The sequence below is a fragment of the Sphingomonas sp. genome, from assembly GCF_036388215.1.
In the GTDB taxonomy this organism is placed as follows: Bacteria; Pseudomonadota; Alphaproteobacteria; order Sphingomonadales; family Sphingomonadaceae; genus Sphingomonas.
Map to the genome: position 1 here is coordinate 56,072 of NZ_DASVSH010000026.1, position 112,826 is coordinate 168,897.

Genomic DNA, 112,826 nt, shown 5'->3' on the forward strand with positions numbered 1-112,826 from the left:
GACGGGCTCGGCCCCTCGCAGAAGTGCTCAGGCGTGCTCGGGCGTACCGAACAGTTCCGCCTCGACTGTCTCCGTTACGAATGGGCGGGTGGAGACCAACGGCCGCATTCCGTCTTCCGACGGGCAGCCAATCTTGAACGCCGCCGAAGTCCGGCCCTGGCGTCCGTCGGGCAGCGTGTAGCGCGCTTCGGCGACCACGACCGGGTTGAACGTGCGGCCCAGCTCGCCCTTCGGCACGGCAAGATGAGCATCGACGCGCGTTCCTTCGCCAGGCTCGATCGTCACAGCGGGCACGGCGCTGTCATCGCGATGATTGATCATCAGGCTTTCCAGGTCGCTCTCGCTACCCGCGTCGGCGAGCATGAAAGTCGAAATGCGGACGTCCTTGGCCGATGTGTCACCCGAATTGCCCACGGTCAGTTCGAAATCCACGACTGCTTCTTCCTTGTTGGTGCCCGCGCGGACCGGGCGCATGCCCAGTTCGAGCCAAGGCCGGCGCGAGACGGGAGCCGCGGCATCGGCGACACCGGCGAGATCGTCCTTCCCCGGGGCGTGGACCGAGACATCGTCGGCAGTCGCGACGGCGGCCTGAGCCTCGCGCACCTCCGGCTCCGCGAGGGGCACCGCCGCGACAGGCGCAAACGCGGGGCGAGGCGCGGCTTCGATCACAGGTTCAGCGGCGACAGGCGCATGGACCAGTGGTTCCGCCACCGGCGCAGTGGCGACAGGCTCACGATCCTCTTCGATGAACTCCGGCTCGCGACGACGCATCAGCAGCGCGGCGGCAATACCCGCGATCACCAATGCGATACCGCCCAGCAGCCAGGGCCATGCCAGGCCGCCGCCGCGCGAGTTCTCGGTGGCGGCGGGCGCCTGCACAGGCGCGGGCGCCGATGCGGTTTCCCCAACCGGAGGGGGCGTAATTTCCGTCGGTGCAGCTGCGACCGGCGCGGAGGGCAGCGTCTCGGGCGCCGCAACAGGCGCTGCGGGCGCAGGTGCAGAGGCACGGGCTCGGCTTACTGTGCGCGTCTGCCGCGTGGGGGTCCGGGCCTGCGCGGTGCGCGGCTGAGCGGGTGCGGTGACCGGCGTTTCCGGCACGGGCTGCACCACTGGCGATTGCGGCTGCATCTGGATGACGCGCTCCGGCGCGGCAGGCACAGGCGCGGGCGTCACGAGGATCGGCGGCGGCGTCACGCTCTGCGTGGCCGGCGCATCCTGCGCGAAAGCGGGGGTTGCAAGGAGCGCGGCACCGATAAACAGCGCGGCGCGGGGGCGAGCGAAGCGGTTCTTCATCATATCGCAGGTTAAACGAAAGGAACTCGAATAAAGACCCGCTACCTGCGTCGAACCGAGCGTTCGAGGCGACGAAATTCGGTATCTACTCTGGCGTTCAGCCTTCCAGGGCCTCCACTTTGAAAACTCGAAAAGGTTCCTGCGGCCATTTGACACTTTCCTACAGCGCACCTATATCGCCCTCACACCACAGCACCGGGAAATGACTTGCCGTCGCGCAGCGAGTCGATCGAATTGGCGTTGCGGTATCTATAAGGACGCTGGAGCTGCCGAATTCCGAGAAGGAATTCGCGCGGCTTTTTCGCGTCCCTTCGCACGTCCCGGCCCCGGAAAAGGGGCAATGAAATTACGCTCGCCCCAGTTTAGGGGCAACCAAATGGCTGCGAGGCAAATAAATCCATGGCTACCAAGGCGATCGAGGAAGGCGCGCAGTCGCGCGCAGGCTCAAGCGGCACGATGAAACGCCGCATCCGCAAGGTGTTCGGCAACATCCACGAAGTGGTGCAGATGCCGAACCTGATCGAGGTTCAGCGCGAATCCTACGAGCAGTTCCTGCGCAGCGATGCCTCGATCGGCTATGTCTCCGGCCTTGAAAAGACGCTGCGCAGCGTCTTCCCGATCCGCGATTTCGCCGGCACCGCCGAGCTCGATTTCGTGACCTATGAGCTCGAAGATCCGAAGTTCGACGTCGAGGAATGCCGCCAGCGCGGCATCACCTATGCGGCGCCGATGCGCGTCACGCTGCGCCTGATCGTGTTCGAGGTGGATCCCGATACGGAAGCCCGCTCGGTCCTCGATATCAAGGAGCAGGACGTCTATATGGGCGACATGCCCCTGATGACGGGCAACGGCACCTTCTTCATCAACGGCACCGAGCGCGTCATCGTCAGCCAGATGCACCGTTCGCCCGGCGTTTTGTTCGATCACGATCGCGGCAAGACCCATGCTTCGGGCAAGTTCCTGTTCGCGGCGCGCGTGATCCCCTATCGCGGCTCGTGGCTCGATTTCGAGTTCGACGCCAAGGACATCGTCAACGTCCGTATCGATCGCAAGCGCAAGCTGCCGGTCACGACCCTGCTTTATGCGCTGGGACTGAACGGTGAGGACATTCTCAACCATTTCTACGGCCGCGTTGTATATGTCCGCGGCCAAGGCGGCTGGCAGGTCCCTTTCGTTACCGAGAATTGGCGCGGTCAGAAGCCGATGTTTGACATCGTCGACGCCAAGTCGGGCGAAGTGATTTTCCCCGCTGGCACCAAGATCAGCCCCCGCGCCGCCAACAAGGCGCACAAGGACGGTCTCGAGACCCTGCTGATCCCGACCGAGGAAATCTTCGGCCGCTATTCGGCCTATGACCTGATCAACGAATCGACCGGCGAGATCTATATCGAGGCGGGCGACGAAGTTTCGGCCGAAAATCTGGAAAAGCTCGACAAGGCCGGCATCGAACGCATCGAGCTGCTCGACATCGACCATGTCACCACGGGGCCCTGGATCCGCAACACGCTCGCCGCCGACAAGGCCGAGGAGCGCGAGCAGGCCCTTTCGGACATCTACCGCGTCATGCGCCCCGGCGAGCCGCCGACGCTGGAGACCGCGGAGTCCCTGTTCGGCGGACTATTCTTCGATCCCGAGCGCTATGACCTATCGGCCGTGGGCCGCGTCAAGCTCAACATGCGCCTCGACCTCGACGCCGAGGACACCGTCACGACGCTCCGCACCGAGGATATCCTCGCCGTGGTCAAGACGCTCGTCGACCTGAAGGACGGCAAGGGCGAAGTCGACGACATCGACAATCTCGGCAACCGCCGCGTGCGTTCGGTCGGCGAACTGCTCGAGAACCAGTACCGCGTCGGCTTGCTTCGCATGGAGCGCGCCGTGAAGGAGCGCATGAGCTCGGTGGACGTGTCCACCGTCATGCCGAACGACCTGATCAACGCGAAGCCCGCGGTTGCCGCGGTTCGCGAGTTCTTCGGTTCGTCGCAGCTCTCGCAGTTCATGGATCAGACCAATCCGCTGTCGGAAGTCACCCACAAGCGCCGCGTCTCGGCGCTCGGACCGGGCGGTCTCACCCGGGAGCGCGCCGGCTTCGAAGTCCGCGACGTTCACCCGACGCATTATGGCCGCATCTGCCCGATCGAGACGCCCGAAGGCCCGAACATCGGCCTGATCAACTCACTGGCCTCGTTCAGTCGCGTCAACAAATACGGCTTCATCGAGACGCCGTATCGCCGCGTGATCGATCACAAGGTCTCCGACGATGTCGTCTATCTTTCGGCAATGGAAGAAGCCAAGCACACGATCGCACAGGCGAACGCCGAACTCGACAAGGAAGGTCGCTTCCTGGAGGAGCTGGTCTCCTCGCGTCAGGCAGGGGAATTCCTGATGGCGATCCCCGACAACATCACGCTCATGGACGTGAGCCCCAAGCAGCTCGTCTCGGTCGCCGCATCGCTCATTCCGTTCCTGGAAAACGATGACGCAAACCGCGCGCTGATGGGCTCGAACATGCAGCGCCAGGCCGTCCCCCTCGTTCGCGCGGAAGCGCCGTTCGTCGGCACCGGCATGGAAGAGACCGTCGCCCGCGATTCGGGGGCCGCCATTTCGGCGCGCCGTTCGGGCGTGGTCGATCAGGTCGATGCCGCGCGCATCGTCATCCGCGCGACCGGTGAGGTCGCGGCGGGCGAATCGGGCGTGGACATCTACACGCTGATGAAGTTCCAGCGCTCGAACCAGTCGACCTGCATCAACCAGCGTCCGCTGGTGAAGGTCGGCGAGTTCGTCAACGCCGGCGACGTGCTGGCGGACGGTCCGTCGACCGAGTTCGGCGAGCTCGCGCTGGGCCGCAACGCTCTCGTCGCGTTCATGCCCTGGAACGGCTACAACTATGAGGATTCGATCCTGATCAGCGAGCGCATCGTGAAGGACGACGTGTTCACGTCGATCCATATCGACGAATTCGAAGTCATGGCGCGCGATACCAAGCTTGGGCCTGAGGACATCACGCGCGACATCCCGAACGTCGGCGAGGAAGCGCTGCGCAACCTCGACGAAGCCGGCATCGTCTATATCGGCGCCGAGGTCGAGCCGGGCGATATTCTCGCCGGCAAGATCACGCCGAAGGGCGAATCGCCGATGACGCCGGAGGAAAAGCTCCTCCGCGCCATCTTCGGCGAAAAGGCTTCGGACGTGCGCGACACCTCGCTCCGCCTGCCCCCGGGCGTTGCCGGCACGGTTGTGGACGTTCGTGTCTTCAATCGCCACGGCATCGACAAGGACGAGCGCGCGATGGCGATCGAGCGCGAGGAGATCGAGCGCCTGAAGAAGGACTCGGACGACGAGCGCAACATCCTCAACCGCGCCACCTGGTCGCGCCTGAAGGAAATGCTCATCGGCCAGACCGCCACCGCAACGCCGAAGGGCCTGAAGAAGGGCGCGGCGATCGATGCCGACCTGCTCGACAGCGTCGATCGTCACGAATGGTGGAAGTTCGCGGTCGCGGACGATGCGATGCAGTCGAACCTCGAAGCGGTGAAAGGCCAGTATGACGAGGCCGTGAAGCGCATCAGTGAGAAGTTCCAGGATCGCCGCGAGAAGCTGGAGCGGGGCGACGAGCTTCCGCCGGGCGTGCTCAAGATGGTCAAGGTGTTCGTCGCGGTGAAGCGCAAGCTGCAGCCGGGCGACAAGATGGCCGGCCGTCACGGCAACAAGGGCGTCATCTCGCGCATCCTGCCGGCGGAGGACATGCCGTTCCTCGCCGACGGAACGCCGGTCGATCTCGTGCTCAATCCGCTGGGCGTGCCTTCGCGCATGAACGTTGGTCAGATCTTCGAGACGCATCTGGGCTGGGCTGCGCGCAGCCTGGGCATGCAGATCGCCGAGGCGCTCGACGATTGGCGCGAAGCCAATCCCGACGCCAAGGGCGGCGACATGCCGGAAGCGGTCAAGGATCGGCTGAAGACAGTCTATGGCGATCATTATCTCGACGAGATCAATGCCCGCTCTTCGGACCAGATCATCGAGCTGGCGCAGAATCTGCGCCCCGGCGTGCCGATGGCGACTCCGGTGTTCGACGGCGCGCGTGAGGCGGACGTTTCGGCGATGCTCTCGCTGGCGGGTCTCGATACTTCGGGCCAGTCGGACCTGTTCGATGGGCGCACGGGCGACATGTTCGATCGCAAGGTGACCGTGGGCATCATCTACATGCTCAAGCTCCACCATCTCGTGGACGACAAGATCCACGCGCGTTCGATCGGGCCGTACAGCCTCGTCACCCAGCAGCCGCTGGGCGGCAAGGCGCAGTTCGGCGGACAGCGGTTCGGCGAGATGGAAGTCTGGGCGCTCCAGGCTTACGGCGCCGCCTATACCTTGCAGGAAATGCTGACGGTGAAGTCCGACGACGTGGTCGGCCGCACCAAGGTCTATGAGGCGATCGTCAAGGGCGACGACACCTTCGAGGCCGGCATTCCCGAGAGCTTCAACGTGCTCGTCAAGGAAATGCGCTCGCTGGGCCTCAACGTCGAACTCAAGAACAACGAGCCGGGCTTCGACACCGACGGCATCCAGATCGCGGCGGAATAACTGCTCTAGCTCTCTCCCGCCTTCGCGGGAGAGGGTTGGGTGAGGGTCTTCTTCTTATTCGACGGTAGCAAAAGAAGAAGACCCTCACCGCTGCGACTAGGTCCGCGTGAAGAACGCGAACCAAGTCTCGCTACCTCTCCCGCGAAAGCGGGAGAGGGTACAGAATTCAGAAGAGGGTAATTACCCATGAACGAACTGACCAACTTCGCGAACCCGGTGGCAAAGCCGGAGACCTTCGACCAGATCCAGATCGGCATTGCGTCGCCTGACCGTATCCGCTCCTGGTCCTTCGGCGAGATCAAGAAGCCCGAGACCATCAACTATCGCACGTTCAAGCCCGAGCGCGACGGCTTGTTCTGTGCGCGTATCTTCGGTCCGATCAAGGATTACGAGTGCCTGTGCGGCAAGTACAAGCGCATGAAGTATAAGGGCATCGTCTGCGAGAAGTGCGGCGTCGAGGTTACGGTCTCGAAGGTCCGCCGCGAGCGGATGGGCCATATCGAGCTCGCAGCTCCCGTGGCGCATATCTGGTTCCTCAAGTCGCTGCCGTCGCGCATCGGCCTGTTGCTCGACATGCAGCTCAAGCAACTCGAGCGTGTGCTTTATTTCGAGAGCTACATCGTCACAGAGCCGGGCCTGACTCCGCTCGAGAAGTTCCAGCTCCTCACCGAGGACGAACTGCTCGACGCGCAGGATGAATATGGCGAGGACGCCTTCTCCGCCGGCATCGGCGCCGAAGCGGTCAAGATCATGCTCATGGACCTCGACCTCGAGGGCGAGCGCAAGGAGCTGCTCGACGAGCTCGCGGTCACCAAATCCGAATTGAAGCCTAAGAAGATCATCAAGCGCCTCAAGGTCGTCGAAAGCTTCATCGATTCGGGCAACAAGCCCGAGTGGATGATCCTAGACGTCGTTCCGGTCATCCCGCCTGAGCTGCGCCCGCTGGTGCCGCTCGACGGCGGCCGCTTCGCGACTTCGGATCTCAACGATCTGTATCGCCGCGTGATCAACCGCAACAACCGCCTCAAGCGCCTGATGGAGCTGCGCGCGCCGGACATTATCGTCCGCAACGAAAAGCGCATGCTCCAGGAAGCCGTCGATGCATTGTTCGACAACGGCCGCCGCGGCCGCACGATCACCGGCGCCAACAAGCGTCCGCTCAAGTCGCTGTCCGACATGCTCAAGGGCAAGCAGGGCCGCTTCCGCCAGAACCTGCTCGGCAAGCGCGTCGATTATTCGGGCCGCTCGGTCATCGTCACCGGGCCGGAACTCAAGCTGCACCAGTGCGGCCTGCCGAAGAAGATGGCGCTCGAGCTGTTCAAGCCGTTCATCTACGCGCGCCTCGACGCCAAGGGTCTATCGATGACTCTCAAGCAGGCGAAGAAGTGGGTCGAGAAGGAGCGCAAGGAAGTCTGGGACATTCTGGATGAAGTCATCCGCGAGCACCCCGTCCTCCTGAACCGCGCCCCGACGCTTCACCGTCTGGGTATCCAGGCGTTCGAGCCCGTGTTGATCGAAGGCAAGGCGATCCAGCTCCATCCTTTGGTCTGCTCCGCGTTCAACGCCGATTTCGACGGCGATCAGATGGCCGTGCACGTCCCGCTGAGCCTTGAGGCCCAGCTGGAAGCGCGCGTGCTGATGATGTCGACCAACAACATCCTCTCGCCCGCCAACGGCAAGCCGATCATCGTTCCTTCGCAGGACATGGTCCTCGGCCTCTATTATCTCTCGATGGAGAAGGCCGGCGAGCCGGGCGAAGGCATGATCATCGGTGACATGTCGGAAGTCCACCAGGCGCTCAACGCCGGCGCCGTGACCCTGCACACCAAGATCACCAGCCGCGTTCCGCAGACCGATGCGGAGGGCAAGCAGTATATGAAGCGAGTCGAGACGACGCCGGGCCGCATGCTGCTGGGCGAGACCCTGCCGCAAGCGCACAAGGTGCCGTTCGAAACCGTCAACCGCCTCCTCACCAAGAAGGACGTGGGCGACGTGATCGACGAGGTCTATCGCCACACCGGCCAGAAGGAGACCGTGCTGTTCGCCGATGCGATCATGGCATTGGGCTTCCGTCACGCGTTCAAGGCGGGCATTTCGTTCGGCAAGGACGACATGATCATTCCGGACGCCAAGGTCGGGCTGGTCGACGAGACCCGCGCGCTGGTGAAGGACTTCGAGCAGCAATATCAGGACGGCCTGATCACGCACCAGGAGAAGTACAACAAGGTGATCGACGCCTGGTCGGGCTGCGGCGACCGCGTCGCGACGGCGATGATGGACGAGATCAAGGCAGTGAAGAAGCTGCCGAACGGCCGCGAGGCCGATATCAACTCGATCTACATGATGGCCCATTCCGGCGCCCGCGGTTCGCAGGCCCAGATCAAGCAGCTCGCCGGCATGCGCGGCCTGATGGCCAAGCCTTCGGGCGAGATCATCGAGACGCCGATCATCTCGAACTTCAAGGAAGGCTTGACCGTCCTCGAATATTTCAATTCCACCCACGGCGCCCGCAAGGGCCTCGCGGACACGGCGTTGAAGACCGCCAATTCGGGCTATCTCACTCGCCGTCTGGTCGATGTGTCGCAGGATTGCGTCATCATGGAGCTGGATTGCGGCACCGAGCGCGCGCTCGAGATGAAGGCGATCGTCCAGGGCGGCTCGACCATCGCTTCGCTCGGCGAGCGTATCCTTGGTCGTACGACCGCGGAAGATGTCGTCGATGCCAAGACCGGCAAGGTCGTCATCCCATCTGGCACCTTGCTCGACGAGGCGATGATCACGACGATCGAGGGCGTCGGCATTCAGGGGATGAAGATCCGCTCGCCGCTCGTCTGCGAAGCCAAGGTCGGCGTTTGCGGAAAGTGCTATGGGCGCGATCTCGCCCGCGGCACGCCGGTGAACATCGGCGAAGCCGTCGGCGTCATCGCGGCGCAGTCGATCGGCGAGCCCGGCACCCAGCTCACGATGCGGACCTTCCACATCGGCGGCGCGGCGCAGCTCAACGAACAGTCGAACCTCGAGGCGACTTCGGATGGCAAGGTCGAGTTCCGCGACGTCCGCATGATCATCGATCAGCGCGGCCGCCGCGTGGTGACTTCGCGTTCGGCAGAGCTGGCGATCGTCGATATGGACGGCCGCGAGCTTGCGGTGCACCGCATTCCTTACGGTTCGTACGTGCTGTTCGACGATGGCCACATTGTTTCGCAGGGTGATCGCATGGCCGAGTGGGATCCGTTCACCATGCCGCTGATCACCGAAAACCCCGGCACGGTGAAATATGTCGATCTGATCGAGGGCAAGACGCTCACCGAACAGGCTGACGAAGCGACGGGCATCACCCAGCGCGTCGTCACTGAAAACCGAGGCATCTCGGCCAAGAAGGAAGACCTTCGTCCCCGCCTCACCCTGTTGGATGAGAGCTCGGGCGAGGCCGGCCGCTACATGCTGGCGGCGGGCGCGGTGCTTTCGGTCGATGATGGAGCACAGGTCCAGGCAGGTGACGTTCTGGCCCGTGTCAGCCGCGAGTCGGCCAAGACCCGCGACATCACCGGCGGTCTGCCGCGCGTCGCGGAGCTGTTCGAAGCGCGCAAGCCCAAGGAGAATGCGATCATCGCAAAGGTCTCGGGCCGCGTGATCTTCGGCAAGGACTATAAGGCGAAGCGCAAGATCGGCATCCAGCCCGAGGACGGCGGCGAGGTGGTCGAATACCTCATCCCGAAGTCCAAGGTCATCGACGTGCAGGAAGGCGATTTCGTCAAGCGCGGCGACAATCTGATCGGCGGCAGCCCGGATCCCCACGACATTCTCGAAGTGCTCGGCATCGAGCCGCTCGCGGAATATCTCGTGTCGGAAATCCAGGAAGTCTATCGGCTCCAAGGCGTGAAGATCAACGACAAGCACATCGAAGTGATCGTTCGCCAGATGCTGCAAAAGGTCGAGATCATCGATTCCGGCGACACCACTCTCCTCGTGGGCGAGCAGCTCGACCGCAAGGAGATGGACGAGGTCAACGAGAAGCTCGAAAAGAAGCAGGCCCCGGCACAGGGCAAGCCCATCCTGCTCGGCATCACCAAGGCGTCGCTGCAGACCCGCAGCTTCATCTCGGCGGCATCGTTCCAGGAAACTACCCGCGTCCTCACCGAGGCTGCGGTCCAGGGCAAGCAGGATACGCTGATCGGCCTCAAGGAAAACGTGATCGTCGGCCGCCTGATCCCGGCGGGCACCGGCGCCGGCATGAACCGCCTGCGCGTGGTGGCCAATTCGCGCGATGCGGCGCTCCGCGTCTCGCAGCGCGCCATGCAGGCGGCTTTGGTAGCCCCGGATTCTGCCGCGGAACTTCGCAAGGCCGAACTCGAGCGTTCGGTGCGCGAGGATGCCGGCACCGGTGACGATGCGCTGGCGGCGGTGGTCCCCAGCGGCCACGGCACCGATGCGGACGCCGGCGAGTATCTGAACGAAGCGGAGTAATCCGCGCAGTTCAGCCGCTCAGGCGCTGAGAGATAAAGCCGCCGTCCGGGTTGCCGGGTGGCGGCTTTTCTTTGCGCGCGGGGTATTGGATACATCGCACCCTGACAATGACGAGGATGCCACCCGATGGAACATCGCCTGCTCGGCCGCTCCGGCCTGAAAGTCCCGGTTCTCAGCCTGGGCACAGCTACCTTTGGCGGCACAACCGAATATTTCGGCCATTGGGGCGATGTCGATGTGTTGCGCGCGACGCGGATGGTGGACATCTGCCTGGATGCCGGCGTCAATTTCTTCGACACCGCAGACATCTATTCGCGCGGAGATGCCGAAAGTGTGCTCGGCGGCGCGATCAAGGGGCGGCGCGACAAGGTGCTGCTCGCCACCAAGACCAGCTTCACCATGGGCACGGGACCGAATGACAAGGGCTCGGCGCGCTACCGCATCATCCGCAGCGTGGAGGAAAGCCTGAAGCGGCTTGGCACCGATCATATCGACCTGTTCTTCATGCACGGGTTCGACGCGCTGACGCCGGTCGAGGAAGTGCTTCGCGCGCTCGACGACCTGATCGGCAGCGGCAAGATCTGCTATATCGGCGCTTCGAATTTCTCGGGCTGGCACCTGATGAAATCGCTGGCGCATTCGGAGAAATACGGCCTCGGCCGCTATGTCGTGCATCAGGGCTGCTATTCGCTCGTCTCGCGCGATTACGAATGGGAGCTGATGCCGCTGGGGATCGATCAGGGCGTCGGCCTGATGGTGTGGAGCCCGCTTGGCTGGGGACGCCTCACCGGCGGCTTCCGGCGCGGCCAGCCGATGCCGCCGGGCCGGATCGCATCGGGCGGGGACAAGGATTCGCCCCCGATCGAGAACGAGCTGCTTTACCGGATCGTGGACGTGCTGGATGCGATCGCGCGGGAAACGGGCAAGACGATCCCCCAGGTCGCGCTGAACTGGCTGCTGAGCCGCCCCACCGTGTGCAACATCGTGATCGGGGCGCGCAACGAAGCCCAATTGAAGGACAATCTGGGCGCGGTCGGCTGGACGCTCGATGCCGATCAGATTGCGCGGCTGGACGATGTGAGCCAGCGCACCCCGCCTTACCCCTATTGGCACCAAATGGGCTATGCGGACCGAAATCCCCCGCCGACACGGTGGTGAGAGGTTCAGCGTCCGGCCCCTGGGCGGCGGCTTTTTCTTTGGATATGAGGCAATCGCTTCGACCCAGTTGCGGACCTTTAGGCTGCGAGCGTACCGTGGCCAGGTTTGGGTCGTTGCGGACTGGCGGATTTTTAGCACGGATCCCTGGAGCCGACCGGTCTGTCTGGCCTGTTCAGAGCAATTGCCAAACAATCCAAAGGGATTAGGTTGCCGTCCGGGGGGAAATCATGGCCAAGATCGGGGAAGCGGCGACTGAAGGCGGTTCAAGGCCGGCGTCCGTCGCGGAGGCCGCCTTTGCCTTGCCGCGACTCTCCGGCTGGAAATTCGACTTGTTTCGCGCCCTGTGGTTCGCCGCACTGGCGCTTGCGGTCGGGGCAACGATCGCGGGCGTCCATTATCGGCATGTCTGGTACGAGAATGTGATCCGGCCCGCCGCGGACCTGGGCCTTCGGGTGTCATCGTCACCGGACATTCTGGGCCAGCCGATCGGCTCGCAAGCGCGGGCGGCGGGCGTCGCGGAAGGGCTGCGGCTCGTCGCGATCGACGGCCGCGCGCTGGCGCCGGGTGCGACGCGGAGCGAAATCGCCGTGTTGCTCGATCGGCCCGAAGGTGCACGGGTCCGTATCCTGACGCGATCGCCCGAGGGTCAGGTCCGTGAGCATGTGCTGACGCGAAGCCGTAGCCATCTCGCCGAGGCCTATGCGCCCGTCGGCATCACCTACTCCCAGCGACGTCTGTTGGAGTGGATCGCGAGTATCGCGGCGGCCGCCGTCAATATCGTCGCCGGGGTCATGCTGTTCCGGCGCCGGGCCCACGATCCCGTCGCTGCTTTGCTGTCGCTCGCCTTCCTCCTCCTCGCCACCGGCTACGGCTCCGCCCTGTTCACGCTCAGTATGCTCGGCGCGACCGACGTGCCCGATGTGGCGCTGGCGTTCGGCTACGGCGCCCTTTTCGCCGGCATCGCCATCTTCCCGGAGGGCCGACTCGAAACCCGCTGGCGGCGGGTGCTGGTCGCCGCGATCACGGCCTGGGTGACCGCTGCTCTGTTGGACATCGCCGGTTTCGTCAACCCGCCGGGCGATATACTCAACCTGATCGGCATCGCCCTGCTGGCCGCCAGCGTGGCCTCGTTATGGGGCCGGTACCGGCGCCTACCCATGAGTGTAGCGCGGCAGCAGATACGTTGGGTGTTTCTCGGCTTCGCGCTCGGCGGCGCGCTCGGCTCGACCGCCATCGTCATCCAGATAGCGGGAGGCGTGAACCCTGATGGGCCGACGGGCATCTGGCTGAACATACTGCTCAATATCACGAGTTGGGTGGCCTTCGCCTTTATGCCCCTGGGCGTCCTCGTCTCGCTGCTGCGCTACCGGCTATACGACGCCGACGCGGCAATCAGCCGATCGGCGGGCTATGCGGTACTGACCTTGATGCTGGCGGGCACGTTCGGCGCAAGCGCCAAGGCGATCGAATGGTTCTTCGAGACGAGCTTCGGACGCGACGCAGGCGCGCTGCCCGGCGCGATCGGGGCGGGGCTGGCAGTGGTGCTGATCACGCCGATGCACCGGCGCATCCAGGATTGGGCCGAGCGCCGGTTCCAAAAAGCGCTGCTGCACCTGCGCCGCGACCTTCCAGATTGCGTCGGCGATCTGCGGGAGACGGCGGGCATGGCCGAACTGCTCGGCGACGTGCTGGCGCGGGTTGAGGCCGGCACGCGAGCGGTCCGCTCTGCGGTCGTGATTGACGGCCAGACGGTGGCGGCTCGCGGCGGTGAGGGCGATTATCCGCTCAGCATCCCGCTTCGAATCAGCCATCAGGAGACGGAGGTGGGCGCCCTGCTGGTTGGTCCCCGTCCCGACGGCAGCGCGCCCGGCAAGGACGAGCGCGAGGCGCTTACGGAGGTCGCCGATCCGATTGCCCGGGCGATGCGGATCGTCGGCGTCAGAGAGCGCCAGCTAGCCGAGCGCTTTAAGGAAAGGGAAGGTCTACGGACCGCAATCGCTGGGCTTGGAGCCAGGCTCGATCGACTCGAGGCCAGGTAATGAGGGTCAATTGGTGGCGTTATCGAGAAGCTGACGAGGTCCGCTTCGGGACCGAAGAGAGCCAGGCGAATGACGCGACAGAGCGCGAAGCAGGCCAATCGGAGAGCTGTCGCGAATGACCGCTTTCCACTGGAACCTGCCATGTCGTGCCCCGCGCTTGCAATGTAGGATTTCAAATGCTTGGCTAAGCCGGTCGGCACCCCCGGCCCGCTCTTTGAAATAGTACGTCCGAAATGCTCCATGGCCAGTGCGAACATTGGGAACATTCGAGGCGCGCGATGCCCGTTCTTGGTGTCACCTTTACTAACCTTTCGCCCATCGCTGACGCCCGCAGGGGCCTAATCTCGCTCCAGCTTCCACACGGCGCTGAGATAATCCTCCGCCACTCTCCGCATCGCCGGGTCCTTCTCGAACGCTTCGGCGGGCGGCGGCGCAAATCCCAGCGCGTCCATCAGCGTCCAGAGCGCGAAATTGCGGCCGGCATCGCGCTCGGTGCGGAAGTCGATTTCCAGGCGATGCTTGCCATCTTCGAATCTGGCGACATCCACAGCGTCGAGTTCAGCGGACCCGAAATAATGGTGAAGCAGCGCGTCGAAATCCATGCGCGCATCATGGCGCCGGGCGTGGATTTCGCAAAGGGCGCATCTGCCGGCGGCCAAAGGGGGGCAAGACCGCCGGCAGACGCTGGGGCGCGGAGGGGATGCCGCGCCCGTTGGGTATTAGGTCAGGGCATCAGGACCGTATCCACGACGTGGATCACACCGTTGGACTGGTTGACGTCGGCGATGGTGATCTTCGATTTGCCACCCTTGGCGTCGCCAACCCACCAGCTGTTCATCGGGCCCTTGGTCACCGTGATCTTCCCGCCATTGACGGTGGTCAGGACCGCCTTGCCCTTGTGCATCTTGGCGTTGCGCGCAAGGTCGGCGGCGCTCAAGCGACCGGCGACCACATGATAGGTAAGGATGCTGGTCAGCGTTCCCTTGTTCTCGGGCTTCACCAGCGTCTCGACAGTGCCCGCGGGGAGCTTGGCGAAGGCGCCGTTGGTGGGCGCGAAGACCGTGAACGGACCGGGTCCCATCAGCGTATCGACCAGGCCGGCGGCCTTGACCGCGGCCACGAGCGTAGTGTGGTCCTTCGAATTGACTGCATTCTCCACGATGTTCTTCGTCGGATACATCGCGGCGCCGCCGACCATCGGATAATCCTGGATCGCGGCGACCGAACCGGTCGCGAGCATCGCCGCGCCGAGGGCCGCGACCGAAATCTTGATAGTGCGCTTCATTGGGGGGCTTCCTTCTCTCCGCACCGATCCTTGGGGTGCGGAGGAAGCTACGCAGGCGTAACGGCCGCGGATGCAGCCCTTGTTCAGATGGTCGAGATTTTTCCGGCGGCGATCGGCGCGGCGCTGGGCTTCTCGTGCGGCGCCCCGTCACGCGGCTCCAACGTGATCGCCAGCAACGCGCCGTCCTGGATCAGCTTGCGATGCGCTTCCGGCACGCCAACCAGGCTGAGGCCCTGCGCGGAAACCAGGCCGAGCGAGCGCGGCACGCCATCCGCGGGGATGATCCACAATTCGGGCGCCAGCTTGCTCGCCGGCATCGTCACCGCGCGAATGCGCAGCATGCCCTGGGCCGGATCGTAATTGGCCGCGAGCAGCGCGCCTGTCTCCCCGCCATCCAGTTGCGCCATCACGATGCTTTCGGGCGCGCGGACGATCTCGACCGGAGCGGGCAAGGGGCGCAGCACCAGTACGGCCAGCAGCGACGCCGCGACCGCGCTGGATGCAAGGGCGGCCATCCGCCAGCGGCGCAGCTGGATCATGGCCCCCTCCCCGCCCAGTCGTCGTTCGATCGCGGGCCATAGCTCGGGCGGCTCCACTTCCGCGAAGCCGGTGTACAGCGGGTCGAGCCGCGCCCGCCACGCGAGCACGGCAGCCGAGAAATCCGGATCGGCAAGCTGGAGCCGCAGCGCGGTCGCTCGCTCCTCCCCCTCGATCAGGCCAAGCGCGAGTTCCGCGGCAAGCGCATCGCGGTCCTCCGGGCTGAGCGAATCAGCCATCCCCCAAGCATCCCTTCAATTGCATGAGCCCCCGCCGGACCCAGCTCTTCATCGTCCCCAAAGGCACCTTCATGATTTCCGCAAGCTGACTATAGGTCAGCCCGTCGAAAAACGCGGCGCGGATCGCGCTGGACTGGCGCGGCTCCAGCGCGGCCAAGCACTGGTAGATGCGCGCGCGGTCCTGATCGGCTTCGATAAGCTCTGGGGCGCTCGCCCCGTCATCGGCGATTGCGGCGGCGGCTTCCTGACCAAGCATTGCCGGCCCCGCGCTGCGCCGCCAATCGATCGCGGTGTTGCGGGCGATCACGCACAGCCAGGTGATCGGGCTCGCGCGTTCTGCATCGAAGCGCCCTGCGCGGTTCCAGACCTTGAGATAAACGTCCTGCAAGATATCCTCGGCAGCCTCCCTGTCCTGAGAGATACGGAGGCACACGCCGAATAGTTTCGCGGACGTCAATCGGTAGACTTCCCGCAGCGCCGCGCGGTCGCCATTGGCGACGCGCGCCATCGCAAGCGTAAGCCGTTCACGGGCAGGATCGAGGGAAGCCTTGGGCATCTGATGCGACCCTAGCGGCTTTGCAGCGCAACGCCAGTACTCGACTCGTGACGGCCGCCTGCCTATCCCGGTCGAATGGCAACCGAACTTTACGATATCGCAGTGCCCGCATTTCTGCGCGGCTTCACCGCCATGGCCGCTTTCCTCGATAAGGGCCGCGCTTGGGCGGACGAGCAGGGCGTGCCGCATGAAGAACTGCTGGCCGCACGCCTGTATGAGGACATGGCCCCGCTCCCAAGCCAGGTTCAGCGCGCCAGCGATGCGGCGAAACTGGCGACCGCGCGGCTTGCCGCCCTGGAAGCGCCCCCAATGCCCGATACGGAGGCCAGCTTCGAGGAGTTGCAGGCGCGCATCGCCGCCACGGTGGACTTCCTCAAATCGGTGCCGCGCGAGAAAGTCGACGGTCGCGAGGATGCCGAGATCGTACTCAAACTTCCCAATAATGAGCTGAAATTCACCGGCCGCGCCTATTTGACAGGCTTCGCGCTCCCCAATTTCTATTTTCACGTCACTGCGGCTTATGCGATCCTGAGGATGAAGGGTGTGCCCGTCGGCAAGCGGGACTTTCTGGGCGGCATCTGATGGCCAGGATTGCAGTGATCGGCGCGGGGGCGATCGGCGGCACGCTCGCGGCGTGGCTGGCGCAATCGCATGACGTGATTCTATGCGCCCGCAGCCCGCTCGCCGATCTCGAGATAGAGACGCCCGGCGGCCTTCTCCGTGCTGCTCCCACGATCCTCACCGATCCCGCCCGCGCCGAGCCTGTCGATTGGGTGCTCGCCACGACGAAGACCTATGATTGCGAAGCGGCGGCCGCTTGGCTCGCGGGGTTGATGGGGTCCGATACGCGGCTCGCCGTGATCCAGAACGGCGTGGAGCAGCGCGAGCGCTTTCCGACGGTCTCGCCCGAACGCCTCGTTCCGGTAATAATCGACGTGCCAGCCGAGCGGACTGCCCCCGGCCGGATCGTCCAGCGGCGCGACGGCACGATCCTGGTTCCCGAAGGTGCCAATGGCATGGCTTTCGCTGCCTTGTTCGCCCATACCGTGATCGACGCGACGACGACCGCGGACTTCACCACTGCCGCCTGGCGAAAGCTGGCGATCAACTGCGCAGGCATCGTCAACGCCATCACGCTGCACCCCGCCGAGATCGCGCACGATGAGCAGGCGGCGGAAGTAATGCGCGCGCTGGTTCGCGAATGCATCGCGGTGGGCCGCGCCGAGGGTGCGGACATGCCCGATGACATCGCCGATCAGGTGATCGAGGGCATGCGCGCCGCGCATCCGCAATCGCTCAATTCGATCCACGCCGATCGACTCGCGGGGCGGCGAATGGAAGTGGAGGCGCGCAACCGCGTGATCGTGCGCCTGGGCGAGAAGCATGGAATATCCGCGCCGCTGAACAAGGCGCTGGCCGCAATCCTCACCGCCTCAGCCTAGGGCCCGGATCCCCCAAGGATCACGCCAGCCGCATGATTACCCGCCGCGTTTCACCAGATAATCGTCTAGAGCGCCCCAGCGCTCGACCGCCAGCCTGATGCGGCAATCCAGCGGCAGGGAGGTGTCGCCGCACGCCAGCCGATGTGCTTGCCAGGCCCGCTGCCCTGCCTCGAGCCCGGCCCGCTGCTTCGGGGCCGCACGCGCCAGCAAATTGCGAAACCGCTCCCCAAGCGCCCCTTCATGGGCTGCGATCATGCCGTCTTCGCAGGTCTTCCCTTCCGGACAAGCGATTGCCGTGACCACTGCGTCGCTCTCAATGATACGCTCCTGCGGAACGAAACCCGTTTCCCCATCGGCGCGCGTGACCATCACCCAGATGACGCCATCGTGCGAAGTCGCGGTCGCGCTACCCGTTAGCAGATCCTCCGCTCCGACGCTGACCTGCGAGGCATAGCCGCTCCCCGGTCCCTCGCGCAGCGGTATCGGCCGTCCGTCGGCATGGGGCAGGACCATATATTCGCGCGGGCTGGAGAAGGGGGTGGACTCGTTCGCAAAGCGCGTCGAGAGAACCGCCAGCGTCTCCGCTGGGGCCCGGCGCGCCTGAAGTTGCTGCCAAATGCCGCCCGATCCAATCGCCAGCGTGGCGACGACTGCCGCAAGCGCCGAACTGCGCAATATGAACCCCACACGCGGGCGCGCGCGGGCGGGGGCATGGGTGAAGCGAGGAATCGTCCGCGGGAGCGGCAGGGGAAGCGGCGACGCAGCCCGCGGGCGGGAGCGCACTGCTGGCGGGTGTGGCCTAATACGCCGTGGCTGGGTCCGCACCGCCTCCATGCGCGCCTCGTGCCCGCAGAACCCGCATCCCGCGCCGAAATGCATATGCTCGCCTGGCCGCGACGAGCACGGTGTAAGTTGCGCGAGGAGCAGATCCAGATGATCGCGCCATTCAGCCGCCGCCGGTCGCCGCGCGGTGAGGAACGCCGCGTCGAACATCGCCCGTGTCGCGCGGCGGAACATCCGGTGCACGCTGGCCTTGCTCGGGGTCACGCCCGGGCGCGGCTCGATGGCATAAGGGTAGAGCCCTTCGCGAATGCGTGCCTGCAGGTCGGTGGCGGCGCTGCCCGCGGCAGTTCCGGCGAAAGGGTGGACGCCGTTGTTGAGCAGTTGGAAGATAATGGCCGCCAGCGCGAACAGGTCTTGCGCCAGTCCAAGTTCGGCCGGTTTGCGGTTCCAGCTTTCCGGCGCGATATATTCGTCGCTGAGTTGGTTCGCGGCGATACGGCCGTTGGCCCCCGCGATGCTGAAGCCATCGGCGTCTACCACCGCCATCCAGCTCATGGCCGGATAGAAGCGCAGGTTGGCCGGCTTCAGATCGATCATGTGGTGCCCGGCACGGTGCAGCTCGGCGAAGATCGAGGCCAGGTTGCGGGCGACCAGCACGCGATAGCCGTAATATTCGCTGATCCCCTCCAGCCGCCGGCTGGACTTCTGGAGCAAGTTCACCAGGCTGGCGGATCGGGCGAAATCCACTTCAGGCATCAGGAAGCCGATGAAATTGCCGGCGGGATCGTGCAACTTGGCCTGGGGCCACGCGATCTGGGGATAATCGGCGCCGTCATGCGCCGCCGGCGGCAGCACGGGCGGGTTGTTCAGCATCGCTTCGATCTTGGTTTCGTAGCGCCGCGCTTCCTCCGTCGTGTGATAGAGCTTGGCCGCAGTCCCTGGCGCGCCCGCAATGGCATATACCTTGCCCGATGCGCCCTCGCCGAGCATCGCGCCCAATCGAAGCGGCCGCCGCCCCCTGCCCCGCCCTTGATAGACCTCACTCACCGCGCCTGCGCCCAGATAAGGGTCTTGTCGTCGGCCGTCTTCGCGCGAACCGCTTCGCTGTCTAGGGTCGCGCTCAGCGCCTGCTCGCCCTCCGCGCGGCTGGCCTGCGCCAGAAAGCGCCCGATCGGCTCGAAAAAGGGCATGAACGGCTCAGCTCCGCCCCCCTCATGCTTCAGCCCGAGCTCGGTCACTCCGTCGCTCATGACGAAGACCGTATCGGTATCCGCGCCGATCCGCGTGAAGCGCAGCCGCCGACGCCAGGCCGGGTCGGTGAAGAACCAGGTCGTGTCGGCATATTCGCCATTGCGCGGCGCGGATAGCGTCCACCCGCTTTCGCCGAGCGCCAACGCCGCGCCGTCGCCGATATGGAAAAACAGTCCGCCCCTGCCCGGCAGCATCGCCGCGCCGACCAAAGTGGCGTGGAACGCCTCGATACCCACGGAGCGCTCAGCCGCCAGCTCCGAGACCGCGCCCTGCGCCGCCGCGACCCCGCGACATACTGCGCGGCACCCGGCCAGCAGTGCGCTCCGCCCGGCGTCGGGATTGACCGGCGGCAGCGCCAGCAGTGCGGCCGCGACCGCATCGCAAAGCAGTCCAGCGCCTTCGCCCCCGAACCGAGCTGAGCCCGCCCCGTCGGAAACCACCGCGATCAGCAATCCCTTGCGCGTGACTTCCACACGGTGCCGGTCCTGGCACTCGCCCCCTGCGGACGCATGCGCCGAGCCCGTTACCGAGCTCCCCGCCACACGCCACGCCGGAGGCTCCATGGGTCAAACCCCTCCCGGAATCATGGCCCAGCCGCTAGGCGCGGCCATCTGGATATTCTCGGACGGTGCGGACTGCGATCCGGCGCGGGCGCTACGGCTGAGCCACAGGAAGAATTCGCGGAACGCGAGCCCGTTCAGCGCAAGCGGCTGGCGCGGACTGAACCGGGCCAGCTTTCCCATATTGGCATCGCCGACGCCGACGCAGAACACCGAAACCCGCCCCGATTCCTCTGCCGCGCGGCATTCGTCGGCAGCCGCTTCCCAGTCGCGGTCCGTCGGCTCGCCGTCGGTCAGCACGAACAGCCAGGGGCGGTTATAGGGAATGCCGTGATCGCGATAGCGCGCTTTCTCGGCCTCGATCTCGTCGAGCGCGCGGCGAACGCCTGCGCCCAGCGGCGTGGTCCCATTGGCCTCGATCTCGGGCGCTTCGAACTCGATCGCATCGACCCAGTCGGTCACTACCTCCACATCGTGCGGCGCGCCTACGCGCAGCAACAGCACGCGCACGCGCTGGCGGGCGACATCATCGGCCTTGAGATCGCTCTCGAGCAGCTTGAGCCCCTCGTTGAGCGCTTCGATCGCCGCGCCTATCATCGAACTCGATCCGTCGAGCACCACTACGCACGGCAGCCGCTGGCTGGTATTCTCGGCCAGCGCCACGTCCGGAATCAGATTCACCTGGCACTCCTCCGCACGCTCCCGGAATCGGGCGTGCCCTGAATTGATATGGCGCGGATTCGCACCGCAGGGCAAGGCCGGCGCCGCGCCCCATTTACGGACGACGCTATCACCACACGCCAAGGCGCTCTATTAGCGGCACAATCATGCAACGCCCGACTCAGCAAATCCCGCCCGCCGTCATCCTCGGCCCGCCCGCCGAAATCGACGCAGCAACGCGCGCTTTCTGCGCAACCATTTCCTCCGCCGAGCCGCTTTACGTGCCGGTCGATCCCGCCGCGCATGCCAAGGTGGCGTATTGTTTCGACAATTCTGTCATCCAGGCCGGAGCGCAAGGGGGCGAGGCGGCTTATGGCTGGGCGATCTGGCGATGGCCCGGCCGCTGGTTCGAAGCCGAGCACCATGCTGTCTGGCGCCGCGCGGACGGCAGTCTGGTCGATGTGACGCCGCAGCTTGGCGATCCGCCGCACACCCTGTTTTTGCCCGATCCGGACGCAGTCTACGATCCCGCCACCTACCGCCGCAATGTGATGGCGCCGGATGCTGGCAATGCCCTGGCGGCCGAATATATCGAGCTGGTCGGCCAGCGCGCCGACATCACCGATCTTTATTGGTATCCCGGGGTGGAAGTGCTCCCGCTCTTCTCGGCCGAGGACCAGCGGCGGATCGCCCGGCTCGACACGCGGATGAGTGAACTGCGCGCGGCGATGTCGCGCGACGGCTGATCGGGGAACTCCGCTGCTAGTCCTAACGCTCCAGAGACGAGAGATCCTTTGGCGCCCTCGCGGTGCGACGGTCATTCTGCCGGCGATCGGGCGCGGCATAGCTCTGATCGGCATTTTGGCGACGGTCGTTTGCGCGACGGTCCTTGTCAGCGTCTTGGCCCATAAAAGCCTCCTGCGATGTCCGGGACGGCGCAAGGTAGCGCCGGTCCCGCCCTCGGCAATCACCCGAGCGCAGATCGGAGATACTTCACTTTAGCTAAAGCAATGTAAACATTGTACTTATCATAAGTTAGCATAGTGCCTGGTTTACCAAATCGCAAAAATCAGGGGCGCATCCGCGCCAGGAGGAGATCGGTTGCGCAGTCTCCCGTCGCCCGATGGTCGAGGCAACCCACCGCTAAAAACTGCAACAGGCTAACCGGCAGGAGCGCGAAGCTTCCAAGCGCGACCAGGATCATGGCGAGGACGAAGGTCGCCAGCATGATGAGGATCAAGACCGTCAGGCCGGTCTTCCACCCCTTCGAGACGATGGAGGCCAAGGCAAGCGCCCCGATCGCCGCCGTCGCCGCGGACAATATTCCAGGCGCCAGGAGAATCAGGAGGCCCAGCGACAGGATATAAAGGCCCATGCCCAGATACGACGCGCGCGCCAGATTCATGATACTCATCAACTTCCCCTTTTTTCGCTACGCCAAGCGCGCAAAAAGGCTGGAGGTTCCGAGTGATAAGCGTGAGGCCGAATTGGCGGCCCGTTCCCAGCTGCGGCAAAATGTCGCGAGCGCCTAGCTTTTCGCGCGAGTGGTGTCATCCTTCCCGAAACGAGGAGAATGCTTGTGAGGCAGACACGCCGAACGACTTTGGCGATCCTGGCAGGCGGCGCGGGAACGGTCGCCCTGGGTCTGCCCGCCTTCGCCCGGGCGTCGCCTGTAAAAATCGCGGTCATTGGCGAGCAGATCGTGCACAGTCTGCACCGCGAAAATGATCCGGAATTCCCGCAGCTACTCGGGGAAACACTGGATGGCGACTTCAGGATCGACCCGATGCCGCACCCGACCGGCGGCGGCATGCTCTATGGCGGCGGTTCGAAATACCGGATCGGCAATTTCGGCCACCCGCGCGGTACAGTAATCCATCATGCCCTGGAAAACCCAAAAGCAATCCTGCGCAGCGAAGAGCTGAAGCTGGCGGAGGCGTTTTCTCCGAACATCGTCGGCTGGGTCCATTCGGGGACCACGAGCCGCTGACCCAAATCAGCCTGGACAGCTTCGCGCCAGACCTGCGCAGGCTGGTGGATCGCATCGGCGCCTTTGCGAGCGCGCCCCGAATTTACCTGGCGCTACCGATTCCCCGGGGTCCCCTCGACCAGGACGCCAATTACCGCCGTGTGCGGGACGAAACGGGCCGCGTCGCGGTGGAAAGAAAATTGCCCGTCATCGATTTCTGGACGGCATTCCTCGGTCGTCCCGAACTGTTCCAGGATCCGACCCATTTGACGATACCGGGCCGCCCGCATGCGGCGCAGGTGGCGGCGGCCGTGGTTACTCGGCAACCTTGAAATCGCCCAGCGCCCAGGGCCGCGTGCCGATCTCGGCGCTGATTTCACCGAAGGCAAGGATTTCTGCTTCGGAGAAGAGCAGGCCACCATTCCTGTCGCACCTGGCGGCGAATTTGGCAGCGTTCTGACCCGGGAGGACGGCGTTTTCATTGCCATGGCCGAGAATATCCCGGACGACGGCGCGAACGTTTTCCACCTGATTGCGCCCTTTGGCGAAGGCCCGGCCGTTCATGGCCTCGGGATGCCATACCTGGAAGAAAAAGGTGCAGGTGCGCTTTTCGCCTTCGGGCACCGGCGCCCGATTGCGCAAGGTGGGCAGCGAGCCGCCGATAAACGCGCCGACGATCTCGTCGATCAGCGAGAGGCTGTAGCCCTTGTGCGCTCCGAACGGGATCAGCGAGCGAACCTTCCGGGGGTCTGTCGTCGGCCTGCCCTCAATGTCTAGCGCCACTCCCTCGGGCAGTGGCTTGCCTTCGCGAGCCAGTTGCTGGACCCGGCCCATGGCGACCACCGATGTGGCCCAGTCGATGACCACCGGATAGCCAAGGGCGTCGGTAGTCGGAAAACCCCAGGAGTGCGGGTTGGTCCCGAGAGTGGGGAACTTGCCGCCATAGGGCACGACTTCGGACACTGCCGCGGTGCAATTGGTATAGGCCATATAGCCTCGCCGCGCGGCCTCCATCACATAGCCGCCGCCCCAGAGATAATGAAAGGCGTTGTCCACGCTGATCATGCCCACGCCATATCGGTCGGCGAGCTTCATCGCGCGCTCGATCGCGGCATAGGCGGTGGCCTGGCCATGCTTGCGATTCGCGTTCCACACTTCCGCCGCCTTGAATCGGCTCGGGGCCTTCTCGATCTTCGCGCAAGGCACACAGCCCCCGCTGGTGGAACCGATCGCGTGATCGAGGTGCAGCGCCTTCAGCCCGGCATGGGTCCGCACACCGTGGCGGGTTGCATCGGCGGCGAGCCGCACGCCGGCATTCGCCTCGGCTTGCGAGAAGCCCCGCTTCCTGAACGCGGCGGCGACCAATGCCTCATGGTACGCTTCAGGAACCACATAGAAGGTTTCGGACATCGCGAGCCTCGTCTAGATCTAACGTAACCTGGCCTAGATTGGGTAACGACCGCTGCGCAATCCCATCCCTCGCCGCGCCAACTTGGGGCCGGCCCACATGCACGCTTCGCGGCCCATATTGAAATTGCGGCGATTCCCGTTAGTCCGGTGGACGGGGCGGCTCGGAGTGCGGTATTTGGTTATGCAGGACAGCCCCGGCCCCGTGGGCGCAAACGCGACATCGCGCGAGGTAAGCAGTGAGCGCGACAAGGCGCTCGAGCCGCTCTTCAGTTTTCTCGACAGGCTGAGCCAGCTAGCCTCAAAGTCCGCCAGCGCGGACGAAATTCTGGCCACGACCACAAGGCTGACCGCCGAGCATCTCGGCCTTTCCAACTGTGCCTATGCCGATATGGACGAAGACGAGGATGGCTTCACCATCCGCGGAAACTGGCACGCGCCCAACTCCCCTTCCATTGTCGGCCATTACAGCCTGGCGGATTTCGGCACGCTGGCGGTTCAGGAGTTGAAGGCGGGCCGGCCGCTGATCATCAACGACAATCTCCGCGAGATCGCGCCGCACGAGGCCAAGACCTTCCAGGATATAGGCATCGCGGCGACGATCTGCATGCCGCTGGTGAAGGCGGGCCGCCTGGTGGCGCTGATGGCGATCCACGACAAGGCCCCGCATTATTGGTCGGACTATGAACTCGAAGTAATTCAGGAAGTTACCGATCGATCCTGGGCGCATGTCGAGCGTGTTCGCGCCGAGGCCGAGTTGCGTCTGAGCAACGGAAGGTTTCGAGCAGCGGTCCAGGCCACTAGGGGCGTCGTCTGGACCAACGACCCACAGGGCCGGATGATCGGCGAACAGCCCGGCTGGGCCGCCCTGACCGGCCAGAGCTTGGAAGAATATCAGGGCCACGGCTGGGCCACCGCGGTGCATCCGGACGATGCCGAACCGACGATCCAGGCCTGGAACGAGGCAGTGCGGCACTGCACGCCATTCGTGTTCGAGCATCGGGTCAAGCGTTCCGATGGCGCCTGGCGGCTATTTTCCGTCCGCGCAATCCCGGTACTAGGCAGTGACGGGAGCATTACAGAGTGGGTCGGCGTGCACACCGACGTTACCGAAGAGCGCGCGGCCGCCGACGCGCTTCGCGAGGAGACGCGCATCCTCGAAGCGCTGAACGAAACGGGCTCGGGCCTTGCCGCGCAACTGGACGTGGAAAGCATCGTCCAGAGCGTCACGGACGCCGGCGTGAGCCTGACGGGGGCCCAATTCGGGGCGTTTTTCTACAACGTCATCAAGGCGGACGGCGAGAGCTACATGCTCTTCACGCTCTCGGGAGCGCATCGCTCGCAATTCGATTTCGGCATGCCGCGAAACACGGCTGTCTTTCATGCGACGTTCGCGGGCGAGTGCATCATCCGATCGGACGACATTACCCAGGATGCGAGATACGGCCATAATTCCCCCCATTTCGGGATGCCGGCGGGCCATTTGCCCGTCGTTTCATATCTGGCCGTTCCCGTCCGGAGCAGATCGGGCGAAGTGATTGGCGGACTCCTCTTCGGCCACCCCGAAGCCGCGCGCTTTACCGAGCGCCACGAACGGCTGATCGTCGGGATCGCGGGTCAGGCGGCCGTCTCGATCGACAATGCGCGGCTTTACAGCGCGGTTCAGCAATCGAGAGAAACGCTGGAGCAGCGCGTTCAGGAACGCACCACCGAGCTGAAGCAGGCGCATGACGCGCTGGCGCAATCGCAGAAGCTTCAGGCGCTGGGCGAACTGACCGGCGGGATCGCCCACGACTTCAATAATTTGATGACCGTGGTCTCCGGTTCCGCCGAAATTCTGCTGCGTCGGGGTGACCTCTCGGAAAACAAGCGCCGGCAATATCTGGAGGGAATCGCCGACACCGCCAGGCGGGCGACGACCTTGACCCAGCAACTGCTTGCCTTTGGCCGCCGCCAGGCGATCAAGCCCCAGGTCATCGATCTCGACGCGAGCCTCGATTCCTTCGCCAAGGTGCTCGAGCGAACGCTGGGCAGCCAGATCCACGTCTCGCTTCGGCTCGGCTCGCACCCTGGCCGAGTGAAAGTCGATCCCACCCAATTGGAGACCGCGGTGCTCAACGCGGCCGTCAATGCGCGCGATGCGATGCCCAGTGGCGGCCGGATCGAAATCGTGACCACAGTGACGAGCGGGGACGCGCAAGGCATGATCTGCGTCTCGATCCGCGACGAAGGGATGGGAATGCCCCAGCGCGTGATCGAGCGCGCGTTCGAGCCCTTCTTCACCACGAAGGAAGTCGGCAAGGGAACCGGCCTGGGGCTATCCCAGATCCACGGCTTCGCAGCCCAGGCTGGCGGACGCGTGGAAATTGAATCGCGGGAAGGCGAAGGCACCACGATCCATATCTTCCTGCCGGCTACCGAAGAGGCGGCCCCTCCACAGCTCGACGAGCGCCCCATTGCAAGATTGCCGCGGGGTACGCGAGTGCTTCTGGTGGAAGACAATCAGCAGGTGCGCGAATTCGCCTGCGAACTGCTGGCCGACCTCGGCTGCCTGGTCGCTCCCGCGCAAGGAGCGAGCGAGGCACTATCGCTGCTCGAAACCGAGACGGTCGACCTCGTGCTGACCGACGTGGTGATGCCGGGAATCACGGGCGTCGAACTGGCGCGCATCCTGCGCGAAAGGATGCCCGGCCTGCCCGTGCTGCTGGCGACGGGATATAGTGAAGAGATATTGAAGAACGAACACGACTTCACGGTGCTGCCGAAGCCATATGACGCACAGAGCCTGATGGAAGCCATGGGGGCAATGCTATCGGATCGGAAAACCGGCTGAGCGCATGCGCGGCGCCGCATGATGGGACTCGCTACTCGGCGTTTTCCCGAAGCCAGTCGCGTGCGTCACCTAGGTCGGCGAAAAAGCGCATGTCGTCGCGCAATGGCTCCCGCTCGGCCACCCGGCGGAATTGCATCCTCGCCGTGCCCTCCCCGCCGACGATAGCGATCTTGCGTGACTTGTGCCGGGTCGTGGCGACAAAGCTGGTGAAGATCGCGAAGATTTCCTGTGGCTGGACCCGGAAGTCGCGAACATCGACGAGGGTCGAGTGGACATAAGGCGGGCCGATGCTGGCCACCGCCTCCTCCTTTGCCGCCGCGCACGCGCGCGCCTCTTCGATACTGAATGCCCCACTCATGCGAAGGGAAATGAGGCGGTCCGGGTGGCTGGTCTCGATCTCGAACATGAAATTACTCGACCTGTGTGCAAGAATCACAGGCTAGGCGCGCCAGATTTAAAACTCGGTAAAATCGAATAGAGTATATCCACGGTGCGTATAGCGGCTTCCCCGGGCCGAGCCTATTCCTCGCCCATCCTGAGCGCCGCGATAAACGCCTCTTGCGGAATGCTCACGCTGCCATATTCCCGCATCCGCTTCTTGCCTTCTTTCTGCTTCTCCAGCAGCTTCTTCTTGCGCGTCGCGTCGCCGCCATAGCATTTGGCGGTCACGTCCTTGCGCATCGCCGCGATCGTCTCGCGGGCGATCACCTTGCCGCCGATCGCCGCCTGGATAGGGATCTTGAACAGGTGGCGCGGGATCAGGTCCTTGAGACGCTCGCACATGCCGCGCCCGCGGCTTTCGGCGGTGCCGCGATGGACGATCATGCTGAGCGCATCGACCGGCTCGTTATTGACCAGGATGCCCATCTTGACGAGGTCGCCGGCGCGGTGGCCGATCTGTTCGTAATCGAAGCTGGCATAGCCACGGCTTATGCTTTTCAGCCGGTCGTAGAAATCGAACACCACTTCGTTTAGCGGCAGCTCATAGGTCACCTGCGCGCGACCGCCGACATAGGTCAGGTTCTTCTGGATGCCGCGCCGCTCCTGGCAGAGCTTCAGGATCGAGCCCAGATATTCGTCGGGCACATAGATCACCGCCTGGATCCACGGTTCCTCGATTTCGGCGATGCGCGTGGGATCGGGCATGTCGGCGGGATTGTGCAGCTCGATATTGCCGGCATTGTGCGCGAGCTCGATCTTGTAGACCACGCTCGGCGCGGTCGTGATCAGGTCAAGATCATATTCGCGGGTCAGCCGCTCCTGGATGATCTCCAGATGGAGCAGCCCCAGGAATCCGCAGCGAAAGCCGAAGCCCAGAGCCGCACTGGTCTCCATCTCGAACGAGAAGCTGGCGTCGTTGAGCCGCAGCTTGGAGATGCTCTCGCGCAATTTTTCGAAATCAGCGGCATCGACCGGGAAGAGCCCGCAGAACACCACCGGCTGGACTTCCTTGAAGCCCTCTAGCGCCTGCGCCGCAGGGCGCTTGGCATCGGTGATCGTGTCGCCCACGCGGGTCTGCGCGACTTCCTTGATCTGCGCGGTGATGAAGCCGATTTCGCCGGGACCGAGGTCGCTGAGCTGCTCGATCTTTGGGCGGAAGCAGCCGACCCGATCGACCAGATGGACCGAGCCTTCCTGCATGAACTTGATTTGCTGGCCCTTGCGGATCGATCCGTCGATCACGCGGATCAGGATGACGACGCCCAGATACGGATCGTACCAGCTATCGACTAGCATCGCCTTGAGCGGCGCGTCGGCGTCGCCCTTGGGCGGGGGGATGCGCTCGATCACCGCATCGAGCACTTCCTCGATGCCGATCCCCGATTTGGCGCTGGTAAGCACGGCGTTGGATGCGTCGAGTCCGATGATCTCCTCGATCTCGGCGCGCACTTTCTCGGGTTCGGCAGAGGGCAGATCGACCTTGTTGATCACCGGGATGATCTCGTGATCATGCTCGATCGATTGATAGACATTCGCCAGCGTCTGCGCCTCGACGCCCTGCGCGGCGTCGACCACCAGCAGCGCCCCTTCGCATGCGGCCAGGCTGCGGCTCACTTCATAGGCGAAGTCGACATGGCCGGGGGTGTCCATCAGGTTGAGGACGTGCCCCTTCCAGTCGAGGCGCACGGTCTGCGCCTTGATCGTGATCCCCCGCTCCTTCTCGATATCCATATTGTCGAGGACTTGCGCGGACATTTCGCGGGCCTGAAGGCCCCCGGTGGTCTGGATCAGGCGGTCGGCCAGCGTCGATTTGCCATGATCGATGTGCGCGATGATGCTGAAATTGCGGATGCGGGAGAGTTCGGTCGCCATGTTGGTGGCGCGTTAGCAGGGGCGAGGCGCATTGCGAAGGGCTTGCGGGCAGGCCTGGCCGGGGCTGCGAAGCTCAGCGGCGCTCGAATTCGCGCATGCCGCTCAGCCGATTGCCCGCCAGGCGGATGTTCGAGCGGCTCAGATCGGCGACGAAGGCCGGATTGCCCGGGGCGCCGGGGGCCATGCTGGCGACATTGTCGGTCACGGTCAGGCCGTTCGAGCCATAGGTCCGCGCCTCCGCGGCGACGACGATGAGCCCCGAGCTGTTCTCCTTGTTCGGCCCCTGCACGAACGTGTTGCGGGCGATGGTGCCAGATCCGCCTTCGGAAAGGTCGATCATGTAGTTGGTGCCCTTGCCGCTGCTGTCGTCGAAGCTGTTGTCGATGATTTCTACCTGTGGAGCTCGGATCTTCACATAATGCCCGCCGGTGCCGCGCTCGAAACGCGAATTGCGCACCGTCACTTTGCCGTTCAGCCCCAGATAGATCGAATGGCTGCAATTCTCGGTCTCGCATTGGCCGAGACCCGCGAAGGTGGTGCGTTCGATAGTGATATTGCGCACGGTCTCGTGTCCCCCGCCGAGAATGCCTTCCTGGCTATCGAGGAACATCGAATTGGTGACGAGCAGATCGCCCATCTCGATGCGGATGCCGGCGCCGTTGCCGTCACTGACGCTGTAGCCGCGGAAGACCAGGCCATCGACTGCCGAGCCGCGCCCGCGAAGGACGAGGGCGGCCTTGTCTTCGCAGGTCTCGCTCTCGAATATCGCCGTGCCGGGCTGGATGGCCTTGAAGGTGATCTTGCCCCCCTGCTGGACGGTGCATTGGCGATAGGTGCCGGGCGCGATCAGGATGGTCGCCTCACTGTCGCGAACCGCAGTCACGGCTTCGTCGAGGGTAGCAAAACCCTCGCCGGTCTCTGCGATCGTGAAGGGAGCACGCGCCTGCTGCGCGGCGGCGGGAGTCGCGAGAGCGAGGAGGAGGATGGCGGGGCGCATGCGGGGAAGTATGCGCCGCGTCGGTTAAGACGATGCTACCTCAGCGTCTGGATGATCCCCGAGAAGTCCTTGTCCGCGCCTTCGCCAGCGACATAGGCTTCGTAAAGCTCGGCGGCACGTCTGCCCATCGGAGTGTCCGCGCCCGTGCTCGCAGAGGCCTCCATCGCAAGGCGGAGGTCCTTGAGCATCAGTGGCGCCGCAAACCCGCCGGCATAGTCGCGATCGGCCGGCGTCTCGGGGCCTATGCCGGGGACAGGGCAATAGCTGGTCATCGACCAGCTCTGCCCGGAGCTTATCGAGGCGATATCATAGAAATTCTGAAGATCGAGTCCGAGCTTTTCGGCAAGCGCGAAGGCTTCGCAAGTGGCTATCATCGTCGCGCCGAGCAGCATGTTGTTGCATATCTTCGCGGCCTGACCCGCGCCGCCTGCTCCCGCGTGGATCATGGCCTTGCCCATGTCCGACAGGAAAGGCTCGGCACGCTCAAAGCCCGCTGCGCTGCCGCCCACCATGAAGGTGAGCGTGCCGGCATTAGCCGCGGCGATCCCGCCCGAGACCGGCGCATCGACCGCCGTCAGCCCCCGTGCTGCGGCGGCTGCGGCGACGCGGCGGGCGGTATCGACATCGATCGTCGAGCAATCGATCAGGATCGCACCGGCTTCGGCCGCATCGAACACAGTTTCGGTATAGACGGCTTCGACATGCTTGCCCGCCGGAAGCATCGTGATGACGGCCTCGGCGCCGGAAATGGCCTCCGCGGCGGTGGCGGCGGGCAGGCAGCCCGCGGCCTTGGCGCGGTCGAGCGCCTCCTGGCTCAGGTCGAACGCGCGGACATCGTGGCCGTTCTTCGCGAGGTTAGCGGCCATTCCGCCGCCCATATTGCCAAGGCCGATAAATGCTATGCGCGCCATTTTACTTCCCCGTCCAATTGCCGGGGCGCTTCTCGACGAAGGCGGCCATGCCCTCCTTCTGGTCCGCCGTGCCGAACAGGGCATGAAACAGCCGGCGCTCGAACTGGACGCCCTGCGCAAGCGTGGTTTCGTATGCGGCGTTGACCATTTCCTTGTTCGCCAAAATCGACAGCGGCGCCATCGCGGCGATCAGCTCGGCGGTCTTGAGGGCGTCCTGGACCAGATCGGCCGCAGGAAGGATACGGCTGACGAGCCCCGCGCGCTCGGCTTCGGCGGCGTCCATCATGCGGCCGGTGAGGCACATTTCCATCGCCTTGGCCTTGCCCACCGCGCGCGTGAGGCGCTGCGAGCCGCCCATGCCGGGAGAGACGGCGAGCTTGATTTCGGGCTGGCCGAACTTGGCGGTGTCGCTGGCCAGGATGAAGTCGCACATCATCGCCAACTCGCAGCCGCCGCCCAGCGCATAGCCCGAGACCGCGGCGATGACCGGCTTGCGGGTGCGGGTGAACGCATCCCAGCCGGCGAAGAAATCATGGCCGTACATGTCGGCAAAGCCCTGCGCCTGCATCTCCTTGATGTCGGCGCCGGCGGCGAAGGCCTTTTCGCTGCCGGTGATGACCGCGCAGCCCTGGGTCGGGTCATTGTCGAACGCCGCCATTGCTTCGAGCAACTCGGACAGAATCCGGCTGTTGAGCGCATTGAGTGACTGGGGCCGGTTTAGCGTGACGAGCGTGACGGCGCCGCGCTGCTCGACGAGGATGGTTTCGTAGCTCATTTTGATCCTTTCGCACGATCCCGATTGCGGACGACCGCGAGGATCGCCAGCAGTGGCAACAGAAGGTAAATCCAGACAAAAAGCTGCAGCAGGAACGCGGGATCGAGCGACAACAGGTTCTGCCACATCACAGTAGGAGAGACGGCGCGCCCTCCGGACATCCCAATTCCGAGTAACACGATGGGCAGCGGAACCACCCATAGGGCTGAGATGGCCAGCGCAATCTTGCCGTTTGTCGTCATAGCGGCGACCACGCCTCATCGGCGGGGAGTGGGGTGAAAAACTGCGCGACATCCGCGGCGGGCGCCCAGGCCGGCGCATTGTCCTTGTCGATCAACAGCGCGCGGACGCCTTCGCGGAAATCGGGGAAGCGGATCATGCGCACCATCAGGCCATATTCCATCCGCATCTCGTCTACGAAATGCGGCTGCTTGGGGCTCTCGACGAGCATGCGGAGCGACACCTTGCAAGCAGTGGGGGACTTGGCGCGGATTGTCGCGGCGGTGTCGGTTGCCCAGGGATCGTCCTCCGCATCGAGGCAGGCCAGGATTTGCTCCAGCTCGTCCGAGGCGAAGCAGCGGTCGATCAGCGGCAGGCGCGCCATGATCGGGGCTTCGGGCGGCATATAGTCCGATGCTTCGTCGAGGATCGCTTCGACGCGGAACGGATCGGCGGCAATGCGCTCCTTAACCGGTCCGAGCCGATCCGAGGAAATATAATGCGTGGCGAGCCGCAAAGCCTTGCACTCGGCGCCATTGAGCCGCGCGCCGGTGAGCGCGAGATATTGGGCGAGCCGGCCGCGGAGGCGCGAAAGGTAGCGCCCGCCGCCGACGTCCGGGAAGATGCCGATCGTGGTCTCGGGCATCGCGAAGACGGTGCGTTCGGTCGCGACGCGGTAGCGGCACGGACACGAGATGCCGACGCCGCCGCCCATGGTGACGCCGTCCATGAAGGCCACACCGGGCTTCGGATAGGTGTACATCAGATGGTTGAGGCGATATTCGTCGAAGAAGAAGGCGCGCGCGGCCTCCTCATGGCCCTCGACGCTGCTGGCGATGCCGACCACATCCCCGCCGGCGCAGAAACCCCGGCCCTCCGCGTGATCGATCAGCACGATGCGGACTTGCGGGTCGTCGCGCCATTCCAGCAGCGCACGAGTCATCGCCTGGACCATCCCGCGATCGAGCGAATGGAGTGCGCGCGGGCGATTGAGGCGTAGGCGGCCGGCCTGCCCATCGGTGTGGGCGCGGACTTCATCATACATCGCAGTCATCATGGCGCCTTAGCGTAGGAACCGGGAGCGGGTTCAAGCCCATCCTTGATCTTGCGGGCGGGCACGCGTTCGCCGGAGCCGTGCGCGATCAGCCAGGCATCCCAATAAGGCCACCACGAACCCTCATGCTTGCTGGCGCTCTCCAGCCACTCGTCGGCAGTCGCGGGCTTGGCGTCGCTGGTCCAATAGCCATGCTTGTTGGCCGCGGGCGGGTTGATCACGCCGGCATTGTGGCCTGAGCCACCCAGGACGTAATCGGCGTTGAGCAGCTTCGCGCCGTCATAGACCGCGCTCCATGCCGAGACGTGGTCGTCCTTGAGCGCGATGACCATCATCGGGGTCTTGATGGCGGCGAGATCGATGGGCGTGCCGTCAATCACGAAGCCGGCGGGCTTGGTCAGCTTGTTGTCGAACAATATATCGCGGTTGTACGATTTGAGAAACGCCGCCGGAATGCGCGCGCCATCCTCGAACCAATAGAGCAGGTCTGAAGCGGGTGCCGGCTTATCGAGCAAATAATGGTTCACCACCGACGACCAGATCAGGTCGTTGGCGCGCATCGCCGCGAACAGGCGCTGGAGCTCCAGGCTGTCGATGAAGCCCTGCGCTTCGAGGTGATCCTCCAGCGCGGTCAGATGGCCTTCGTGCACGAAGGCCGACCAGTCGCGCATGTCGGCGAAATCCACCATCGAGCCGATCAGCGTGGCACTGTTTACTTCCTCGGCGCGGCCTTTGGCGGCGAGATAGGCCAAAGCGATCGCGACGAGCGTGCCGCCGAGGCAGAAGGCGAACAGGTCGGGCCTGGCCTTGGTACGTTTAATGACGATCTGGATGGCCTCGACCACGCCTTCGAGGACATATTCCTGCACGCCTTTGTTGCGCTGCGCCTCTGTGGGATTGACCCAGGAAATGACGAACACCGTGCGGCCCTGATCGACCAGCCATCTTACCAGGCTCGATTTGGGCACGAGGTCGATCATGTAGAAGCGGTTCACTAGCGGCGGCACGTAGAGCAGGGGCTGGGCGGAGACATCCGGCGTGGCGGGATCGTATTGGATCAGCTGGAACAGGTCGTTCTGAAACACGACCTGCCCCGGTGTGGCGGCGATGGTCTCGCCCTTTACGAAGGCGTCCGGATCGGTGCGGCGGCGGACGATGCCCTGGCCGCTCGCCACGTCTTCCAGCAGATTGGCGAAGCCCTGGACTAGGTTTGCGCCCTTGGATTCCTGCGTGCGCGCGACGACTTCGGGGTTGGTCGCGGCGAAATTGCTTGGGGCTATGGCGTTCAGATATTGATCGAGGAGGAAGCGGACCATCGCGCCGCCTTCACCCTTGGCGACCAGCCCGCGGAGCTGATCGGAGGCGAGCAGATAGGCGTCGCGGATGGTGCGGTAATAGGGATCGTCCTGCCATTCGGGCGCGGCGAAGCGGCGGTCGCGCGGCTTCTCCCTTGGGGCGGCCATGGGATTGAGCGCGCGCGTCCAGAACTCGCCCCACTGCCGCGCGGCCTGAAGCTGGACTTCAAGCAGGTCGCCTGGCTTGATTGAGTTCGCGAATTCAGTCGCCGCCTGGACGATGGCAAGGGGATCGAAGGGTAACGTCCCACCCTTTGGCATTGCTTGCATGGCTTTCTGCAGCCGCTGCGTCATGTCCGTGATCACTGACGGGTGAGCTCCCGTCCGACGATCATGCGCATCACCTGGTTGGTGCCCTCTAGGATCGTATTGACACGCAAGTCGCGCCAGAAGCGCTCAATCGGATAGTCCTTGAGATAGCCGTATCCGCCATGGAGCTGGAGTGCGCGGTCGGTCACCGAGCTAGCGGTGTCGGTAGCGAAGCGCTTGGCCATTGCGGCGAATTTGGTCTTGTCGGGCGCGTTGGCGGTCACCTTCGCGGCGGCGAGATAGAGCAGCGCGCGGGCCGCTTCCAGCTCGGTCGCCATGTCGGCCAGCGTGAACTGGGTGTTCTGGAAATCCGCGATGGACTTGCCGAATTGCTGGCGCTCCTTCGTATACGCGATGGCCTCGTCGAGGCAGCGCTGCGCGCCGCCGAGCGACGTCGCTCCGATGTTGAGACGGCCACCGTCGAGCCCCATCATCGCGATGCGGAAGCCCTCTCCCTCGCCGCCGACGATATTCTCGGCGGGGACGCGGACATTCTCGAAGGTCACGCCGGCGGTGGGGCTCGCATTCCAGCCGAGCTTGCGCTCCTTGGCGCCGAAGCTGACACCGGGCATGTCCTTCTCGATCACCAGGCAGCTGATGCCCTTGGGACCCTCCACGCCGGTGCGGACCATGGTGACGTAGATGTCATTGACGCCCGCGCCCGAGATGAACTGCTTGGAGCCGTTGACGACATAATGGTCGCCGTCCCTGACCGCCTTGGTCTTGAGCGCCGCGGCATCCGATCCCGAAGACGGCTCGGTCAGGCAATAGCTCGCCATCCGCTCCATGGAGATCAGCGACGGAAGGTACTTGTCCTTCACTGCCTGCGATCCGAACCGGTCGATCATCCAGGTCGCCATGTTGTGGATCGAGATGAAGGCGCTGGTCGGCACGCAGCCATAGGCCATCGCCTCCATGATCAGCACCGATTCAAGCCGCCCAAGCCCGATCCCGCCCGATTCCTCGGAGACGTAGATCGAGGCGAAGCCCAACTCCGCTGCAGACTTGATCGTGTCACGCGGGAAGATGCTGTTCTCGTCCCACTCCGCGGCATGCGGGGTGATTGCGTCCGCTGTGAACTGGCGCGCCATTTCCTGGATCTGAAGCTGCTCGTCGGTGAGTTCGAACTGGGTAGTCATGGTACCTTCTCATGCAGCACCCGCTCGGCGAACAGCGCGTTGGCGATGCGGGTGTTGTTGCGTTCGTACCAGCGCGGACCGGTAATCCCCTTCTCCCATGCCAGCGCTTCGGCCAACGTGCCGGCGGCGTAAGGAGTTTCGGGAGCCATGCGATAAATCGGATCGGCGAAGGCGCCGTCGGCGGAGATGATTTCCCAGCCATCCTTTCGCAATGCGTCGATCAGGTCGCCGAGGAAGAGCGCAGCCATATCGGTTTCGTGGAGCAGGAGCATGTGCGCGGGCGAGCGCCCCAGCGTGCGGACCATCATCGCGTCGGTGAAGTCGGCGGATTGGACATGCGTCTCGACATAGAGAGCGCGGAGCGCATCCATGTCGATCTTCTTGCCTGCCTTCACAGCCCTCAGCGCCTGATCCTCCATGTTCCAGTCGGAGCCATCGACGGTGACATAGGCATTCAGGAGCCCGCGCGCCTTCAGGCCGGCGCGGATCACATCTCGTTTGGCCATGTCCTTTCCGCCCTCATTGAGGAACGGGTAACGGAACCAGGGACGATGCCCCGGCTGCCTGGAGAGCCAAATCTCGGCCGCATCGATATTGGACAAGTAATCGGCGGCGCTGATATTGGCCAGGCGCGGGTGGGTGAAGCTGTGGTTGGCGAGGACGTGGCCGGCGGCGACATAGTCCTTGATCCGCTGTGTCGCGCCCTTCGTGTCGCCATATTCGGTAAGCTGGCCGGGATTGAGGAAGAAGGCGGCCTGATCCACCTGCTTTTCCTTCAGAACCGCGATCAACCGCTCGCCGCGTTCCTGCGGGGTCAGGAACGCGCCCCGCATTCGCGGCACATCGTCGAAGCTCAGGGCGATCAGCTTCCTATGCTCCTGCGGCGCCGACGCATCGACGGTCGCGATCGGCTCTGCGCGGACCACGAACATCAGTGCGACGATGAAGAGGAGCAGGCGGATCACTGCATCAGCCCATCGTGGGGATCACGAAGGCATTGGCGGCATCGCCCCCAAGGTCATTGGCCCCACCATCGGGCCAGCGCTGGGTGATGGTCTTCGTTTTCGTCCAGAACCTCACGCCTTCCATGCCGTGCTGATTGGTGTCGCCGAATGCGGAGCGCTTCCAGCCGCCGAACGAGTGATACGCCACCGGCACCGGGATCGGCACGTTGATGCCGACCATGCCGACATTCACCCGCGCGGCGAACTCGCGTGCGGCATGGCCGTTGCGCGTGAAGATCGCGACGCCGTTGCCGTACTGGTGCTCGCTGGGAAGCCGCAGCGCGGTCTCGAAATCAGGCGCGCGGACGATCTGGAGGACCGGGCCGAAAATCTCTTCCTTGTAGCTTTCCATGTCGGTCGTGACTCGGTCGAACAGCGACGGCCCGATGAAGAAGCCTTCCTCATGCCCCTGCAGCTCGAAGCCGCGGCCGTCCACCACGAGCTCGGCGCCTTCGTCGACGCCAGTCTGGATCCAGTTCTCGACGCGCTGCTTGTGCGCCGCATTCACCACGGGGCCGTAATGCGCGTCGTTGTCGGTGCTGACGCCGACGCGTAGCGCGGCGATGGCGGGAATGAGCTTTTCACGCAATGCATCGGCGGTCTTGTCGCCGACGGGCACCACGACCGGCAGCGCCATGCAGCGCTCGCCCGCCGAACCAAACGCTGCACCCGAGAGATCGGCGACGACCTGATCGAGATCGGCATCGGGCATGACGATGCCGTGGTTCTTGGCCCCGCCCATGGCCTGAACGCGCTTCCCCGCATCCACACCGCGGCGGTAGACGTAATGGGCGATGTCCGAAGAGCCGACGAAGCTCACCGCGCTGATCGCCGGATGGTCGAGGATCGCATCGACCATTTCCTTGTCGCCGTGGACGACCTGGAAGATGCCGTCCGGCAAGCCCGCTTCGCTGAACAGCTCGGCAAGCCGCACCGGCACTGAAGGATCGCGCTCGGAAGGCTTCAGGATGAAGGCATTGCCGCACGCGATCGCCACGCCGCTCATCCAGAGCGGAATCATCGCGGGAAAGTTGAACGGGGTGATCCCCGCGCCGATGCCGAGCGGCTGGCGCATCGAATAAACGTCGATGCCGGGCCCGGCGCCCGGGGTGTACTCGCCCTTTAGAACATGGGGGATGCCGCAGGCGAACTCGATCACTTCGAGCCCGCGCTGGATGTCGCCCCTGGAGTCCGCGATGACCTTGCCGTGCTCGGACGAGAGCAGATACGCCAGCTCGTCCATGTTAGCTTCGACCAAAGCCTTGAAGTTGAACATCACGCGCGCGCGGCGCTGGGGGTTGGTCGCCGCCCATGCCGGCTGCGCGGCCTGTGCGGCTGCGACGGCGCGGTCGAGATCGGCCTGGACGCCCAGGTTCACCCGCGCCTGGATCTGTCCGGTATTGGGATCGTAAACGTCACCCGAGCGCCCGGCTCCTCCGCCCGAATGGCCAGCGATGACATGGTCGATGATACGCAAAATGCTCTCCTCTCACGCGCCGGCACGGCCGACTCGCGTTTGTAATTAAATTACTTTGGCACAGCGAAGCCGCTCTGTCAGCGGCTCCTGCCTATCGGGACGGGCAGCAGGCGTCCTGCCTCATCCGGAACCTGCAAGACCTCCACCCCGAACGCAGTGCGCAGATTCTCGGGCGAAAGCGCCGCCGCGGCGGGCGCGAATGCGACTATGCGGCCCTGCTTGAGGAGGAGGACATCGTCAGCGGCGCGGGCGGCCTGGACGAGATCGTGGAGGACGATGGCTATGCCCATCCCCTCCCCCGCCAGTACGCGAAGGCGTTCCAGCAAGCCGAGTTGGTGAACCGGATCGAGGCTGGCGAGGGGCTCGTCGGCGAGCAGCCATAAAGGCTGGCCGGCAAGGACGCGGGCGAGAAGCACGCGGGCGCGCTCGCCGCCGGAAAGATCGGCGACCAGGCGATCGGCCAAGTCTTGGACATCGGTCGCGGCCATTGCGCCGGTGATTGCCTCCTGATCGCGCGGCGAGAGCCCTCCAAATGGCGCGCGGTGCGGCAGGCGGCCGAGTGCGACCAGGCTTTCGACGGTTACGTCCCAGTGCACCGCCCCCTCCTGCGGCAGATAGCCGATCGTCCGGGCACGTTCGCGGGAGTCGAGCGCGTCGATGCGCTGGCGGCCGAGGCGGACATCGCCAGGCAGCAGGCCCGCGAGCGCCTTGACCAAAGTGGTCTTGCCCGATCCGTTTGCACCGAGAATGGCGGTGACGCGGCCCGGGCGCAGCACTGCGCTGACATCCTCCAGCACGTTACGTTTGCCCAGGCTGACCGAGAGATTGGTGACAGTCAGATCCATGCCGACCGCCGCATCTTGATGAGCAGAGCGAAAAAGAACGGCGTGCCGATCAGCGCCATTGCGACGCCGAGGCGGATTTCGGTCGCGCCGGGACCGAGGCGGACGAGGCTGTCCGCCGCGAGCACCAAAGCCGCGCCGCCGAGCGCGGAGGGCAGCAGCAGCGCCGAGGGACGCGCGCCTGTCAGCGGGCGCAGCAAATGTGGGACGATAAGTCCGACAAAGCCGACCACCCCAGTAACCGCAACGCTGGCGCCGACCGCCAGCCCCGCGCCAAGCACGATCAGCATCTGCGTCCGCTCAAGCCGCATGCCCATCGAGCGCGCGGCATCCTCGCCCAGCGTCAACGCGTCGAGCGCACGGCCAGTGAAGAGCAAGGCCGCGCAGCCTGCCGCGATGAAGGGCATGGCGAACTGTACTTCGGAGAAGCTGCGATCGGTGAGCGAGCCCATGATCCAGTCGATGATCTCGGCAGTGGCGTAGGGATTGGGGGCGATCGATATAAGGAAGGCGGTGAGCGCGCCGGCCAGACTCGCCAGCACGGTGCCGGCCAGGATGAACGCTACTGTGCTTTGCGAGCGCCAAGCTAGTCCGGCCAGGAGCGCCATCCCTCCGCCGGCCGCCAGCATCGCACTGCCGAAGATGACGAGCGGAGCGCTGGCCGAAAGCAAGACGATCGAGCCGACGGCGCCGAGCGCCGCGGTCGAGGAAACGCCGACCACCGCCGGATCGGCAAGCGGGTTGCGCAAATAGCCCTGAAGCACCGCCCCGGTCAGTCCCAGCGCCGCTCCGACGCCCAGGCCAAGGATCGCGCGCGGCAGGCGCAGCTCCGCGATTATCCACCAGCGCGGATCGGCCGAGAACCAGGCGCTGAGCGGCACCCAGGCCTTGCCTGCCATCAGCGAGGCGGCGAAGAGTAGGGCTACCAGTAGCGACAATATGGTGACGAGCGCGCCTCGGCTCATTGCAAGACGCTCCGCCGGACTTCGGCCAGCCGCGTCATTGCCTTGGCAATCACCGGTCCGCCGCAATTGACCAGTTCGCGCGGAAAGCGCGCCTCCGCGACCTTGCCGCCAAGCCGGGCAAGCGCACGACTGCGGAGTTGCGCCGCGCGCGAGGATGCGGCGCGGCCCGGTTCGTCGGGGACGAGCATCACTTTGGGCGGATCGACCACGACATGTTCGATCGGCAGGTAGCCGGTGAATTGCAGCCCGTAATGCGCGGCGTGATCCGAGAACCCCGCGCGCGTCATCATTTCGTCGAGCAGATTGCCGCCGCCCGAGACGAGATTGCCGCCGATCCAGATCAGCGCGGGGATTTGCGCGCCTCTCCAGCTTGCCGCATCGACGGCCCGATCGATCCGCGCGTTCATCGCCGCGCCTGCCGGGGCGACCCCCAGCGCGCCCGCCAGCTCACTCACCTGCGCCTTGCTCGCTTCGATCGTGAGAGGCGAATCGAGATACAGCGCCTTCAGGCCCGCCCGCGCATAGGCTTCACGCGTCGCGGGCGATGTGAAGCTGCTTGCGATCACCAGTTCGGGCCGCATAGCCACCACCTCTTCGGCCGTGCCGTGACTGACCCGGAAGCGACGGGCGATGCCCAGCGGGATGGAGGTCGCCGCCGGGTCTTGCGAATAATGGCTGATCGCCGAAATCCGCTGCGGCGGCACGAGCTCGACCAATATCGCGTCGGCGCAGGGATTGGTCGAGACGATACCGCCGCCGCGGGGCGGCTGCGCCGCGCAGCCCGCCATGATCAGGCAAAGAAGCGCGGCGCGGTGCATCAGTCGAAGCGCAGCCGGATGCCGGCATGGCCCGAGCGGCCAAGCGTGCCATATCCCGCGACCGTCTGGTATTCTTCGTCGAACAGATTTTCCACGCGGCCATACAACGCCAAGCGTTTGCCCAGCGGCATCTCGACGCGGATGCTCGCCAGCGCATAACCCTGAAGGACCAGCGTGTTCCCCGGATTGTCGAAACTGCGGCCCACCATTGTGAGCGTGCCGCCGATGCTCGGTCCTTCGCCGAAACGATAGTCAGCCGACAGGCTCGCCGAATCACGGGGGCGGCGAATGAGCTCCTTGCCAAGATTAGCCCCCGGCGAGCGATTCTCCGCATTCAGATGCGTATAGCTGCCCCGCACTTCCAGGTCGCCGAACAGTTGGGCGCTGAGCTCCAGCTCCACCCCCTCGGTCCGCGTCCGCGCGATATTGGCGTACGTGAAAGTGCCGAGATCGAAATCGATCTGATTGGCCGTGTTCCGGCGGAACCATGTCGCCTTCAGTGTCGCCGCTCCGCCGAGCAGCCGTTGCTCGGCGCCAAGATCGTAGCTGCGCGCAGTCTCCGGTTGCAGCCCGGGCGTGCCATAGAAGCTGTAGAGCTGATAAAGCGTCGGCGCCTTGAAGCCTTCGCTATAGCTGCCGCGCAGGATCGTCCCCCAGGCCGCGCGAAACGCCGCGCTGAGGCCGAAGCTGGCATGGCTGCCGAAGGTCTGGTGATCGTCATTGCGTAGGCCGGCGGTGAAGGTCGCTCCATCGGCCGGGCTGACGATCGCCTGCCCATAGAAGCTGGTGACGCCGGTCGCGGCGAAGGTCGTGCCGTCGTTGAAGCGGCTGTCCTCATGCTCGACGCCGAACACGGCTTCCAATCCCTCCCCGGGGCGCGCGACACCCTGATATTCATAGCGCTCGCTGCGCCCGCGGCCGATGAACGTCGGGGCCGCGCCAAAGGCCGGATCGAAATTGTCCCGATCGATTCGGGCGATCGAGATGCTCAGCCGGTTGCGCAGCGCATCATCGAGCAGGGCGGCCTTGAACCCGGCATAGCCATAGAGCTCCTTCGCAGTCGAATATTCGGCCGTGTCGGCAAAGGAATAAGCGGGCGGGGGAAAGCCGTCGAGCTCGGTGCGGCTGTTGGCATAATATCCCCGCAGATCGACGGAGACGCTCGGGGACAGATCGGCTTCGACGCGCCCGCTCGATCCGAATTGGCGATAGCCGTCGGCCTCGGCGCCATTCGCGGCGGCGGAGATGCCGTCGGTGCGCGCATAGCCCGCCGTGACCGTCGCGCGCACCTTCTGCCCCCCCCGGCTCAGCGCCGCATTGGCGAACAAGCTGTTCTGCGAGCCATATTCGGCGTTGCCGGACGCCTCGAAGCCATAATCGCCATCGCGGGTGACGACATTGACTACGCCCCCGATGGCCTGGCTGCCCCAGACCACGGAGTTCGCGCCGCGCAATATTTCGACGCGCTCGATCGATCCGGCGAGCAAATTGCCGAAATCGAAGCCGCCCCCGGGCGAGGAAGGATCATTGACTCGCACTCCGTCGAGAAGAACCAGCGTCTGCTCGGCCTCCGCGCCGCGAATGCGCACTCCGGTGAAGCCCCCCAGCCCGCCGTTGCGGGACACCGTCACGCCGGGGGTGGTGCCCAGCAGGTCGGAAAGCGCTACCGTCTGCCGCCGCTCGATCTCCTCGCGCTCAATCAGCGTCACTGCGCGACCCACATTCTCCGGCAGCTCACCGATGCCCGATGCGACGACGATGATATCGGTGCGGCGTCGATCCGCGATGACGATTTCGTCCTCGGGGACAGGCGCGTTCTGGGCACATGCTGGATCGGCGGCAAAGGCCGCGCCGGCGAACAGTAAAATATGGAACTTCTTCATCACAAGACACCCTTTTTCAGGGTCGCCTTGGCCTGGAAAAGGCGCGGGCGACCCGGTTCGGTGTCGCTCACGCAAGGGGTTTCGCCCTCGTTCGCCCGGTGCACCCCGCCCGCGCAAAGGAATCGACCGTGACGGGCAGGTCTCCTGGCTCCCGGGTCAATGCTGGCGCGCCGCCTTCCCGAGCTTGCGCTCAGTGGCATCGTGGCGAACCAGCTCGCCGGTCACAGTTGCGGGGGCAGCCTCGGCATCAGCCAAGCGACAGCTTGCGCTGCACGCTGGACCACCGAGTTCCCTTTTGATCCCCTTGCGAGGAACCTGTCACACATTCGCCCTAGGCCGTGGGCCGGCCAGGCGCAACCCCGTGGAACCGGGCAGCGCCACGGTCGTTACGCAAGCGTAGCGGGATAAATTGTTTCCTGCTGGGTGCTTGACCCCCGGGCGCCGAAACATGACAAGCGCCGCAGCCGGGGGGCGAGCGACGCGAAAGTGATGAACATGGCAAAGCGGTGGTGGCTCCCCCTTTTCGCCCTGGCGCCCTTCCCGGCGCAGGCGGACGATCAAGAACCGCAGGATCTTTCCAGCCTTTCGATCGAGGAACTCGCGCAGATACCCGTCAGCGCCGCTTCGAAGCGCGACGAGCCGCTGAGCTCGGTTCCGAACGCGGCCTATGTCATTACCAACGACGACATTCTTCGCTCATCGGCGACATCGATCCCCGAAGTACTGCGTCAGGCTCCCAATCTCCAGGTCGAGCGCGTTAACACTACGCAATATGCGATCAGCTCACGTGGCTTCGGGGGATATGAGCCGGCGAACAAGCTGCTGGTGCTGGTTGATGGGCGCAGTGTTTATTCGACGCTTCAATCGGGCGTGTTCTGGGAACTGCGGTCGCCGTTCCTAGAGGATATCGCCCAGATCGAAGTGGTGGGCGGGCCGGGGGGAACGCTCTATGGCCCCAACGCAGTGAACGGCGTGATCAGCATCGTCTCCAAGGACGCAAGGGACGCCCAGGGCGGCATTGTACGGGGAACGATCGGCGCCAACCAGCGGACCGTGGGTGCGCGGTACGGCTTCAAGCTGGGCGAGTCCGCAGCCGTCCGCGTCTATGGCAACTGGTTCGATCGTGGCGACAGCCCGGCGGGGCGCACTCCGGACTTCAACGATTCGATCCGGGGCTGGCAGGCGGGCTTTCGCGCCGACATGGCTGGCGAGGCCAGCCATGTGACGGTTCAAGGCGACATGTTCGACAACGAGACCTTCCGTATCGCCGGGGACGGCAATCGCGGGCGCAATCTGCTAGCGCGCTGGACCGGCGACTTGAGCGACGCATCGCAATTCCGGGTTCAAGCCTATTACGACTATTTCCAGCGCCGCGAATTGCTGACCGTCGACGTGCTGGAAACCTTCGATGTGGAAACGCAGTATAATCTGACTGCGGGCGGTCACCGAATCGTCGCCGGATTTGGCCTGCGCACGACGCGCGATGAATTCATAAACAATCTGAACAATTTCCAGCTCGACCCCCCGCGAGCCCGCTTGTGGATCGGCAACGGCTTCGTGCAGGACCGCGTCGCGCTCTCGCCGCATTTTTCCGTGACGGCCGGCCTCAAGCTCGAAGGATCGACCTTTACGGGGATTCAGGTGCTGCCCAATCTTCGCCTGGCCTGGCAGCCCGGCGAAAAGACACTTCTATGGGCCTCGGTTTCGCGCGCGGTGCGCACGCCCTCGCGGATCGACCGCAACCTCACCGAGCCCGTTATCCTTGCCAAGGCGCCCGCCTTCGCATCGGAAAAGCTGATTGCGTTCGAGGCCGGCTATCGCGGCCAGCCCGGGCCTGCCACCGCGCTGTCGGTTTCGGTATTCTACAATCACTATGTCGATCTGCGCAGCGCCAGGTTCATCGGCAACCCCCTGCCCCTCCAGCTCGCCAACGACCTTCGCGGGAAAACGATAGGAATCGAGGCGCAGATCACGCAGCAGGTGACGCCCTGGTGGCGCCTCACCGGCAGTGCATTGTGGCTGCACAAGGAATTCGAATTGCGCCCGGGCCAGGCCGACCTGACCGGCCGCGCCTCGCTGGGCCAAGACCCGGATTATCAATTCTCGCTGCGCTCCCAGATGACGCTGCCGCACGGCATTCTCTTCGACGCCGGGTTGCGAGCGATCGATGGCCTCGATACCCCCCAGCTCGACGGCTATGTCGAGGCGGACGCCCGACTCGCGGTCAGGCTGAGTGACAAGGTGGAGCTGTTCGTCGCAGGCGAAAACCTGCTTCACGATTCGCATCTTGAAAGCAACGATGCGCAGCGCTCCCAACGGATCGAGCGCAGCGTCTGGGCCGGAACGCGGCTGCGATTCTGATGCGAGCATGGCTCCTCCGGCCGGCATTGTGCGCCGTGGCGGCAGCGTTTGCGCTGTCCGCCGCGCCCGCGCATGCGCAGGCGAGCGAGGATGCAGTCAAGGCGGCGTTTCTGCCCAAGTTCGCGCGCTATATGGAGCTGCCTTCTGCCGCGCGGCCAGCACCAGGACAGCCCTTCTATCTTTGCCTGATCGGCCGCGATCCCTTCCGCGCGCTGGTAGATCGCTCGGCGGGAAGCGAGACGATCGAGGGGCATCCCGTGGCCGTGCGCCGCTTCGCCAATACCGACAATGCGGCGGTTGCAGGGTGCAACATCGCGTTCGTATCCGGAGCGAAAGACGCGGCGACGCTTCAGATGCTCGCGGTACTGGGGCGCCAGTCGACCCTTACGGTTACCGATGCGCGCTGGGGCAACGCGCGCGGAATGATTCATTTCGCGATCGTTGACGGACGGGTACGCTTCTACGTGGATCAGGCAAGCGCATCCGCGCGCGGCATTTCGATCAGCTCGCGGCTGCTCGCGCTCGCAGTGGGCGTGAAGCAATGAACGGCAATCTCGTGGCGAGGGTCGCCGCCTGGCTGCGCAACCTGCCCGCCGCTTTGGCCGCGGGGATCGTGGCATTGGTGATCCTGGCCGCGGCCACCGCGATCATCGTCCAGAGCGAATCGAGCTATCAGCAGCAGAAAAGCGAGGAAACGCGCGTTCAGGGCGAGATTCTCGCCGCCAGTATCGTCGCGGCGCTCGATTTCGGCGATTCCGTCGCAGCACAAGAGGCCGCCGAGGCGATGCGAGTCAATCGCCAGATACGCGGCGTCGCGATCTACGATCGGGCCGGCTCGCGGGTGGCCGGCTATCGGCGGGACGGGCAGCCGCAGAAGCCGACGCTGGCTGAGTCGCGCGCGACGGCGACTCCTGGCCTGGTCGCCGAGGCGCCGGTCGTCAGCGGCGGCAAGCAGATCGGCGTCGTCCGCCTCGTAATCGATCGGCAGCCCATCGATACGCGGATCGGCCGTTATGCGCTTATCGGGCTCCTCGTTCTCATGGCGGCGGTCTTCGTGATCGTGCTCGGGATCGCGCAATCGATGCTCCGCCGCGCAAATCTCGAGCTGGAAGCGCGCGCGGCGACGCTTGCCGAGACCAATGCCGAGCTGACTCACCAGATCGCCGAGCGCGCCAAGGCCGAGGACCAACTGCGCCAAGCGCAGAAGATGCAGGCGCTGGGCCAGCTCACCGGCGGCATCGCACACGACTTCAATAATTTGCTGACCGTGATCCAGGGTTCGGCGGACATGCTCCAGCGCCCCGGCCTGGCGGAGGACCGGCGCAAGCGTTTCGCCGACGCCATCGTCCAGGCCGCCGCCCGCGCGGCCGCGCTCACCGGCCAATTGCTCGCCTTCGCCCGCCGCCAGCCGCTCCAGCCCGAAGTGATCGACGTCAATGCGATGATCTCCGGCATGATCGAGCTGCTCGACCGTGCGCTTGGCGAGCGCGTTAAGGTCGAGACTGACCTCGCGGAAGGCGTGTGCACCGTGGAGGCGGACCGCGCCCAGCTCGTTTCCGCCGTGCTCAACATCGCAGTCAACGGACGCGACGCGATGCCCGATGGCGGTACACTGAAGATCGCCACCGCAGTGCACGAGGGTGAAAATGGCCCGATGATCGCGGTTTGCGTGCACGACGAAGGCTTAGGCATGGATGCCGCGACCATCGAACGCGCGATGGAGCCTTTCTTCACCACCAAGGCCGCTGGCAAGGGTACGGGCCTCGGCCTGAGCCAGGTCTATGGCTTCGCGACTCAATCGGGGGGTGACCTGCATATCCACAGCGAACCGGGCGAAGGCACTCGCGTGACGATCCTGCTGCCTTGTTCCGGGCTGGAGCTTACGCCCGCGGCAGCCACGGAGACGAGCAGCCGCAGGGGCTTGACCGGAAACGTGCTCTTGGTCGAGGATAACGAGGAAGTCGGCGAGTTCGCCGAGGCGCTGTTGCGCGAACTGGGCCACCAGGTCACCCGCGCGCGATCGGGAGCCGAGGCACTGGAGATAGCCGCCGTCGCGCGCTTCGATGTGGTGCTGACCGATGTAGTGATGCCGTCAATGAGCGGGATCGAACTGGCCGACACGCTAGATCGGCTCTATCCCGGCACGCCGATCGTGCTGACTACCGGCTATAGCGATGAGATTGCGCGATCCGGCGCGGGTGGCCGCCCGGTGCTACTCAAGCCCTATCGGCTGGAAGCGCTGGCATCGGTGCTCGAGGATATGCTGGCCGCCAAGCCCCATGCTATTTCGTAATGACCGCCGCGACCAGCGCGATGCGATCGACCCGCGCATACGCCTCATTCTCAAGCTCCTCGCCGAAAACGTCCGGGTCGATCTCGCGGTAGCGCAACTCGCCTCCCAGGCCTTCAAGGGCCTCGCGCAGCCCGTCGCGCCCGCTCACGATCGCGCTTCCCGTGTACAGGATGAACCGCCCGCCGGGCAATAGCCGCGCCAACGCCATCCGCGCCATGTCGAGCGACACCTGCCCGCCCAGCATCCCGCCTCCGTTGCGATATGCGCGATCCGACTTGTCGATGATGTAGGGCGGATTGGCCAGCACCACGTCCACCGATCCCTCGACGCCGCTCAGATCGTCGCCAAGCACGCCGCGCACCGTCAGGCCCGCCGCCTCTGCATTGATCGCCGCGAGCTGGAGCGCCTTCGGGTTGATATCGGTCATCGTCAGCCGGGCCTGCGGGCAAAGGCCGCCCGCGACGATCGCACCCACCCCAGCGCCAGTGCCGATATCGACGATATGGCCGGAGGCTTCGCCTAACTCGGCCTGGATCAGGCTGGCGAAGCGATAACTGTCGGGGCCGAAGAACACTGCGTCCTCGGCCTTGGTCGGGTAGGCCGAGTGGAGATACAGCCGCTCGCCCAGAGAAGAGACGCGAACGTTCGAGCGCCAGCCGCCTCCCGCCGGCTCGAGCACTTCCGCTGCGCCGAGAAGCTCAAGGACTTCACCGTCGAGCAAATCCCGCGCGAAGGGCAGGCTCCAGCCCAGCGCATCCTCCAGCGACCGCGCTTCCCGCCGGTCAGGCCGGGCGATCACGCGGGCATGCGTCGCCGGCGTCGGCGTTACGAAGCGATAGCCCCGCGCGGCGAGCATGCGAAGAAGCGCGAGCAGCGCGGCGTCCGGCTGGGTCATCGCCCGATGCCAGACATTAAAAAGCCCGCCAGGTCAAAACCTGGGCGGGCTTTTTGAATGGTGGGCGTGGCAAGGATTGAACTTGCGACCCCTGCGATGTCAACACAGTGCTCTACCACTGAGCTACACGCCCCCAATGGATGGTCGCCTCTAGCGGGGCTTGCTGGCGCGTGCAAGCGCCGCGGGAGCCTTTTAGTTCAGGCTGGCATTCTCGGCTTCGAACAGCCGATCGACCTCGAGAACGAGGTCGCGCAAGTGGAAGGGCTTGGAGAGAATTCGCGCCTGGGGCACTTGCTTGCCCGCCTTGAGCGTAACCGCGGCGAAGCCGGTGATGAACATCACGCGCATGTCCGGCGCGATCTCGCTAGCCTTTTGCGCGAGCTCGATCCCGTCCATTTCAGGCATCACGATATCGGTGAGCAACAGGTCGAATTGCTCGTTTTCCAGCAGGGGAATAGCTTCGGTTCCGCGATCGACTGCGCTGACCGCATAGCCCGATCGTTCAAGCGCGCGGGTCAGATATTCCCGCATCACTCGGTCGTCCTCGGCCAGCAGAATACGGATCATCTTTTCCCACCCCCGGTCACTCGGGCGGCATTCTATGCTCCAAGCCCTTAAGAATTTCCAGCATATGCACGCCGCGCATTGCCGCGCGGGGATGCGAACTCTAGGCTCGGCGCGTGCCCGCTTCCCCCCCGTACCAGCGCCATGGCCCCGCCGAGCCCCTGAGCCCCGTCGTGCTTTCGGTTCCCCATGCCGGGCGCGATTATCCGCTGCCGCTGCGGGCCGCGCTGCAGGTGCCGCTCAGCGCCATCCGGGGGCTGGAGGACCGGCATGCGGATGCGCTCGCGCTGGGGGCGCTGGGCCAAGAAACTCTGTTCGTCGCCGAACGGCCGCGCGCCTGGATCGACCTGAACCGCAGCGAGGAAGAGCGCGACCCCCGCCTCGACGACGGCGCGCGATCGGGCGGCCCCCCGCTTTCCGCCAAGCTGCGCAGCGGACTGGGGCTGGTGCCGCGGCGCGTGGGCAATTCGGGCGATATCTGGTCGCGCAGGCTTTCCGCCGAGGAAGTCGCGATGCGGATACGCAGCGATCACCGCCCCTATCATGCGGCGCTCGCCGCTGCCCTGGCGTCCGCGCGGGCCCGTTTCGGAGTCGCAGTCCTGCTCGACTTGCATTCGATGCCCCCGCTTGGAAATCCGGTGACCAGTCCAAGGCTGGTGCTCGGGGACCGGTTCGGCAAATCGTGCGCGGCGCGCTTCATTGGCCGCATCGAAGGTGTAGCCCGTGCGCACGGTGTCGCCAGCGCGTCGAACGCTCCCTATTCGGGCGGGCATATCCTGGAGCGGCATGGCGATCCGCGGCGCGGCGTCCACGCGATCCAGCTCGAATTCGATCGGTCGCTCTATCTCGATGCGGCGCTCGACATGCCGGGGCCGGGATTGAAGCGCACGGTGGCGATGCTGCGCGCAATCATCGATGCGCTGGCCGACGAGGCGCTGCCCGCCGCCCTCGCCGCTGAATGAAGGCACATAAAAAACCACCTCGCGGTTTCCCGCGAGGTGGCCAAGGTTCAGGGAGGTACACGCCCGAAGGCGTGCTGCACTGCTTCGCGAAAGGGGGAAACACGAAGCCGTACAAGGACAAATATAGCTGAGAGCCCAGATAGTTCAAGTGGCTGCGGGCGGCCGTGCCCGCTGCGCGATCAACCGTTCACCAGCCTAGGTCCAGGAGGGCAAAGCGGCGGTAACACAGTGAAGGGGACCGCCGCGCCCCGGCTGGATTACGCTACCGGCGGCACCAGCTGCGGCTGGGGCATCTTGCCCAGCGCAACCTGCTTGGCGAAGATTTCGCGCATTAGCTGGAGCGAGAAGAGGTGCGCATAGACGAGCGGCAGCATGCCGTTCTGGACGACCTTGCGAAGCTGGTCGCCGCGCAGCTCGGTGAGCTTCTTTTCATCGACCATCATGAAGCCGCGATAGATGAAGGGTTGCTCGGCGCCCTCGGGCTGGATCGAAGTCTCGCCGTCGGTCAGCAGGTCGAGCTCCTTGAGGTCCTTCATGAACATCGCGGTGCGCTGGCCCGCCTGCTCGAATTGCTCGTTGAACTGCAGGATGTCCTTGGTCAGCTGGCTCGGCTCGCCATTTTCGAACAACGCCTGGCCGTCCTCGAACTTGCCGACTGTATCGGCAGTCGGGTCGAAGCAGAGCGAGAGCTCGTCCGTGTCCGGCCGCAGCTTGGCGAGCAAATAGGGATAGCGGCGGATATAGGCTGGTACGTAGAAATTGCCGTCGTGCAGCCCGCCTTCTTCGTTCACGAATACGTTGACGCCCTCATTCAGCCCCATCAGCGCCAGCGGCACGGGTTCTTCGCCCGCCGAGAACACGATCGGCATGAAGCGCTGAACCAGCGGGAATTCCTCGACCGTGACGGGAACGGCGTGCTGGTTGACAAGGAACGGCGCCTTGTCCGCCGCGCGGACGCTGAAATCGGCATGGGTCTGGCTCGAAAGCGGCTCAAGCTGATTGTAGAATAACGGAAGCTGCTGCTGTGGCGCGGTCGCCATCATACTCTCCTGAAACAAAAAGCGAAAAAATCTGCAAATGATGTGGAATGCGTCGCGTCGTCTATGGCGTGGGAGCCTCGGGCGCAAGCGCCACGAGCTTCCCCGGATTGAGAATGCCCCGCGGGTCCAATGCTGCCTTGATTGCCCTCAGCGTGGCAATCCGGCTTGGGGGACCCAGCCGTTCCAGTTCGGCACGCTTCATCTGGCCGATCCCATGCTCGGCCGATATCGATCCGCCCGCGGCGACGACCATGTCATGCACCATCCGCGTGATCGGTTGCGCCTGGGTGGCATAGAAGATGTCGGGATCGGCTCCCTTCGGCGCGGCGACGTGGAAATGAACGTTGCCGTCGCCCAGATGCCCGAAGGCGATCGCGCGGGTTCCGGGGAAGCGCGCCTCCGCCTGTGCGGCTCCATCGACCATGAAGCGCGGCATGGCGTCCACCGGCACGGAGATGTCGTGCTGCACGGCAGGGCCCGCCGCGCGTTCGGATTCGGAAATCGAGTGGCGAATTTTCCAGAACGCTTCAGCCTGCGCCTCGCTGGCGGCGATCACCGCGTCGCCGATCAGTTGGGATTCGAGCGCGGGCGCAAGCAGCCGCTCGAGCAGCGCGGCGGGCGGCTCTGCCGCGGAATCGGTGGCCACGGCTTCGATCAGCACGTGCCAGGCGTGGCGTACGGCAAGCGGTGCGCGCGTGCCGGGCACATGGCCGAGCACAAGGTCGAGAACGTCGGATGGCAATATCTCGAAGCTCTCGATCGCATCGGTCTTCGCTTCGATCGCGCGAAGCAGGGCCAGTGCCTTGGCGGGGGTTTCCAGCCCCACCCAGGCGACCGCGCGCGCGGCGAGCGCGGGCACCAGGCGCAACGTAGCCGCGGTGACGATCCCCAGCGTTCCTTCGGCGCCGATCAGCAATTGAGTCAGATCATAGCCGCGATTGTCCTTCTTAAGCGCTGCCAGTCCATCATGCACCGATCCATCGGGCAGCACCGCCTCCACGCCCGCCACCAGGCTTCGCATCGTGCCGAAGCGCAGGACCTGGGTTCCGCCCGCATTGGTCGATACCAGGCCGCCGATCGTGGCGCTGCCGCGCGCGCCCAGATCCATCGGGAAGCGCCGCCCCGCGCTTTCGGCCGCGTCGCGCAGATTGGCGAGGATCACGCCGGCTTCGGCGACGGCAAGGTTCGCCTCCGCGCTGATCGAGCGGATGCGGTTCATCCGCCTGAGTGACAGCAAAAGCGCCGATCCATCCTCGGGCGGAGTAGCCCCGCCAACCATCCCCGTATTGCCCCCTTGGGGAACCAGCGCGACGCGAGCTTCATTGGCAAGCGTTACCATCGCCGCCACTTCGTCGCGAGACGCTGGCATCAGCATCGCGGGCGCCGCGCCGTGATAGCGATCGCGCCAATCGCTCAGCCATGGAGAGATCGTTTCAGCATCTTCCGTGACCGCCCTGTCGCCGAAGCGCTGGCGGATTGTTTCCACGATCTGGGCTTGCGCGGGCGACATGACGGCGGCAGGTAGCACGGCGCAGGGGGCAATTCACGCCTCAGTTCATCCACTGTTCAAGACTTTGCCCTAGAAGCAGAAGCCGACATGCTGAACACGCCGTTTTCCCCAGCCGCATTGCTGCTGTTTCTTGTCGCGCCCGGGGCCGGGACGCAGGCGCCGGACTGGGAGCGCGCGATCGAGCTGTTTCAGCAGCATATCACCGTACACGTCCCCCGCGTCACGATGACGACAACCATCATCATGCGATCGCCGGTGCCGGTCCCAATGGTCGAGAAGAAGGCCGAGGATTGCGTCAAGATCGAGCGGATTACGGGCTTCTCGGTCAACCGCACCGACAGCGTCGATCTGCTGCTGAACGACGGCAAGCTGTTGCGCGCCAAGCTGGGCGACGATTGCCCCGCTTTGGGCTTCTATTCGGGCTTTTACGTCAAGCCGACTGCCGACAAGAAGATCTGCGCGGGGCGCGATGCCTTCCGCTCGCGTTCGGGGCGCTCCTGCGGCGTCCAGGCGTTTCGCAGCCTGACCCCGGCACGCTAACGCCCGTTTCCCTTGACATTCCGGGGCAAATCCGCAAGCGCGTGCAGGCTTGGCGGCAAGCGCCTCCTATGCCCATTTTCCGGACAAATTCATGAGCTTTGCCGATCTCGGCCTTTCCGACGAACTTCTGCGCGCAGTCAATGACTCCGGCTATACCGAGCCGACTCCGATCCAGCGCCAGGCGATCCCTTCCGTGCTGATGGGCAAGGATCTGATCGGTATCGCCCAGACGGGGACCGGCAAGACCGCGGCCTTCGTGCTGCCGATGATCGACATTCTGGGCGAGGGCCGCACCCGCGCGCTGATGCCGCGCTCGCTGATCCTGGAGCCGACGCGCGAACTCGCCGCGCAGGTCGCGGAGAATTTCGACAAATACGGCGTCAATCACAAGCTCTCGATGGCGCTGCTGATCGGCGGCGTGCAGATGGGCGACCAGGTCAAGGCGCTGCAATCGGGCGTCGATGTGCTGATCGCCACGCCGGGCCGGCTGATGGACCTGTTCCAGCGCGGCAAGATCCTGCTCACCGGGTGCAGCCTGCTTGTGATCGATGAGGCCGATCGGATGCTCGACATGGGGTTCATCCCCGATATCGAGGAAATCTGCACCAAGCTGCCCAAGCAGCGCCAGACGCTCTTGTTCTCCGCGACGATGCCGCCGGTGATCAAGAAGCTGGCGGACAAGTTCCTGACCGATCCCAAGCGCGTCGAAGTCGCGCGGCCGGCCACCGCCAATATCAACATCAAGCAATGGGTGGTGCCCGTCGCCGCTTCGGACAAGCGCGGTGTGCTGCGCGATCTGCTGCGCACCGAGGCGGTCCACACCGCGATCATCTTCTGCAACCGCAAGACGATGGTCCGCGATCTGAACAAGAGTCTGCAGAAGAGCGGCTTCCGCTCGACCGAAATCCATGGCGACATGGAACAGTCGCAACGCATCGCCGAGCTCGAGCGCTTCAAGAAGGGCGACGTCAACATCCTGGTCGCCTCCGACGTCGCAGCGCGCGGGCTGGACATCAAGGGCGTCAGCCACGTCTTCAACTTCGATGCACCCTGGCATCCGGATGACTATGTCCACCGCATCGGCCGCACCGGCCGCGCGGGCGCGACGGGGATCGCCTATACGTTGGTGACCCCTGACGACGCAGAGAACATCTCGGAAATCGAGAAGCTGACCGGCATGAAGATCGAGCGTGTCGGCACGCCTGCCAAGGCCGAGGCAGATGGCGAAGCACCCCGCGAGGAGACCCCGAGGCGGGGAGGCGGGCGTGGCAAGCCTGTCGCCAAGTCACCGGCTGAGGGGGCTCCCTTAGTCGAAGCGCCCGAGGCGGAAGCTCGCCCTGCCCGCGAGCCACGCCAACCGCGCGAGGCGCGTGCTCCCCGTGAGGAGCGCCCCGCCCGCGAAGAGCGCCCGGCGCGTGAAGCGAGGCCCGAGCGCGATGCCCGTCCGCCCCGCGGCGACGCGCGCCGCGAAGAGCCGCGCCGCCGCCAGCCCGCCGATGACGGCCCCGACGATGGCTGGAACGGCCCCGTCCCCGATTTCCTGAATTTCACGCTGGGCGAATGATGCGCCGCTTCGGCTGGCTGGTCGCTCTCGCGGCGCTTGCGCTGCCGAGCATCGCCGCCGCGCAGAGTGCCGCGCCGCGCCTGGCCGCGCGTACGATCGACCGGCTCCCGAAACCGCTGCCCGCCCCTTATGATGCCGCCGCCGATGCGCGCGCCGATATCGCCGCCGCCGTGAAGCGCGCCCGGGCCAGCCGGAGGCCACTGCTGATCGATTTCGGCGCGAATTGGTGCGTCGATTGCCGCATTTTCGTCGGCGTCCTCGAACTGCCCGAGATGCGCGGCTGGGTGGCGCGAAACTTCGAACTGGTCCAGGTCGATGTCGGCCGCTTCGATCGCAATCTCGACATAGCGGCGCGCTATGGCATCAAGGAACTGGCCGCGGTCCCAGCGGTATTTGTGGTCGATGCCAAGTCGGGCAAGCTGCTCAACCCTCGCGAGGTATTCGCCCTCGGCGAGGCCGGGCTCATGCAGCCCCAGACCATGGCCGACTGGCTGGCCAGATGGGCGCGGCCCGCCCGCTAGGCGGGAGCCGGCGCCAGCGCGTTATCGATATCGTTCGCGCGGTTATACGCCTCGCGCGCGGTCAACCGATCCCAATACGCCTTGAACGCATCGCGCCGCGGAAGCGTCCCGAACTGGGTGCCCCAGCCGATCGCGGAGCCGACATAGACGTCGGCTGCGGTAAAGCGGTCGCCCGCGATATAATCGTGCGCCTTCACCGCCTGTTCGAGCACATCCACGGCCTGCTCGTAATTCCCGTAGCCGAACATCCGCCCCTGCTCGGGCGTCGGCACGAACTTAGCGAAATTGTTCGTAACCGCATGCTCGATCGGGCCCGCCGCGAAGAACAGCCAGCGATAATAGTCCGCGCGTTCGGCATCCGTTGGCGCAAGCCCCGCTTCGGGAAACGCATCCGCCAGATAGGCGCAGATCGCCGCCCCCTCTGTCACCACCTTGCCATTGTGGACGATCGCCGGGACCTTCCCCATCGGGTTGATCGACAAATAAGGCTCGGCCTTCATCGTTGAGGCATAATCGAGGACGACCGTGTCATAGGCCGCGCCAGTCTCTTCCAGCATCCACCGCGCGATGCGGCCACGCGACTGCGGATTGGTGTAGAAGGTCAAATCGGCGGCCATGTCACTCTCCCTCGACTCATTGCGGCATCGGAACAAATAGCGAACACCGTCGCGTCGCGCAAGCGTCAGGCGAGCAACTTCTTGAACAAAGCCAGCAATCGCTCCCACGCGCGATCGGCCTGGACCTGGTTGTAGACCTGGCTGTCGGGCGGGCACCAGCCGTGCATCGCGCCGGCATAGACTTCGATCTCGGCCGGGCGCTTGGCCGCGTCGAAGGCCACTCGCAATTTGTCCTTGTCGGTCGGCGCACGGGCATCGTCGTTTTCAGCGATGGCGATCAGGAAGCTCGCCTTCATGGACGGAATCAGCGCCAGCATCGGATCGGTGGCAAGCCCGCCGCCGTGGAAGCTGGCCCCGGCGCGGACGCGCGACGGGACGGCGGCGGCAGTTTGCATCACCAGCGGCCCGCCCATGCAATAGCCGGTCGTGCCGATGCCGCGCTTCTTGTTCACTTCGGGCTGTTTGTCGATGAAGGCGACGAACGCCACCGCATCACGCGCCGCGGCCTTCGGCGTGAGCAGCTTGCGCGCCTCGCCCGCCTGGCCACGGACAACGTCGCGATCGCCAGCTGCCTGCAGGTCCGGCGCCTTTATCGTGCGGTAAAAGGGATTTACCGTGAGCACGGCATAGCCGGACATGGCGAGCCGCTCGGCCATCTGGCGGAAGGCGGGGCGCAGGCCATAGATATCGGGCCAGACGAGCACGGCGGCGTGCTTCCCCTTCGCCGGCGCGACGAAATAGGCGTCGCAGACCCCATCGGGGGTAGTGATGGAAACGTCGCGCCCCTTTACCGCCAGGGCATTGGCGGGAACCGGAAGCATCAATGCTAGGCCCGCAATGGTCGCTCCGGCAGCGAAATCGCGGCGAGACATCCCATTCTGGATGCCGCGATTGTCGGCGTCTGTCAGATCGTCACACATCAAAAGGCTCCCGAATCGCCCCCCGGCGATATCGGAAGCCTAATTGACTCCAGCGCCGCGGTCACCCCGCTGCGCGTCTCACTGCTTGAACAAGCTCTCCGCCGTGTGTTCGGCCGGCGCCGCGACTTCGCCATTCTCGGCGGCTTCGGCGGCGTGCGCGGCTGCGGTGCGCTCGGCGCGAAGCTGCTCGATCAGCGCCTCGCGGTCGCCCTCGAGGCGATTATCGACCGGCGCTTCGATGCCCGCGGCCTTGGCGGCCTTGGCGACCAGCGCATCGAGCTCGCGCTGCGTGGTGAGACCCAGCGTGACCGGATCCTTGGGCGTGATGTTCGCGATGTTCCAGTGGCTGCGATCGCGAATGGCGGTGATCGTCGTGCGCGTGGTGCCGATCAGCTTGCCGATCGCACCGTCCGAAATCTCCGGGTGGTGACGGAGAATCCAGGCAATGCCGTCCGGCTTGTCCTGACGCTTCGAGACCGGCGTGTAACGCGGCCCCTTGGTGCGGCGGATCTGCTCGGGGCCCTTGAGCATATTGAGGGAATAATCGGGATTGGCCTGGCCCTTTTCGATCTCTTCCATCGTCAGTTCGTGCGCGCGAACGGGATCGCGGCCAGTTAGCTTGGCAGTGGCGGTGTCGTCGGCGATCGCCTGAATCTCCAGGATGTGGAGGCCGCAGAATTCTGCGATCTGCTCGAAGGAGAGCGAAGTATTGTCGACCAGCCAGGAAGCGGTCGCATGCGGCATCAGCGGCTGGGCCACGATAGTCTCCAGAAATAGAAAGGGCCGCCCATCACGGGCGGCCGGTATGGCGGTCACTTACTGCGCGGAGCCGCCAAGGGCAAGCGGCTAGAGTGTGTTCCACTGGCGTGGAAGCGGTGAAACAGACTCTAGGCCGCCTTGCGCGGGATCAGGGGGCACAGTCCGGCGAAGAATTGCGCAGCGCTCGCTTCCCAGGTGAAGGTCCGGCCATAAGCGGCGCATGCCGCACGGTCGCGAGTCAGTGCTTCGCCGATCGCTTCAGTCAGATTCTCGGAAAGCGCGCCTGTCTCAGGCGTCACGATGTCGATGGGCCCGGTCACGGGAAAGGCGGCGACGGGCACACCGCAGGCCAGAGCCTCGATCATCACCAGCCCGAAGGTATCGGTGCGGCTCGGGAAGACGAACACGTCCGCCGCCGCATAGGCCGAAGCAAGCTCGGCGCCGAACATCGCCCCCAGGAAAGGCGTCTCCGGATAACGGGCCTCCAGCACCGCGCGCGCCGGGCCATCCCCTACCACGACCTTGGTGCCCGGATGGCTGGACTTGAGGAATGGTTCGAGATTTTTCTCCACCGCGACGCGGCCGACATAGAGCTGGATCGGCCTGGCCAGCCGAGCCATCGCGGGATGCGGAGCCAGACCCTCGCGGAAATTCGCGAGATCGACGCCGCGCCCCCAGGGCTTTAGCCGAGTCAGCCCATGATCGGCCAGCGACTGGCGGATGGAGGGCGTGGACGCGAGGATTGCCTGGGCCGGGGCATGAAACCAGCGAATGTAGCGCCAGAACCATTCGGCGGGGAGCCGCGTGCGCGCCGATACGTAATCGGGAAATTGCGTGTGATATGCGGTAGTGAAGGGCAATCCCATGCGCAGGCACCAGCGCCGCGCCGCGATGCACAGCGGGCCTTCGGTCGCGAGATGGATCGCCTCCGGCTCGAAGTCCTCCAGCATCTGGCCCACTGTGGCGACCCGCGCGAGCGCCAGCCGAATTTCAGGATAGGTCGGGCATGGCAGCGAACGAAACAGATCAGGCGAAATCACCTTCACGTGGTGCCCATGGCCTTGGAGCACTTCGCGGACGGCCTGGATTGTGCGGACGACACCGTTCACTTGCGGATCCCAGGCATCGGTGACGATGGCGATACGCACGGCGGTCAGGCCGCCCGCCGCTCCATCTCCCGGGCCTTCTCCCGATCCCGCGCTGCCATCTCGTCCGCCCAGTGCAGAATCTCCATTCGACCGTCGAGATGCTCGACCAGGTGCATCCCTCCACCCACTCGTCTTCGTTATAGTATTCCACGCCGTCGATCATCCTCATTTCGGCGGCCCAGCGGTTCAGCGCCATCGCGGCCTCATATGCGGCATTAACTAGTCCGTAATCGAGATGTGGCGGGGAAGCGCCGCCACCCGCGCTAGCCAGGCGCGGACATTCGGATAAGGCTGGAGGCTGAACCCGCCCTCTTCGGCGACGTGCGTATAGGCATAGAGCGCGACATCGGCGAGAGTCAGCCGGTCGATAACGAACCAGTCGCGTCGTTCCAGATGCTCGTCCATCAGCGCCAGCGCGGCCTCGCCGCCAGCCTGCTTGGCGGGCAGATTGGCGCGCTGGAGGTCGTCCAGGTTCTCGAACCCCACCCAGCCCTTCCAGAAGCGGACCATGGCGATGTTAGGCTCGTGATTATATTGCTCCCAGAACATCCAGCGCAGCATGTCGGCGCGCTCGAAACGGTCCGACGGAATCAAGTGCGTGCCGTCTGCGACATAGAAGCAGGCGGCATTGCTTTCGGGCAGGAAGTCCGGGCCGGCCTGGAGCACCGGAATGCGGCCGTTCGGATTGACCTGGCTCAGGAACTCCGCCGTGCGCGTCGCGCCCGCCATGATGTCATACTCGCGCCGTTCGAGCGCGACGCCGGCATGCGCGGCGGTGAGGCGGATCTTGTAGCAATTTCCCGACGCGGCATATTCGTGAAGCAGCAACGAAGTCATCAGATTATCCCCTCGGCTTCGCGCCACTGGACGATCCCCCGGTGGTACAGCCAGCCCCAGAAAGCGAGCAAGGCGACATAGAGCCAGCCCCAAAGGTGCTTCCAAAAGGGGAAGAAGAAGCCTTGCTTCAGGTCGCGGCCCACTTCCCTGTGCAGCTCCGCATCGGCTTCGGGCACCAGCGGCGCCATCACCAGTTCCCAGCGGTTGCGCGTGTAGACCACATAGCCAAACTCCTCATACCAACCGAAGGGCATGCCAAGGAAACTCCACTCGCGGATTGAACGGCCATAGCGCAGCGGCGCATTGGCGTTGCTGATCCTGGGCGGCGGAGCGCGGCCCGCCATGACGAGCGCTTGGTAGAGCATTTCCGCCTTGGTAGGCTCGCGGACCACATGGACGCCGCCGTAAGCGACGATCTTATCAAGGTTGGTGAGCAGCTGTCCCTGCGCGTTCGGCGGAATATCCGCGATATGGGCGACCGCGCGATGCTGATCGCTCAGGAACCAATGACGGTCCGACATCAACAAGATCACCGGAAGCGCCACGATAAGCACTCCCGCAACGATATTGCGCAGCATTCCCACCCCCCCCTTGGCGAAGCTGCGATCTTAGCGCGTCGGGCGCGAGCTACAACTGTGTCTCCATAAGCAGCACGATCTTCCCCACATGCTCACCCGCTTCCATGCGTCGGTGCGCCTCGGCTGCCTCCGCCAGCGAAAAAACCCGGTCGATCACCGGCTTGAGCTGGCCCGCGGCCACAAGCGGCCAGACCGTCCGGTGAAGTTCGTCCGCCACCAGCGTCTTGAACTCCACCGGGCGCGGCCGCAGCGTCGAGCCGGTCAGCGTCAGGCGCTTGCGCATGATCTCGAGGATCGGGATCGTCGCGATCATTCCGCCCTGGGCCGCGATCGAGACGTGCCGCCCCTCGTCCGCGAGGCATTGGAGGTTGCGCGGCACATAATCGCCGCCGACCATGTCGAGCACGATGTTCACGCCCTTCCCGCCGGTGATCTCCTTCACCCGCGTCACGAAATCCTCGGTCTTATAGTTGATCGCATGCCCCGCTCCTATCTCGCGCGCGGCGGCGCACTTCTCGTCGGAACCGGCAGTGACGATCGTCTCGACGCCGAACAGCTTGCAGAGCGTGATCGCCATGGTGCCGATGCCAGAGGTGCCGCCATGGATCAGGATCGTCTCTCCTTCGCTGGCATAGGCTCGCTCGAACACGTTGGTCCACACCGTGAACAGGGTCTCGGGCATCGCGGCGGCTTCGATCATGGTGAGCGCCTCGGGCACCGGCAGGCAGGTGCCGAGCGGAGCGACCGCATATTCCGCCTGCGCGCCGCCGCTCACCAATGCGCAGACCGGCTGGCCCAGCATCTCGCGCGGCACGCCTTGGCCCAGCGCGACGATCGTGCCCGAAAGCTCCAGACCAAAAATCGAGGGCGCCCCGGGCGGCGGCGGATACATTCCCTTGCGCTGCATCACTTCGGGCCGGTTGATGCCCGCGGCGGCGACCCTGACCAGCACTTCGCCTTCGCCGGGCCGCGGCACGGGACGCTCGACAAGCACCAGCACTTCGGGCCCGCCCGGAGCTTTGGGATCGATTGCGCGCATCGTTTCGGGGACGGTCATCGGCTCGTCGCTTTCCGGCATGCAGGATTGAGGCGTTTATTGACATCGACTGGGTGTCGGTCAACGTTGTGCAGGCGATGGAAGCAGACGAAAATCTTCCGCGCCGCAAGCACGATCTTGCGACGCAACTGGGCCGTGAGGACCTCGATCCGCTTTCGGTGGAGGAGCTTGCGGAGCGTATCGCGCTGCTCGAAGCTGAAATCGATCGAAGCAAAGTTAAAATGCAACGCGCCGTTAACCATCGCGCAAGCGCCGACGCCCTATTCAAGCGATGAGCGTTACGGCACCGAGGTTCGGGCGACCATCCGCCAGTCCAAGGTGTCGGGCCACAGCGCTTGATGCGAGGCCGACCACTCCCGACATAAGGGGAAATCGGACCGCGTATCCTTCCGGCCCGCTGGAGTATTCTGATGCCTAGTTTCGCCTCCGCGCTCGAATCCACGCTGCACAAGGCGCTCGAAGCCGCCAGCTCGCGCCGCCACGAATATGCGACGCTCGAGCATCTTCTGCTCGCGCTGGTCGATGACGAGCATGCCAGCAAGGTGATGACCTCGTGCGGTGTCGAGCTCGACGATCTGCGCAGCACCGTCGCGCATTATCTGGATACCGAGCTTGAAGCGCTGAAAGTCGAGGCCGCGACCGATCCCTCGCCCACCAGCGGCTTTCAGCGCGTGGTCCAGCGCGCCATCCTCCACGTGCAGTCGTCTGGGCGTGACGAAGTCACGGGTGCGAACGTTCTCGTCGCCTTGTTCTCCGAACGGGAGAGCTACGCAGTATATTTCCTCCAGCAACAAGACATGAGCCGCCTCGACGCCGTCAGCTTCATCAGCCACGGCGTTGGGAAGGGATCGGGTCCTGGCGAGGCGAGCACTCCCAAGGGCGCCGAGGAAGAAAAGGCCGCGACCAAGACCGAAGGTAAATCGGGCAAGGGCGAAAGCGCGCTCAAGCAATTCACCGTCGATCTCAACGAGAAGGCCAAGGCCGGCAAGGTCGATCCGCTGATCGGGCGCGGGCCCGAAGTGGATCGCACTATCCAGATCCTCTGCCGCCGCAGCAAGAACAACCCGCTCTATGTAGGCGATCCCGGCGTCGGCAAGACCGCCATCGCCGAGGGGCTGGCGCGCAAGATCATTGAGGGCCAGGTGCCCGACGTGCTCAAGGAAGCGGTGATCTATTCGCTCGACATGGGCGCGTTGCTCGCTGGCACCCGCTATCGCGGCGATTTCGAGGAGCGGCTGAAGCAGGTCGTCAACGAGCTGGAAAAACTGCCTCACGCGGTGCTGTTCATCGACGAGATCCACACCGTCATCGGCGCCGGCGCGACCAGCGGGGGCGCGATGGACGCGTCGAACCTGCTCAAACCCGCGCTTTCGGGCGGATCGATCCGCTGCATCGGATCTACTACCTACAAGGAATTCCGCAACCACTTCGAGAAGGACCGCGCGCTGCTGCGGCGCTTCCAGAAGATCGACGTCAACGAGCCTTCGATCGAAGACACGGTGAAGATCCTCGCTGGCCTGCGCACAGCGTTCGAAGAGCACCACAAGGTCAAATACACGCCCGACGCGATCAAATCGGCGGTCGAGCTTTCGGCGCGCTACATCAATGACCGCAAGCTGCCGGACAAGGCGATCGACGTGATTGATGAGGTCGGCGCGATGCAGATGCTTGTGCCGCTGAACAAGCGCAAAAAGACCATCACTTCCAAGGAAATCGAGCAGGTCATCGCCACGATGGCGCGCATTCCTCCAAAGACCGTATCGAGCGATGACACCCGCGTGCTCGCCAATATCGAACAGGATCTGAAGCGCGTCGTGTTCGGGCAGGACAAGGCGATCGAAGTGCTGTCCTCGGCGATCAAGCTGAGCCGCGCGGGCTTGCGTGATCCCGAGAAGCCCATCGGCAATTACCTGTTCTCGGGACCCACGGGCGTTGGCAAGACTGAAGTCGCCAAGCAGCTTGCCGAATTGCTTGGCATCCCGCTCCAGCGCTTCGACATGTCCGAATATATGGAGCGTCACTCGGTCAGCCGCCTGATCGGCGCGCCACCGGGCTATGTCGGGTTCGACCAGGGCGGGCTTTTGACCGACGCGGTCGATCAGCAGCCGCATTGCGTGCTCCTGCTCGACGAAATCGAGAAGGCGCATCCGGACCTGTTCAACATCCTGCTCCAGGTGATGGATAACGGACGCCTGACCGACCAGCACGGCAAGTCCGTCGATTTCCGCAACGTCATCCTGATCATGACCACTAATGCAGGTGCTTCGGACATGGCGCGCGAGAGTGTCGGGTTCGGCGACATGGGCGGCCGCGAAGACGTTCAGGAAGAAGCGGTGAAGAAGCTCTTCACCCCTGAATTCCGCAACCGCCTCGATGCGATCGTACCGTTCGATTACCTGCCGAGCGAAGTGGTCGCCCGCGTGGTGGACAAGTTCATCCTCCAGCTCGAGCTTCAGCTGGCGGACCGCGGCGTGCATATCCAGCTCGACGAGCCGGCCAAGGCATGGCTCACCGAGCGCGGCTACGACAAGCTGTATGGCGCCCGCCCGATGGGCCGCCTGATCCAGGAGAAGATCAAGCAGCCGCTCGCCGAGGAATTGCTGTTCGGCAAGCTGATCCATGGTGGCGAAGTCAATGTGAAGCTCAAGGACAATGCGCTAGTCTTCGAGATCACGCCCGCCGCGCCCAAGCCCAAAAAGGGCGGCAAGAAGACAGTGGCGGCAAAGGCCAACTGATGGCTACGGGGAACCGGAGCAGTGCTGCGGTTCCCCGCTTCAGCGAAAGTAGGTGCGCGCGGCTGCGATCGCCGCGGTTTCGCTCGAATAGGGCTTGTTGAAAACGTAGGAGCTTCGGCAGGCGTGCGACCAGACCTTGCCCCAGCCATTGTCGGCAGTGGCTTGGATGGTCCGATTATATGGCCCCTTCATAGAGGCGACGCCGTTCTCACGGATCGACAGCCACAGGATCAATATAGTGGCTTTCGCGCAATCGATCCGGAACTGCGTCCAATGCTCGCTCACCGGCCGCCCAGTGCCGATATCCTTCGGAGTCTTGTAGACATTGAGGCCCCAGCCATCGACGCTGTTTCCCAAGCGCCTGATCGTGTTCAAATCGACGAAGGCCACCTCGCCCGGGGCGATATAGCTCACGCCAAGTCGGGTTTCAGGAGGGGTGGCCGTGCTGCCCTGTGATATGGGTAGCAGCGCTAGGCCACAGCTAAAAGCCATGCGCCTTAACCGGTTATTTGTCATGATGGATGTAACAAGACGGGGATGTTCCGGGCCCTTCTCTACCGCCTCGCGGCGGCCTTGCTCCTGTGCATCGGCGTGGCGAGCTTCGTCCCCACTGCGCACGCGCAGAGCGCGCTTGCCGGCGTCCCGCTGGAAGTGTGCGTGCTGCGCGATACTGGAGGAATGAATCCGGTCGAGCTGATCGCGCATCCCGAGCGCTTCGACTGCACTACCGCCCAGCACAGATTCGGTCCGGGCAATTTCTGGGTGATCACCAAGGATATTCATCAGCGAGCACGCAAGCCATTCCGTATCCGCCTCGCCAGCCTGTGGCAGGATGGCCTCTCGCTCTACACTTTGCATGCCGATGGCCGGATCGACAATTCGGTCACCGACCGGCGCGGGGTGACGCCGCTGGTTCAGTTGGGCGCCCTAGTCGAGCACACCCTGCCCGCATCCGATTCGGGCGTGGTCCGGGCGATGTGGCATGTCCAGGGATCGGCCAACGTTCGAGGAATCGTAATCGGAACCCGGCTTTCGACCGCGACGCAGAGCCAGCGCGCCAACCTCACGATGGCGGCGATCTACGCGGGCTTTGCCGGGTTGTGCATCGCGCTGATCATATACAATCTCGCTTTGTGGGGCGCCCTTCGCCACCGCTTCCAGCTCTATTATTGCGCGATGGTCGCGGCCCTGCTGCTTTACACTTTCTCCTCGTCCGGCGTTCTCGCATGGGTGTTTCCGGAGATCGCTAACAACGATCGGCTGCGGATCAACTATCTGATGCTTGGCATCACCGGAGCCACCGCACTGGTATTTGCAAGGAGCTTTTTCGAGGAGCGCGTCTTCGCGGGCTGGTTGGGCAAATATACCTTGGGAGTGGCTTGCGCGATGGCTGGCGCCGGGCTGCTGTTCCTTCTGTCTGCGCCCTTCTCCGTCCGGCTGGCGGATATGGTCTTCACCGGCGCGTTTCTTGGGCTCGCCACTGTGGTCGGACCCACTTTGTGGTCGGCATGGCGGCGGCGGAGCAACTATTTATGGCTGTTCGCGATCGGCTGGGGCGCCCCAATCCTCACCGCCGTCCTGCGCGCGCTTGCCGGGCTTCACTTCATACCTTGGAATTTCTGGCTCGACAATTCGACGGTCCTGTCGATGGTAGTGGAAGCCCTCGCCTCCAGCCTGGCCATCGCCTACCGGATCAAGCTGCTGCGCGACGAACGCGATTACGCGATCGCAAGCGAAGTGATGGCGCGGCGGCTTGCCGATACGGATCCGCTGACCGGCTTGCTCAACCGTCGCGCATTTCTTGCCCAGGCGATCGGGCGGCCGGGCGAGCAGCAATTGCTCATCGCCGATCTCGACCATTTCAAGCAAGTCAACGAAACGCTCGGCCATGACGGCGGCGACGAAGTACTGAGGCTGTTCGCGCGTCTGCTGCGCACGCACGCGCCTGCGGGAACGCTGGTGGCGCGAATGGGCGGCGAGGAATTCGCGATCCTTTCCGCAGCCGGCGAAGCTGTGGAGCCCGAGGCGTTGCTCGCCAAGCTGCGCGCCACGCGGATGCCGTTCGATCTCCAGGTCACCGCCAGCATCGGCTCCTGTCGCGGGCCGCTGACCAGCGATATCGAATGGAAGGCGATCTACCGGGGCGCGGACGCCGCCCTGTTCGAAGCGAAATCGGCGGGCCGCGACCGCGTGCGCCGGACGGTGCGCGAAGCGGCCTGAGCCCGCCCGAATTTTTCGTTGGGGTGCAGATTGCGGCGCCTCGTCGCGTGGCGTATCAACGCAGCCATGGTCAAGCGCAATCGGATCATCCTGGCTCTTGGAGCGGCGGCCTTGCTGCTGATTTCGCTCGCCCCCGATCGGCGCGCCGACATTGCCATCCAGATGCACCGCGGGGGCGATATCGCTCCGCACAAGGTGGAGGCGACCGTCGACTTGGGCATAATGGCGATTTCGGTGCTGGTGACGTGGAGCAAGCGGCTGGTCTATTGACCGGCTCCGGAGCTTGCTTACATTGATGTAAATGACCGATCCCGAGCATATCTGGCGCACTGCGTTCCAGCACCCCGGCCGCTGGGACGAGGAATTCCCGCCGCTCTCGATGGTCGAATTGTTCGAAGCGAGCGCGCGGGCGCATCCCGACACACCCTTGCTCGATTTCATGGGCCGCAAATACAGCTATGGCAAAACGCTGGACGGCGCGAACCGGGTAGCGAGCGGGCTGAGCGCGCTGGGATATGGCAAGGGGGACCGGATCGGCCTCTTCCTGCCCAACGTTCCGCATTATGTCGCGGCGTATTACGGCGTGCTCAAGCTGGGCGCGACGGTAGTCAATTTCTCGCCGCTTTATTCTGTCGAGGAGCTGGCGGCGCAGGTCCAGGATTCAGGCACGCGGCTGTTGTTCACGATTTCCGCGAGCGCCTTGCTGCCAACGGCGCTGGCAGTGCTCGAGCGAAGCGGGCTGGAACGGCTGGTCGTCGGATCGGTCGCCGGCGCGCTGCCAGCCGCCAAGTCGCTTTTCTACCGCCTGTTCCGCAGGGGCGAAGTTACGGCGCGGCCACGCGACCCGCGCGTCATCGCATTCTCCCGGCTCATCCGGAATGATGGCGCTTTCGACGCGCCGGCCATCGATGCCGCGGCCGATTTGGCGCTGATCCAATATACCGGGGGCACCACCGGGGTTCCCAAGGGAGCGATGCTCACGCATCAGAACCTTTCCGCTAACGCCCGCCAGGTCGCGCGGCTCGATCCGCATACGGATGGCAAGGCGGATACGATCCTGGGTGTGCTGCCCTTCTTCCATGTCTTCGCGAACACCTGCGTGCTCAATCGCACGGTGCTGACCGGCGGCGAGATCGTGATGCTGCCGCGGTTCAACGCCAAGCAGGCGCTGGCCGCGCTGCGCCGCACCCGCCCGCGCTCGATGCCCGGGGTGCCGACCATGTATCAGGCGCTGCTCGATACGCCGGGTATGAAGGCCGAGGACTTCAAGTCGCTGGAGGTCTGCATCTCGGGCGGCGCGCCGCTGCCCCTCGCGCTCAAGACCGATTGGGAAACGATCACGGGCGCGCGCGTGATCGAAGGCTATGGCCTCTCGGAAAGCTCAGGCGTGGTTTCGTGCAATCCCTATGACGGCCTCAGCAAAACCGGCACGATCGGCCAGCCGCTGGCGGGAACGCACGTTCGGCTGGTTGACAAGGAGGATGCCACCCGCCCGCCGCCGGAAGGGGAGCCGGGCGAGGTGGTTGTCGCGGGTCCCCAGATCATGCGCGGTTACTGGAACCGGCCCGAGGCCGACCCAGATACGTTCGTGGACGATCACTGGCTCCGCACAGGCGATGTCGGGACGATCGACGAGGATGGCTATATCCGCATCGTCGATAGGCTGAAGGACATGATCGCGGTGGGCGGCTTCAAGGTCTTCCCGAGCCAGATCGAGGCCGTGCTGTACAAGCACCCGTCGATCAAGGAGGCGCTCGTAATCGGTCTCCCGGATCCCTATCATGGCGAACTTCCGCACGCCTATGTGACACTGGACGAGGGCATGGCCGTGAGCGGCGAAGAACTGTTTGGCTGGCTCAACCCGCAATTGGGCAAGCACGAGCGGGTAAAGGAAGTGGTGGTGCGCGAAAGCCTGCCCAAGACGATGATCGGCAAGCTCAGCCGCAAGGACCTGCTGGCTGAGCTCCAAGCCTAACCGCTCCGCCGCTGTCGCGAAACAGCACACGCGGTTGCGATCCAATCGAGCCTGCCGCATAGCGCTGCAATGGCAGAAGAACCGGACATCGCGGCCCTTTCGTTCGAGGAAGCGCTCAAGGAGCTCGAGCGGATCGTCGGCCGCCTGGAAAGCGGCGAGGCGCAATTGCAGGAAGCAATCGACCTGTACGAGCGCGGGGATCGCTTGCGCAGTCAATGCGCGGCACGGCTGGATGCGGCGCAGGCCAGGATCGAAGCGATCCGCACCGATGCCGAAGGCCGGGCGGCTGGCACAACGCCCTTCGCGGCCGGCTGACGGGCGCAGTGGCTGAGCCCAGCCTTTCGCTACAGGCGGCGCTCCGCCAGGTTTCCGCCGAGATGGACCGGCAATTCGATCGGCTGCTCGCGATTCCAAGCGATCCGCGCGAGGGACTGTATCGCGCGATGCGCCACGCGACGATCGGCGGGGGCAAGCGCCTGCGTCCCCTGCTGGTGTTCGCCACCGCTCAGCTTTTCGCGGTGGACAAGGCATGCACCGCCCGGGTCGCCACGGCGCTTGAATGCATCCATGTCTATTCGCTTATCCATGACGACCTGCCCGCGATGGACGATGACGACCTGCGCCGTGGCAAGCCCACCGTTCACTGCGCCTTTGACGAGGCTACCGCCATCCTGGCCGGCGACTGCCTCCACGCCCTCGCCTTCGAAATTCTTGCTGACGAAGCGACATATCTGGACCCCTTTGCCCGGGTCGAGCTGATCGCCAGCCTTTCGCACGCCTCGGGACCATCCGGCATGGCTGGGGGGCAAATGATGGATCTGGAAGCCGAGAAGGCTAGCTTCGACTTGCCGACCGTAACCCGGCTGCAGGCGATGAAGACTGGCGCGCTGATCGCCTGTGCAGTCGAATGCGGCGCTATCCTGGGACGCGTGCCTCCCGAGGGCCGCACGGGCCTGCGCGGCTATGCCCGCGACATGGGCCTCGCCTTCCAGATCGCCGACGACATCCTCGATGCCGAAGGCGATGAGGCGCTGGCCGGCAAGAAGCTTCGCAAGGACGGAGCAGCTGGCAAGGAAACTTTCCTCAGCCTGCTGGGACTGGAGCGCGCCAAAGAGCAGGCGGCGTTGCTGGTCGACCAGGCGATCGAGCATCTCAAGAGCTATGGCCCTGAGGCCGACCTGCTGCGCGACATCGCGCGCTATACGCTCGAACGCGACCGATAGGGGGATCGCATGACCATCCGCACCGGCGTCTATCCCGGCACTTTCGACCCGCTGACGCTGGGCCATATGGATATCATACGCCGCGGGGCGAAGCTGGTCGATCGGCTCGTGATCGGCGTGACCACCAACCCAAGCAAATCGCCGATGTTCACGGTTGAGGAGCGCATGACCACCGTGATCCGCGAGACCGCCGATATCGAAGGCATCGAAGTGGTGAGTTTCGATTCGCTGCTGATGGACTTTGCCGAGCGCGCCGGCGCGAGCGTGATCGTGCGTGGGCTGCGCGCGGTGGCGGACTTCGAATATGAGTATCAGATGGCCGGGATGAACCAGCAGCTCAACGACCGGATCGAGACCGTATTCCTGATGGCCGACGTCTCGCTCCAGCCGATCGCCAGCCGGCTGGTCAAGGAGATCGCGCTGTATGGCGGGGATATCGTCAAGTTCGTGCCCCCCAGGGTACGTGACGAGGTGGCCGAGCGCGTCGAAGCGATTGGCCGCAAGGGAAGCTAAGCCGACTTTGCTACCGTCGGTTATTGCTTTAGACCGGCACTTGAATTTTCAGATCGAGTGGGGATGTGCATGCGTTTCGTAGCAATTCTGGCCGCATTGGCCGCGGCGCTGGCCGTCTCGCCCGCGCTGGCGCAGGGCGGCGGGCCGCCGCAGAAAGTTCCTGCCGAACCGCTGCGCGGCGTTGCCGCCGATCCGGTAGTGGCGAAGCCCCTGCCCGCCGTGGTGCCCGCCGATCCGGAAAACACCTGGGTTCTCGACCTTTCCTCCGGTGGCCGCGTGCTCATTCGGCTGCGTCCCGACGCCGCGCCGCTGATGGTCGAGCGGATCAAGACACTCACGCGCCGCAAATTCTATAACGGCGTGACGTTCCACCGCGTGCTGGACGATCCTTATCCGATCGCCCAGGGCGGGGACCCCACCGGCACGGGCACCGGGGATTCGGATCTCCCCGACGTGCCAGCCGAGTTCAACAGCCTGCCCCATCTGCGCGGCACGGTCTCCGCCGCGCGCCAGGGAGCGCCCGAGGGCGCCAGCCCCGAACTGGTGAAAGCTGCGGAGAACAGCGCCAACAGCCAATTCTATGTGATGCTGCGGCCGCTCCTCGTCTTCGACCACAATTACACTGTGTTCGGCCGCGTGATCTCCGGCATGGAGTGGGTCGATCTGATCCAGCGCGGCGAGCCGCCGGCGAACCCGACGCGCATCCTCCAGGCCTATATCCTCTCGGACAATCCGCCCCCTTATCAGGCTCCGGCGGCGGCGGCGGCAAGGGCGCTGCCCGAAGGCGAGACCAAGGCGACGCTGGTCCCCTGACCGCTTAGGCGGCTGCACGAGATGAACGTCAATCTGTTCGATTTCGAGCTGCCGGCGGAGCGGATCGCGCTTCGTCCTGCGTCTCCCCGCGATTCGGCCCGGATGCTGGTGGTCGAGCGGGCCGGCATGCACGACGCTGCCGTGCGCGACCTGGCCGCGCTGCTGCGCGCGGGCGATTGCCTGGTGTTCAACGACACCCGCGTGATCCCCGCCCAGCTCGAAGGACTGCGCGGAAGCGCGAAGATCGGCGCGACGCTGCACAAGCGTGAGGGGCCGCGGCGCTGGCGCGCCTTCATCCGCAATGCCCGCAAGCTGCGCGACGGCGAGACTGTCGAGTTCGGCGGGGGCGTCATCGCGATCGCTTCGGCGCGCGGCGAGGACGGCAGCTTCGCACTCGACTTTGCCGGGGATGAGCCGGTCGAGCTGCTGCTCGAACGCTGCGGCCGGATGCCGCTGCCGCCCTATATCGCCTCGAAGCGCTCGACCGACGCGCGCGACGCCGAGGATTACCAGACGATGTTCGCCAGCGAGCCTGGCGCCGTGGCCGCGCCCACCGCCGCGCTGCACTTCACCCCCGATCTCATCTCCGCGCTCGAAAGCGCCGGGATCGGGCATGCGACGCTGACGCTCCATGTGGGCGCGGGCACCTTCCTGCCCGTCAAGGCCGAGGACACCGACGCGCACCGGATGCACGCCGAATGGGGCCGCATCGACTCCGCCACCGCCGAGCGGCTCAACGCGGTGCGCGCGAGCGGCGGGCGCGTGATCGCGGTGGGCACCACCAGCCTGCGCCTGATCGAAAGCGCGTGCGACGAGGATGGCACTATCCAGCCGTTCGAGGGCGACACCGCGATCTTCATCACGCCGGGCTATCGCTTCCGAGGAGTGGACGGCCTGATCACCAATTTCCATCTGCCGCGCTCGACACTGTTCATGCTGGTATCGGCGCTGATGGGGCTGGAGGCGATGCAAGCGGCCTATGCGCATGCGATCGCGGCGGGCTATCGCTTCTACAGCTATGGCGACGCATCGCTCTTGCTGCCTTCCAGGTCCTAGCATCTCATGCGGTTACCCGGCTAAGACCCAGGCAATGGCCGCGCATCACGACCACCACCACCACGCCCCTGTCGATTTCGGCCGCGCGTTCGCGATCGGCACGGCGCTCAACCTGGCGTTCGTCGCAGTCGAGGGCGCCGCGGGGTTCTGGACCAATTCGGTCGCCTTGCTCGCGGACGCCGGGCACAATCTGTCGGACGTGCTGGGACTGCTGATCGCCTGGGGTGGAGCGGAACTGGCCAAGCGGCCCGCATCGGCGCGCTTCACTTATGGGCTGCGTGGTTCGTCTATCCTCGCCGCGCTGACCAACGCAGTGCTGCTGCTGGTCGCGGTGGGCGCGATCCTGCTGGAGACCGTGCAGCGCTTCTCGGCCCCCGCGGCGGTGCCCGGAGGCACGGTGATGATCGTCGCCGGGATTGGCATCGCGGTGAACCTGGGCACCGCGATGCTGTTCGCGCGCGGGCGCAAGGGCGACATCAACATCCGCGGCGCCTATCTCCACATGGCGGCCGACGCGGCGGTCTCGGCAGGCGTGGTAGTCGGCGGCGCGCTGATCCTGCTGACCCAGGCGGCGTGGATTGATCCGGCGATCAGCCTGATCATCGTAGCGGTGATCCTGTGGACCACGTGGGGGCTGTTCACCGAATCGCTGACCATGGTGCTCCAGGCGGTGCCCAAGGGCGTGGACGCGGCGGCGGTGGAGCGCACGCTGGCGGCGCTGCCGGGCGTCGAGCGGGTCCACGATCTGCATATCTGGCCGATGAGCACCACCGAAGCGGCGCTCACCGCGCATCTGGTGATGCCCGGGGGCCATCCAGGCGACGCTTTCCTGATGGACCTTCAGCACAGGCTGGAGCACGATCATGGCATCGATCACACGACGGTTCAGATCGAACTGGGCGACGGGGCGGAGTGCCGCATGCATGGGAGGGGACACGCGCATGGCTGAAGCGTCGCCCGTGCCCGCGCGCGCGCCGATCGGGCTGGTTATCTTCGATTTCGACGGCACGCTATCGGACAGCGGCGACTGGTTCATCTCGGTGATCGACGATCTCGCGCGGATCTTCCATTTCCGGACCGTTACCGAGGACGAAGTGGAGATGCTGCGGCACAAGAGCTCGCGCGAAGTAATCAAATATCTCCAGATCGCGCGCTGGAAGCTGCCCTTCATCGCCTGGTACGTTCGCCGGCTGGTCGGCCGCAATGTCGGACAGATCGAGCTGTTTCCGGGAACGCCCGATCTGCTCCAACAGCTCAACGCCATGGGCGTGCGGATCGCGCTGGTGACCTCCAATTCCGAGGACAATGCCCGCCGCATCCTGGGGCCCGAGAACGCCGCGCAGATCGCCTTCTACGCCTGCGGGTCATCGCTGTTCGGCAAGGCCCCGAAATTCCGCCGCGTGCTCAAGCGGCTGAGCGTGCCCGCAAGCCAGGCTCTTGCGATCGGCGACGAAACCCGCGACGTGGACGCCGCGCGCGAAGTGGGGATGCGGGCGGGGTCGGTGCTGTGGGGCTATGCGCACGAACAGGCGCTGGCCGCGACCAAGCCGGACGCATTGTTCCGCGCGCCGCAGGATATCCTGGATTATGTGGCGGCGCATCGGGGCTGATCGCAGCGAAAGGTTAGTAAAGGTTAGGCCAATGCGCAGTGCGCGCGCATGCGAATGTTCCCAATGTTCGCATTGGCCATGGGGTCGCCCGGCGGGCAGATCAAGGGCGTCGACTGGGCCGAAAGGCCTGGGATCGGACAAGTCAAAGAGCGGCGGCACCCTGGGGCACTGCGACCGATCAGCGAAGCAGGGCAAATCCTACATTGCAAGGCGGAATGGTAGATCGTCGTTGAACGGCTACGACGTCATCCACCACAATGCCCCGACCCCCAGGACCAGGGGCAGCGTCACCATTGCCACCGCCACGGCCCAGGCTGCTGCCCCGCCCATATCGTTCATCGACATAGCCAATCGCGGCCTCGGCGAAGGAAAGGAAGGTAACGTCACTCATTCGAAGACGATAGCAGGGCAGGAGACCCCTCGCCACCGCTCAGCCTGAGCTTGCTGAAGGCCCACGGTCCTGCGCCGGAACGCTTGCGGATGGCGGCCCTTCGACAGGCTCAGGGCGAGCGGAGGGTATGCGTGAACTCAGCGCAAGCCGCTTCAGGCCCCGCCGATCCCCTCGATCACTATGCCCGTGCCGCGGCATTCCGGGCATTGCTCGCCATCAGCTTCACCCGAGCCGGCGCAGCGGGGGCATAGGTTTTCGCCGGTGCCCGGGGTGCCGGGGGCGGCTTGGTCTCCGGGGTTGATTTCATCGGCCATTACAGGCTCCTCATTGCAAGTGGATCGCTAGCCAAACGGTCGGGCGGTCCTTTGCGGTCCAGGTCACCCAATGTTTCTGACCGGCCGCGATGAGCAGGTGATCGCCGGGCGCCAGCGCAATTTCCGCCGAATCCTCGATCCGCATTCCCGCCGCGCCGGTGATCAGGAGGACCCACTCGTCCTCTGCCTGGACCAGCGGCTTGTCTTCGGGCGTCGCCTGGCCGCGAGAGACGATGCGCTCCACACGGATGCCGGGGCGGCTGAGCAGTTCGGTGAAGGCTTCGGCGCGGGTGGCGGCGGGAAGCTTTTCGAGCAGGCTTTCGATTTGCGGCTTGAAGCGCGGTTTCGGCTCAGGCTTCGGTTCGGGTTTCGGCTTGGGCCTCGGGCGCGCCTTTACCGAGCCGGCGGACTTGCCCCAGGCGCTGCTGGCTGCGCCGCGCAAGTGATCTTCGATCTCCTGCGCCGTGGCGGTGAGCGCGTCGCCCTCCATTCCGAACACCGGCTCGCCCTTTGCGCCCTTCAGCCCAAAGCGGCCGAAATCGCCGCCGGGCTTGCGGCGGCGGGACTTGACCAGCCTAAGGCCCCGATGGGCGGCCATTTCGCGCAGGATGTCGTCGGCTTCGCTCATGTTGCTTCCCTCGACAGCGCGCCGCTTAGGCGGCAATGGCGTGCCCCATGTCAAACACCCGGCCCCGTTTCGAGTTCACCATCGCCGCCACCGACGGCAAGTCGCGCATGGGCACGATCGCGATGCGGCGTGGTGACATCCGCACGCCAGCGTTCATGCCGGTAGGGACGGCGGCAACGGTGAAGGCGATGAAGCCGCAGGACGTGCGGGCTTCGGGCGCGGATATCCTGCTCGGCAACACCTATCACCTGATGCTGCGCCCAGGCGCCGAGCGCGTCGCACGGCTGGGGGGGCTGCACGAGTTCATGGGCTGGGAGCGGCCGATACTGACCGATTCAGGCGGCTATCAGGTGATGAGCCTGTCCGAACTGACCACGCGCAGTGAAGAGGGCGTGGCGTTTCGATCGCATCTGGATGGGTCCAGGCACCTCATCACGCCCGAACGATCGATCGAGATCCAGCGGTTGCTGGGCAGCTCGATCACCATGGCGTTCGACGAACTGGTGCCGACCACATCCACGCGCGAAATCCAGGTCGCCGCGATGGAGCGCTCGATGCGATGGGCGAAGCGTTCGCGCAACGCATTCGAGGCCGTGCCCGATCATGCCGCCGACAATGCGATCTTCGGCATCCAGCAGGGAGCGCTGGACGAGGGGCTTCGCTCGGCCTCCGCCGATGCGCTGAAGGCGATTGGATTCGACGGCTATGCGGTGGGCGGACTCGCGGTAGGCGAAGGGCAGGAAGCGATGTTCGACGTGCTCGATTATGCACCGGGCCAGCTCGATCCGGCCAAGCCCCGATACCTGATGGGGGTGGGCAAGCCCGACGATATCGTCGGCGCGGTCGAGCGCGGGATCGACATGTTCGATTGCGTTTTGCCTACGCGCAGTGGCCGCACGGGCCAGGCATTTACCCGGGCCGGGCCGATCAACATCCGCAATGCGAGGTTCGGCGAGGATCAGGGGCCGATCGACTCCGAATGCCTCTGCCCCGTGTGCGGCACGTGGAGCCGGGCCTATCTCCACCATCTGGTGCGCGCCGGAGAGATATTGGGCGCGATGCTGATGACCGAGCATAATCTGTATTTCTATCAGGCGCTGATGGCCGATCTGCGCGCGGCGATCGCAGAGCAGCGGCTGAGAGAATTCGCGGATACGTTTCGCATGCGGTATTCGAGCGGCAGGGCAGAATAACTGTGCCGAGCCTAGTAATTCCCATCGCTAAACTCCTGCCCCCGCGCCGAATAGCGCCGCTACCCATTGTCGCTTTTATGTTGACAGCTACCTGTCGGTCGTCTAAAAAAGACTGTGCCCGAGGTCCGGACCACTGAGGAGTTCGATGCGTGGATCGGCAGCCTTCGTGACGCTCGCGCAAAAGCTCGCATCGCGGTTCGCATTCGCCGGATGGAGCTTGGCCTGTTCTGCGGCGACGTTAAGCCGATTGGCGAAGGACTCTCGGAAGTTCGCATCGATTACGGCCCCGGCTATCGGATATATTTCGTGCGGCGGGGTGATGTGCTGGTCGTTGTTTTGGCCGGTGGCGACAAGCGGTCGCAGGGGAAGGATATCAGGATCGCCAAGCAACTGGCTTCCGAGTTGGAGTAATGGATATGGCTACCAAGCTCAAAACACGCTCGTTTGACGCGGCAGAGCATCTCGATAGCGAAGAGGCGCAGCGCGAATATCTTGCCGCCGCGGTCGAGTCCAACGATCCCGCCTTCATCGCAGACGCGATTGGCGTAGTGGCGCGCGCGCGGGGCATGACCGACATTGCCAATCGCACCGGCGTTTCCAGGCAGCAGCTCTATCGCTCTCTCAGTGCATCGGGCAATCCAACCCTGGCGACCCTTACCAAGGTACTCGATGCCATGGGACTGAAATTGTCCGTGGTTTAGCAGGGTCGCGTCGCCAACGCTGCGCCATTGCGTGGAATGGTCACGGCGGTCGACTCTGGAGCCAATCATATAATTACCTTAACCATCAAGTGTTTCGCTGCGGGACGCGGCCGAAATCGGGGGCGAAAGCGTTAGCGTTTGCGCCTATATTCCCGGCTGGATCGAGCGAGGTTTGGCTGAGTGTTCTGGCGGCGTTTCACCAAGATGCAGGCGCGAGGGATTGCCGCGGCGGCGTTCGTCTCGCTGATCGGCGCTGGATTCTCCGCGCAGGCGATCGGCCCGAATAGTCCCAGGCCCGCGCCCAAGGTAGAACTCTCGGGCTATGAGGCCGACGATCATTTCCCAGGCGCGGCCTATTATACGGCAGTGGATGACGAGCAGGCGGCAGCCGCCGCGGGCGCGACTGGGACGATCGACTTGCCCGACATGCCGGTGCCCGAAAATGCCGTGGTGGACGAATCGATCCAGCCCGCATCGCCCTTCGCATTGGCCGGCACGCCCAATGACAAGGCGCGCGCGCTGCAATGCCTGACCACCGCGATCTATTACGAAGCCGCGCGCGAGCCCGATGACGGCCAGCGCGCGGTGGCGCAGGTCGTGCTCAATCGCGTCCGCCACCCGGCTTTTCCCTCCACCGTGTGTGGCGTGGTCTTCCAGGGTTCGGAGAAGCGCGGCTGCCAGTTCAGCTTCGCATGCGACGGGGCCTTGAGCCGTGGCCAGCCCGCGCGCGATGCATGGGTGCGCGCCGCGCGAGTGGCTTCGGATGCGCTATCGGGCAGCGTGTTCGCGCCGGTAGGCATGGCGACGCATTATCATACCTATGCCGTCACTCCTTCGTGGAACCGAAGCCTGGTGATGACCGGCGTCTATGGCGCGCATTTCTTCCATCGCTGGAAGGGCTATTGGGGCACGGCAGTGGCATTCCGCCAGGCCTATCGCGGGCATGAGCCGTTTCCGGGACCGCATGCGAGCGCGGTTGCCGCAGTGAATGCCGCGCTGCCAGCACCTGCGGTGCCCAGCCGCACGCCCATGGCGACTCCCACGCCCATTCAGGCGATCCAGCCGGCTTATGCGCAGAGCGGCACGCCGATTGCCGCCAAGGCCCGGGGCGAGGATGCCGAATCGCAGATCCTCGACAAGTGGAAGGACAGCGGCAAGCCGCTGCGGTGAAAAGGAAATGGGCCCCGCCTTGCGGCGGAGCCCGTCCCTACTCCCGAGGGAGCGTGTGGTTTACCAGCCGCGGCCGCGGCCGTCGCGCCGATCGTCGCGATCGTGCTTCTGGACGCGGATGCTGCGCTCGAGCATGTCGAAGCGGCGATCCAGGTCACGGCGCTCGGCCATCGTCAGGCCCGGACGCGAAGCCCGATAGCGGGCTTCGATGCGGCCCAACTCCCGGAACTGCGCCCGGAGACGGATAGCTTCACCGCGGGTTAGCGCGCCCGAACGAATGCCCTGGTTGATCCGGTTTTCAATGCGGTTCTGGCGGGCATTGATGTTTTGCCATGCGCCACCCTGAGCGTGCGCATAGCCGCGCTGCGGCGCAGCGGCCATTGCCGTGGCGGGAATGGACGAGGCGGCGATGCCGAGGCCGGCGAGCATAAGCGTGAACTTCTTCATGGGTTTGTACTCCTCTTGAACACGACCGCCGGGGCGGCCTGTGAGGACATATATGGAAGCGCCCTGTCGCCAGGATGTACCGTCCATGCGGCTTTTGTGTCACCGATTGTCGCAGGTGCGAAGGCTTCGTTCAGAAAGGTCAAGCCGGCTCCAGCAGTCGCTCCGCCTGGGCGCGCGCCTCGTCCGTCACTTGCGCGCCTGAGAGCATGCGGGCGATTTCCTCGCGGCGCTGATCGACGTCAAGCGGCGTGACGCCAGTGCGCGTGACTACGCCGTCATGCGATTTGGCGATCAGCAGGTGCCGGCTGCCCCGCGCCGCGACCTGCGGGCTATGGGTTACCACCAGCACTTGCGCGCGCCCGGCGAGGCGGGCCAGCCGTTCGCCGATCGCACTCGCCACCGCACCCCCCACGCCGCGATCGATCTCGTCGAAGATCAAGGTGGGCGCCCCGCCCTTTTCGGCGAGCGCGACCTTGAGCGCGAGGATGAAGCGCGAAAGCTCACCGCCCGAGGCGATCTTGATCAGCGGCGCGAAGGGCGCGCCGGGATTGGTGGACACGAGGAATTCCACGCGGTCCATTCCGCCGGCGGACCACGCGCCTTCGTCAAGCGGCTCGATACCGGTGCGGAAACGCGCCGCGTCGAGCTTGAGGGGCTCGAGCTCGGCGATCACCGCCAGATCGAGCCGTGACGCGGCTTCGGTGCGCGCCGCCGAAAGGGCGCGCGCGGCTTCGAGATAGGTGCGGTGCGCCGCTTCCAGCGCCAGTTCAAGCGCGGCGATCTCCGCGCCTCCGCTTTCCACGCGCTCCAGTTTGGCGGAGAGATCGTCAAGCAAGGGGGCGAGATCGTCGGGCTGGACGCGGTGCTTGCGCGCGACGCCGCGCAATTCGAACAGCCGCGTCTCGTCGGCGTCCAGGGCGGCGGGATCGAAGGCCAGCGCTTCGGCGGCGGCATCCACCTTGTCCTGCGTTTCCGCCGCGTCGTTGATCGCCCGATCGAGCGCGGCGAGCGCTTCGCCCAGCAGAGGATGGTCCGCCGCGATCCGCTCGAGGATGCGCGCCGCCTGGCGCAGACGCGTCAGCCCGCCCTCCGATCCTTCGAGCAGGTGGGCGATCGACTGGAGTTCGCCGGCGATCCGCTCGCCCTTCTGCATCGTGGCGCGGCGCCCTGCGAGGCTTTCCTCCTCACCCGGCTCGGGCGCGAGGGCGCGCAACTCGGCGACGGCGTGTTCGAGCCATTCGCGGTCGCGCGCGGCCAGTTCCTGTTCGGCACGGGCCGCAGCCAGCGTCTCCTCGGCAGCGCGCCAGGCGCGGTGGGCGGTCGCCACCTGCTCGCCGTCGCAGCGGCCGAAGGCATCGAGCAGCGCGCGATGCCCGCGCGGATTGAGCAAGCCGCGATCGTCATGCTGGCCGTGGATCTCCACCAGATGCGGCGCTAGTTCGCGCAGCAGACCGGCGGAGGCGGGTTGATCGTTGAGAAAGGCGCGGCTGCCCCCATCGGACTTGACGACGCGTCGCACGATCAGCGGTTCGCCGGGCTCCAGCTCCAGTTCATGCCGGGCGAACAGTTCGGCGACGGCGCTGTCGGCGGCGGGCGAATCGAAGCTGGCGGTGACGCTGGCCTGGCCCGCGCCCTGGCGGACCAGCCCGGTCTCGCCGCGCGCGCCCAGCGCCAAGCCCAAGGCATCCAGCAGGATCGACTTGCCCGCCCCGGTCTCGCCGGTGAGCACGCCCAGGCCTGGGCCGAACTCAAGGTCCAGCGCCTCGATCAGGACGACATCGCGGATGGAAAGCGCCGTCAGCATCGCGCCAGTCTATCGCAGGAACACACACGGAACGGAAGTGGCGTAGGCCACCAGGGTCCCGTCAGCTAGCGGGGGCAGTGGCCTTGGCGAGCTTATCCTGGTTGCTCTGCATCACCTTATATGCGCGCTCATACCAGTCGGTGCCCGGATAATTGGCCCCGAGCACCGCCGCGGATTTCTGCGCCTCGGCGGGCACGCCCAAAGCGAGATAAGTCTCCGTAAGCCGCAGCAGCGCTTCGGGCACGTGCGTCGTGGTCTGATACTGATCGACGACCGCGCGGAAACGCAGCGAGGCCGACAGCCACTGGCCACGCGACTGGTAGAAGCGGCCGATCTCCATTTCCTTGCCCGCCAAGTGATCGCGAACCAGGTCAATCTTGAGCCGCGCGTCGGACGCGTATTTGGAGTTCGGATAGCGCCGGGTAAGCTCGCCCAGCGAATCGAGCGCTTGTTGGGTGATCTTCTGATCGCGCGTCACATCGCTGATCTGCTCGTAATAGCTGAGAGCCACGAGATAATAGGCATAAGGCGCGTCGCGATTGCCGGGATGGACCGCGAGGAAGCGCTGCGCCGAGGCGATCGCCTGCGTATAATCCTGCTCGAGATAATAGCTGAACGCTCCCATCAGCTGCGCGCGTCGCGCCCACACCGAATAGGGATGCTGGCGCTCGACCTCGTCGAACAGGGCGGCGGCCAGCTTGTACTGGTGCGCATCGAGCTTATCCTTGCCGGCGCTGTAGAGCGTGCCGACGTCGCGCGCGACATAAGGAAGATCGGACTTGGCGCCACGCTTGGCGCACCCGGCGACCGAAAGTGCGAGCACGGGAACGAGGGCGAGCGCGAGGACGCGGCGATGGAATGTACGCATGGGAACGGGCCTTAGCCCGTCCGAGTGGCTTCAAACAATCCTTTTCGCGGCGGGATTGGGGCGGGAGCGCAATCAGGCTATGCGCGTTGCCGCAGGACGAGCGCTTCCAGCCAAGGATTTCCAGTGACCGCAACGCTTCTCGCCACCCACCGAGTCGAAAAGCCCTGGGGCCGCCACGAACTATGGCCCGGCTTCACCGATCCCTCCGCGGAAGGCGAGCCGGTGGGGGAAATCTGGTTCCAGGCGCCGGGTGATTCCACGCCGGATCTGCTGATCAAATACCTCTTCACCAGCGAGAAACTGTCGGTGCAAGTGCATCCCGACGACGCACAGGCCAAGGCCGCGGGGCTGCCGCGAGGAAAGGACGAATGCTGGGTGATCCTGGGGGCCGAGCCCGATTCGACCATTGCGCTCGGCACCAAATACCCCACCGACCGGGAAACATTGCGGGCGGCGGCGCTCGACGGGTCGATCGAGGATTTGCTGGACTGGAAGCCAGTGAAGGCCGGCGACTTCTTTTATTCGGCATCGGGCACGATCCACGCGATCGGCGCGGGGATTACGCTGGTCGAGGTGCAGCAGAACAGCGAGACTACCTATCGGCTATATGACTATGACCGCCCGCGCGAGCTGCACCTGGATCAGGGCTTGGCGGTTTCCGATCCCGTGCCGTTCCTGCCGCATCCCATGCCGGGCAAGGTCGCCCAGGGGCGCACGATCCTGGTCGAAGGGCCGAAATTCGTGCTCGAACGGTGGAATGGCGACAAGCGGAGCGTTGCGCTGCCCGCCGGCGTTACAGGCTGGCTAGTCGCGCTGGCAGGCAGTGGAAGCGTGGACGGCACGAACTTCGACGCGGGCCAATGCCTTATAGTCGAAGGCAGCGCGCAAGTTAGTGCAGATGCCGCGGGCGACTTGTTGTTCGCTTATCCCGGTGATTGCCGGATATGACGCATAGCTGCGCGATGAACGGCGAGTAGTTTCCCGTTCACGCAACCTCCTCGTGCGTGGTCGGTTATTATTGCACCCGAAACGACAGGAGTAATTCCATGCGTCTTCTTTATGCCGCTGCCATTGCCGCTGTGGCCATTCCGGCAATGCCGGCAGCCGCCCAGAACTATAACGAGCGCGCCGCGCGCGTCGATTGCCAGCGCGACCTGCGTGACGCAGACTCGCGCCGCGAAGTTCGCCGCGAGTTGCGCGATTGCCGCGAAGACATTCGCGAAGCCCGCCGCGACGATCGCCGTTCGTGGCAGCGCGATTGGCGCGGTTACCGCAACTATGACTATAACCGCCTGCCGCGTGGCGAGAGCCAATATTGGGCCGACGATTATTATCGTGATGGCCGCTATTATCGCGAGCGTCGCCTGACACGCAACGACCGCATCTATCGCGGACGCGACGGACGCTATTATTGCCGCCGCACGGATGGCACGACGGGCCTGATCGTCGGCGGCGTCGCTGGTGGCTTGTTCGGCAACGCGATTACGAGCGGCCGCAACTCGACGCTCGGCACGTTGCTGGGCGCGGTAGCGGGTGCCTCGATAGGCGCTTCGGTAGACCGGAACAACAGCCGCAACGGCGACGTGCGCTGCCGCTAATAGGCCTCACGCCACGCAGGCGGGAGAAGGCCCGGCGGGAAACCGCCGGGCCTTTTGCTATCTCTATAGCGTGAGCGCCATGAACACGGTGCCCGGGGGTGTCGGCGCATAATAAGGCTCGATACGACGAAATCCCGTTTGCTCGTAGAGCCTGATCGCGCCTGTCATGCTGGCCAGCGTATCGAGCCGGAGTTCGCGATATCCGATATTCCGGGCGCTTTCGATCACGGCATAAGCGAGCTCCCGCCCGATGCCGCGGCCACGCCCTTCGGGCCGCAGATAAAGCCGCTTCATCTCGCAACATCCCGGATCGGGGAGAGGACGCAGGCCGACACATCCGAGGACCTCGCCAGCGGCGCGCGCCAGTAGCAGCGAGCCGCCAGGCGGCGCATATTTGCCGGGAAGCGAGGCGAGTTCCGCTGCGAAATCCTGGTATCCCAGGCTGATGGGCAGCGATGCCGCATAGGCATCGAATAACGACATGGCGACGTGGAGATCCGCGTCAGTCTCAACCGGCCCAATGGAGCAAATGCGGGAGGTGCCGCTCGCATTGCGGGTCACCGCAAAGCCTTCAGATCAGCCCGCCGGTCAGGAACAGGCGCAGGCCGCTGATAATGCATACCAGCAGATTGAGATTGCGCCCCGAAGTGCGCCCCGAGACCACGCCAAGTGCCGCGCCGACGATAGCGATCGGCAGCGCGATCCAATTAAGCATCGGCACCAGCGGAATGGGGATGATCCCGACCAGGGCGATCAGGAAGGCGATGATGCCGATGAGGATCGAAAGCAGGTTTAGCATGGCCGTCCTATAGCGCCTCGACGGTGTATTATCAATACAGCACAGTCACGCTGCCAGGGGGATCAGCACTTCGTTGCGGCGGAGCGGCGCGGGCGTGAGGGGGGAATTGTAGAATGCGTGCTCGACCGGGCCGGCCGCGCGCAGACCCTGCTCCTTCATCCAGCGCCGCAGCTCGGCTTCCTGCGCGCCGAGCGCCCGATCGTCGCTTGCGCCATTGAAGCGAACCGCGGCGATGCGGCGCGGCGGCAGCGCACGCAGCGAAACGCCCTCCTCGGGCGCCAGGCTCTCGGGATCGATGCGCGCGGGCATCACCAGCCGAGTGCGCCAGCCGCGCCCGTCTTCATCGCCATCGGCCAGCACCGGTACGGTGCGCCCCGAGCCGCCGCGCCCGAACAGATATTCGGCGAGCCTGCCCAGTCCGCGCGCAACCGCCGATTCGCGCATTCCCTGCATCACCGTCTCGGCGACCCACAGCCGCGGATAATCGCGCACACTGAAAGCGCCTTCGCGCGTAACCGTGCGGAACGATACGGCCTGCTCGTCGCGCGAAAGCATGAGATAGCCGACGCCGGCAGCCAGCCCCGCGGCAATGCCGCCGCCGATCATCTTCACGTTGAATTGCATGGAATCCCCCTGCGCTCGATTGCAGTCAACGCATTCGATCCGTCCGGGGTTCCGATCATGGTTAACGCGGAATTTGCCCGTTAACCAGCCTTCCCAATGCAATCTTAACCTTCCCCGGGCATGACGCGGATGCCCAAAGGAGCGCGTGAATGGCCTTCAGCCGAGCTTGTCTTATACCTTTCCTCCTGCCGCTAGCGCTGGCGGGATGCGGAGGCTCGGACCTTCCCAATGTGGACGAGGCGAGCGGAAACGCCGCCGATCCGGCCTTGGCGAGCGCGCTGCAGGACCAGATCATGGTGGACCCCCAGCTTGGCCGCCAGGCGAATGGCGATGCCATCCGCCCGCCCGGCCAGCCCTATTCGGCGGGCGTGCCCGATGATGGCGTGGCCGCCAACACCGATAAGGTGGATCTGGGCGAGCTGATCAAGGCCCCTGCCCCTACCGAAGCCGGCAAGGATTGCACCGAATGCGCCGCAGCGCGCGAAAGCGTGACGCTTGGCGGCCTGGCCGCGCGCCAGAAGGACACGCGGACCAGCCAGTGCGCCGCGTCGCTGTCATATGGCACCGGCTGGGCCAACCGCCTGCCGCGTGACCTGCCGCTCTTCCCGCAAGCGCGCGTCACCGAAGCAGCGGGCAGCGAGGAGGGGCAATGCGCCTTGCGCGCGGTGAGCTTTTCATCCGCCCAGCCGATGCAGACGATGCTAGACTATTATTATACCAGGGCGACCAAATCGGGTTACTCGTCCGAGCACCAGCTCGATGGCAACCAGCACATCCTGGGCGGCACGCGCGAGCGCGACGGCGGCTCATACGTGCTGTTCCTCACCTCGCGTGCCGATGGCGGGACGGACATCGACATGGTGGCGAACAACGGCAGCTAACGCCTCGCTTACCCGATCGGCAAAGGCGGCCCGAGCCGAAGCCCGGGCAGGCGTCGAGGCTCAGAACTCCGTCGACAGCCGCACTCCGGCGTGGCGCTTGAAATCGCGAGGCGGCAGATAGTCGATCGCCGGCTGATTGCCGAAATTGCCGAACTGATTGCCGATGGCGACGATATAACCCTTGTCGAACACGTTGTTGACGAACAACCGGACCGTCCATCCCCGATCCCCCGCGCGAACGCCCGCGCTGAGGTTCAGGATCGAATAGGCGGCTATCGGAGTGGAGGGGTCCGAGCTCGGCGTGCGGCTCTGCCAATTGAACGCGCCGCTGAACAACGCCTCCACATCGCCGCCGGCAGGGGCCGCGAAGTCGAATCCGACATTGCCCCGCCATTGCGGAACGCCCAGCCGCGTGCCGGAAAGATCCTGCCGTGCCGGGGTGCCCGCGCAACCCAGCGCCGCGGTCTGGCCGGGGTAGCAAGTAGCTGTCGGGTAACTCACGAATTTGGCGTCGAGATAGGCCAGGCTTCCGTACAGGCTCAAACCAGTGGTGGGGCGGATCAGGAAATCCGCCTCCACGCCCTGGGTTCGCGCCATTCCCGCATTGGTGAGCCGGAAGGTCGGCACGCCCAGGATGTTCTCGATGCTCTGGGTCTGAAGATTGCTGTAATCGGTGCGGAATATGGTGCCGTTGAGCGTGAGGCGGCGATCCATCAATTGCGCGCGGAAGCCCGCTTCATAGGAATCGGACTCTTCGGCGCGGATCGGGCCCAGATTGGCGCGGGTCTGGTTGAACCCGGTCGTCAGGTCATAGGCTTGCCCCTTGTGACCGCGGGCGTGCGACGCGAAGACCATCAAGTCTTCGGTGAATTCATGCTTGAGGCCGACACGATAAGTCATCACGCCGTCGGTGGCGTTCCCGGCGAAGCGCGCGACCGGCGTCGTGCGCAGATCGTTGAAGGTATAATCAATCTTCTCGCGCTGTCCGCGCAGCCCTGCGGTGAGCGTGGTGCCGGGAAGGAATTCCCAATCGACCTGGCCGAACGCCGCCAATTGCTTCGAGCCGGCAGTGGCGTTCCATTCCGCCAGCGAGAAGGCCGGCCCGCGCTTGTAGCTGCGGCGCTGCTCCGAATTGGCGTAGAAGATACCGGCGGTGTAGCGCAGCGGCCCGGTCGAGGGTGAAAGCAGGCGGACCTCCTGCGTGAAGGAATCGGCATCGAACCTTCCGTCCGCGAGATTTCGCAACACGGTCGATCGGGTGCGATCGGAATCGATGCGATCGAACGATTCATAGTCGTCATAGGCCGTGATGGAAACGAGCGTCAGGCCGCCCGGCAGATCCCAGCTTGCCCGCAGCGAGCGCCCGAAAGCAGTCGAGTGGAAAAAGGGCTGATCGTCGAGCGTCACCTGAAGATTGTCAGGCCCGGGGGTGATGCCGGGCATGATCACCGCGGGCGTCTGCGTGGCATTGCCGCGGAGCCGCGCGGCGGGCGAGAGCACGCGATAGGCATAGACCGGATCGGAATCGACCTTGGCATAATTGAGGTTGAGATCGAAGGAGAGCTCGGGCGTCGGGCTCCAGACGGCGCGGGCGCGCGCGCTGATATTCTCGGAGCCGTTGACCGTCTCACCGGTGGTGAGGTTCCTCACATTGCCGTCGAAATTGCGATAGGACACGCCGAAGCCCACGCCGAGCGTATCGCTGACGGGGCCGGAGGCCGACATGTTGCCGGCGAATTCCCGGTCGGTGGTCGCGCTGAGCGAAACGCGGCCGTCGAATTCCGAGCCGGGCGCCTTGGTGACGATGTTGATGAGGCCGGCCGATGCGTTCTTGCCATAGAGCGTGCTTTGCGGGCCCCGCAGCACTTCGATCCGCTCGATATCGGTCAGGTCTGAAAACGCGCGGGCCTGAAAGGCGAGCGGCACGTCATCGATCTGGATCGCCACAGCCGATTCTACGCCGATGCTGAACGCGAAGGTGCCGATGCCGCGAATGTTGATCGATGCGTTCTGCGCCGAATCGGCGGGGCGGATCGAGAGCGAGGGCGCAACCTTCATGAGCTCGGTGAACTCGCGCACATTGGCGGTTTCGAGCTGCTGGCCCGTGACGACGGTGACTGCGAGCGGCACATCCTGGACGTTTTCGGCGCGCTTTTGCGCAGTGACGATGATCTCGTCGTCGTCACCCGCGCCTACCGGCTCGGTCTGAGCAAAAGCTGGAGCTGCAACGAGCAACAGAGCCGCGCTGCCGAACAAAGTATCGCGCGTACCGCGCAGAAATGCTTTCATGATTCGCCTCCCAAAGCTCCTGTCCCAGCATGCGGCATCCGCTGCCGATTTCTGGGATGGTCAGGCCAATTACATTATTTGGGGGTCAATTGTCGACTCCCTGTCAGGCCAGATCGTAAAGTACCGAAATTGGCCTGACCGTCTGGTCGGATGGATAACCGGGTGAGGAAGCTAGACGTTGACCGGGCGCACGCGATTGTGCATCGCGGCTCTCGCGCGGGCGTAGCTCAATGGCAGAGCAGAAGCTTCCCAAGCTTACGACGAGGGTTCGATTCCCTTCGCCCGCTCCAGTCGCTTACCGGAGCATTCCCTATGCGCCACGCCGCGGCATTCCTCGCACTGGCGCTTGCCGCCGCATTGCCGGCACACGCGCAGACCAATACCAAGGCGCAGGCGCAGGCGCTCGAGCTGCTGAAGCGCGGGATCGCCTTTCGCACCGTGGCCGGGACGGGCAACCAGACCTTCGGCTATGCCACTTACCTGAAGACCCAGCTCGTCGCCGGCGGCTTCGCCGATAGCGATGTGCGCGTCGAAAAGCTTGGGGATACGGCATATCTGGTGGCGCGCTACCGTGGCGCCGCGGCCGCGAAGAAGCCGATCTACATCTCGGCGCATATGGACGTGGTGGAGGCCAAGCCTGCCGACTGGACGCGCGACCCGTTCACGCCGGTGATCGAGAACGGCTATATCTGGGGCCGCGGTGCGAGCGACAACAAATACGACCTTTCGACCATGATCGCGACGCTGATCCAGTTGAAGCGCGAAGGATTCAAGCCCGGCCGCGACATCCTCCTCCTTGCATCGGGCGATGAGGAAACCGCGATGAAAACCACGCAGAAGCTCGCCGAGGAATTCCATGACGCCGAGCTGCTGCTCAACATCGACGGCGGCGGCGGCGAACTGGACGAGACGGGCAAGGCGGTGCTGTTCGGAATCCAGGGCGCGGAAAAGACCTATGCCGATTACGAACTGACCTTCACCAATCCGGGCGGCCATTCGAGCGCGCCGGGAAAGAGCAATGCGATCTATTCGCTGGCGCGCGCGCTGGAGAAGATCGCCGCGTATCAATTCCCCGCGGAGATCAACGAGATCACCCGCGCGAGCTTCGAAGCCGGCATTCCCAATTCGGACAAGCCGATGGCGGAAGCGACGCGCCGCTTCCTGGCGAACAAGGACGACGCCGAGGCTCTCGCCTATCTGCGCTCCTATCCGGGGCTGATCGGTCAGACCGGAACGACCTGTGTCGCGACGATGGTGAGCGCGGGGCATGCGCCGAACGCCCTGCCCCAGCGCGCCACCGCGACAGTCAATTGCCGGATATTCCCGGGCACCAAGACCAAGGCAGTCGAAGAGACGCTCGCCCGAGTGGTGGGCGATCCCGATCTCAAGATCGTCGAGCTCGACACCGGGACGACCGCCAGCGACGCATCGCCGCTGCGCCCCGACCTGATGAAGCTGGTGACTAGGCTGATCCGCGCGCGTTTCCCCGGCGTGCCGATCGTGCCCTCCATGTCGTCAGGGGCTAGCGACAGCATGTGGTTTCGCGCGCGCGGCGTGCCCAGCTATGGCGTGAGCCCGATATTCATGAAATCGTCCGACGGCTTCGCGCACGGGCTGAACGAGCGCACGCCGCTGAGCGAAATCGCCCCATCCATCGTCTATTACCGGGCAATGCTCAAAGAGCTTGCGAAGTAAGCATGACTGCCCGCTACGATGCCCTGATCATCGGCGGCGGGCATAACGGGCTGGTCTGCGCCTTTTATCTCGCGCGCGCCGGCATGAAGGTTCGCGTGCTGGAGCGGCGTCATGTGGTGGGCGGCGCGGCGGTTACCGAGGAATTCGCGCCCGGATTCCGCAATTCCACCGCGAGCTACACGGTCAGCCTGCTCCGCCCCAAGGTGATCGCCGACATGAAGCTTCACCAGCGCGGCTGGCGCGTGGTCGAGCGGGAGATCAGCAACTTCCTGCCGCATGACGGCGGCTATTTGAAGCTCGGCGGGGGCACCGGGCGAACCGCGGCCGAGTTCGCACGCTTTTCGAGGAAGGACGCCGAAGCTCTTCCGTTTTATGAAACGGCGCTGGAGCGCGTCGCGCAGGTGCTGCGCGACATGGCGCTCAAGACGCCTCCGAATGCCGGAGGAGGCCTGCGCGCGCTGCTCGCCGCGGCGTCGCAGGGGCGCAAGCTCGCGGGCATGAGCCTGGAAGCGCAGCGCGACACGATGGACCTGTTCGTCAAATCGGCGCGCGGCTTCCTCGATGGCTGGTTCGAGAACGAGTATGTGAAGGCCGCGTTCGGCTTCGATGCGGTGGTCGGCAATTATGCCAGTCCCGATACGCCGGGCAGCGCCTATGTGTTGCTCCATCACGTTTTCGGCGAAGTGAACGGCAAGAAGGGCGCCTGGGGGCATTCGATCGGCGGAATGGGCGCGATCACGCGGCTGATGGCGGAAGCATGCGTGGAAGCGGGCGTCGAAATCAGCCTCGAGGCGCCGGTCGCAAAGTTGCTGGTCGACGGAGGCAAGGCCGCGGGCGTGCGGCTGGAGAGCGGCGAGGAGATCGCGGCCAAGGTGGTCGCGGCGAATGTGGGCCCTGCCCTGCTCTACCGCCAGCTGATCGACCGCAGCGATCTGGGCGCGGACTTCGCCAGGCGGATCGATAATTTCAAGGCGGGCTCGGGCACTTTCCGAATGAATGTGGCTTTGTCGGAACTGCCCGATTTCACGGTGCTTCCCGGCAAGGTGAAGGCCGAGCATCACACCGCCGGCATCATGATCTGCCCCACGCTCGATTATATGGATCGCGCCTATACGAGTGCGCGCGCCAACGGCTGGTCGGAAGAGCCGATCGTCGAGATCACGATTCCGAGCACCGTCGACGATACCCTCGCCCCGTCCGGACAGCATGTCGCGGCGCTGTTCTGCCAGCAATTCGCGCCGGTGCTGCCCGAGGGCCGAAGCTGGGACGACGAGCGCGAAGCCGCGGCGGACCGCATCATCGACACGGTCACCCGGCACGCGCCCAATTTCAAATCATCGGTGATCGCGCGCCAGATCCACTCCCCACTTGATCTCGAGCGCAAGTTCGGGCTGATCGGCGGGGATATCATGCACGGGCACATGTCGCTCGATCAGCTCTGGGCCGCGCGGCCCGTGCTCGGCCATGGCGATTATCGCGGGCCGATCAGCGGCCTATACATGTGCGGCGCGGGCACGCATCCGGGAGGCGGCGTCACCGGCGCGCCGGGGCACAATGCGGCTCGGGAGATCCTACGCGACCGGAGCGGGTTCGGGCGCCTGTTCGGCTGAGCGGCGAGCAAGGAAATAGAGCGGCACCGCCGTCGCCATCAGCAACAGGCTGAGGCCGATCGCTTCGTACCCGGCGCCCCAGATCGCCCAGAACGCGAACGCCAACCCGATCACCGCGGCGGGCCGCGCCACACCGAGCACCAGCGCCGTAACGCATGCGCCCGCATAGAACCACAGGGTAGCAGCCGTCGTCACCCTCAGCATGAAATCATAGATTGCCGCGGTGTCGCGCGTAATGTTGCTGAGCACGAGCACGCTCGCCAGCACACTCGACGCGACGAGAGCACCAACCGGCACGTCGCGAGAATCGGTGCGGCCGATCGAGGCGGGGATCACACCGGCGCGCGCCATTCCGAGCGGCACTTCGCCCTGGAGCAACACCCAGCCATTAAGCGCGCCGATCGCGGCCACCGCCGCAAAGCCCGCCACCGCGAGACCGGCCCCGCGCCCCCAGAAGCTTTCCACGAACAGTGCCACCGGAGCGTTCGCCCCCGCGACGACTTCCTGCGGCATGGCGAAAATGATGCCCGAGCAGGCGATGAGATAGAGTAGGCCGGTCAGGCCGACCCCCGCCAGCGTGGCGCGCGGGATCGTGCGCGCTGGATCGCGAACGCGCGCCGCCGCGACACCCGCGCATTCGAAGCCGACCATCGCGAAGAATGCGAGCGTCACCGCCGAGCTGAGCTGGCGCGGATCGAACGGGGCATGCGGGTGCGCGCCGGCCGTAAGACCGCCGCCCGCGCCGAGCTGGACGAGCAGCACGATGATCGCGGCCAGCGGCACCAGCTTGATGATCGTGGTGGCGACCTGGAAGCGCCCCGCCGCCGGCGCGCCGCGCAAATTGAGCAAGGTGATCATCCAGAGCAGCCCAACCGCACCCGCGACCAGCGTGAACGAGGAAAATGCCAGCGGCGGCCAGAACACGGCGAGATACCGCACCGCAGTCAGCGCGATGAATGCGTTGGCGGACCAGATGCCCGCCCAGAAGCTCCAGCCGATAAGCACGCCGGGCAGCGGACCCAGCACGCTGGCGCAGATCGCCAGCGTGCCCGTCGCCTCGGGCTTTGCGCGCGACAGGCCGGCGATGACCAAGGCGAGCACCATCGCACCCGTGATCGCCGCTACCCATGCGGCTACGCTGGTGAAGCCGAATGGAGCGAGCTGCGCCGGGAGAGCGAAGAAGCCCGATCCGATCATGTTGCCGACCACCAGCGCGGTCGCGGTCCAAAAGCCGAATGGCCGTCTCGTAATGTCCGTCATTCCTCCCCCCGGAAAAATCAAATCCCGCCGTCGAATGTCTCCAGCCCCATGGAGCCCAATCCCACGATCAGCGCATCGCCGCATGCGTCGAGCAATTCCTGCCGGGTCGCGCGGATGACGAAATTCGCCCCCGTCCGCCCGTCGCGGAAGAAGGGGTAGCTGCCGATCGCCACGCCACTGTCAGCTCCTTGGCTATGCGCGCGTTCGGTCGCATGAAGCAGTTCCGCGATCTCGCTTTCGGCGACCCAGGCGCCGATCGTGCGCGACAGGACCGGCCGGCCGCCCTCGAGCGTGCCCGTCAGCGCATCGAGCATCCCCGCCGCGATATGCGGGACTCCCGCCAGGATGAAGACGTTGCCGATCCGGATGCCGGGCGCGCCCGACACGCGGTTTACGATCAGTTCGGCCCCTTCGGGCACGCGCGCCATGCGGAGCCGCGCATCGGTGATCCCGCCTCGGCTTTCATAATAGCGCGTCAGCACCTCACGCGCGGCAGGGTGGATCGTTACGCCCACGCCCAGCGCCGCCGCGATGGCATCCACGGTGATGTCGTCATGCGTAGGGCCGATGCCGCCGGTGGTGAAGAGATAGTCGTTACGGGTCCTGAGCGCGTTCACCGCCTCGACGATCGAATCCTGCACATCGGGCACGACGCGCACTTCGGCCAGGCGGATTCCCTGCACATTGAGCCAGGTGGCGAGCTGCGCAACGTTCCTGTCCTGGGTGCGCCCGGACAGGATCTCGTCGCCGATCACCACCAGTGCCGCGGTCCAGATGCGCTCGGTCATCGCCGATGACTAGGCCCTCGAAAACCGCGGCGCAAACGTCTATATGCCCGCCATGACCGAATATGTGACCGTCACCGCCGACATGCCGCAGACCAAGGACGGCGCGATCAAGCTTCACGGGCCTGACGGGTTTGCCGGCATGCGCAAGGCGGGCCGGCTCGCCGCCGAGATCCTCGATGCGCTGGCCGCGCATGTCGTGCCCGGCGTCACCACCGGCGAGCTCGACGATATCGTGCGGACCATGGCGATCGCCGGCGGCGGCGTTCCCGCCACGCTGGGCTATCGCGGCTATACGCACAGCTCCTGCATCTCGATAAACCACGTCGTCTGCCACGGCATTCCGGGCGAGAAGACGCTAAAGGACGGCGACATCGTCAATATCGACGTGACTCCCCTGGTGGAGGGCTGGCACGGCGACACGAGCCGCATGTTCCTGGTGGGCGACGTGCCGATCAAGGCGAAGCGGCTGGTGGACGTCACCTATGAATGCCTGATGCTCGGGCTGGAGCAAGCCAAGCCGGGCAATCATCTGGGCGACATCAGCCATGCGATCCAAGCGCATGCCGAAAAGCATCGCTATGGCGTAGTCCGCGATTTCTGCGGACATGGCGTGGGGCGCCTGTTCCACGATGCGCCCGAAGTCGTCCATGTCGGCCGGCCGGGCACCGGGCCCGAACTGCGGCCGGGGATGTTCTTCACGGTCGAGCCGATGATCAATATCGGACGACCCGATGTGAAGCTGCTCGACGACGGCTGGACGGCGGTTACGCGCGACCGGTCGCTTTCTGCACAGTTCGAGCATTCGATCGGGATCACCGAAACCGGCTGCGAAATCTTCACTCGCAGCCCCAAGGGCCTGGATCGCCCGCCTTATTGATCCGGGATTGATCCGGGCGCGCAATCCCTGACAACTATATCCATTTCGGACCTACATTCTAGCAGACCCCGATTTCCTATGGTTAATCCCCCCGAGGGGGTAGCGATCTATGTCGGAGGGAATGCCGGAGCGCACGGGGCGTGTCGATCCCGATGGGAAGAAATGGCGACGGCTCAAGCGCATCTGGATCCCCGAGCTCGATACCGACGTAGACGAAGAGATCAAGCGGCTGAGGGACTCGCTGAAGCTGGAGCAACTGGGCGCCGATCGCGGAAGAGAGCAGCTACCGACCCAAGCGGACAAGACCCTCGACGAGCCCCAGATGGAAGTTTGCGGGCGCGTATTCGCGGGCATCCACCTACTCAACGCGATGCTCGACGAGCGGGTCAGCGATGCCGTGAAACGCGCGCGGGGCGAAGAAACGCCCCGCGTCGATGCCGAGCAGGTTCGCGAAGAGGCCGGGATCGCTATCAATCGCTGCTTTGAGGAACATCGACCGAAATTGGTGGAGCTGCGCCGCAACGACCTGAGCAGCCAGAACAATCTTCGCCATTTCATCCACACCAACGGCCTGACCCGCGACGCGCATTACGAGGAATCGGTGGTCAAGGTGGTCGGAATCATCGTGGGCATGTTCGTGCTCGAATCGGTGATCAACGGATCGCTCTTCGCGCAGGTGGTCGCGGACGGGCTGATCGGTGGCGCGGCGATTGCCGGGATGATCAGCGGCGTCAATATCCTGAGCGGGGTATGCACGGGCCTGTGGGGATGGCGGAATATCGGACATCGCCGGACCGAGCTGAAGGCGCTGGGAACCGTGATCACGCTGGCGGTGCACAGCCTGGCGATCTACTTCAATTTTGTCGTGGCCCACACGCGCGAAGTCGCCGAACGGCTTGCCGCGATGGAAGATTTCAACTTCGATCTCAGCCAGCTGACTACCGAGACCGCGACTCATATCAGCACGCACGGCCTGTTCGGCGTAGGCTCGCTTCAGTCCTGGGCGCTGCTGCTGCTCGGCATCTTCATCCACTTTATCGCGGCGAAGGAAGGGTGGGACGATCTCGCGGATCGGTATCCCGATTACAAGAAATACCACCTCCACGCATGCGAGGCCCAACGCGCCTTCGCCGACGGCCTGGCGGAGTTGCGCGACGACATCCGCGACGCACTGGAAGAGGTGGAGAGCGAAGCCAAGCAGACCCTGGCCGCGGCGCGCGAATCCTATGAGACCATCGCCGAGTTGTTCGACATCGCGACCGAGCGTCAGCAGGAGGTCCGCGACAGCGAAGACGAATGGGTCGGCGGGGGCAATCGCCTGCTCAAGACCTATCGCGATACCAATCTCAAGATCCGCACCCCCGGCACCGAGCCCGCTTATTTCGCCACGTATCCCAGCGCCAAGGACTATCGCCGCCGCAATTTCGACGCGGACTCCACGCCTTCGGACGAAATCGAGGAGCGGACCCGTGGGGTGGCGGCGTCGATCCAGGAGCTGATCGCGCTGCGGGACAAAGCGAAGGGCACGGCCGAGAGCGCCGAGGCGGCGCTCAAGGGAGTGCACCGCCATGTCAGCAACAGCCTGAAGGAAGTGGATGCCCGCATCGACATCGAAAGCCTGAAGATCACCAAGGAAGTGTCGGAGTGGATGGACCGAACCGGTCTGAATGGGCCTAAAGCCCCTGCGGAGCCCACAGCCTCCGCTACGCCGATGCAGCCGGCGTGAAAAGCCGCCCGCGCAGTTCCCCCGCGTCTCGCAAGCTGCAGGCCAGCAAGGCGAAGAAGGATCGGTTGGGCTATACCATCATGGCGCTGAGCCTGGGCGTGGTGATCTTCCTGGCGGCCATTGGGATACTCACCCGCCCGACCAAGGCGGATCCGCTCACCGGCTGCCCTCTCGATCGCAAGCCGCCGCAGTCGCACACGATTCTGCTGGTGGACGAGACCGACAAATTAAGCCGCGCCGAACTGGCCTATGCCAAAGCGCTGATACTCAACGAATATTATTGGCTGCCGATTGGCGGGCGGCTGACCGTTCGCACCATCGTATCGGATCGCGACAGTGCCGAGGACATCGCAGTCTGCCGCATGGACGACGGTTCGAAGTCGCTCGGAATTTACGACAACGCCAAGATGATCCGAAAGACATTCGACAAGACCGCAGGCGCACGCCTCGAGAAGCTCTACGAGGCTCTGAAAAACGCCCCCATCCAGGCCAATTCGCCGATCATGGAATATGTGGCGGAAGCGATGGATCGGGCAAATTTCGGATCGAACGTTAAGGCGCGCCGGCTGGTGATATTGTCGGACATGGCGCAGCACAGCGACCTGCACAGCCAATATGGAAGGTCGGCTCGGGGAAAGCCCAGCAAACAGGCCATGGAGGAACTGGAGCGCGACATGACGGGGGTGCATGTGCGCATCCAATATGTCCCGCGCCGCAGCCTTTCCGCGATGCAGGGCAAGGCGCACCGCGCATTCTGGACCAGCTATTTTGAGAAGATGAAGGCGGAAAGAGCGGCCGTCGGGCACGGGTTGCTGATCGGCGAGGATTCTGCGCGGGAGACGTTTAGCGATGGAAGTTGATCAGAATACCAGATCGCAGGGACCCGGGCGCCTGATCGCCAGCCTCTTCGCCGGGCTTAGAGGAAGAGGGGTCGACAATGTGATCGACGTGCCCACCGCGGTGATGATTCCGATCGTCGCGGCGATGCTGGCCGATGGGCGCGTGGAACCCGAGGAATTGCTGCAGATCGAATCGGTTTGCGCCTCAAGCCCGATCTACGAGCGCAATTCGTCGGCGGAAAACGACTATATCATCTCGCGCGCCGGCAAGCTCATACAGGATCACGGCCTGGATGGAGCATGCCAGCGGGCGTGCCAATGCCTGAGCCCCGCGTTGCGCGAAACCGCGTTCGTGCACGCCGTCCGCGTGATATTCAGTGACGGCTATGTTGGGCAACTCGAGCGCGAGGTCATCGACAAGATGATCAGCTGGCTGGAAATGGATCGCGAGCGTGCGCGGATGATGGTCGATGTCGTCTCGGTGATGCAACACACCGCCATAGCCTGACTTCGCAGCCCTGCCCCGGTTTCAGGCAATGCGCGGCGCGATGCTCATTTGTTAGGCAGCTATTAACTTTCCGGGCACGCACGCCACCAAGGAAATCGGCGCAATAGCGGCTGGCACGCTTGTTGTAAGACGCGCGATGGGGAACAAGCGTTCGTCCGATTTCCTATGGGGTGTTCCAGGCCGTGAAAAAGATCGAAGCGATCATCAAGCCGTTCAAGCTCGATGAAGTGAAGGAAGCGCTGCACGAAGTGGGCGTCAGCGGCATCACCGTCACCGAGGCCAAGGGCTTCGGCCGGCAAAAGGGGCATACCGAGCTTTATCGCGGCGCCGAATATGTCGTGGATTTCCTCCCCAAGGTGAAGCTCGAAGTTGTCGTCGAGGATGCGCTCGCCGAGCGCGTTGTGGAGGCGATCGCGGCGGCGGCGCAGACGGGGCGGATCGGAGACGGCAAGATCTTCGTGATCCCGGTAGAGACCGCGCTACGCATCCGCACGGGTGAGCGCAACGAAAACGCGGTTTGACGCAGCGCAACATCCTAGCGATGTTGCGCCTGCACAGGTAATTTTATTGCCCGATTCGTGGGGCTTTTGAACAAGAGCGAAAGGGGTTTCTCATGGCGAATTCAGCCAGCGACGTTCTCAAGATGGTCAAGGACAACGAAATCGAGTGGATCGATCTGCGGTTCACCGATCCCAAGGGCAAGTGGCAGCACCTGACCATGGTGGCGAAGGTGATCGGCGAGGACGAGCTGACCGACGGGCTGATGTTCGACGGCTCCTCGATCGAGGGCTGGAAGGCGATCAACGAGAGCGACATGATCCTCAAGCCCGATCTGGACGCGGTGTGGATCGATCCCTTCTCGGCCACGCCGATGCTGATCCTGGTCTGCGACATCGTCGAACCTTCGACCGGCGAACTCTACAGCCGCGATCCGCGCTCGACCGCCAAGCGTTCGGAAGCCTATCTGAAGACGCTCGGCATCGGCGACACGGTCTATGTCGGCCCCGAGGCTGAGTTCTTCATGTTCGACGATGTCCGCTTCGAGAACAGCTATTCGACCAGCTATTACGCGATCGACGATATCGAGCTGCCTGGCAATTCGGGCAAGGAATATGAAGGCGGCAATCTGGGCCACCGTCCGCGCGCGAAGGGCGGCTATTTCCCGGTCGCCCCGGTCGACAGCGCCGTCGATATCCGGGGCGAGATGGTCTCGACCATGCTCGAAATGGGCCTCCCATGCGACAAGCATCACCACGAAGTCGCCGCCGCGCAGCACGAACTGGGCCTGACCTTCGGCACGCTGGTCCAGACCGCGGATCGCATGCAGATCTACAAGTACGTCGTGCACCAGGTGGCGCATGCTTACGGCAAGACCGCGACCTTCATGCCCAAGCCGATCAAGGAAGATAACGGATCGGGGATGCACACCCACATCTCGATCTGGCAGGGCAGCAACCCGCTCTTCGCCGGAAACGGCTATGCCGGCCTCAGCGACATGTGCCTCTATTTCATCGGTGGCGTGATCAAGCACGCCAAGTCGCTGAACGCCTTTACCAATCCGAGCACCAACAGCTACAAGCGGCTGGTCCCGGGCTATGAAGCGCCCGTACTGCTCGCTTATTCGAGCCGCAACCGCTCGGCATCCTGCCGCATTCCTTATGGCGCGGGCAGCAAGGCCAAGCGCGTCGAGTTCCGCTTTCCGGACGCGCTGGCCAATCCGTATCTCTGCTATGCGGCACTGCTTATGGCCGGCCTGGACGGCATCCAGAACCGCATCCATCCGGGCGAGCCGATGGACAAAAACCTCTACGACCTGCCCCCGGCCGAGCTGGAGCAGGTCCCGACGGTTTGCGGCTCGCTTCGCGAAGCGCTCGACAGCCTCGAGGCCGATCAGGAGTATCTGCTCAAGGGCGACGTCTTCACCCGTGACCAGATCGCCGCCTATGTCGAGATCAAGCGCGCGGACGTCGCCCGCTGGGAGATGACTCCGAGCCCGGTCGAGTACGACATGTATTACAGCGCCTGATCCGGCGGATCGGACAAGAACGAGGGCGTCCGGAGCGATCCGGGCGCCCTTTGCGCGTCAGGGAGTCTGGAAGCCCGTTGCCCGCAGGCCGAGGCCCGCGCGGGGATCCTGTTTGCTGAAGAACAAGCCCCCTTTGACGCGGCCATGGCCGGGAACATAATCCAGCGTTGCCGTGCTGGTTTCGTCCCCCGCTTTCCCTTCGATCGCCACTGCCGCCGCAGTGCCGCCCGACAGATTGACCGCCTCGAACTCCACGACGAAACCCGCCCGGCCAATCTCGACGCGCAGCGGCCGCACCTGGATCGCGGGAAGCGCAGCCTCCTGCCGGTCCAGCGCTTCGCGCGCGATCATGCCACCCACCAGCAGGATCAGCGCAAGCCCGACCGCCGCGGCGATCCATTCCAGCGGCGGCGTATTGGCAACGCCCTTGCGACCCTGTGTCATCCCAATTCCCTAAATCACCAGCCGCGCCATGGCCGCGCCCACCGCGCCCGGGAAAGCCAGCACCACGATGGTGCTGGCAATCGCCGCCGCATCGCCCGCGTCCATGCGGCCGAACGTCCACAACACATAAGAGCTTGCCAGCAATGCAATGGCATAGCCGGGCACCGTGAAGATCAGGAAGCGCCGCGCCAGCCCATATCCCTCGGGCGCGTCCCGCTGCCCCGCAAAGCCCACGGCGAACACCAGAAGATGGAGCGACAGCATCGAGCCGAGCAACAGCAGCAGCGTCTGCCATGCCGACATCTTGAAGCCGATCAGGATCATCTCCTCGGTCGGCGCCACGTTGAAGGCCAGGAAGAGCGCCCCCGCCAGCATCAGGAAGAGCTGGCCCGCATAACCTGCCGAGCGCGCCGCCTTTTCCGCATCGTCGTCGGCCTCTCCCCCGCTCAATTGCTTGCGCGCGATCATCGCGCCGAAGCTTGCCGGGATGCACTGGATCGCGATCATCCCGCCGATCTGGTCCAGAGGCATGTCGGGGGAAAGCAGCCCGAACATCGCCAGGATTGCGCCCGCGGAGAGAATACCTACGCCATAGGCGGCGACCGCATCGAGCACGTCTTCGGCGACGGTCGAGGTCTTCTCGAATCCACCGAAGCGGGAGAGGAATACCAGCACGACGAAATTGAGCGCGACGAACAGCAGCAGCCGCAGTGGCTGAACGTAGAGGCCGATGGACCACATCTCCATCGTCATCAGCAGCGGGAGGCCGAAGATGATCGCGCCTGCGAACGCCCGCGCCAGCCCGGCGGCATAGTCTTGGCTGGTATACGGGCGCTCGGGCATCCGCGCCTGTCTCCCACGCGGGGGCTGCGCCGACAAGTGCTTGGCCCGCCGCGTTCGAGCGATTAGGCTTGGCGCATGCTCCGAACCCTCCTCCCCGCCTTCGCCCTGCTTGCAGCCACACCCGCCGCCGCGCAGCTTTCCAAACAGGAAGCCGCGATCACCGCCGCTATCGACAAGGAAAACGACCGCACGCTCACCCTGCTCGAGCGGATGGTGAACCAGAATAGCGGCACGCTGAACCTGGCGGGCGTGCGCACGATGGGGGAGATGCTGCGGCCCGAGTTCGAGGCGCTCGGCTTCAAGGTCGATTGGATCGAGCTGCCGGAAACCAAGCGCGCCGGGCATTTCGTCGCGACGCACAAGGGCAATGGCCGGGGCAAGCGCATGCTGCTGATCGCGCATGTCGATACGGTGTTCGAGGCCAGCTCGCCGTTCCAGAAGTTCGTCCGTGAGGGAGACAAGGCAGTCGGCCCCGGCGTAGTGGACGACAAGGGCGGGATCGCCGTGATCGTCGCGGCGCTGCGGGCGATGCAGGCGGCGGGGACGCTGAAAAACGCCGACATCATGGTGATGTTCACCGGCGACGAGGAGAAAACAGGCGACCCGATCCCGGTTGCACGCCGCGACTTGATCGAGGCCGGCAAATGGGCCGATGTCGCGCTCGAATTCGAGAATCTGGCGAAGGAAGACGGCAAGGAATTCGGCACGGTCGCCCGGCGCAGCGCCAATAACTGGACCCTGACCGCCACCGGCAAGACCGGCCATGGCGGCAGTGTCTTCACCCCGAGCCTCGGCTATGGCGCGATCTATGAGATCACGCGCATCCTGAACGCCTGGCGCAGCGAGCTGATCGAAGAGAATTTGACTTTCAACGTGGGCGTAATCGCGGGGGGCACTCCGGCGAGCATCGATGCCGATGGCGTGAAGGTGGAGGCAGCGGGCAAGACCAACGTGATCCCCGCCCAGGCAATCGCCCGCGGCGATTTGCGCAGCCTTACCCCTGAGCAGGACGCGGCGGCGCGCGCGAAGATGCTGGCGATCGCCGCACAGCATCTGCCTGGCACTTCGGCGACGCTGACCTTCCAGGACAATACGCCGCCAATGGCGCCGACCGACGGCAATCGCGCGCTGCTCACGCGGATCAATGCGATCAACCGCGACCTGGGGCTGCCGGAAATGGCCGAGTTTCCGCCCGCCAAGCGCGGCGCGGCCGATTCGAGCTTCGTCGCGGCCTATGCCGATACGCTCGCCGGGATGGGCCCCGTGGGCGGCACGCTGCATGCCGAGGGCGAATGGCTGGAGGTTCCGAGCATCGCGCTTCAGGCGAAACGCGCCGCGATCCTGATGAGCCGCCTGGCGAGGGAGAAACGTTGATGGAACAGGACCCGATCGTCCGACGTTGCGCAGCGATGCGATACAGCGCCACGCTCCCCCTTCTGCTCCTAGCCGCGTGCAGCGGTGGCGGAGGGCCGGGCGGCGGCACTCCCGCGCCGACACCCACCCCAAATACCGCCCCCAGCTTCACCTCGGCCACAACCGCAACCGTCGTTGAGAATGCGGCGCTGGGCTATCAGGCCATAGCGACCGATGCGCAGGGTAATGCGATCGGTTATTCGGTCTCGGGTGGAGCGGACGCTGCGCGCTTTACGATCACGCCCGCCGGCGCGCTGAGCTTCTCCGCTGCGCCCAATTTCGACCTTCCCGGCGATAGCGACGGCGACAATGTCTATCAGGTCCAGCTCACCGCGAGCGACGCGAGCCTCAGCTCGACGCTCAGCCTGCAAGTCACCGTCACCAACAGCCGCGAAGGCATCGCGGTCAAGCGCGTCGGCACCGGCTTCGATCAGCCGCTTTATGTGGCGGCTGTTCCGGGCGACTCGAGCCGCGTCTTCGTCGTTGAAAAAGAGGGGCGCGTCTGGCTGCTGACGCCCGCGACCGGGGCGAAGACGCTGGCCTTCACCGCCGGCGGCCTCACCATCGATGGCGAGCGCGGCCTGCTGGGCCTTGCCGCGCGTCCCGATTACGCGACCTCGAACATCGTCTTCGTCCATGCCACCGGTGCGAGCGGCGCCGTGGAGATCCGCGAGTATAATGTCGCGACCGGCGCCATGCGGCTCGTGCTGTCCACACCACATTCCACGGAGAACAACCATAATGGCGGCTGGATCGGCTTCGGCCCCGACGGCTTCCTCTATGATGCGGTCGGCGATGGCGGCGGTGGAGGCGATCCGGCCAACAACGCTCAGAATGTGAATTCGCGCCTCGGCAAGATCCTGCGGCTGCGCCTCGACACCGCCCCCGGATCGGGCACGCCCTTCGCGCCCGCGCCCGGCAATCCGTTCATCGCGGGCGGGGGTGACCCCTATGTCTTCGCCTATGGCCTCAGAAACCCGTTCCGCAGCTCGTTTGACGGCAACCGGCTGATCATCGGGGATGTGGGGCAAAGCGCGATCGAGGAAGTCGATGTCGTGCGCACCGACCAGCCGGGCCTCAATTTCGGCTGGCGCTTTCTGGAGGGCACCCAGCCTTATACCGGGACTGCGCCGGCTGGGCTCACAGCGCCGGTGACCCAATATGATCACGGGACGGGACCCAGGCAGGGCCGAACAGTCATCGGGGGCTATGTCTATCGCGGCCCGGTGGTTTCGCTGTCCGGGCTATATGTGTTTGGCGACTTCGTCAGCGGCAACATCTGGACGTTGCCGGCCGCCTCGCTCGTCCAGGGGTCCCTATTTCCCTCGGGCAGCTATGAGCGCCGCAATCTGGATTTTACTCCCGATGTGGCCGCGATCGACAATCTCGCCTCCTTCGGTCAGGACAGCGCGGGCAATCTCTACATCGTCGATTTCTTCGGCGAGATCTTCATGGTGACGCCCGGCTGATTGCACGAACGGGGCTGGGGCCGCTTGCTGCGGCCCCAGCCCTGGCCCGTGCTACGGCGTCGAACTGGCAGGCGCGCTAGCCTGCACCGGAGCAGCTTCAATCGTCGCCCCGGCGGGCAGCGCCACCGGGATCGCCTCGCTCGTATAGCCTTTCAGCTCGCGGCCTTCGGGAATTCTCGCGCTCTTGCCGGTGATGAAAAGCAAGGGCGCGGCGAGGACGACTGCGCCGACCGCCGCGACCGTCGATCCTTCGCCTTCCTGACGGAACTTGCCGTTGATCGGAATGCGGCGTCCGTTCAAATCGACATAGCGCAGCTCGATTTCCATCTTGCCGGATTTCCCGAATACGGCACGGCCGGTTCTCCACGTGACTTCGCCCATTGCCAGCGATCCTTTGGGAATCACGACATATTGCCCGAGCATCACGTCGTTCGAGACCGTGAGCCCGAACATCTCGCCTTCCTTGACGCGCTTGGAACTGAGCTCCTGATTCAGCTTCACGAACACTTCGGTGCCGGAAGCCAGTGCATGCTCCGGAGCCGCGGGGCGCGCCAAGGCTACGACAGGCACCTCCTGCGCATCGGCAACCCCAGGACAACAAAAGGTGACGGCGATCACGGTCGCAAGATAGATACGCATAATTCCTCCCCCAGATACGAAGCATAACCTATTGTGAGTTGGCTTGGAGTCAATGCGGGCGACCGCGCCTGGGCCGGTCCCCGTTGCGGGCCATGTCCCCTTGAAGCGGCGGCCGGCACGCTGCATCTAGGCCCATACCGAAATTTCGAATTTGGAAGCGAGAGACGAGATGCGCAGCTATCTGAAGCACTATATCGACGGCGCATGGGTGGAAAGCGAAGGGGGCACGAAGCATGACGTGATCAACCCCGCCACCGAAACCGCCACCGCCGAGATCATGCTGGGCTCGGCCGCCGATGTCGACAAGGCCGCGGCCGCCGCTTCGCGGGCCTTCGAGATATTTTCGCGCACTTCGGTCGACGAGCGCATCGCACTGCTCGAGCGTATTCTCGAAGCCTATAAGGCGCGCGCCGGCGACATGGCCGAGGCGATCAGCCTAGAGATGGGCGCGCCGCTCAGCCTGGCGAAGACCGCACAGGTCGGCTCGGGTATCGGCCATCTGATGTCCGCGATCCGGGCGCTGCGCGAATTCACTTTCGAGGAGCAGATCGGCAACAGCCTGGTCGTTCACGAGCCCATCGGCGTGGTGGCGATGATCACGCCCTGGAACTGGCCGCTCAACCAGATCGTATCCAAGGTCGCCCCCGCCCTGGCCGCGGGCTGCACGATGATCCTCAAGCCCAGCGAGGAAGCGCCGAGTTGCGCCGTGATCTTCGCCGAAGTGATGCATGCCGCGGGCGTGCCGGCGGGAGTGTTCAACCTCGTCAATGGCGACGGCCCCGGCGTGGGCACTGCGCTCAGCACCCATAAGCTCGTCGATATGGTGAGCTTCACCGGATCGACTCGCGCCGGCGTGCTCGTCGCCAAGAATGCCGCGGACACCGTGAAGCGCGTCCATCAGGAACTGGGCGGCAAGTCGCCTTCGCTGATGCTAGAAAGCGCAGATGCGGCCGCCGCTGTGAAGGGCACGCTGGCCACCGTCCTCATGAATTCGGGCCAGAGCTGCATCGCGCCCGCCCGCTTGCTCGTCCCCGAGAGCAGGGCGGCGGAAGTCACTGCGCTCGCCGCCGAGATCATGAAGGCGACTCCAACCGGCGATCCGGCCGAGGAAGGCCGCCATATCGGCCCGGTGGTCAACAAGGCGCAGTGGGACAAGATTCAGGGCCTGATCGCCAAGGGCATGGAAGAAGGCGCCACGCTCGAGACCGGCGGCCCCGGCCGGCCCGACGGAATGGACACCGGCTATTTCGTCAAACCTACGCTCTTCTCCGGCGTGACCAACGACATGACGATCGCGCGCGAGGAGATATTCGGGCCGGTCGTTACGATCATTCCCTACAAGGATGAGGAAGACGCGATCCGCATCGCCAACGATACGGATTACGGCTTGTCCGCGGTGCTGTTTGGCGACGCCGAGAGCGTCAAGCGCGTCGCGCCGCGGCTCCGCGCCGGCATGGTCTATGTCAATGGCGGCCAGCCGAGCCCGGACCTGCCGTTCGGCGGCTACAAGCAATCGGGCAATGGCCGCGAGCACGGCAAGTTCGGGCTCGCCGAATTCATGGAGATTAAATCGCTCGTGGGGGCTTTTGCGTAGGCCCGGCCGGCAAAGAAATTAACTGCACCGGCCCAGTCGTGCCTTCGAGAGGACACGGCCATGAGCTACGAACGATTGATGCAGGAGCATGCGCGGATCGCCAGCCGGGTGGAAGTCCTGCATCGGCTGGTATCCGCCATCGAGCGGGATGTGCAGGCGTCATGATCGCGCTCAGTGACTTGTCCCAGGAACTAGGCGCGCACCTCGCGCACGAGGATAGCTTTATCTATCCGCGCATGATCCAGAGCGACAATGCCCTGACTCGGGAAGCGGCAAGCGCCTTCACGGCCGAATTCGCCTCGCTGCACGCGGATTGGACGATGTATCTCAATGAGTGGAACAGCGAGTGCATCGCGGAGGACTGGGACCATTTCAGCCTGGTCACACTCTCGATCCTCGACCGGCTCCAGCGGCGCGTCGATGCCGAAAACAATATCCTATACACTACGGCCCTCCGCGAAAGCGTGCTCTCACTACGCGAAGGAGTCGCGGTCTAGGGCAGGAGCACTGTCGATCCAGTCGTCTCGCCCGCCTCAAGCGCGCGGTGCGCCTCGGCAGCGTCCTCCAGCGCGAAACGCTGGTTGATGTCCGCGCGAACCGCGCCGCTGCGCAGCATCCCGAACAGGCGCGCGCTGCCGGCGGCGCGTTCATCGGGCGTGACATAATAGTCGAACAAGGTGGGTCGGGTGACGAAGACCGACCCGGCGCGTGCGAGTTCGCCGAGCCCTACATTCTCTACAGGCCCGCTGGCGTTGCCGAAGCTGACGACAAGGCCGCGCCGCTTGCATGACGCGAGCGAGGCTTTCCAGGTCGCGGCGCCCACGCCATCGAGCACGACGTCAGCGCCTATGCCGCCGGTGATTTCGCGCACGCGGGCCGCAACATCGTCCTCGCGCGAGAGCAGCACATGATCCGCACCGGCACCCCGAGCGAGGGCGACCTTTGGTTCGCTGCCCACGGTTGCGATCACTTGCGCGCCGATCGCCTTCAGCCAGCGCACCGCGATCTGTCCGACTCCGCCCGCGGCGGCATGGACCAGCACGGTCGAGCCCGGCTGCACCCGTGCGCAGCGCTCGATCAGGAACTCGGCGGTGCAGCCCTTGAGCAGCGACGCCGCCGCGGTCTCGTCCGAAATATCCCCGGGCAGCTTGAACAGGGTCATGGCCTTCACATTTCGGGCGGTCGAATAGGCTCCGAGCCCGGGCCCCGGAGTCGCCACGCGGTCCCCTGTTGCAAAGGCCTCGACCTCCTCGCCCACCGCTTCTACCACCCCCGCCGCTTCGCCTCCGAGCCCACTGGGCAGCGGGACAGGATAGAGGCCGGAGCGGTGATAGGTGTCGATGAAATTGAGGCCGATGGCGGTGTTGCGCATGCGCACTTCGCCCGGCCCCGGCGGCGGCAGCTCGATATCGATCCATTCGATCACTTCGGGCCCGCCGGTCCGCTGAATTCGCGCAGCCCTCGTCGTCATGTCACCGGCCATGCCCATAGGATGAGCGGCGTTCCTACCACCAGCACGATTAGGGACAAGGGCGCGCCCAATCGTGCATAGTCGCCAAAGCGATAGCCGCCGGGGCCCATGACCAGCGTGTTGCACTGGTGGCCGATAGGCGTGAGGAAATCGCAGCCGGCGCCCACCGCCGTCGCCATCAGGAATGCCTCCGGACGATAGCCCAGGCCCGTGGCGAAGGTCGCGGCGATCGGGGCCATCACCAGTACTGTCGCCGCATTGTTCAGGAACGGGGTCACTGCCATCGTCGCCGCGAGGATCAGTGCGACGGCTCCCCAAGGCGGAAGGATCGCGGCAAAGTGCGAAAGCTGCTCGCCGATCAGGTCGGTCGTCCCCGTGGTGCGCAGCGAATCGCTGACCGGGATGAGCGCGCCGAGCATCACCAGGATCGGCCATTCGATATGGCCATAGGCCTCGCGGACCGGCAGCGCGCCGCTGATAATCACGAAGGCCGCCGCCGCAAAGAATGCGACCGCCACCGGCACATAGCCAAGCGCTGTCGCCAGCATCGCCACGCTCAGGGCAGCGAGCGGTATCAGGCCCTTGCGCGCGCTTCCCAGCCGCAGCGTGCGTTCGGCGAGCGGCAGGCAGCCAAGCTCGCCGAGGCGCTCAAACAACAATTCGAGCGGCCCCTGCAGCACGATCACGTCGCCCGCGCGAAGCTGGACTTCGGCCAGGCGCCTGGCGATCCGCTCGCCGCGACGCGAGACCGCGATGAGATTGACGCCGAAGCGCTCGTGCAGGCCCAGCCGTGCGGCGGTCTGCCCGATCAGCACGCTGCCGGTGCCGATCACGGCTTCGATCACCCCTACATCGTCGCCGCCTTCGACTGGCCGGTCGCGATGCTGTCCTTCCAGCTCTAGCGCATCGGTCGCGATCACCCGCTCCAGGCCATCCGGCGCGCCGGTGAGGATCAGCAGGTCGCCTTCGCGCAGTTCGGTGTCGGGAAAAGGCGCGCTGCGAACTCCCGAGCGAAGGATCGCGGACAACGTGATCTCATCCTCATGCCGCTCGAGAAATGCGCCGACCGTTTCGCCGACCACGGGCGATCCCGCCGGGATGAGCGCCTCGGTGACATAATCCTGGATGTCGAGCGCTTCGCCCAGCGTCGGGACGGCGCGCCGGTCGCGCGGGAGCAGCCGATATCCGAAGCGCAGGAAGATCAGGCCCACCACGGTGAGGCCCAGGCCCACCGGCGCATAATCGAACATGCCGAAGGGCTCGCCGGTCATTTCCTGGCGGACCCGGCTAACGATGATGTTGGGCGAGGTCCCGATCAGCGTGATGAGACCGCCGAGCAGCGAAGCGAACGCCATCGGCATCAGGAAGACGGCCGGCGAGGCATTCGACCGCTTGGCCATCTGGAACGCGACCGGCATCATCATCGCGAGCGCGCCGATATTCTTTACCAGCGCCGAAGCGAAGCCGACACTGGCGCACAACAGCAGCAATTGTGAGCGTATCCGCGTCACGCGGCGTTGGAGCACAAGCATCGCGCTTTCGATCACGCCCGATCGCTGCACCGCCCCCGACAGCACGAGTGCGGAGGCGACGACGATCACGATATCATCCGAAAAGCCGCTAAACGCTTCCTTGGGCTTGACGACGCCTGCGGCGAGCGCCGCGAGGAGCGCGATTACCGCGACGACGTCGTAACGCAGCTTCCCCCAGATGAAGAGCAGCATCATGCCGCCAAGCACGGCGACGGAGAGCATCTGTGGAAGAGTCATTCAGCCTCGCACGTGGAGCGTTAGCCCTAACTCGCAAGGATGGTTTCAGGTCCGCGCGGCGGCGGCTAGTGGACCGTGCCCACTGCGCGGCCGATCGACAGCAAAACGATCAGCCGCTCGATCTGGCGCCAGCGGCAGAAATTGATGTGGTTGCCCAGATCTCGATATTGGTCCGCGCGAGCCGCGGCCTCGCTGCCGGCGGAATCGCCGAAGGTGGCGATCAGGTGAGTGGCGTCCGCGACTTGGAGCGTGTCGGCAAGATACGGAAGCGGTGGGGGTGCGCTTGCCGCGCCCGGCTCTCGAAAGTCCATGCGCTTCAATTCGCACAAGAAGCTGAAGCATTCGCGGCGGAACAAGGTGAAGGAATATTTATACCATCAAATGTTGGCGCAGGCGCCTTCGCCATGGCAAAGGCGGGGCATGGCAAACCCTTCACGCACTCCGATGGCCGGGGGCTTCATCCTTGCGATCGCCCTGATCGCGGGCGTGGTGATCGGCATGGGACGGGGTCAAGCTTCGATGGGGTTCGTCGCGGGCCTCGGCGTAGGGCTGGCCGGGCTGCTGATCGTCTGGCTGGTGGACCGGCGGAAAGGCTGATCGCTCCCGCGCGAATTCAAAGCGCCCTCCCCAGCCACGCCACCCGGCCCAGCACTTCCGCTTCCCCCGTTTTGACGAAGCGCATCGGATAGGCCGGGTTGTCGCTGACGGCCTCCATTCCGCCGACCGCGGGGCGCAGCCGCTTGACCATCAGCTCTCCATCCAGTCGCAGCACGAATATCCCGCCCCGGCCCTTCACACTGCACTGGGCGCGATCGACCAGGATTTCGTCGCCATGCTCGAGCAGGGGCGACATGGAATCCCCCTGGACTTCGATCATCGAGGCCGCTTCGGGCCGAACCCCTAATTGGCGGAGCATCTCCGGCGGAAACATGCCCGGCCTCCGGCGCGCCTCCAGATCGACCAGCCCGCCGGGCCCTGCCGAGGCGCGCACGTCGAGTCGCGCCACTTCCACCACGCCATCCGCCGCGCGAGCGCCGAGCGCCGCTTCGGGCACGCCCAGATAGCGCGCCAGCCGCGCGCGATCCGCTTCGGTCAGCAGGCGCGGCGTGCCCCGCTTGAGATATTGCTGGAGATAGGCGGGATTGCGCCGAAGCACGCGCGAAAGCTGGGCAAAGCTCCGCCCCTGCTCTTTCATCAGGCCCGCCAGGGCGGCCCGCTGGGTCTCCGGTTCCACAATCGAGTCTTTATCATAGGATTTTTCCTAGACAAGTAGGAGATGAGAACAAATCATGACCATCGATAAACGAATCGAGGAGGAAGCGCGATGTCGGTGCATCGAAAGATCGAAACATTCCTGCGGCGGACGAACATGTCGCCCAGCCGCTTCGGGCGGCTTGCCGCGCGCGACCCACGCCTGGTGCATGACCTTCGCAACGGGCGCGAGCTCGGCGGCCCGCTTGCAGCCCGGCTGGAAGCATTCCTCGCCACCCAGGCCGAGCCATGAGCCGCGGGCCGGACGCCGCCACGCTGATTGAGCGCGGTCTGATCGCGAGCGCTGAAGCGGCAGGCTGCGCAGTGACGATCCCGGCGTGTGACTGCACCCGATGGGCCAGCGCCACCTTCGTGGGCGCGCAGCACCGGCTCACGCTGAAGGCGCGGGCCTCCGTTGAGCTGGATGCATGGCTGGTCGTGTTACCTGAGGCGGAGTTCGCGTTTCGAGGTCATCTGGTGGCGGATCTTGCAGTCACGCGCGTCTCTCGCGAGGGGGACACGGTCACGATCCAGATCGAGGCCCTGACGGTGGAAGACCGTTAGGCCCGGCGCGCCAGGTTGCGCAGGGTGACGAGTGCATCTTCCAGCCCACGTTCAGCGTCGCGAGGCCGTGCAGTCTCCGCCCCGGTTGCAAGGCCGTTGCGAACGACGCCACGCTCGAGCCGTTCGAGCAATGCATGTACCGACGCATCGGTCTCGGGCCGGACGATTGCTTCGACGGGAGGAAGCGGTGTTTCGACACGCTTGGGCGGTGGCGCAGGCTTGCGCACCGGCGGCGTAAGCTCGAATACTTCGAAGCGCTCGGTCTCGTCGAACACGGCGGGGTGGGGCGTGCGGCGCAACGGGGCCAGCGGTACGGGCTTGGGACGCGGCACCGGGGGGATGGCGCGGGGATCGAACGCGGCGAGCGGCTGATCGAAATCCTGAGGAAGCGGCCGCTCGGCGATCGAGGGAAAAATATCTTCGCTGGAAAGCTGGACTTCATCAAGCGGATCGCCGTCATTATCGGCCGCACGCACCTCCAGGAACGGAGTGCCCAGATCGCGTGTCGCGAGCAAGGGCGGACGCGGCGGCGCATCGGGATGGGCATCGGCGCGGCGAATGATCGGAGTATGGGGGGCTTCGGCCACGATATCCTTGCCCACGCCAAGCCCGCGCGTGCCGACCAGCACGAAGGCCATGAACCAGCCGAGCAAGGCGGCAACTCCCCCAATTCCAAACGCCAGGATCACGCGCGCGGTGAGGCCCAGCGGTGGTTCCGCGCCCGGAAGCACGGCGGGCACCCCCGAATCCATCACCAGCGACTCGAGCATCGGCATGGGCATCACGATCACGCCAAGCGCCGCCACCGCGCCGAGCAATGCCGCTGCTAGGGGGGCAAGGGGTAGATTCACGCTTTTACTGTCCTGTGCGACCAAGCTGATTTGCTCGATCCCGACATTGCGAGTTTTTGGTAAACAGATTCATAACGCGAGACGTTGATCGACCAGTTTCGCTCGGCTTCGACGAACGCCCGCGCGCGTGCGCGGCGCGCATCCCAATGGTCGCGATCGGAAAATATCGCGGCCACCGATCGGGCCAGCGCCAGCGCATCGTCGGGCTTGAACAAGGTGCCGGTGTCGCCGTCGCGTATCAGCTCGCGGTGACCGCCTACGTCCGATGCGGCGACCAGCTTGCGCTGCGCCATCGCCTCCAGCGGCTTGAGCGGCGTGACCAATTCGGTCAGGCGCATGCGCTTGCGCGGATAGACCAGCACATCGACCAGGCTGTAATAGCGGTCGACATCGTGGTGCGGCACGCGGCCGATGAACTTGATCCGGCCCGCGGCCGGCGACGCCGCCGCCTGAGCGCGGAGCGCCGCTTCGGCCGGCCCGCCGCCGACCAGTATCAGGTGCATGGAGGGCCGCGAGCGGACGAGCTCGGGCATTGCGTCGATCAGCACGTCGAGCCCTTCATAATCGTAGAAGCTGCCGATGAAGCCGATCGTCTCGCCGCCCGATACGCCCAGCTCCTCGGCCAGCGCCTGATCGTAAGGGAGCGGATCGCCGAAGACGTTCAGGTCCACGCCATTGGGCGAGACGAAGATCTTGCCCGGATCGATCCCCCGCCGCCCCAGATCGGCGCGCAGGCCGTCGCAGATCACCGCGACCGCATCGGCACGCCGCACCGCGCGCGTCTCCAGCGCACGGGTAATATTGTATTTCCAACTGCCCTCGCGCCCCGTGCCGTTGCCGACCGCGGCGTCTTCCCAAAAGGCGCGGATTTCGTAGACGAATGGCAGCTTGAGGCGCCGGGCGGCGCGCTGCCCCGCCATCGCATCGAGCACCGGGGAATGGGCATGGAGGATGTCGGGCTTGAAGGCCATGGCCACTTTGCGGATGCGCCGCGCGAAGCGACCGATTTCGCGCCATTCGCCGATAATCGGCAAAGCCGAATTCACCGGCGGCGTGCGATGGAATTGCAGCCCGTCCACGATTTCGTCGGCGGCGGCGTAATCGCCGTGCCGCGGGCCCGTCACCGCCGCCACTTCCCAGCCCCGCGCGATTTGCGCCTTAAGCAAGGCACGCGTGCGAAAGGTGTAGCCGCTATGCAACGGCAAGCCATGGTCGAGAATATGGAGAATGCGCATCGGCTTTTCCTGCCACGGGAGGCCTTAACGGCGCGTCAACTGCGCTCGGTTACACGCGGAGGCTAAAGGAGCGCGTGGGACCCGCATGATCGACAATCTATCGCTTGCGATCTCGCACGGGCTGATGCTGCTCGCGGCATTCCTGCTGCTGCGCCGCGACGATCTCGATCGGGAGCCGGGCCCACACGAGAGCGACAGCAAGGTCAAGAAGCGCCGCTGGGGTCCGCCCGGTGCGTGATCTCGTCTTCGTCGCCTTTCTTGCCGCACTTTTCGCGACGGGCTTTCGCCGCCCGTTCCTGTTCGTGCTGGCTTATGCCTATATCGACATTGTCTCGCCCCAGCGGCTGACTTACCTGCTGCTCAACTCCATCCCCATTTCGATGATCGCGGTGGGCATGGCCGTGCTGGGCTGGCTGGCGATCGACGACAAGCGCGACGTGCGCGTCGGCCCGCGCCAGCTACTGATCGTGCTGCTGCTCGGCTATTGCCTTTATACTACGCTCAATGCCGATTTCCCGGTCGAGGCGCGCGACAAGTGGGAATGGGTGTGGAAGGCTTTGGCCTTCGCAGCCTTTCTCCCGCTTACGCTGCGCACCAAGCTTCGCCTCGAATCGCTATTGCTGTTCATGGTGCTCTCGGCGGCATCGATCATCATCGTCGGAGGCATCAAGACGGTGTTCTCCGGCGGCGGCTATGGCGAGCTCAATCTGATGGTGACCAATAATTCGGGGCTTTACGAAGGATCGACCATTTCGACCGTCGCGATCGCCATCATCCCGCTGATCCTGTGGTTCTCGCGCCACGGAACGATCTTC

Annotated in this window: 110 protein-coding genes, 2 tRNA genes, 1 pseudogene and 1 riboswitch (1 of these 114 cut by a window edge); of the genes and pseudogenes, 54 read left to right on the forward strand and 59 right to left on the reverse strand. The window is 64.8% G+C overall.

All coding sequences use genetic code 11. From position 1 onward, the window contains the following. Window positions 1-27 precede the first annotated feature (27 nt). A complete protein-coding gene (locus VF617_RS09805; protein ID WP_331014698.1) occupies window positions 28-1,293 on the reverse strand; it encodes a hypothetical protein in 1,266 nt (421 codons plus the stop codon). Window positions 1,294-1,692: 399 nt separating this feature from the next. Here VF617_RS09805 and rpoB point away from each other — a divergent pair, with 399 nt between their 5' ends. The 4 genes from rpoB (at window position 1,693) to VF617_RS09825 (ending at window position 13,538) form a co-directional block, all read left to right on the forward strand. Then, window positions 1,693-5,874: a DNA-directed RNA polymerase subunit beta gene (gene rpoB, locus VF617_RS09810; RefSeq protein ID WP_331014699.1), complete on the forward strand. Its 4,182-nt coding sequence runs from the start codon at window positions 1,693-1,695 to the stop codon at window positions 5,872-5,874. A gap of 186 nt (window positions 5,875-6,060) precedes the next feature. After that, complete coding sequence (rpoC, locus tag VF617_RS09815) at window positions 6,061-10,341, forward strand: DNA-directed RNA polymerase subunit beta' (RefSeq protein ID WP_331014700.1); 4,281 nt, start codon at window positions 6,061-6,063, stop codon at window positions 10,339-10,341. A 126-nt stretch (window positions 10,342-10,467) separates the two neighbouring features. After that, on the forward strand, window positions 10,468-11,499 hold the full coding sequence (locus VF617_RS09820) for an aldo/keto reductase (protein ID WP_331014701.1): 1,032 nt from the start codon (window positions 10,468-10,470) through the stop codon (window positions 11,497-11,499). Window positions 11,500-11,726: 227 nt separating this feature from the next. Continuing rightward, the gene (locus tag VF617_RS09825) at window positions 11,727-13,538 is read left to right on the forward strand and encodes a hypothetical protein (RefSeq protein WP_331014702.1); all 1,812 of its coding nucleotides are present in this window, start codon (window positions 11,727-11,729) and stop codon (window positions 13,536-13,538) included. A 338-nt stretch (window positions 13,539-13,876) separates the two neighbouring features. On the opposite strand, the gene VF617_RS09830 is transcribed toward VF617_RS09825, so the two are convergent. From VF617_RS09830 to VF617_RS09845, 4 genes are all read right to left on the reverse strand, one after another. Beyond that, window positions 13,877-14,140, reverse strand: coding sequence for a hypothetical protein (locus VF617_RS09830; RefSeq protein ID WP_331014703.1), 264 nt, complete (start codon window positions 14,138-14,140; stop codon window positions 13,877-13,879). A 122-nt stretch (window positions 14,141-14,262) separates the two neighbouring features. Next, the gene (locus VF617_RS09835) at window positions 14,263-14,823 is read right to left on the reverse strand and encodes a fasciclin domain-containing protein (RefSeq protein ID WP_331014704.1); all 561 of its coding nucleotides are present in this window, start codon (window positions 14,821-14,823) and stop codon (window positions 14,263-14,265) included. Window positions 14,824-14,906: 83 nt separating this feature from the next. Continuing rightward, window positions 14,907-15,599, reverse strand: a complete 693-nt coding sequence (locus tag VF617_RS09840; protein WP_331014705.1) for an anti-sigma factor — start codon at window positions 15,597-15,599, stop codon at window positions 14,907-14,909. Then, window positions 15,592-16,155 carry a sigma-70 family RNA polymerase sigma factor gene (locus tag VF617_RS09845; protein WP_331014706.1) on the reverse strand — a complete coding sequence of 188 codons (564 nt, stop codon included), beginning with the start codon at window positions 16,153-16,155 and terminating at the stop codon, window positions 15,592-15,594. Before VF617_RS09845 ends, VF617_RS09840 begins: the two co-directional genes overlap by 8 nt. A gap of 75 nt (window positions 16,156-16,230) precedes the next feature. Here VF617_RS09845 and VF617_RS09850 point away from each other — a divergent pair, with 75 nt between their 5' ends. Together VF617_RS09850 and VF617_RS09855 are read left to right on the forward strand one after the other, a co-directional pair. Further along, complete coding sequence (locus VF617_RS09850; RefSeq protein ID WP_331014707.1) at window positions 16,231-16,737, forward strand: DUF1993 domain-containing protein; 507 nt, start codon at window positions 16,231-16,233, stop codon at window positions 16,735-16,737. Continuing rightward, window positions 16,737-17,597 carry a 2-dehydropantoate 2-reductase gene (locus VF617_RS09855; RefSeq protein ID WP_331014708.1) on the forward strand — a complete coding sequence of 287 codons (861 nt, stop codon included), beginning with the start codon at window positions 16,737-16,739 and terminating at the stop codon, window positions 17,595-17,597. Before VF617_RS09850 ends, VF617_RS09855 begins: the two co-directional genes overlap by 1 nt. 36 nt (window positions 17,598-17,633) lie before the next feature. On the opposite strand, the gene VF617_RS09860 is transcribed toward VF617_RS09855, so the two are convergent. The 3 genes from VF617_RS09860 to VF617_RS09870 are packed head-to-tail and all read right to left on the reverse strand — an operon-like array spanning window position 17,634 to window position 20,872. After that, a complete protein-coding gene (locus VF617_RS09860) occupies window positions 17,634-19,427 on the reverse strand; it encodes a hypothetical protein (RefSeq protein WP_331014709.1) in 1,794 nt (597 codons plus the stop codon). Then, entirely contained in the window at window positions 19,424-20,194 is a 771-nt protein-coding gene (locus VF617_RS09865; protein WP_331014710.1) for a protein phosphatase 2C domain-containing protein, read from the reverse strand. The genes VF617_RS09860 and VF617_RS09865 overlap by 4 nt, the downstream gene beginning before the upstream one ends. A 3-nt stretch (window positions 20,195-20,197) precedes the next feature. Then, window positions 20,198-20,872, reverse strand: coding sequence for a vWA domain-containing protein (locus VF617_RS09870; protein WP_331014711.1), 675 nt, complete (start codon window positions 20,870-20,872; stop codon window positions 20,198-20,200). Window positions 20,873-21,018: 146 nt separating this feature from the next. Between VF617_RS09870 and VF617_RS09875 the strand changes: the two genes are divergently transcribed. After that, entirely contained in the window at window positions 21,019-21,597 is a 579-nt protein-coding gene (locus VF617_RS09875; protein ID WP_331014712.1) for a hypothetical protein, read from the forward strand. Between the two features lie 323 nt (window positions 21,598-21,920). Here VF617_RS09875 and VF617_RS09880 read toward each other — a convergent pair whose 3' ends face one another. Beyond that, a complete protein-coding gene (locus VF617_RS09880) occupies window positions 21,921-22,265 on the reverse strand; it encodes a hypothetical protein (RefSeq protein WP_331014713.1) in 345 nt (114 codons plus the stop codon). 189 nt (window positions 22,266-22,454) lie between these two features. On the opposite strand from VF617_RS09880, the gene VF617_RS09885 reads away from it, so the two are divergent. Next, the gene (locus VF617_RS09885) at window positions 22,455-22,841 is read left to right on the forward strand and encodes a hypothetical protein (RefSeq protein ID WP_331014714.1); all 387 of its coding nucleotides are present in this window, start codon (window positions 22,455-22,457) and stop codon (window positions 22,839-22,841) included. A gap of 44 nt (window positions 22,842-22,885) precedes the next feature. Beyond that, the gene (locus tag VF617_RS09890) at window positions 22,886-23,152 is read left to right on the forward strand and encodes a hypothetical protein (protein ID WP_331014715.1); all 267 of its coding nucleotides are present in this window, start codon (window positions 22,886-22,888) and stop codon (window positions 23,150-23,152) included. On the opposite strand, the gene VF617_RS09895 is transcribed toward VF617_RS09890, so the two are convergent. Beyond that, complete coding sequence (locus tag VF617_RS09895; RefSeq protein ID WP_331014716.1) at window positions 23,136-24,230, reverse strand: Ldh family oxidoreductase; 1,095 nt, start codon at window positions 24,228-24,230, stop codon at window positions 23,136-23,138. The genes VF617_RS09890 and VF617_RS09895 overlap by 17 nt on opposite strands. Before the next feature lie 166 nt (window positions 24,231-24,396). Here VF617_RS09895 and VF617_RS09900 point away from each other — a divergent pair, with 166 nt between their 5' ends. Further along, a complete protein-coding gene (locus VF617_RS09900; protein ID WP_331014717.1) occupies window positions 24,397-27,060 on the forward strand; it encodes a GAF domain-containing protein in 2,664 nt (887 codons plus the stop codon). A 31-nt stretch (window positions 27,061-27,091) separates the two neighbouring features. Here the strand turns inward: VF617_RS09900 and VF617_RS09905 are convergent, their stop codons facing one another. The 15 genes from VF617_RS09905 to VF617_RS09975 all read right to left on the reverse strand — a co-directional run bounded on the left by VF617_RS09905 (window position 27,092) and on the right by VF617_RS09975 (window position 43,121). After that, complete coding sequence (locus VF617_RS09905; RefSeq protein ID WP_331014718.1) at window positions 27,092-27,466, reverse strand: STAS/SEC14 domain-containing protein; 375 nt, start codon at window positions 27,464-27,466, stop codon at window positions 27,092-27,094. A gap of 113 nt (window positions 27,467-27,579) precedes the next feature. Then, window positions 27,580-29,373, reverse strand: a complete 1,794-nt coding sequence (gene lepA, locus VF617_RS09910) for a translation elongation factor 4 (protein WP_331014719.1) — start codon at window positions 29,371-29,373, stop codon at window positions 27,580-27,582. A gap of 73 nt (window positions 29,374-29,446) precedes the next feature. Continuing rightward, window positions 29,447-30,370, reverse strand: coding sequence for a right-handed parallel beta-helix repeat-containing protein (locus tag VF617_RS09915; protein WP_331014720.1), 924 nt, complete (start codon window positions 30,368-30,370; stop codon window positions 29,447-29,449). Window positions 30,371-30,405: 35 nt separating this feature from the next. Then, entirely contained in the window at window positions 30,406-31,365 is a 960-nt protein-coding gene (gene mmsB, locus VF617_RS09920) for a 3-hydroxyisobutyrate dehydrogenase (protein WP_331014721.1), read from the reverse strand. After that, on the reverse strand, window positions 31,283-32,056 hold the full coding sequence (locus VF617_RS09925) for an enoyl-CoA hydratase (RefSeq protein ID WP_331014722.1): 774 nt from the start codon (window positions 32,054-32,056) through the stop codon (window positions 31,283-31,285). Before VF617_RS09925 ends, mmsB begins: the two co-directional genes overlap by 83 nt. Beyond that, window positions 32,053-32,298 carry a hypothetical protein gene (locus VF617_RS09930; RefSeq protein ID WP_331014723.1) on the reverse strand — a complete coding sequence of 82 codons (246 nt, stop codon included), beginning with the start codon at window positions 32,296-32,298 and terminating at the stop codon, window positions 32,053-32,055. Before VF617_RS09930 ends, VF617_RS09925 begins: the two co-directional genes overlap by 4 nt. Continuing rightward, window positions 32,295-33,320 (reverse strand): enoyl-CoA hydratase/isomerase family protein, encoded by a 1,026-nt coding sequence (locus VF617_RS09935; RefSeq protein ID WP_331014847.1) that lies wholly within the window; start codon window positions 33,318-33,320, stop codon window positions 32,295-32,297. Before VF617_RS09935 ends, VF617_RS09930 begins: the two co-directional genes overlap by 4 nt. A gap of 8 nt (window positions 33,321-33,328) precedes the next feature. Next, window positions 33,329-34,954 carry a PHA/PHB synthase family protein gene (locus tag VF617_RS09940; protein WP_331014724.1) on the reverse strand — a complete coding sequence of 542 codons (1,626 nt, stop codon included), beginning with the start codon at window positions 34,952-34,954 and terminating at the stop codon, window positions 33,329-33,331. A 32-nt stretch (window positions 34,955-34,986) separates the two neighbouring features. Next, window positions 34,987-36,132, reverse strand: a complete 1,146-nt coding sequence (locus VF617_RS09945) for an acyl-CoA dehydrogenase family protein (RefSeq protein ID WP_331014725.1) — start codon at window positions 36,130-36,132, stop codon at window positions 34,987-34,989. Beyond that, the gene (locus tag VF617_RS09950; protein WP_331014726.1) at window positions 36,129-37,097 is read right to left on the reverse strand and encodes a polysaccharide deacetylase family protein; all 969 of its coding nucleotides are present in this window, start codon (window positions 37,095-37,097) and stop codon (window positions 36,129-36,131) included. The genes VF617_RS09945 and VF617_RS09950 overlap by 4 nt, the downstream gene beginning before the upstream one ends. 4 nt (window positions 37,098-37,101) lie before the next feature. Next, window positions 37,102-38,613, reverse strand: coding sequence for a CoA-acylating methylmalonate-semialdehyde dehydrogenase (locus VF617_RS09955; RefSeq protein WP_331014727.1), 1,512 nt, complete (start codon window positions 38,611-38,613; stop codon window positions 37,102-37,104). A gap of 77 nt (window positions 38,614-38,690) precedes the next feature. Continuing rightward, entirely contained in the window at window positions 38,691-39,458 is a 768-nt protein-coding gene (locus tag VF617_RS09960) for an ABC transporter ATP-binding protein (RefSeq protein WP_331014728.1), read from the reverse strand. Continuing rightward, window positions 39,449-40,420, reverse strand: a complete 972-nt coding sequence (locus VF617_RS09965) for an iron ABC transporter permease (protein WP_331014729.1) — start codon at window positions 40,418-40,420, stop codon at window positions 39,449-39,451. Before VF617_RS09965 ends, VF617_RS09960 begins: the two co-directional genes overlap by 10 nt. After that, a complete protein-coding gene (locus tag VF617_RS09970) occupies window positions 40,417-41,238 on the reverse strand; it encodes an ABC transporter substrate-binding protein (protein WP_331014730.1) in 822 nt (273 codons plus the stop codon). The genes VF617_RS09965 and VF617_RS09970 overlap by 4 nt, the downstream gene beginning before the upstream one ends. Further along, window positions 41,238-43,121 (reverse strand): TonB-dependent receptor plug domain-containing protein, encoded by a 1,884-nt coding sequence (locus tag VF617_RS09975; RefSeq protein WP_331014731.1) that lies wholly within the window; start codon window positions 43,119-43,121, stop codon window positions 41,238-41,240. Before VF617_RS09975 ends, VF617_RS09970 begins: the two co-directional genes overlap by 1 nt. Before the next feature lie 117 nt (window positions 43,122-43,238). Beyond that, window positions 43,239-43,455: riboswitch (cobalamin riboswitch) on the reverse strand. Window positions 43,456-43,610: 155 nt separating this feature from the next. Between VF617_RS09975 and VF617_RS09980 the strand changes: the two genes are divergently transcribed. The 3 genes from VF617_RS09980 to VF617_RS09990 are packed head-to-tail and all read left to right on the forward strand — an operon-like array spanning window position 43,611 to window position 47,775. Then, complete coding sequence (locus tag VF617_RS09980; RefSeq protein WP_331014732.1) at window positions 43,611-45,482, forward strand: TonB-dependent receptor plug domain-containing protein; 1,872 nt, start codon at window positions 43,611-43,613, stop codon at window positions 45,480-45,482. Beyond that, complete coding sequence (locus VF617_RS09985; RefSeq protein WP_331014733.1) at window positions 45,482-46,027, forward strand: YfiR family protein; 546 nt, start codon at window positions 45,482-45,484, stop codon at window positions 46,025-46,027. The genes VF617_RS09980 and VF617_RS09985 overlap by 1 nt, the downstream gene beginning before the upstream one ends. Beyond that, window positions 46,024-47,775 (forward strand): response regulator, encoded by a 1,752-nt coding sequence (locus VF617_RS09990; protein ID WP_331014734.1) that lies wholly within the window; start codon window positions 46,024-46,026, stop codon window positions 47,773-47,775. The genes VF617_RS09985 and VF617_RS09990 overlap by 4 nt, the downstream gene beginning before the upstream one ends. Here the strand turns inward: VF617_RS09990 and VF617_RS09995 are convergent. From VF617_RS09995 to cpdR, 3 genes are all read right to left on the reverse strand, one after another. Next, window positions 47,765-48,670 (reverse strand): class I SAM-dependent methyltransferase, encoded by a 906-nt coding sequence (locus tag VF617_RS09995; RefSeq protein WP_331014735.1) that lies wholly within the window; start codon window positions 48,668-48,670, stop codon window positions 47,765-47,767. The genes VF617_RS09990 and VF617_RS09995 overlap by 11 nt on opposite strands. Window positions 48,671-48,728: 58 nt before the next feature. Next, window positions 48,729-48,803: transfer RNA gene (locus VF617_RS10000), tRNA-Val, on the reverse strand. A gap of 59 nt (window positions 48,804-48,862) precedes the next feature. After that, window positions 48,863-49,237 (reverse strand): cell cycle two-component system response regulator CpdR, encoded by a 375-nt coding sequence (gene cpdR, locus VF617_RS10005; protein ID WP_331014736.1) that lies wholly within the window; start codon window positions 49,235-49,237, stop codon window positions 48,863-48,865. Between the two features lie 113 nt (window positions 49,238-49,350). Here cpdR and VF617_RS10010 point away from each other — a divergent pair, with 113 nt between their 5' ends. Further along, on the forward strand, window positions 49,351-50,196 hold the full coding sequence (locus tag VF617_RS10010; protein ID WP_331014737.1) for an N-formylglutamate amidohydrolase: 846 nt from the start codon (window positions 49,351-49,353) through the stop codon (window positions 50,194-50,196). Window positions 50,197-50,453: 257 nt separating this feature from the next. Here the strand turns inward: VF617_RS10010 and VF617_RS10015 are convergent, their stop codons facing one another. Together VF617_RS10015 and VF617_RS10020 are read right to left on the reverse strand one after the other, a co-directional pair. Continuing rightward, window positions 50,454-51,236, reverse strand: a complete 783-nt coding sequence (locus tag VF617_RS10015; protein WP_331014738.1) for a SapC family protein — start codon at window positions 51,234-51,236, stop codon at window positions 50,454-50,456. Window positions 51,237-51,297: 61 nt separating this feature from the next. Continuing rightward, window positions 51,298-52,746, reverse strand: a complete 1,449-nt coding sequence (locus VF617_RS10020; RefSeq protein WP_331014739.1) for an FAD-binding oxidoreductase — start codon at window positions 52,744-52,746, stop codon at window positions 51,298-51,300. A gap of 87 nt (window positions 52,747-52,833) precedes the next feature. Here VF617_RS10020 and VF617_RS10025 point away from each other — a divergent pair, with 87 nt between their 5' ends. The 3 genes from VF617_RS10025 (at window position 52,834) to VF617_RS10035 (ending at window position 55,371) form a co-directional block, all read left to right on the forward strand. Beyond that, complete coding sequence (locus VF617_RS10025; RefSeq protein ID WP_331014740.1) at window positions 52,834-53,286, forward strand: hypothetical protein; 453 nt, start codon at window positions 52,834-52,836, stop codon at window positions 53,284-53,286. A gap of 91 nt (window positions 53,287-53,377) precedes the next feature. Then, entirely contained in the window at window positions 53,378-54,850 is a 1,473-nt protein-coding gene (locus VF617_RS10030; RefSeq protein ID WP_331014848.1) for a DEAD/DEAH box helicase, read from the forward strand. After that, a complete protein-coding gene (locus tag VF617_RS10035) occupies window positions 54,847-55,371 on the forward strand; it encodes a thioredoxin family protein (RefSeq protein WP_331014741.1) in 525 nt (174 codons plus the stop codon). Before VF617_RS10030 ends, VF617_RS10035 begins: the two co-directional genes overlap by 4 nt. Here the strand turns inward: VF617_RS10035 and VF617_RS10040 are convergent. From VF617_RS10040 to VF617_RS10075, 8 genes and pseudogenes are all read right to left on the reverse strand, one after another. Next, the gene (locus tag VF617_RS10040) at window positions 55,368-55,988 is read right to left on the reverse strand and encodes a glutathione S-transferase family protein (protein ID WP_331014742.1); all 621 of its coding nucleotides are present in this window, start codon (window positions 55,986-55,988) and stop codon (window positions 55,368-55,370) included. The genes VF617_RS10035 and VF617_RS10040 overlap by 4 nt on opposite strands. Window positions 55,989-56,053: 65 nt before the next feature. Continuing rightward, entirely contained in the window at window positions 56,054-56,908 is an 855-nt protein-coding gene (locus VF617_RS10045) for a dienelactone hydrolase family protein (protein ID WP_331014743.1), read from the reverse strand. Between the two features lie 78 nt (window positions 56,909-56,986). Next, a complete protein-coding gene (locus VF617_RS10050) occupies window positions 56,987-57,667 on the reverse strand; it encodes a DUF1013 domain-containing protein (RefSeq protein ID WP_331014744.1) in 681 nt (226 codons plus the stop codon). Between the two features lie 128 nt (window positions 57,668-57,795). Next, window positions 57,796-58,815 carry a glycosyltransferase family 1 protein gene (locus tag VF617_RS10055; RefSeq protein ID WP_331014745.1) on the reverse strand — a complete coding sequence of 340 codons (1,020 nt, stop codon included), beginning with the start codon at window positions 58,813-58,815 and terminating at the stop codon, window positions 57,796-57,798. Between the two features lie 5 nt (window positions 58,816-58,820). Then, window positions 58,821-58,990: pseudogene (locus VF617_RS10060) on the reverse strand (UDP-2,3-diacylglucosamine diphosphatase); the annotation flags it as partial. Window positions 58,991-59,034: 44 nt separating this feature from the next. Continuing rightward, window positions 59,035-59,652: a glutathione S-transferase family protein gene (locus VF617_RS10065; RefSeq protein ID WP_331014746.1), complete on the reverse strand. Its 618-nt coding sequence runs from the start codon at window positions 59,650-59,652 to the stop codon at window positions 59,035-59,037. Next, window positions 59,652-60,230 (reverse strand): hypothetical protein, encoded by a 579-nt coding sequence (locus tag VF617_RS10070; RefSeq protein ID WP_331014747.1) that lies wholly within the window; start codon window positions 60,228-60,230, stop codon window positions 59,652-59,654. Before VF617_RS10070 ends, VF617_RS10065 begins: the two co-directional genes overlap by 1 nt. A 49-nt stretch (window positions 60,231-60,279) precedes the next feature. Further along, window positions 60,280-61,287: an NAD(P)H-quinone oxidoreductase gene (locus VF617_RS10075; protein WP_331014748.1), complete on the reverse strand. Its 1,008-nt coding sequence runs from the start codon at window positions 61,285-61,287 to the stop codon at window positions 60,280-60,282. A 77-nt stretch (window positions 61,288-61,364) separates the two neighbouring features. Between VF617_RS10075 and VF617_RS10080 the strand changes: the two genes are divergently transcribed. Next, the gene (locus VF617_RS10080) at window positions 61,365-61,562 is read left to right on the forward strand and encodes a DUF1192 domain-containing protein (protein WP_331014849.1); all 198 of its coding nucleotides are present in this window, start codon (window positions 61,365-61,367) and stop codon (window positions 61,560-61,562) included. Window positions 61,563-61,697: 135 nt separating this feature from the next. After that, window positions 61,698-64,022 carry an ATP-dependent Clp protease ATP-binding subunit ClpA gene (gene clpA / locus VF617_RS10085; protein ID WP_331014749.1) on the forward strand — a complete coding sequence of 775 codons (2,325 nt, stop codon included), beginning with the start codon at window positions 61,698-61,700 and terminating at the stop codon, window positions 64,020-64,022. Window positions 64,023-64,061: 39 nt separating this feature from the next. On the opposite strand, the gene VF617_RS10090 is transcribed toward clpA, so the two are convergent. Then, a complete protein-coding gene (locus tag VF617_RS10090; protein ID WP_331014750.1) occupies window positions 64,062-64,436 on the reverse strand; it encodes a surface-adhesin E family protein in 375 nt (124 codons plus the stop codon). A 123-nt stretch (window positions 64,437-64,559) separates the two neighbouring features. Between VF617_RS10090 and VF617_RS10095 the strand changes: the two genes are divergently transcribed. The 10 genes from VF617_RS10095 to VF617_RS10140 all read left to right on the forward strand — a co-directional run bounded on the left by VF617_RS10095 (window position 64,560) and on the right by VF617_RS10140 (window position 73,432). Beyond that, window positions 64,560-66,242 (forward strand): diguanylate cyclase, encoded by a 1,683-nt coding sequence (locus VF617_RS10095; RefSeq protein ID WP_331014751.1) that lies wholly within the window; start codon window positions 64,560-64,562, stop codon window positions 66,240-66,242. A gap of 30 nt (window positions 66,243-66,272) precedes the next feature. Continuing rightward, window positions 66,273-66,512: a hypothetical protein gene (locus VF617_RS10100; protein WP_331014752.1), complete on the forward strand. Its 240-nt coding sequence runs from the start codon at window positions 66,273-66,275 to the stop codon at window positions 66,510-66,512. A gap of 31 nt (window positions 66,513-66,543) precedes the next feature. Then, window positions 66,544-68,217 carry a long-chain fatty acid--CoA ligase gene (locus VF617_RS10105; protein WP_331014753.1) on the forward strand — a complete coding sequence of 558 codons (1,674 nt, stop codon included), beginning with the start codon at window positions 66,544-66,546 and terminating at the stop codon, window positions 68,215-68,217. A gap of 69 nt (window positions 68,218-68,286) precedes the next feature. Beyond that, a complete protein-coding gene (locus VF617_RS10110) occupies window positions 68,287-68,532 on the forward strand; it encodes an exodeoxyribonuclease VII small subunit (RefSeq protein ID WP_331014754.1) in 246 nt (81 codons plus the stop codon). Window positions 68,533-68,594: 62 nt separating this feature from the next. Then, a complete protein-coding gene (locus VF617_RS10115; protein WP_414714015.1) occupies window positions 68,595-69,440 on the forward strand; it encodes a polyprenyl synthetase family protein in 846 nt (281 codons plus the stop codon). A gap of 15 nt (window positions 69,441-69,455) precedes the next feature. Beyond that, on the forward strand, window positions 69,456-69,953 hold the full coding sequence (gene coaD / locus VF617_RS10120) for a pantetheine-phosphate adenylyltransferase (RefSeq protein ID WP_331014850.1): 498 nt from the start codon (window positions 69,456-69,458) through the stop codon (window positions 69,951-69,953). Window positions 69,954-70,022: 69 nt separating this feature from the next. Next, a complete protein-coding gene (locus VF617_RS10125) occupies window positions 70,023-70,766 on the forward strand; it encodes a peptidylprolyl isomerase (protein ID WP_331014756.1) in 744 nt (247 codons plus the stop codon). 21 nt (window positions 70,767-70,787) lie between these two features. Continuing rightward, entirely contained in the window at window positions 70,788-71,822 is a 1,035-nt protein-coding gene (gene queA, locus VF617_RS10130) for a tRNA preQ1(34) S-adenosylmethionine ribosyltransferase-isomerase QueA (RefSeq protein ID WP_331014757.1), read from the forward strand. 34 nt (window positions 71,823-71,856) lie between these two features. Next, window positions 71,857-72,771: a cation diffusion facilitator family transporter gene (locus VF617_RS10135; RefSeq protein WP_331014758.1), complete on the forward strand. Its 915-nt coding sequence runs from the start codon at window positions 71,857-71,859 to the stop codon at window positions 72,769-72,771. Further along, window positions 72,764-73,432 (forward strand): HAD hydrolase-like protein, encoded by a 669-nt coding sequence (locus VF617_RS10140; protein ID WP_331014759.1) that lies wholly within the window; start codon window positions 72,764-72,766, stop codon window positions 73,430-73,432. Before VF617_RS10135 ends, VF617_RS10140 begins: the two co-directional genes overlap by 8 nt. 543 nt (window positions 73,433-73,975) lie before the next feature. On the opposite strand, the gene VF617_RS10145 is transcribed toward VF617_RS10140, so the two are convergent. Together VF617_RS10145 and VF617_RS10150 are read right to left on the reverse strand one after the other, a co-directional pair. After that, window positions 73,976-74,137 carry a hypothetical protein gene (locus VF617_RS10145; protein ID WP_331014760.1) on the reverse strand — a complete coding sequence of 54 codons (162 nt, stop codon included), beginning with the start codon at window positions 74,135-74,137 and terminating at the stop codon, window positions 73,976-73,978. Window positions 74,138-74,147: 10 nt separating this feature from the next. Continuing rightward, window positions 74,148-74,765, reverse strand: a complete 618-nt coding sequence (locus VF617_RS10150) for a hypothetical protein (protein WP_331014761.1) — start codon at window positions 74,763-74,765, stop codon at window positions 74,148-74,150. 47 nt (window positions 74,766-74,812) lie between these two features. Between VF617_RS10150 and tgt the strand changes: the two genes are divergently transcribed. From tgt to VF617_RS10170, 4 genes are all read left to right on the forward strand, one after another. After that, entirely contained in the window at window positions 74,813-75,958 is a 1,146-nt protein-coding gene (gene tgt / locus VF617_RS10155) for a tRNA guanosine(34) transglycosylase Tgt (protein WP_331014762.1), read from the forward strand. Window positions 75,959-76,072: 114 nt separating this feature from the next. Next, the gene (locus VF617_RS10160) at window positions 76,073-76,369 is read left to right on the forward strand and encodes a type II toxin-antitoxin system RelE/ParE family toxin (protein WP_331014763.1); all 297 of its coding nucleotides are present in this window, start codon (window positions 76,073-76,075) and stop codon (window positions 76,367-76,369) included. Between the two features lie 5 nt (window positions 76,370-76,374). Continuing rightward, complete coding sequence (locus VF617_RS10165) at window positions 76,375-76,659, forward strand: addiction module antidote protein (RefSeq protein WP_331014764.1); 285 nt, start codon at window positions 76,375-76,377, stop codon at window positions 76,657-76,659. Between the two features lie 180 nt (window positions 76,660-76,839). Next, window positions 76,840-77,829, forward strand: coding sequence for a cell wall hydrolase (locus VF617_RS10170; protein WP_331014765.1), 990 nt, complete (start codon window positions 76,840-76,842; stop codon window positions 77,827-77,829). 60 nt (window positions 77,830-77,889) lie between these two features. On the opposite strand, the gene VF617_RS10175 is transcribed toward VF617_RS10170, so the two are convergent. The 3 genes from VF617_RS10175 to VF617_RS10185 form a co-directional block, all read right to left on the reverse strand. Continuing rightward, entirely contained in the window at window positions 77,890-78,276 is a 387-nt protein-coding gene (locus VF617_RS10175; RefSeq protein WP_331014766.1) for a hypothetical protein, read from the reverse strand. 139 nt (window positions 78,277-78,415) lie between these two features. After that, complete coding sequence (recN, locus tag VF617_RS10180; protein WP_331014767.1) at window positions 78,416-80,080, reverse strand: DNA repair protein RecN; 1,665 nt, start codon at window positions 80,078-80,080, stop codon at window positions 78,416-78,418. A gap of 61 nt (window positions 80,081-80,141) precedes the next feature. Further along, the gene (locus VF617_RS10185; protein WP_331014768.1) at window positions 80,142-80,948 is read right to left on the reverse strand and encodes an outer membrane protein assembly factor BamD; all 807 of its coding nucleotides are present in this window, start codon (window positions 80,946-80,948) and stop codon (window positions 80,142-80,144) included. A 123-nt stretch (window positions 80,949-81,071) separates the two neighbouring features. On the opposite strand from VF617_RS10185, the gene VF617_RS10190 reads away from it, so the two are divergent. Beyond that, window positions 81,072-81,896 carry a class I mannose-6-phosphate isomerase gene (locus VF617_RS10190; protein ID WP_331014769.1) on the forward strand — a complete coding sequence of 275 codons (825 nt, stop codon included), beginning with the start codon at window positions 81,072-81,074 and terminating at the stop codon, window positions 81,894-81,896. 98 nt (window positions 81,897-81,994) lie between these two features. Then, window positions 81,995-82,546, forward strand: coding sequence for a glycine zipper 2TM domain-containing protein (locus tag VF617_RS10195; RefSeq protein WP_331014770.1), 552 nt, complete (start codon window positions 81,995-81,997; stop codon window positions 82,544-82,546). 63 nt (window positions 82,547-82,609) lie between these two features. Here VF617_RS10195 and VF617_RS10200 read toward each other — a convergent pair whose 3' ends face one another. From VF617_RS10200 to VF617_RS10210, 3 genes are all read right to left on the reverse strand, one after another. Further along, window positions 82,610-83,029, reverse strand: a complete 420-nt coding sequence (locus tag VF617_RS10200) for a GNAT family N-acetyltransferase (protein WP_331014771.1) — start codon at window positions 83,027-83,029, stop codon at window positions 82,610-82,612. An 88-nt stretch (window positions 83,030-83,117) separates the two neighbouring features. After that, a complete protein-coding gene (locus VF617_RS10205; protein WP_331014772.1) occupies window positions 83,118-83,345 on the reverse strand; it encodes a hypothetical protein in 228 nt (75 codons plus the stop codon). 45 nt (window positions 83,346-83,390) lie between these two features. Then, window positions 83,391-83,969 carry a heme-binding protein gene (locus tag VF617_RS10210; protein WP_331014773.1) on the reverse strand — a complete coding sequence of 193 codons (579 nt, stop codon included), beginning with the start codon at window positions 83,967-83,969 and terminating at the stop codon, window positions 83,391-83,393. Window positions 83,970-84,118: 149 nt separating this feature from the next. On the opposite strand from VF617_RS10210, the gene VF617_RS10215 reads away from it, so the two are divergent. Further along, window positions 84,119-84,850, forward strand: coding sequence for a hypothetical protein (locus tag VF617_RS10215; RefSeq protein ID WP_331014774.1), 732 nt, complete (start codon window positions 84,119-84,121; stop codon window positions 84,848-84,850). A gap of 60 nt (window positions 84,851-84,910) precedes the next feature. On the opposite strand, the gene VF617_RS10220 is transcribed toward VF617_RS10215, so the two are convergent. Beyond that, a complete protein-coding gene (locus VF617_RS10220) occupies window positions 84,911-87,139 on the reverse strand; it encodes a TonB-dependent receptor (protein ID WP_331014775.1) in 2,229 nt (742 codons plus the stop codon). Window positions 87,140-87,355: 216 nt separating this feature from the next. Between VF617_RS10220 and VF617_RS10225 the strand changes: the two genes are divergently transcribed. The 3 genes from VF617_RS10225 (at window position 87,356) to VF617_RS10235 (ending at window position 90,444) form a co-directional block, all read left to right on the forward strand. After that, a tRNA-Gly gene (locus tag VF617_RS10225) sits at window positions 87,356-87,429 on the forward strand. A gap of 22 nt (window positions 87,430-87,451) precedes the next feature. Continuing rightward, on the forward strand, window positions 87,452-88,834 hold the full coding sequence (locus tag VF617_RS10230) for a M20/M25/M40 family metallo-hydrolase (protein ID WP_331014776.1): 1,383 nt from the start codon (window positions 87,452-87,454) through the stop codon (window positions 88,832-88,834). A gap of 2 nt (window positions 88,835-88,836) precedes the next feature. After that, entirely contained in the window at window positions 88,837-90,444 is a 1,608-nt protein-coding gene (locus VF617_RS10235) for an NAD(P)/FAD-dependent oxidoreductase (protein ID WP_331014777.1), read from the forward strand. On the opposite strand, the gene VF617_RS10240 is transcribed toward VF617_RS10235, so the two are convergent. After that, entirely contained in the window at window positions 90,406-91,704 is a 1,299-nt protein-coding gene (locus VF617_RS10240) for an APC family permease (RefSeq protein WP_331014778.1), read from the reverse strand. The genes VF617_RS10235 and VF617_RS10240 overlap by 39 nt on opposite strands. Window positions 91,705-91,721: 17 nt before the next feature. Then, window positions 91,722-92,492 (reverse strand): competence/damage-inducible protein A, encoded by a 771-nt coding sequence (locus tag VF617_RS10245; RefSeq protein ID WP_331014779.1) that lies wholly within the window; start codon window positions 92,490-92,492, stop codon window positions 91,722-91,724. Window positions 92,493-92,544: 52 nt separating this feature from the next. On the opposite strand from VF617_RS10245, the gene map reads away from it, so the two are divergent. The 6 genes from map to glnA all read left to right on the forward strand — a co-directional run bounded on the left by map (window position 92,545) and on the right by glnA (window position 98,468). Next, a complete protein-coding gene (gene map / locus VF617_RS10250; RefSeq protein ID WP_331014851.1) occupies window positions 92,545-93,369 on the forward strand; it encodes a type I methionyl aminopeptidase in 825 nt (274 codons plus the stop codon). Between the two features lie 121 nt (window positions 93,370-93,490). Beyond that, window positions 93,491-95,095 carry a hypothetical protein gene (locus VF617_RS10255; protein ID WP_331014780.1) on the forward strand — a complete coding sequence of 535 codons (1,605 nt, stop codon included), beginning with the start codon at window positions 93,491-93,493 and terminating at the stop codon, window positions 95,093-95,095. Next, window positions 95,092-95,955 (forward strand): hypothetical protein, encoded by an 864-nt coding sequence (locus VF617_RS10260; protein WP_331014781.1) that lies wholly within the window; start codon window positions 95,092-95,094, stop codon window positions 95,953-95,955. The genes VF617_RS10255 and VF617_RS10260 overlap by 4 nt, the downstream gene beginning before the upstream one ends. Then, entirely contained in the window at window positions 95,945-96,442 is a 498-nt protein-coding gene (locus tag VF617_RS10265) for a tellurite resistance TerB family protein (protein WP_331014782.1), read from the forward strand. The genes VF617_RS10260 and VF617_RS10265 overlap by 11 nt, the downstream gene beginning before the upstream one ends. A 182-nt stretch (window positions 96,443-96,624) precedes the next feature. Further along, the gene (locus tag VF617_RS10270) at window positions 96,625-96,963 is read left to right on the forward strand and encodes a P-II family nitrogen regulator (protein ID WP_331014783.1); all 339 of its coding nucleotides are present in this window, start codon (window positions 96,625-96,627) and stop codon (window positions 96,961-96,963) included. Between the two features lie 92 nt (window positions 96,964-97,055). Beyond that, entirely contained in the window at window positions 97,056-98,468 is a 1,413-nt protein-coding gene (gene glnA / locus VF617_RS10275; RefSeq protein WP_331014784.1) for a type I glutamate--ammonia ligase, read from the forward strand. Window positions 98,469-98,525: 57 nt separating this feature from the next. Here glnA and VF617_RS10280 read toward each other — a convergent pair whose 3' ends face one another. Beyond that, on the reverse strand, window positions 98,526-98,912 hold the full coding sequence (locus VF617_RS10280) for a hypothetical protein (protein ID WP_331014785.1): 387 nt from the start codon (window positions 98,910-98,912) through the stop codon (window positions 98,526-98,528). Window positions 98,913-98,921: 9 nt separating this feature from the next. After that, window positions 98,922-99,755, reverse strand: a complete 834-nt coding sequence (locus VF617_RS10285; protein WP_331014786.1) for a TIGR02587 family membrane protein — start codon at window positions 99,753-99,755, stop codon at window positions 98,922-98,924. Window positions 99,756-99,830: 75 nt separating this feature from the next. Between VF617_RS10285 and VF617_RS10290 the strand changes: the two genes are divergently transcribed. Both VF617_RS10290 and VF617_RS10295 read left to right on the forward strand, forming a co-directional pair. Further along, window positions 99,831-101,129: a M20/M25/M40 family metallo-hydrolase gene (locus VF617_RS10290; protein ID WP_331014787.1), complete on the forward strand. Its 1,299-nt coding sequence runs from the start codon at window positions 99,831-99,833 to the stop codon at window positions 101,127-101,129. After that, entirely contained in the window at window positions 101,129-102,637 is a 1,509-nt protein-coding gene (locus VF617_RS10295; protein WP_331014788.1) for a PQQ-dependent sugar dehydrogenase, read from the forward strand. The genes VF617_RS10290 and VF617_RS10295 overlap by 1 nt, the downstream gene beginning before the upstream one ends. 51 nt (window positions 102,638-102,688) lie before the next feature. On the opposite strand, the gene VF617_RS10300 is transcribed toward VF617_RS10295, so the two are convergent. Beyond that, a complete protein-coding gene (locus VF617_RS10300; protein WP_331014789.1) occupies window positions 102,689-103,276 on the reverse strand; it encodes a hypothetical protein in 588 nt (195 codons plus the stop codon). Between the two features lie 169 nt (window positions 103,277-103,445). Between VF617_RS10300 and VF617_RS10305 the strand changes: the two genes are divergently transcribed. Beyond that, entirely contained in the window at window positions 103,446-104,870 is a 1,425-nt protein-coding gene (locus tag VF617_RS10305; protein ID WP_331014790.1) for an aldehyde dehydrogenase family protein, read from the forward strand. A 161-nt stretch (window positions 104,871-105,031) separates the two neighbouring features. Continuing rightward, entirely contained in the window at window positions 105,032-105,367 is a 336-nt protein-coding gene (locus VF617_RS10310; RefSeq protein ID WP_331014791.1) for a hemerythrin domain-containing protein, read from the forward strand. Here the strand turns inward: VF617_RS10310 and VF617_RS10315 are convergent. From VF617_RS10315 to VF617_RS10325, 3 genes are all read right to left on the reverse strand, one after another. After that, window positions 105,364-106,341: a quinone oxidoreductase gene (locus tag VF617_RS10315; RefSeq protein ID WP_331014792.1), complete on the reverse strand. Its 978-nt coding sequence runs from the start codon at window positions 106,339-106,341 to the stop codon at window positions 105,364-105,366. The two genes, VF617_RS10310 and VF617_RS10315, sit on opposite strands and share 4 nt — an antisense overlap. Further along, window positions 106,338-108,110 (reverse strand): SLC13 family permease, encoded by a 1,773-nt coding sequence (locus VF617_RS10320; RefSeq protein ID WP_331014793.1) that lies wholly within the window; start codon window positions 108,108-108,110, stop codon window positions 106,338-106,340. The genes VF617_RS10315 and VF617_RS10320 overlap by 4 nt, the downstream gene beginning before the upstream one ends. A 65-nt stretch (window positions 108,111-108,175) precedes the next feature. Continuing rightward, window positions 108,176-108,421 carry a hypothetical protein gene (locus tag VF617_RS10325; protein ID WP_331014852.1) on the reverse strand — a complete coding sequence of 82 codons (246 nt, stop codon included), beginning with the start codon at window positions 108,419-108,421 and terminating at the stop codon, window positions 108,176-108,178. Between the two features lie 109 nt (window positions 108,422-108,530). Here VF617_RS10325 and VF617_RS10330 point away from each other — a divergent pair, with 109 nt between their 5' ends. Further along, window positions 108,531-108,707, forward strand: a complete 177-nt coding sequence (locus tag VF617_RS10330; protein ID WP_331014794.1) for a hypothetical protein — start codon at window positions 108,531-108,533, stop codon at window positions 108,705-108,707. A 16-nt stretch (window positions 108,708-108,723) separates the two neighbouring features. Here the strand turns inward: VF617_RS10330 and VF617_RS10335 are convergent, their stop codons facing one another. Continuing rightward, a complete protein-coding gene (locus tag VF617_RS10335; protein ID WP_331014795.1) occupies window positions 108,724-109,305 on the reverse strand; it encodes a S24 family peptidase in 582 nt (193 codons plus the stop codon). A 129-nt stretch (window positions 109,306-109,434) separates the two neighbouring features. Here VF617_RS10335 and VF617_RS10340 point away from each other — a divergent pair, with 129 nt between their 5' ends. Together VF617_RS10340 and VF617_RS10345 are read left to right on the forward strand one after the other, a co-directional pair. Next, on the forward strand, window positions 109,435-109,614 hold the full coding sequence (locus tag VF617_RS10340; protein ID WP_331014796.1) for a hypothetical protein: 180 nt from the start codon (window positions 109,435-109,437) through the stop codon (window positions 109,612-109,614). Then, window positions 109,611-109,925 (forward strand): hypothetical protein, encoded by a 315-nt coding sequence (locus VF617_RS10345; RefSeq protein ID WP_331014797.1) that lies wholly within the window; start codon window positions 109,611-109,613, stop codon window positions 109,923-109,925. The genes VF617_RS10340 and VF617_RS10345 overlap by 4 nt, the downstream gene beginning before the upstream one ends. Here the strand turns inward: VF617_RS10345 and VF617_RS10350 are convergent. Beyond that, entirely contained in the window at window positions 109,922-110,776 is an 855-nt protein-coding gene (locus VF617_RS10350) for a hypothetical protein (RefSeq protein WP_331014798.1), read from the reverse strand. The two genes, VF617_RS10345 and VF617_RS10350, sit on opposite strands and share 4 nt — an antisense overlap. Further along, complete coding sequence (locus VF617_RS10355) at window positions 110,773-112,011, reverse strand: TIGR04063 family PEP-CTERM/XrtA system glycosyltransferase (protein WP_331014799.1); 1,239 nt, start codon at window positions 112,009-112,011, stop codon at window positions 110,773-110,775. The genes VF617_RS10350 and VF617_RS10355 overlap by 4 nt, the downstream gene beginning before the upstream one ends. A gap of 85 nt (window positions 112,012-112,096) precedes the next feature. Between VF617_RS10355 and VF617_RS10360 the strand changes: the two genes are divergently transcribed. Continuing rightward, a complete protein-coding gene (locus VF617_RS10360; RefSeq protein WP_331014800.1) occupies window positions 112,097-112,249 on the forward strand; it encodes a hypothetical protein in 153 nt (50 codons plus the stop codon). Next, window positions 112,242-112,826: the 5' portion of a putative O-glycosylation ligase, exosortase A system-associated gene (locus VF617_RS10365; RefSeq protein ID WP_331014801.1), read on the forward strand. It continues 765 nt past the right edge of the window; only the first 585 of its 1,350 coding nucleotides appear in the window; its start codon is at window positions 112,242-112,244; its stop codon lies beyond the right edge, outside the window. Before VF617_RS10360 ends, VF617_RS10365 begins: the two co-directional genes overlap by 8 nt.

Coding starts and splice junctions, on each gene's coding strand:
- VF617_RS09985 (WP_331014733.1), top strand. CDS start 45,482: ATGCGAGCATGGCTCCTCCGGCCGGCATTGTGCGCCGTGGCGGCAGCG.
- VF617_RS10145 (WP_331014760.1), bottom strand. CDS start 74,137: ATGGCCGATGAAATCAACCCCGGAGACCAAGCCGCCCCCGGCACCCCG.
- VF617_RS10305 (WP_331014790.1), top strand. CDS start 103,446: ATGCGCAGCTATCTGAAGCACTATATCGACGGCGCATGGGTGGAAAGC.
- VF617_RS10075 (WP_331014748.1), bottom strand. CDS start 61,287: ATGACCGTCCCCGAAACGATGCGCGCAATCGATCCCAAAGCTCCGGGC.
- VF617_RS09960 (WP_331014728.1), bottom strand. CDS start 39,458: ATGGATCTGACTGTCACCAATCTCTCGGTCAGCCTGGGCAAACGTAAC.
- VF617_RS10220 (WP_331014775.1), bottom strand. CDS start 87,139: ATGAAAGCATTTCTGCGCGGTACGCGCGATACTTTGTTCGGCAGCGCG.
- VF617_RS09895 (WP_331014716.1), bottom strand. CDS start 24,230: ATGTCCGAAACCTTCTATGTGGTTCCTGAAGCGTACCATGAGGCATTG.
- VF617_RS09925 (WP_331014722.1), bottom strand. CDS start 32,056: ATGAGCTACGAAACCATCCTCGTCGAGCAGCGCGGCGCCGTCACGCTC.
- VF617_RS10300 (WP_331014789.1), bottom strand. CDS start 103,276: ATGCGTATCTATCTTGCGACCGTGATCGCCGTCACCTTTTGTTGTCCT.
- VF617_RS10045 (WP_331014743.1), bottom strand. CDS start 56,908: ATGTGTGACGATCTGACAGACGCCGACAATCGCGGCATCCAGAATGGG.
- VF617_RS09945 (WP_331014725.1), bottom strand. CDS start 36,132: ATGACTACCCAGTTCGAACTCACCGACGAGCAGCTTCAGATCCAGGAA.
- VF617_RS10285 (WP_331014786.1), bottom strand. CDS start 99,755: ATGCCCGAGCGCCCGTATACCAGCCAAGACTATGCCGCCGGGCTGGCG.
- VF617_RS09875 (WP_331014712.1), top strand. CDS start 21,019: ATGCAACGCCCGACTCAGCAAATCCCGCCCGCCGTCATCCTCGGCCCG.
- VF617_RS09935 (WP_331014847.1), bottom strand. CDS start 33,320: ATGTATGATGAAGTCCGCGCCCACACCGATGGGCAGGCCGGCCGCCTA.
- VF617_RS10280 (WP_331014785.1), bottom strand. CDS start 98,912: ATGACACAGGGTCGCAAGGGCGTTGCCAATACGCCGCCGCTGGAATGG.
- VF617_RS09990 (WP_331014734.1), top strand. CDS start 46,024: ATGAACGGCAATCTCGTGGCGAGGGTCGCCGCCTGGCTGCGCAACCTG.
- VF617_RS09980 (WP_331014732.1), top strand. CDS start 43,611: ATGAACATGGCAAAGCGGTGGTGGCTCCCCCTTTTCGCCCTGGCGCCC.
- VF617_RS10330 (WP_331014794.1), top strand. CDS start 108,531: ATGGCAAACCCTTCACGCACTCCGATGGCCGGGGGCTTCATCCTTGCG.
- VF617_RS09905 (WP_331014718.1), bottom strand. CDS start 27,466: ATGTTCGAGATCGAGACCAGCCACCCGGACCGCCTCATTTCCCTTCGC.
- VF617_RS10135 (WP_331014758.1), top strand. CDS start 71,857: ATGGCCGCGCATCACGACCACCACCACCACGCCCCTGTCGATTTCGGC.
- VF617_RS09995 (WP_331014735.1), bottom strand. CDS start 48,670: ATGACCCAGCCGGACGCCGCGCTGCTCGCGCTTCTTCGCATGCTCGCC.
- VF617_RS10040 (WP_331014742.1), bottom strand. CDS start 55,988: ATGGCCGCCGATTTGACCTTCTACACCAATCCGCAGTCGCGTGGCCGC.
- VF617_RS10095 (WP_331014751.1), top strand. CDS start 64,560: ATGTTCCGGGCCCTTCTCTACCGCCTCGCGGCGGCCTTGCTCCTGTGC.
- lepA (WP_331014719.1), bottom strand. CDS start 29,373: ATGGCGACCGAACTCTCCCGCATCCGCAATTTCAGCATCATCGCGCAC.
- VF617_RS10020 (WP_331014739.1), bottom strand. CDS start 52,746: ATGTCGCCCGCGCAAGCCCAGATCGTGGAAACAATCCGCCAGCGCTTC.
- VF617_RS10115 (WP_414714015.1), top strand. CDS start 68,595: ATGGACCGGCAATTCGATCGGCTGCTCGCGATTCCAAGCGATCCGCGC.
- VF617_RS09970 (WP_331014730.1), bottom strand. CDS start 41,238: ATGCACCGCGCCGCGCTTCTTTGCCTGATCATGGCGGGCTGCGCGGCG.
- VF617_RS10240 (WP_331014778.1), bottom strand. CDS start 91,704: ATGACGGACATTACGAGACGGCCATTCGGCTTTTGGACCGCGACCGCG.
- VF617_RS09880 (WP_331014713.1), bottom strand. CDS start 22,265: ATGAGTATCATGAATCTGGCGCGCGCGTCGTATCTGGGCATGGGCCTT.
- VF617_RS09805 (WP_331014698.1), bottom strand. CDS start 1,293: ATGAAGAACCGCTTCGCTCGCCCCCGCGCCGCGCTGTTTATCGGTGCC.
- VF617_RS09825 (WP_331014702.1), top strand. CDS start 11,727: ATGGCCAAGATCGGGGAAGCGGCGACTGAAGGCGGTTCAAGGCCGGCG.
- VF617_RS10025 (WP_331014740.1), top strand. CDS start 52,834: ATGCTGAACACGCCGTTTTCCCCAGCCGCATTGCTGCTGTTTCTTGTC.
- cpdR (WP_331014736.1), bottom strand. CDS start 49,237: ATGATCCGTATTCTGCTGGCCGAGGACGACCGAGTGATGCGGGAATAT.
- VF617_RS10340 (WP_331014796.1), top strand. CDS start 109,435: ATGTCGGTGCATCGAAAGATCGAAACATTCCTGCGGCGGACGAACATG.
- VF617_RS09855 (WP_331014708.1), top strand. CDS start 16,737: ATGGCCAGGATTGCAGTGATCGGCGCGGGGGCGATCGGCGGCACGCTC.
- VF617_RS10215 (WP_331014774.1), top strand. CDS start 84,119: ATGGCCTTCAGCCGAGCTTGTCTTATACCTTTCCTCCTGCCGCTAGCG.
- VF617_RS10165 (WP_331014764.1), top strand. CDS start 76,375: ATGGCTACCAAGCTCAAAACACGCTCGTTTGACGCGGCAGAGCATCTC.
- VF617_RS10080 (WP_331014849.1), top strand. CDS start 61,365: ATGGAAGCAGACGAAAATCTTCCGCGCCGCAAGCACGATCTTGCGACG.
- VF617_RS10070 (WP_331014747.1), bottom strand. CDS start 60,230: ATGCTGCGCAATATCGTTGCGGGAGTGCTTATCGTGGCGCTTCCGGTG.
- VF617_RS09965 (WP_331014729.1), bottom strand. CDS start 40,420: ATGAGCCGAGGCGCGCTCGTCACCATATTGTCGCTACTGGTAGCCCTA.
- VF617_RS09915 (WP_331014720.1), bottom strand. CDS start 30,370: ATGCGCCCCGCCATCCTCCTCCTCGCTCTCGCGACTCCCGCCGCCGCG.
- VF617_RS10110 (WP_331014754.1), top strand. CDS start 68,287: ATGGCAGAAGAACCGGACATCGCGGCCCTTTCGTTCGAGGAAGCGCTC.
- VF617_RS10210 (WP_331014773.1), bottom strand. CDS start 83,969: ATGCAATTCAACGTGAAGATGATCGGCGGCGGCATTGCCGCGGGGCTG.
- VF617_RS09975 (WP_331014731.1), bottom strand. CDS start 43,121: ATGAAGAAGTTCCATATTTTACTGTTCGCCGGCGCGGCCTTTGCCGCC.
- VF617_RS10125 (WP_331014756.1), top strand. CDS start 70,023: ATGCGTTTCGTAGCAATTCTGGCCGCATTGGCCGCGGCGCTGGCCGTC.
- VF617_RS10065 (WP_331014746.1), bottom strand. CDS start 59,652: ATGACTTCGTTGCTGCTTCACGAATATGCCGCGTCGGGAAATTGCTAC.
- VF617_RS10175 (WP_331014766.1), bottom strand. CDS start 78,276: ATGAAGAAGTTCACGCTTATGCTCGCCGGCCTCGGCATCGCCGCCTCG.
- VF617_RS10320 (WP_331014793.1), bottom strand. CDS start 108,110: ATGACTCTTCCACAGATGCTCTCCGTCGCCGTGCTTGGCGGCATGATG.
- VF617_RS10150 (WP_331014761.1), bottom strand. CDS start 74,765: ATGAGCGAAGCCGACGACATCCTGCGCGAAATGGCCGCCCATCGGGGC.
- VF617_RS10200 (WP_331014771.1), bottom strand. CDS start 83,029: ATGTCGTTATTCGATGCCTATGCGGCATCGCTGCCCATCAGCCTGGGA.
- VF617_RS10295 (WP_331014788.1), top strand. CDS start 101,129: ATGGAACAGGACCCGATCGTCCGACGTTGCGCAGCGATGCGATACAGC.
- VF617_RS09835 (WP_331014704.1), bottom strand. CDS start 14,823: ATGAAGCGCACTATCAAGATTTCGGTCGCGGCCCTCGGCGCGGCGATG.
- map (WP_331014851.1), top strand. CDS start 92,545: ATGACCGAATATGTGACCGTCACCGCCGACATGCCGCAGACCAAGGAC.
- VF617_RS10265 (WP_331014782.1), top strand. CDS start 95,945: ATGGAAGTTGATCAGAATACCAGATCGCAGGGACCCGGGCGCCTGATC.
- clpA (WP_331014749.1), top strand. CDS start 61,698: ATGCCTAGTTTCGCCTCCGCGCTCGAATCCACGCTGCACAAGGCGCTC.
- VF617_RS10315 (WP_331014792.1), bottom strand. CDS start 106,341: ATGACGACGAGGGCTGCGCGAATTCAGCGGACCGGCGGGCCCGAAGTG.
- VF617_RS10015 (WP_331014738.1), bottom strand. CDS start 51,236: ATGGCGACCGCGCCACAGCAGCAGCTTCCGTTATTCTACAATCAGCTT.
- VF617_RS10310 (WP_331014791.1), top strand. CDS start 105,032: ATGATCGCGCTCAGTGACTTGTCCCAGGAACTAGGCGCGCACCTCGCG.
- VF617_RS10255 (WP_331014780.1), top strand. CDS start 93,491: ATGCCGGAGCGCACGGGGCGTGTCGATCCCGATGGGAAGAAATGGCGA.
- VF617_RS10035 (WP_331014741.1), top strand. CDS start 54,847: ATGATGCGCCGCTTCGGCTGGCTGGTCGCTCTCGCGGCGCTTGCGCTG.
- VF617_RS09865 (WP_331014710.1), bottom strand. CDS start 20,194: ATGGAGCCTCCGGCGTGGCGTGTGGCGGGGAGCTCGGTAACGGGCTCG.
- VF617_RS10030 (WP_331014848.1), top strand. CDS start 53,378: ATGAGCTTTGCCGATCTCGGCCTTTCCGACGAACTTCTGCGCGCAGTC.
- VF617_RS10245 (WP_331014779.1), bottom strand. CDS start 92,492: ATGACCGAGCGCATCTGGACCGCGGCACTGGTGGTGATCGGCGACGAG.
- tgt (WP_331014762.1), top strand. CDS start 74,813: ATGTCAAACACCCGGCCCCGTTTCGAGTTCACCATCGCCGCCACCGAC.
- queA (WP_331014757.1), top strand. CDS start 70,788: ATGAACGTCAATCTGTTCGATTTCGAGCTGCCGGCGGAGCGGATCGCG.
- VF617_RS10355 (WP_331014799.1), bottom strand. CDS start 112,011: ATGCGCATTCTCCATATTCTCGACCATGGCTTGCCGTTGCATAGCGGC.
- VF617_RS09845 (WP_331014706.1), bottom strand. CDS start 16,155: ATGCCCAAGGCTTCCCTCGATCCTGCCCGTGAACGGCTTACGCTTGCG.
- rpoC (WP_331014700.1), top strand. CDS start 6,061: ATGAACGAACTGACCAACTTCGCGAACCCGGTGGCAAAGCCGGAGACC.
- VF617_RS10335 (WP_331014795.1), bottom strand. CDS start 109,305: ATGAAAGAGCAGGGGCGGAGCTTTGCCCAGCTTTCGCGCGTGCTTCGG.
- VF617_RS10325 (WP_331014852.1), bottom strand. CDS start 108,421: ATGGACTTTCGAGAGCCGGGCGCGGCAAGCGCACCCCCACCGCTTCCG.
- VF617_RS10185 (WP_331014768.1), bottom strand. CDS start 80,948: ATGCGTACATTCCATCGCCGCGTCCTCGCGCTCGCCCTCGTTCCCGTG.
- VF617_RS10360 (WP_331014800.1), top strand. CDS start 112,097: ATGATCGACAATCTATCGCTTGCGATCTCGCACGGGCTGATGCTGCTC.
- VF617_RS10205 (WP_331014772.1), bottom strand. CDS start 83,345: ATGCTAAACCTGCTTTCGATCCTCATCGGCATCATCGCCTTCCTGATC.
- VF617_RS10345 (WP_331014797.1), top strand. CDS start 109,611: ATGAGCCGCGGGCCGGACGCCGCCACGCTGATTGAGCGCGGTCTGATC.
- glnA (WP_331014784.1), top strand. CDS start 97,056: ATGGCGAATTCAGCCAGCGACGTTCTCAAGATGGTCAAGGACAACGAA.
- VF617_RS09930 (WP_331014723.1), bottom strand. CDS start 32,298: ATGACGACAAACGGCAAGATTGCGCTGGCCATCTCAGCCCTATGGGTG.
- recN (WP_331014767.1), bottom strand. CDS start 80,080: ATGCTGACGGCGCTTTCCATCCGCGATGTCGTCCTGATCGAGGCGCTG.
- VF617_RS10235 (WP_331014777.1), top strand. CDS start 88,837: ATGACTGCCCGCTACGATGCCCTGATCATCGGCGGCGGGCATAACGGG.
- VF617_RS10230 (WP_331014776.1), top strand. CDS start 87,452: ATGCGCCACGCCGCGGCATTCCTCGCACTGGCGCTTGCCGCCGCATTG.
- rpoB (WP_331014699.1), top strand. CDS start 1,693: ATGGCTACCAAGGCGATCGAGGAAGGCGCGCAGTCGCGCGCAGGCTCA.
- VF617_RS09940 (WP_331014724.1), bottom strand. CDS start 34,954: ATGCAAGCAATGCCAAAGGGTGGGACGTTACCCTTCGATCCCCTTGCC.
- VF617_RS10290 (WP_331014787.1), top strand. CDS start 99,831: ATGCTCCGAACCCTCCTCCCCGCCTTCGCCCTGCTTGCAGCCACACCC.
- VF617_RS10140 (WP_331014759.1), top strand. CDS start 72,764: ATGGCTGAAGCGTCGCCCGTGCCCGCGCGCGCGCCGATCGGGCTGGTT.
- VF617_RS10105 (WP_331014753.1), top strand. CDS start 66,544: ATGACCGATCCCGAGCATATCTGGCGCACTGCGTTCCAGCACCCCGGC.
- VF617_RS09820 (WP_331014701.1), top strand. CDS start 10,468: ATGGAACATCGCCTGCTCGGCCGCTCCGGCCTGAAAGTCCCGGTTCTC.
- VF617_RS09830 (WP_331014703.1), bottom strand. CDS start 14,140: ATGGATTTCGACGCGCTGCTTCACCATTATTTCGGGTCCGCTGAACTC.
- mmsB (WP_331014721.1), bottom strand. CDS start 31,365: ATGCCCTGTTCGGCACGGCGGACCAGAAGGAGGGCATGGCCGCCTTCG.
- VF617_RS10195 (WP_331014770.1), top strand. CDS start 81,995: ATGCGTCTTCTTTATGCCGCTGCCATTGCCGCTGTGGCCATTCCGGCA.
- VF617_RS09840 (WP_331014705.1), bottom strand. CDS start 15,599: ATGGCTGATTCGCTCAGCCCGGAGGACCGCGATGCGCTTGCCGCGGAA.
- VF617_RS09850 (WP_331014707.1), top strand. CDS start 16,231: ATGGCAACCGAACTTTACGATATCGCAGTGCCCGCATTTCTGCGCGGC.